The following is a 115,343-nucleotide window of genomic DNA, read 5'->3' as shown; positions in this document are numbered from 1 at the left end:
TGATCTTTACCGGCATCGCCACCAACGTCTGCGTGGAATCGACGCTGCGCGACGGCTTTTTCCTTGAATATTTTGGCGTGGTGCTGGAAGACGCCACTTACCAGGCGGGTCCGCCCTTCGCCCAGCAGGCGGCGATTTTCAATATCGAAACCTTTTTCGGCTGGGTCTCCAGCGTCGACGCCTTCTGCGAAAGCCTGCAAGGTCATAAGGAGTAACGCCATGCCGAAGTCTGTGATTATTCCTCCGGGCACCGCCACGCCTATCGCCCCTTTCGTCCCGGGCACGCTGGCCGACGGCGTGGTCTATGTCTCCGGCACGCTGCCGTTCGATAAAGAGAATAATGTGGTGCATGTCGGCGACGCCGCCGCGCAGACGCGCCACGTGCTGGAAACCATTAAAAGCGTGATTGAAACCGCGGGCGGCACGCTTGACGACGTGACCTTTAACTCAATCTTCCTTACCGACTGGCAGAACTACGCCGCCATTAACGCGGTTTACGCGGAATACTTTGCCGGGGATAAACCGGCGCGCTTCTGCATTCAGTGCGGTCTGGTGAAGCCCGACGCGCTGGTGGAGATCGCCAGCGTGGCGCATATCGGCAGGGGGGAGGCGTAATGCATCTGGAGATACTGGGACGGCAGGATCCCGCGGCACCGACGCTGGTGCTGGCTTCCGGCCTCGGCGGCGTAGCGGGTTTCTGGCAGCCGCAGCTGGCGGCGCTGAGCGCATGCTATCGCGTGGTGGTTTACGACCAGCGCGGCACCGGCCGTAGCGCGCAGCCGCTGCCCGCCGACTATTCGATGGCGATGATGGCGGCCGAACTGGCCGAGGCGCTGGCGCAGCGCGGTATCAGGCGCTTTGGCCTCATCGGTCACGCGCTCGGCGGTCTCGTCGGGCTACAGCTGGCGCTCGATTATCCGGAACGCATTGAGCGCGTGGCGGTCATCAACGGCTGGCTGCGGCTGCATCCCCATACGCGACGTTGCTTTCAGGTGCGGCAAGACCTGCTGCTCAAGGTGGGCGTCGAGGCCTTCGTGCGCGCGCAGCCGCTGTTTCTCTATCCGGCGGAGTGGATGGCGCAGCATCAGCCGCGTCTTGCCGAAGAAGAGGCGGCGCATCTCGCCCATTTTCAGGGGCGCGATAACCTGCTGCTGCGCCTGGACGCCCTGATGCGCGCCGACTTCACCTCGCTGGCCGCGCGCATTCAGCAGCCGGTGCTGGCGATCTGTAGCCAGGACGACATGCTGGTGCCCTGGAGCTGCAACGGGGAGTTAGCCGCGGCGCTGCCCAACGCGCAGCAGATCGCCATGTCCTGGGGCGGACATGCCATGAGCGTCACCGACGCCGACGGATTCAATTCGCTGCTGCTGCAGTGGCTTAACAGGAGCGAAGCCGCGCCGCAGCGCGCGGCGAGCTAAGGAGATAACGATGAGCACCCTTACCCTTACGCCTGAGATCGCGCTCGTAGAGAAGCAGGCCTTTCGCGACGGCATGGCGCGCCTTGGCGCCGCCGTAAATATCATCACCACCGATGGCCCGGCGGGCCGCGCAGGTTTTACTGCCTCCGCGGTGTGCAGCGTCACCGATACGCCGCCGACGCTGCTGGTCTGCCTGAATCGTTCAGCCTCGGTATGGTCAGTCTTCGACGCCAACCGTCAGCTTTGCGTCAATACCCTGGCGGCCGGTCAGGAAGCGCTTTCAGGCCTGTTCGGCGGCAAAACGCCGATGGAAGCGCGCTTTCAGGCGGCGCAGTGGCGCACGGCGGTGACAGGCTCGCCCGTGCTGGAGGGGGCGCTGGTCTCGTTCGACTGCCGCATCAGCGACATTACGCCGGTCGGCACCCATGACGTGCTGTTTTGCGAAGTGCTGGCGCTGAGGTTTAGCAATGAAATGCACGGGCTGGCCTGGTTCGATCGCGGCTACCTCCCCTTGCCGCGGCAGGACGCCCGCTAATCCGCCCTGCGCGGCCTGATACCACTCTTTCTGGAGATAACGATGGCGAGTTCCTGGTTTCCTCAATGGCGTAAAAAGTCGGCGGTATCAGACGGCGGGCTTATCGCCCCGGATGAGACGCTGCCGTTTGGACAAACGGCGATCCTCGGCCTGCAGCATGCGGTGGCGATGTTCGGCGCCACCGTGCTGATGCCGCTGCTGATGGGGCTGGATCCCAATCTGGCGATCCTGGTGTCAGGCATCGGCACCCTGCTCTTTTTTGTTATCACCGGCGGACGCGTGCCGAGCTATCTGGGATCCAGCGCGGCCTTTGTCGGTGTGGTCATCGCCGTAACCGGCTTCAACGGGCAGGGACTTAATCCCCATCTCAGCGTCGCGCTCGGCGGGGTCATCGCCTGCGGCGCGCTCTATATGCTTATCGGCCTGCTGGTGATGAAGGTGGGTACGCGCTGGATCGAACGCCTGATGCCGCCGGTAGTTACCGGCGCCGTGGTCATGGCGATTGGGCTAAACCTGGCGCCCATTGCGGTGCACAGCGTGGCGGCTTCTGGCTTCGACAGCTGGATGGCGGTAATGACCGTGCTCGCCATCGGGCTGGTGGCGGTCTTTACCTACGGGATGGTGCAGCGCCTGCTGATTCTGGTAGGGCTCATCGTCGCCTGGGCGATTTATGCGCTGTTGACCAACGTGCTGGGCTTCGGCAAACCGGTCGACTTCAGCGGCGTGGCGCAGGCCGCGTGGTTCGGCATGCCGCAAACCACCGCACCCAGCTTCGATCTTCAGGCGATGGTGATGATCGCGCCGGTGGCCATTATCCTGGTGGCGGAAAACCTCGGCCATCTCAAGGCGGTCGCGGGTATGACCGGTCGCAATCTCGATCCCTGGATGGGACGCGCCTTTGTTGGCGACGGCCTGGCGACCATGATCTCCGGCGCGATCGGCGGCAGCGGCGTCACGACCTACGCGGAGAATATCGGCGTGATGGCGGTCACCAAAGTCTACTCGACGCTCGCCTTCGTGGCGGCGGCGTTGATTGCGCTGATCCTCGGCTTTTCACCAAAGTTCGGCGCGCTGATCCATACGATTCCCGCGCCGGTTATCGGCGGCGCCTCGATTGTGGTCTTCGGCCTGATCGCGGTCGCGGGCGCGCGCATCTGGGTGCAGAACCATGTGGACTTTAGCCAGAACAGCAATCTGATTATGGTCGCCACTACGCTGGTGCTGGGCGCGGGCGATTTTTCTCTGAAAATCGGCGGCTTTACCCTGGGCGGCATCGGCACGGCCACTTTCGGCGCGATTCTGCTTAATGCGATTCTGTGTCGACGCGGCGCGCCGCTGGCGGAGCGTGCGGCGCGTCAGCAGGGATGATTATTTGTGCGGCGCCTCTGGCGCCGTTTTTTTTCGCCTGAGCTTCAGCTCGCTGACGATCACGCCGCAGACGATCAGCGCGCCGCCGAGAATGGCTGCCGCCGGGAGTCGCTCTCCGGCGATGCGCCCTACCACACCTGCCCAGACCGGCTCGCCCGCGTAAATTACCGTGGCGCGCGTGGGTGAAACGCTGCGCTGCGCCCAGTTCATGGTGACCTGAATCAGCGCGCTGGCCGCGCCGAGACCCAGCGCGCTCAGCAGCAGCGTCGGGCTGAGCGCCGGCATCGACTCGCCGTTCGGCGTCATCAGGGCGAAGGCGCACAGCGAGGCGACCGCCAGTTGAATCAGCGTTACGCGGCGCACGTCCACCCGACCGGCGAAACGGCTAATCAGGATAATCTCGGCGGCAATTGCCAGCGTGCTGAGCAAGGTGGCGATTTCGCCCTGGTTAAGGCTGATGCGGCCATCCTGCGGCCCGGCCACCAGCAGCAGGCCGAGAAAGGCGAGCAGTATGCCGCACCACGCCATCACGCCCGGCGGCCGCCGTAGAAACAGCCACTGCAGCAGCGGCACTACCGGCACGTAGAGCGCAGTGAGAAAGGCGGACTGGCTGCTGGAGATGGTCTGCATGCCCCAGGTTTGCAGGCCGTAGCCGCCTGCAATCGACAGGCCGATCAGCGCGCCTGCGATCAGCTCCTGACGTGTGGTGCCTGCCAGCGCGCGGCGAAAAACGCAGGCGAGGATCAGCGCGGCGGTAGCGAAGCGCAGGCCGACGAAGAAGAACGGCCCTGAAACGGCCATCGCACGATGCACCACCAGAAAGGTGCCGCCCCAGATCATGGTAATCAAAATCAGCACCAGCTCTTCGCGCGAAACGCGCAGCGTCAGGGTGCGGGAAACGTCCGACATATCTCACCTTTAGCGATTTAACGGGCGCCATTGTGCGCAGGTCGCGGCCTGAATGCAATGCATCAGAAAAAGCGCAAATTTTGCGATCTCGCCGCAGGGCCAAAAAGCTCTTCTATACTTCTGCTTAGGTTTTCACATGCTGAGGAGCGCGCAATGGCCCGAATTCTGGTGCTTTATTACTCAATGTACGGACATATCGAAACCATGGCGAACGCGGTAGCGGAAGGCGCGCGCCGCGTTTCGGGCGTCGAGGTCGACATCCGGCGCGTGCCGGAAACCATGGACGCCGAGCGGTTCGCCCAGGCAGGCGGAAAAACCGACCAGGCGGCGCCGGAAGCCACGCCGGACATATTGCCGCAGTACGACGCTATCCTGATCGGCACGCCAACGCGCTTCGGCAATATGTCTGGCCAGATGCGCACCTTCTGGGACCGCACCGGCGGCCTGTGGGCCTCTGGCGCGCTGTTCGGCAAGGTTGCCAGCGTCTTCACCTCAACGGGCACCGGCGGCGGCCAGGAGCTGACCATTACCTCGGTCTGGACCACGTTAGCGCACCACGGCATGGTGATCGTGCCGATTGGCTACGGCACCAAAGAGCTGTTTGATATTTCCCAGACGCGCGGCGGCACGCCTTACGGCGCTTCCACCCTGGCGGGTGGCGACGGCTCGCGTCAGCCTTCGGAAGAAGAACTTAATATCGCCCGTTTCCAGGGCGAGCACGTTGCCGGCATAACGGTAAAACTCAAAGGGTAAGTTTCACTAAGGAGAAAATGATGTCTAACGATCAAGCGAAAGCACACCACGTGGGCGAATGGGCCACGCTGCGTCACACCTCTCCCGAGATCGCAGAGGCTATTTTCGAAGTAGCGAACTACGACGAGAAGCTGGCGGAAGAGATATGGCGTCAGCAGGGTAACGACGAAGTGCTGTTTCGCGCCTTTGACAAGACAGAAGCCGACGTGCTGACGTGGGACGATACGCCGGTAGAGCGCAAAAATATCTGATTGCGAGGCGGGATTTCCCGCCTCACCTTTTTGACTGACCAAGGAGAATCTATGTCTTCCTATCAGAGCATTAACCCCGCCAATAATCAGCTGCTGAAAAGCTGGCCTTCTCACGATGCCGCCGCGGTCAGCCAGGCGCTGGAAACCGCCGATCGCCTGTTCCACTCGTCGTGGAGCAAAGGGGATATCGCGCCGCGTCTGCAGGTGCTCGCCAGACTGGCTGATTTGATTGAAAGCCGGGTTGACGAGCTGGCCGCCATCGCCAGCAAAGAGATGGGCAAGCTGATTGGTCAGAGCCGTGGAGAAGTGAAAATTTGCGCGCAGATCGCGCGCTACTACGCCGACCATGCGGCAGAGATCCTGAAACCGCAGCCCTACCCCAGCGAACTGGGCGAGGCCTGGGTCGAGTATCATCCCATCGGCGTGCTGGTCGCCGTCGAGCCGTGGAACTTTCCTTATTACCAGCTAATGCGCGTGCTGGCGCCCAATCTGGCGCTGGGCAATCCAGTGCTGGCGAAACATGCCAATATCGTGCCGCACTGCGCCGACCTGTTTGCCAGGCTGGTCATCGAGGCAGGCGCGCCGGAAGGTGCCTGGACTAACCTGTTTATCAGCAGCGACCAGGTCGCCGAGCTGATTGCCGACGATCGCGTGCAGGGTGTCGCCCTGACCGGTTCAGAACGCGCCGGCAGCGCCGTGGCGCAGCAGGCGGGCAAATACCTGAAGAAATCGACGCTGGAGCTGGGCGGCAACGACGTTTTCGTCGTGCTCGACGACGCCGATATCGACGAAGCGGTGCGTCAGGGCGCGCAGGCGCGGCTCAGCAACTGCGGCCAGGTCTGCACCGCCGCCAAACGCTTCATTCTGCACGAAAAGATCGCCAGCGCCTTTATCGATAAGTTCAGCGCCGCGCTGAAGGCGGCGCGCCTGGGCGATCCGCTCGACGAGCAGACCACGCTGGGACCGCTCTCTTCCAGAGAGGCGCGCGATCGCCTTGCGAAGCAGGTCGACGAGGCGGTGAAGAACGGCGCAACGCTGCTGATCGGCGGCAAGCCAGTTGAGGGCGTCGGCTGCTACTTCCAGCCGACGATCCTGACCGATATCCGCCCGGATAATCCGGCCTACTATGAGGAGTTTTTCGGCCCGGTGGCGCAGATTTACGTGGTGGGCGACGACAACGCCGCCGTTGCGCTGGCGAACGACTCTCACTACGGCCTGGGTGGTTCGGTCTGGACGCGCGACAACGCACGCGGTCGTCGCCTCGCCTCGGCGATTGAGACCGGCATGGTATTTATCAACTCACAGAGCGATACCTCAGCTGAGCTGCCGTTTGGCGGCGTGAAACGCTCCGGCTATGGCCGCGAGCTGTCGGACCTGGGTATCAAAGAGTTCGCCAACCAGAAACTGGTGGTGGTGGCAGGCTAATCCGCCTGGCCCATAAAAAAACCCCGCCGCGGCGGGATTTTTCATGAGTGCTGGTTTTACTGGGTGACGGCTTGTTTCGCGTCGCTGTTCTGCGCCGATTCCACCGGCTTCTGCGCTGTCGCGTTAGCAGGCTTATCCGCGTCGGCTTTGTCTGCCGCCGCTTTATCGGCGGCCGCCTTCTCAGCCGCCGCCTTTTGCGCCGCGGCGCGCTCTGCCTTCGCTTTCTCCTCGGCTGCTTTCGCCTTCTCTTCTGCGGCTTTCGCTTCAGCCGCCTTTTGCGCGGCGGCTTTTTCCGCGGCTGCCTTGTCAGCGGCGGCCTTATCGGCCGCTGCTTTATCAGCAGCGGCTTTACCGGCGGCCGGTTTATTTTCCGCTGGTTTAGCGGCATCTTCAGCCGCTGCCGCTGCCGCGGTCGGCTGAGCGACCGGCTCCATCGGTGTGCCCTGCAGCGCGCCGTTCAGCGCCTGAGCGAACTGATCCCAGCTGCAGTAGCCGTTGCCGTCGGTCGGACAGCCTTCCAGCTGTAGCGTCACGCGCTTCGGCGGATTCTTCAGGCTCAGCACTTCACCATCGCGCAGCTGATCGGCGGTCTGGTAGACATATTCCAGCTTCAGCAGATCTTTGTTGTTTTTCGCATCATGCCAGCGTTCAAACACCAGCTGTCCGCCAATGGGCGTATTTTCCCAGGTGCCGGGCAGTTCATAGGGCTTAACCTGCAGCGCGCTCAGCAGCGAGGCGATGTTGGAATCGTGTCCGACCATCAGCGTGATTTTCGGCGCGTTGGCTTTGTCCTCATCCACCAGCTGGCTGCGGATGTAGTCCACCAGCGGCGCGGCGACTTCGCGCGCGATATCCGGACTGGTGAAAAGCGCATCCTGATAGCCGTTTTTAATCGCCGACAGCGTTTTCCACTGCTCTGGGGTTTTGATCTGGCCCCAGGCGACCTGCTCAAGCGGGAAGCCCTCATAATACTGCAGCGTAAAGGCGTCCATCAGCGAGTTGCCGACCTTCAGCGGACCGCTGACGTTTGGCTCTTTGCCGTTTTCGGCGCTGAAGACATTGTCACCGCTGCTTAGGTCGCACTGTTTTTTATTGTTGCAGGCTGGCGCGGATTTGTAATCGACGATCTTATCCAGCTGCTGCAGCGCAGGCTTCAGCGCCAGCTTTTCGTTTTCCGCCGTCATTGCCGCCAGCGCTTTCTTATTAAAGGCCTCGCTGTCGTCGGTGATCACCGGGTTAAACACCGGATCCATGGTGCCCATGGCGTCCTGATGGGTGACGGCGATATCGCAGCCGGGGAACGCGCCGTTAACGAAGAACTGAGCCGTCGCGACGGTGCGCTGCAGGCTGTTGGCGTAGACAAAGACGTTGCTGCTGTCAGGACAGCTGCCGTTATGCACCAGGCCCTGCTGCGCCAGCCACTGACGCGTGTAGTTGCCCATGTAGACTTCCAGCACGCCGCCTTTGGTGGTGAGCTGCCCGCCCGGCACGCTCCACTGCGGCCAGCTTTTCTTCGTCGACTGTTCCAGCACGCTGCCGTTATCGGCCAGCGGCGCGCGCAGGTTGTGGCGGCTAAACATCAGTACCTGCTGCAGCTGCATATCGCCTTCAGCCGCCTGGGCCGCCATGCCGATCGGCAGCGCGGCGAGCACCGACAGTGCGCAAAGACTCAGTTTCTTGATCATTGTGCCTATTCCATTTATTCAGTAGAGAAACACTCTGGCTATCAACCGATTAGCTCTGATCAGAGCATAGTGGCCCACAGTGTAACTCAAGCTGGCCGCGAAATGCGCCCGATGTTTGTAAAAACCTGAATGGACTATAGCAGAGCGGGCCGAAAGCAGCCTGTAAAGCGCGGTACCGTACCAGTAGAAACTGGAAGGCAGAAATGCAACAGGCCAGCACATTGTGCTGGCCTGTCTGGTGTGGCGGAGGAAGAGAGATTCGAACTCTCGGATGGTTTCCCATCGGCGGTTTTCAAGACCGCTGCCTTAAGCCGCTCGGCCATCCCTCCGGGGTGATGCTTTTCACATCGGCAAAACGACGTTGCCGCATTGCCTGTTCCTGCCTGAGCAGGAAAGTGGCGGAGGAGGAGAGATTCGAACTCTCGGATGGTTTCCCATCGGCGGTTTTCAAGACCGCTGCCTTAAGCCACTCGGCCACCCCTCCGCAATGAGGCGCACTATAAACATCCCCCCGAAGGATGTAAAGCCTGTACGAATTCATTCGCCTGAAAAACAGCCAAAATGGTGTTATTCGTTGGCGAAATCGCCATTCCGCTCAGAGAAACAGCGATTTATCGCGTAAAGAAGGGTAAAACGCCTTTCCCGTTTTGCCCCCGCTGCGTATTCTCAGCGCAAACCTCGTGTTCTGATAAAGGAGCGCATTATGGACAGAATTATTTCCTCGTCTTCACGCACATCGCTGCTCAGCACTCATAAGGTGCTGCGCAATACCTATTTCCTGCTCGGCCTGACGCTGGCGTTTTCCGCCGTGACCGCCACCGCGAGCACCGTGCTGGGCCTGCCTGGTCCAGGGCTGATTTTAATGCTGGTGGGTTTCTACGGCCTGATGTTCCTTACCCACAAACTGGCTGACAGCCCGATGGGGATTGTGGCAGCCTTCGCCTTCACCGGCTTTCTCGGCTACTGCCTGGGCCCGATCCTCAGCTCGTTTTTAGCCGCAGGCATGGCTGATGTGATTGCGCTGGCGTTAGGCGGCACGGCGCTGGTCTTCTTCTGCTGCTCGGCCTATGTGCTCACTACCCGCCGTGATATGTCCTTCCTTGGCGGGATGATGATGGCGGGCTTTGTGGTGCTGCTGGTGGCGGTCGTCGCCAATCTGTTCCTGCAGCTGCCTGCCCTGCATCTGGCAATCAGCGCGCTGTTTATTCTCTTTTCCGCCGGTGCCATCCTGTGGGAAACCAGCAATATTATTCACGGCGGCGAGACCAACTATATCCGCGCTACCGTTAGCCTCTACGTTTCGCTCTACAATATCTTTATCAGCCTGCTGAGCATTCTGGGCTTTGCCCGCAACGACTAGTTGCCTCGCATGCAGATAGCCTTACACAGAGCGTAAGGCGTCTTGCGACAGCGCCTTCCTGACCCCGCTTCGGCGGGGTTTTGCTTTTTCTGACGGCGCAATTTGGTAGAATGCCGCCGGATAACGCAGTCAGGAGCAAACGTGGAATTTAACGGTAAAACCATTGAGGTCGACGGCGAAGGCTATTTGAAACATCGCGACGACTGGAGCGAGGCGCTCGCAGAACAGATCGCCGATAAAGAAGGCATCGCCATGAGCGATGCGCACTGGGAAGTAGTGCGCTTTGTGCGCGCATTCTATCTGGAGTACAACACCTCGCCCGCCATTCGCATGCTGGTAAAGGCGATGGCGCAAAAGTACGGCGAAGAGAAAGGCAACAGCCGCTATTTGTTCCGTCTCTTCCCGGATGGCCCGGCGAAACAGGCGACTAAAATTGCCGGCCTGCCCAAACCGGCGAAGTGTCTCTGATCAGCCGGTAGTGAAACGGCGCGGCGGCTCGGCGGGTTGATGCGGCTCCATAAGCACCTTGTCGACGCGCGCGCCGCGCGGCCCACCTGCCTTGAGCCAGGCGATAAGCGCCTCAACCTTGTCCGGCTCGCCCCAGGCCAGCACTTCAACGCTGCCGTCATCCAGATTTCGCGCGTAACCCAGCACGCCAAGCTGCGACGCCTGCGCCTGAGTGCCGTAGCGGAACCCTACGCCCTGCACTCTGCCATGCACCCATATTTTGTAACAGGTTGATGTCATCACTCGCTCCTGCCGCTGCGCGTTGCAATTTTCCGTTAACCGCCGGACAATGGCGCCTCATTTTTTCAGGTAAGCATAGCAAACTATGACCGTTCGATTGATTCTCGCTAAGGGACGTGAAAAATCCCTGCTCCGCCGCCATCCGTGGGTGTTTTCCGGTGCCGTCGCGCGCCTTGAAGGTAAAGCGCAACTGGGTGAAACCGTTGATGTCTGCGACCATAATGGCAAATTTCTCGCGCGCGCGGCCTGGTCGCCGCAGTCGCAAATTCGCGCCCGCGTCTGGAGCTGGCAGCAGGACGAATCAATCGATATCGCCTTCTTCGTGCGCCGTTTCGAGCAGGCGCGCCAGTGGCGTGACTGGCTGGCGCAGAAAGACGGGCTGGACAGCTATCGTCTGATCGCCGGCGAATCGGACGGCTTGCCTGGCGTGACCATCGATCGCTTCGGCAATTTCCTGGTGCTGCAGCTGCTCTCCGCCGGGGCCGAATACCAGCGCCCGGCAATTCTCTCCGCGCTGCAGCAGTGCTTCCCCCAGTGCGCTATCTACGATCGCTCCGATGTGGCGGTGCGTAAAAAAGAGGGGCTGGAGCTGACGCAGGGCCCGGTGACCGGCGAACTACCGCCGCCGCTGCTGCCGATAACCGAACACGGCATGAAGCTGTTGGTCGATATTCAGGGCGGCCATAAAACCGGCTACTACCTCGACCAGCGCGACAGCCGTCTGGCGACGCGTCGCTACGCGCAGGATGCGCGCGTGCTGAACTGCTTCTCCTATACCGGCGGATTTGCCGTATCGGCGCTGATGGGCGGCTGCCGCGAAGCGATCAGCGTGGACACCTCGCAGGAGGCGCTCGACGTGGCGCGCCAGAACGTTGAGCTCAATGAGCTGGATCTGTCACGCGCGCAGTTTGTGCGCGACGACGTGTTCAAGCTGCTGCGCCGCTACCGCGACGCCGGTGAGAAGTTCGATCTGATTATCATGGATCCACCGAAGTTCGTGGAGAATAAAAACCAGCTGGCGGGCGCCTGCCGCGGATATAAAGATATCAATATGCTGGCGATGCAGCTGCTTAATCCCGGCGGCATCCTGATGACCTTCTCCTGTTCAGGTCTGATGACGACCGAGCTGTTTCAGAAAATCGTGGCTGATGCGGCGCTGGATGCCGGTCGCGAAGCGCAGTTTATCGAGCAGTTCCGTCAGGCGGCCGATCACCCGGTGATCGCCAGCTATCCTGAGGGACTTTATCTTAAAGGTTTTGCATGTCGTGTGGTGTGACTTGAAAAAGCGCCTTCTGACGCCATATTGATCAGGAGGCAGTTTTTCTGGAGGTCACTATGATTGCCACTAAATTTGGTATTGGTCAGCAGGTTCGCCACCGCCTTTCGGGCGTGCTGGGCGTAATAGTCGATGTCGATCCCGAATATTCGCTGGATACGCCGAAGCTTGACGAGGTCGGCGCGACCGAAACGCTGCGCCGCGCGCCCTGGTATCACGTGGTGATGGAAGATGAAGAAGGCGATCAGGTGCACACCTATATCGCTGAGATACAGCTTTCCGGCGAAACCAGTTCGGAGCATCCGGAACAGCCGGAGATGGACGAGCTGGCCGCATCCATTCGCCAGCAGCTGCAGGCACCGCGCCTGCGCCACTGATCGCAGGCGGCACTTCTGCGCCGCCTGTGATACTACGGTTTCTGTCGCGTCACGCCCAGACGCGGAATTTCTATTTTAGGACAGCGATCCATAATCACGGTCAGACCGGCATCCTGCGCCAGCACGGCGGCCTGCTCGTTGATCACGCCCAGCTGCAGCCAGAGAGTATCCGCGCCCGCCGCAATCGCTTCCTGCGCTACGCCCCACGCCGCTTCTGAATGGCGAAACACATCAACCATATCGATTTTGCCCGGGACCTCTTCCAGTTTCGCGTAGGCGGTCTGGCCCAGCAGCGTCTGCCCGGCCAGTTTCGGACTCACCGGCACCACCTCATAGCCCTGCTCCAGCAGATATTTCATCACGCCGTAGCTCGGTCGGTCTGGACGATCGCTGGCGCCTACCAGTGCAATGCGCTGAGTGCGCGTTAACACGTCGCGAATAGTTTGATCGTTCATCTTTCTCTCCTTATTTCAGAGCATTAAATGTAGCGTTGCCCGTTAAGCGAGCCGCTCTCCAGAAAAGGGAATTTTGCACTGGCGCACAAAAAAATATGTTCAAATGTAAATTTACTGCCATAATGTAAGAATTTGCTACACACAAAACTTTGCGCCCTATTCTGGAGTCTACATGAAACTCTCTCTGGCCGTGACGGGGTTGACTGTTCTCCTCATCTCGGCAACCTGTCACGCCATCACGCTGAAGCTTGATCCGCAGATCGATCTGCTGGTGCTGGACGGGCGCAAAATTTCTGGTTCGCTGCTGAAAGGCGCCGACAGCCTTGAGCTGGAGCGCGGGCAGCATCAGTTTCTCTTTCGCGTCGAACAGCTGCGCGACGCCCGCAAAGATGCGTCGCTGCGCTATCAGTCTGCGCCGATGATCGTCACCTTCAACGCCCAGGTTAAAACCATCACCATTCGCCTGCCCGCGCTGGAAAACCGCCGCGAGCGCCACCACTTCGACCGCACGCTCAACTTCCAGCTGGTCGACGAGCGCGGCAAAGAGATCGATATTCGACGCGATCGCCTGCCTCTCTCCGCGGAAAACGATATGGAAAAGGCGATGATCCGCTATAACCGCAACGGCCAGATCGCCTCCGTTCCCCATTTCGCCGCCGTACGCGACGGTGCGGCCAACCGCCCGCCCGCTGAAGCCGAGTTTGTCTGGATAGACGAAGCGCAGTCGCCCGCCATTAAACGCTGGTTTCATCGCTTCGATCAGGCGACCCGCCAGCAATTTATGTCGCTGGTCAAATTGTTAAGGACAAGTTGATAGGCGCGAAAGACGCAGGGTAAACTCGCGCCACTCTTCTTCGCACGCGACTTCATCAGGACCTCTTTATGGAACAGACCACCCGCACGCTTGGCCTCAGCAAACATATCGCCCTCGTTGCGCACGACCACTGCAAGGCCTCGCTGCTTGACTGGGTCAAAGAGAACCAGCCCATCCTTGAACCTCACACTCTTTACGCCACCGGCACCACCGGCAATCTGATTAATCGCCATACAGGCCTGAACGTGAATGCGATGCTGAGCGGCCCGATGGGCGGCGACCAGCAGGTGGGCGCGTTGATTGCGGAAGGCAAAATTGACGTGCTGATCTTTTTCTGGGACCCGCTTAATGCGGTGCCGCACGATCCCGATGTGAAGGCGCTGCTGCGCCTCGCCACCGTCTGGAACATTCCGGTTGCGACCAACCGCGCCACGGCCAACTTTATTATTCAGTCGCCGCTGTTTGCCCAGACGGTGGAGATCGCCATCCCCGACTATCAGCGTTATCTGCAGGCGCGCCTGAGCTAATCAGGCTTTACGCAGTAGCGGCACGCCGAGCTGACGAAACGCCTCGACGAAGCGCGAAGGCTGTTCGCGATCGTAAAGCATCCAGACCTGCTGGCGCGCGCGCGTTAACGCCACATAGGCCAGCCGCCGCTCCTCCGCATCCGGGAAATCCTCCGGCGGCGGCAGCAGTCCCTGCTCAATGACCGATTCACGCGCCGCGGCGGGAAAGCCCTCTTTGCCCGCCTGCAAGCCCAGCAGAATAACGACATCCGCTTCCTGTCCTTTGCTGGCGTGAATAGTCATAAAGTCGAGGTTAAGCTTCGGCCAGCGTGTTTTCGCTTTATCCAGCACATCGGGGCGCAGATGGTGATAGCGCGCCAGCAGCAGCACCCGCTCGTCTGGTTTTACGTAGCCGCTCAGCTTGTTCAACAGCGGCTCCAGCTGCTCCTGTGGTAGCAGGCCTGCGGCTTTTTTACTGCCTTTGATCGGGCTGTTGAGCGGCTTGCGCAGCTGGTGCGGGTTCTGCTGGATGAAGCGGTTAGCAATATCGCCGATGCGATCGTTAAAGCGATAGGTGGTATCCAGCACGCAGCGATCGCCGTCGCCGAAGTAGTGATGAAAGGCAGTGGTCAGCGTCATCTCTGCGCCGGTGAAGCGATAGATCGCCTGCCAGTCGTCGCCCACGGCGAACAGCGTGGCGCGCTTGTTTTGCTGACGCAGCGCCGCAAGCAGGGCGGCGCGCTGCGGCGAGATATCCTGAAATTCGTCTACCAGGATATGTTTCCACGGGCTGATAAAGCGTCCCTTGTCGAGAATTGCCACGGCCTGATGGATTAGCCCGGAAAAATCGACTGCGCCCTCCTCTTTCAGCGCGCTTTTCCAGGCTTTCAGCAGCGGCGCCATCAGCTTCACTCGTTTGCCGAACAGCTCGCGCACCTCTTCCGGCGCGTCAGCGATCATCGCCGCCTGCGCGCCGCCGTGCATGCGCATCAGTCCCAGCCAGCGTTCGAGGCGCGATGCCAGCCGTTTCGCCAGCCGATCGTCCTGCCAGAAGTGCCCTTCAGGCAGCTCCCACTCTAGCTCGTCGCGCAGCCACTGACGCCAGCCGTTCGCCTGCGCCTTCTTCTCGTCGCACTGCTGACGCCAGCTGTCGATCAGCAGGGCGTGACGCGCCGCGGTATCGCTCTCCAGCTTGCTGACGACCGGCTGCTTATTGCTGCCTTCACGGATAATGTGCAGCGCCAGCGCGTGAAAGGTGCGCGCCTGAATGTCGGCGACGCCCAGTCGCGACCTAATGCGATCGTTCATCTCTTCCGCCGCCTGACGCCCAAACGCCAGCAGCAGAATCTGCTCGGGCGCGGCCAGCTTGCGCCGCAGCAGCCAGCCCGCCCGCGCCACCAGCACCGAGGTTTTGCCGCTGCCTGCGCCCGCGAGCACCAGCACCGCATCTTCGCCGTTCACTACCGCTTCGCTCTGCGACAGGTTGAGCGGCGAGGATTCTACCGTGGCGAAAAAATCGTGATGGGCGCTGAGCATGCGCGCCGTCCAGTCGCGGTTGCGCTGACGCAGCGCCGTCTCGCCCTGCTCCAGCCAGCGCTGGCAAAGCAGGTAAGGCTCGCGGCAGTCGCTGAACTGCTCAAGGCGCGCCAGCGGCAGCGGCAGCGCGGCGAACTGTTTCTCGATGGTGGCGCGCAGCGCCTGCAGCTCGCTGCGCTTGATCCAGCGATCCTGCTCGCCGAAGCGCGCGATCTCCTGCCTGAGTTCATCCAGCACCCCGGCGCAGATCGCGCTCATCTCGGCGCTCCACGCCTGCCAGGCCTGCAGCAGATAGTGGTAGAAGCGCTGCGTCTCCTGCCATTCAGTGCCGTGCAGCCGCACTACTTTGTCGTCAGGGAGTAAAAATTCCAGCTCGCCCCAGACCATGCCGCGCTTGCAGCTGATATCGAGCAGCTCGTTGAAAGGAATCAGGTATTCGTGCCGGTCGCCGCTTACTTCCACCCCGGCCGCCAGCAGGCGTACCCGATTATAGGGATGCTGGGCAAGCCGTTTGCCCATCGATGTCGCTTTGAGTTCCATGTCCACACCGTCGAACCTGGGAAAAGAATATCGGGAGTTTACCTGTCAGACTCTTGGCGCTCCAGCCTTAAAACAGGCTAAACTTGGCGGCACATCTTGCGGAAAGCAAAAGGAAAAAAACGCCATGCGCACTGTGTTAAACATTCTCAACTTTATCCTCGGCGGGTTTATCACCACCCTTTGCTGGCTGTTCGCCACGCTGGTGAGTATCGTCCTGATCTTTACCCTGCCGCTGACGCGCTCCTGCTGGGAAATCACCAAACTCTCTCTGCTGCCTTACGGCAACGAGGCGGTGCATGTGGACGTGCTGCGCCCGGAGAGTAAAAGCGCGCTGATGAACACCGGCGGCACCTTCCTCAATATTTTCTGGCTGATCTTTTTCGGCTGGTGGCTCTGCCTGACCCATATCTCTACCGGCATCGTACAGTGCATCAGCATCATCGGCATTCCAGTGGGCCTCGCCAACTTTAAAATCGCCGCTATCGCGCTCTGGCCGGTTGGCCGCCGCGTGGTCTCGGTTGAAGAAGCGCGCGCCGCGCGCGACGCCAGCGCCCGTCGGCGCTACTGAGGCCGCCACATGATGTCCAACGCCTTGCCGGGCTGGCGCAACTATCTCTTTAACAGCAGCTGGCGCTATCTGCTGCGCATTTTTCTGGCGCTGACCGGCTGCGCGGCGGTGCCCTGGTGGCTGCATCAGATAGACTGGACCATCCCGCTGACGCTCGGCGTGGTGGCCGCGGCGCTGGCCGATCTCGACGATCGCCTTACCGGTCGGCTGCGCAATCTGCTGATTACCCTGCTCTGCTTCTGTATCGCCTCGGTGTCGGTAGAGCTGCTGTTTCCCCATCCGCTCGCCTTTATGGCCGGCCTGGCGCTCTCCACCTGGGGCTTTATTCTGCTGGGCGCGCTTGGTCAGCGTTACGCCACCATCGCCTTTGGCGCGCTCTTGATTGCCATTTACACCATGCTGGGCATCGGCCTCTTTTCGCAATGGTATATGCAGCCGATACTGCTGCTGGTCGGGGCGCTCTGGTACAACGTGCTGACACTGCTCGGCCATCTGATGTTCCCGGTGCGGCCGGTGCAGGAACAGCTGGCGGGCAGCTACGCGCAGCTGGCGCAGTATCTTGAAGCCAAGGCGAATCTGTTCGATCCCGACGGCGAGGCGCAGGATGACGCCACGCTGATCCGCACCGCAATGGTCAACAGCCAGCTGGTGGCGCAGCTCAATCTGACAAAAAGCACGCTGCAGAGCCGCCTGCGCGGCGATCGCGGTTCGCGCAGCACCCGCCGCAGCCTGCACTACTACTTTGTGGCGCAGGATATCCACGAGCGCGCCAGCTCCTCCCATCTGCAGTATCATCTGCTGCGCGACGACTGGCGTTACAACGAGATCCTGTTCCGCTTTCAGCGGCTGCTAAATATGCAGGCGCAGGCGTGCCGTCAGCTCTCGCAGTGCATTTTGCTGCGCGAACGCTGGGAGCACGACCCGCGCTTCGAGCGCGCCTTCGATCGCCTGCAGACGGCGCTAGAGCGCCTGCAGCAAAACGAGCCTGATGCGCCCCATCTGCGTCCGCTCTTCTGGCTGTTGCGCAATTTGCGCGCTATCGACGCGCAGCTGGGATCGATAGAGTCTGAGCAGTCGTTAGCCAGCGAAAACCTGGCGAGCGATAACCGACTGTCGCGCGAAGGGCTCAGCGGCTGGAGCGACATTCGCCTGCGGCTGAGCCGCCATATGACCCCCGCCTCCGCGCTGTTCCGTCATGCGGTGCGCATGACGGTGGTGCTCTGTATCGGCTACGGCTTTATTCAGATTACCGGCCTCGATCGCGGCTACTGGATCCTGCTTACCAGCCTGTTTGTCTGCCAGCCTAACTATAACGCCACGCGGCGCAGGCTGGCGCTGCGTATCGGCGGTACGCTGGCGGGCATCGCTATCGGCCTGCCGGTGCTCTGGCTGGTGCCCTCGACCGAAGGCCAGCTGGTGCTGATCGTGGTCAGCGGCGTGCTGTTTTTCGCCTTTCGTCAGGTGCAGTACGCGCAGGCGACGCTCTTTATCACGCTGCTGGTGCTGCTCTGCTTCAATTTGCTGGGAGAGGGATTCGAGGTGGCGCTGCCGCGCATCGTGGACACGCTGCTGGGATGCGCCCTCGCCTGGCTGGCGGTGGCGTTTATCTGGCCTGACTGGCGTTTTCGCCAGCTGCCTGCCGTGGCGGCGCGTACCCTGAACGCTAACTGTCGCTATCTGGATGCGATTATGGAGCAGTATCACCAGGGCAAAGATAACCGCCTCGCCTATCGTATCGCGCGCCGCGACGCTCACAACGCTGATGCTGAGCTGGCTTCGGTGGTCTCCAATATGAGCGGCGAGTCGCGGACGCAGCAGAAACATAAAGAGTCCGCCTTCCAGCTGCTCTGCCTTAACCACTCTTTCCTGAGCTATATTTCTGCGCTGGGGGCACACCGCGATAAGCTGAACGACGGCGCACTGCTGACGCTGCTCGACGACACGGTCTGCTATGTCGAAGATGTGCTGCAAACCGACGTGGTGAGCGACGCCGAAGCGGAAGCAATGCAGAGCGCGCTGACGCAGCGCATCAGCGATATGGCTGCCAATCAGGAGACACGCGCTCCGCTGGTGCTGCAGCAGCTGGGCTTGCTGGTCACGCTGCTGCCAGAAATCGCCCGTCTGCGCAGGACGCTGGCGCAGCCTTAAGCGCCGTCGCCTTTCAACGTCTCCTGATACCATTCATTCAGTTCCGCCCTGACCGTTTGCGGCAGGGCGGCCTCATGGCGTCCTTCTATCGCCCCTTCCAGCGCCAGCAACGTTTTAAAACCGATATGTTGGTTGATTGCTCTGAGCCTGAGCCAGCACCGTTTTGCTCCCAGCTCTTTCAGATGGCGCACGCTTCTTACGCCTGCCTCATGCAGCAAGAGCTCCATGCGCAGGCTGAGATTGGGCAGGTCTTTCAGCCGCAGCGGCCGCTGTCTGGCCAGCGTCTCCTGTTGAGCGGTGCGCAGCGAGGCGGCAGAGAGCGACAGCAGGCGATCGGTATCGCGCCAGAGCGCGTCGTCGACACGATAGTAGTTTAGGCTCACCTCGGCGCCGCGCTTGCGAAACACCAGCGGCTGCATCGGCTGCCGCGCCGCATATTCCCGCAGCGCTTCGCTGGCGCGCAGGTAGAGCGCGTCGTCATTAACCAGTGCGAAGACCACTTTTTCCACCGCCAGCGCATAGCCGCCGAACTGAGTGCGCGACTCGATGTGACCTAGCGCGGCCAGACAGTTACGGGACCGCTCTACCATAGAGTGTTGTTTTTTCATGACACGCTCTCCTTGTGTGCAGTTAATAAAAAGCCATCACTATCAACCCGTTAGAGATATAGGGAAAATCAATTAAGGGTTCAATTAATTCTTTTGTTTGAGCTCGACCTTCTCTCTTTTTTGCGAGCCGTTTTCCAAATTTGAGGTTGATCTTTATCCAGGAAGCCATTACTGTATATCCATACAGTCCAATGCTGAGTGGTTAACTTATGCGCACCCAACACTTTAATAATGCAGGCTTTGCTCACCGTCACGTTTCCGCTTCCCGGCCTTCGCAGCACAGCGGCTGGATTACGGAACTGCGCTACAGCGAGCAGCCCGGCATGATGCAAATGTTGCTGCTGCCGTTACTGCAACAGCTCAGCCAGGAGTCTCGCTGGCAGCTGTGGCTGACGCCCGCGCACAAGCTCAATCGCGCCTGGCTGCAGCAGTCAGGTTTGCCGCTGGAAAAAAGCATGCACGTTGCGGATTCTGAGCGTTGCACCTCTGTTGAGGCGATGATTAAAGCTTTGCGCACAGGAAATTACAGCGTCGTGCTGGCGTGGATACCCTATGATTTAGATGAGGAAGAGCGGCGCGAATTAGAACAGGCGGCGGCAGAAGGAAAAGCGTTAGGGTTGATTATGCGCCCAAACGGGATGAGCGAACCCACGCTGCGACCAAATAAAGGGCTAAAAATTCAGTCGGATTTGTTTCATTAAGTAAAAATAGGATTTTTCTCGCGCCATTTACCTTTTTTGTTACAGCTAAACCACTGATTCTTTTCCCTCCAGCTTTGACAATGGTTTAGCTGCATTTTGCCTTAAAGCACGACGGCATTAAGACCGGGCGAAATGTTAGAATATGTGTATAAAGCCCTGTTTTTTTGCAGCATCCCCTCACATCATACTTGTAACTTTCCAATCTCGTTGTAGACTTTACCTCGCCAGGGTGCTCAATAATCTCCGTTTTTTAGCGGTAGAGTCATAAGCGAGCGTATTAACCCGGCGAAGGATTACAACCAAGAGCATCCCTTTTTGCTCATTGCCTATTTGGATGATAACGAGGCGCAAAATGAAAAAGACAGCTATCGCAATTGCAGTGGCACTGGCTGGCTTCGCTACCGTAGCGCAGGCCGCTCCGAAAGATGACACCTGGTATACCGGTGCTAAACTGGGCTGGTCTCAGTATCACGATACTGGTTACTACGGTAACGGTTATGGCAACAACAATGGTCCGACTCACGAATCACAGCTTGGCGCTGGTGCATTCGTAGGTTACCAGGCTAACCCGTACCTGGGCTTCGAGCTGGGCTACGACTGGCTTGGCCGTATGCCGAACAAAGGCACCGTAAACAACGGCGCATTCAAAGCACAGGGCGTTCAGCTGGCTGCTAAACTGAGCTATCCGATCACTGACGATCTGGATGTCTACACCCGTCTGGGTGGTATGGTATGGCGCGCTGACGCAACGCAGAACAACGTTGTCAACGGCCGCATCAGCAACCACGACACCGGCGTTTCTCCGCTGGCAGCAGTGGGTGTTGAATACGCTCTGACTCAGAACTGGGCAACGCGTCTGGACTACCAGTGGGTGAACAACATCGGCGACGCACAGACCGTTGGCGCTCGTCCTGACAACGGCATGCTGAGCGTAGGCGTTTCATACCGCTTCGGTCAGGATGAAGTTGCACCGGTTGTTGCTCCGGCTCCGGCACCGGCTCCAGTTGTTGAAACCAAGCGTTTCACCCTGAAGTCTGACGTGCTGTTCACCTTCAACAAAGCTACCCTGAAGCCGGAAGGCCAGCAGGCGCTGGATCAGCTGTACAGCCAGCTGAGCTCAATGGATCCGAAAGACGGTTCAGTCGTCGTTCTGGGCTTCACTGACCGCATCGGCTCTGAGCAGTACAACCAGAAACTGTCTGAGAAACGCGCTCAGTCAGTGGTTGACTACCTGGTCTCTAAAGGTATCCCGTCTAACAAGATCTCTGCACGTGGCATGGGTAAATCTAACCCAGTTACCGGCAACACCTGTGACAGCGTGAAAGGCCGTCAGGCTCTGATCGACTGCCTGGGTCCGGACCGTCGCGTAGAAATCGACGTGAAAGGCATCAAAGACGTTGTAACTCAGCCGCAGGCTTAAGTTATTTCGTAAGAAAAAACCCCGCAAAGCGGGGTTTTTTTATGTCTCTTTTCTGGCTTTTATGCGCCACGCTAGTCGCTGCCCGTTTCTGATTTGCCGAGAATCGCCTGCAGATCCTGTTTCAGGCTCGACATCTGGGTAGCGTATTTCTCTTTACGCTCGGCATCTTCGATCAGCTGAACGATAGTTTCCGATAGCGTGCAGCCGCGGCGCTGCGCCAGCCCTGCCAGTCGCTGCCACACCAGATACTCCAGATCGATCGATTTCTTACGCGTGTGCTGATGCTCAGCGTTGAAATGCCGTTTGCGGCGCGCACGAATGGTCTGTTTGAGCCGATTATCCAGGTCTGGATGAATATGTTGCGCGATCCATTCAGCCACATCGACCGGACGATTTTCTATTGCGAGCAGTTCATCTACGGCTGCCTGCGCGGCGCTGCGTTCAAGATGACGCGTGATCGGCTCACCTTCCCGGTGTTTTTTTACCAGGTATTTCCATTTCCATCCACTTTCAAGATTTTCGAGTTGTTGGTATTTCATCGGAATCTCATCGTGACCGCGTAACAAACTTAGGATAACAGTTTTTTTGCTGGATGCAGTAAGGAAAAAGGCGTTGTCTGTCTCAGGGTTAATCCGAACCATGCAGTGCTTAACAAAGGGGTTTCCTGTATAATCCCGCTTTTCTTTAATCAACCAAATGCGATTATTTTGACCAGTTCCCAACTTTCCTGGCAAGACCTGCAGCCGAATATTACCGGATACGCGTCCGTTTTCTCCCGTATTACCGAAGAAGAGACCGATAGCCTGGCGACGGTACAGCCGCGTTTGCTGAATGCGCTGGCCTGCCTCGCTCAGCAGAACGAGGGCTTTCCCCTTCTGCTGGTGTGTAGTCAGGAAAACCTGGACTACCTGGCGCTTATTGCGCGCCAGATGGAGCGCGTTGCCGACAACCCCAATGAGCTGTTCGGCGGACATTATCATATCATCGCGGATAACGTGACCCTTCAACCCCCTGGCGATGCCTCGCATCCTTTTACCGGCAGCGGTCAAATTCATTTTGCGGAGTGGGTTGAGAACGAGCAGCTGTTTGGCTGCGTGCGCCTGCATCGCGACCGCCTGCAGCTTGAGCCGGGCCTGATCCACCGCGCGAATGGCGGAACGCTGGTGCTGTCGCTGCGTACCCTGCAGGCACAGCCGCTGCTGTGGCTGCGATTGAAACGCGCTATCCAGCTGGGTCGCCTGGAATGGCAATCGCCCGATGAACGTCATCCTCTGCCCGTCTCTGTACCTCCGCTTCCGCTTAGCCTGAAGCTGGTGCTCTGCGGCGATCGCGATGCGCTGGCGGCGTTTCAGGAGAGCGATCCCGAACTGCACGAGATGGCGATCTATACTGAATTCGAAGAAAACATGCAGGTCGTCGATGAAGATGACATGCTCGCCTGGTGCCGCTGGGCGCAGGATGTTGCGCTGCAGGCGGGACTGCCCGCTCCCCAGGCCGATTTCTGGCCGCCGCTGATCCGCGAAGCGGTGCGTTATACCGGCGATCAGGAAGTGCTGCCGCTCTGCCCGCGCTGGCTGCTGCGTCAGATGCGCGAAGCCTTCGCCCAGGAGAATGCGCTCAGCGAGGCGGCCCTGATCAGCGCCCTGGACGTACGCGGCTGGCGCGAAGCTTTCCTCGCCGAGCGCATGCGCGACGAAATTCTGCTGAAGCAGATCTTGATTGAAACCGAAGGCGAAGTGGTCGGCCAAATCAACGGTCTTTCCGTGGTTGAGTTTCCTGGCCATCCGCGCCCGTGGGGCGAACCTTCGCGCATTACCTGCGTGGTACATCCGGGCGACGGCGAGTTTACCGACGTCGAACGCAAAGCTGAGCTGGGCGGGAACATCCATGCCAAAGGCATGATGATTATGCAGGCTTATCTTATCGCCGAGCTGGAGCTCGATCAGCAGCTACCCTTCTCGGCATCGCTGGTCTTTGAGCAATCCTACTCGGAGGTCGATGGCGACAGCGCCTCGCTGGCGGAACTCTGCGCCCTCGTCAGCGCGCTGGCTAATCAGCCGATTAATCAGCAAATTGCCGTTACCGGATCGGTCGATCAGTTCGGCAATGTTCAGCCGGTCGGTGGTTTGAACGAGAAGATGGAAGGTTTCTTCACTATCTGCAACGAACGCGAACTGACCGGCCAGCAGGGCGTCATCATTCCGGCGTGCAACGTACGCCACCTCTGCCTGAGCCAGGACGTGGTCGACGCGGTTGAACAGGGCCGTTTTCATATCTGGGCGATCGATCGCGCCGATGAGGCGCTGCCGCTGTTGACCGGCGTGGTCTGGCGCAGCGCAGAGGATAACGGCGATGCGCTGCTGCGCCGCATCGAAGATCGTATTGCCCAGTTCAATCAGCAGGAAGCGCGTCATCGCCCCTGGCCACTTCGCTGGCTAAACTGGTTTAACCAGAACTGATTGAATTGCCCAGCGTACAGCTGTTCGCTAAACTTCGTGCTCTACTAAAACAAGGCTTATTGAAAACATGGTTGATAAACGCGAATCCTATAGCAAAGAGGACCTGATTGCGTCAGGTCGCGGTGAACTGTTTGGCGAGAACGGTCCGCCGCTTCCGTCAGGCAACATGTTGATGATGGACCGCGTGGTCAAGATGACCGAAGATGGCGGTAAGTTCGACAAAGGTTTCGTTGAAGCCGAACTGGATATCAATCCGGACTTATGGTTTTTTGCCTGCCACTTTATCGGCGATCCGGTCATGCCGGGCTGTCTCGGTCTGGACGCAATGTGGCAGCTGGTAGGATTCTATCTGGGCTGGCTGGGCGGCGAAGGCAAAGGCCGCGCGCTGGGCGTTGGCGAGGTGAAATTTACCGGCCAGGTGCTGCCGACCGCGAAAAAAGTGACCTATCGCATTCACTTCAAGCGCGTCATTAACCGTAAGCTGGTGATGGGCGTTGCCGATGGCGAAGTCTTCGTTGATGGTAATCTGATTTACTCTGCCAGCGATTTGAAAGTCGGTCTTTTCAAAGACACCAACGCTTTCTGATTGCGCAAAAGAAAACCTCCGCCAGCGCGGAGGTTTCTTCCTTTTCCTGACGGTCGATTACACCGTAACTGACCTGTCCTCCATGGCTTGTCGCCAACCTCCCAACCAGTGAGACTTAGCCTCAATCATCTGATACGGACACATCTCTTTTGAGCGTCCTGTAATACCGGCCTGGTAGCCACGTGCATGAGCGCGTTCAAGGCGGTCTCGTTTCTGTCTCTTCATACTCCGTATCCCTCATATCAGGTCTGTGGAATCTGGTGGAAAGAAATAGAGTGGCGAATTATTACTCAACCACTATTAAGTTCTACCTGCCCTGACCGGAAAGGTCAATGCGCAAATTTCACGCCAGTGTCATCATTTTGACGCTAAATCGCCATGATTTTGCTCTCGCGCAGCCTGGCCGCTGCCTTTATCGCCTTGAAGCGGCAACAAAAAAGCCCCTGTTTGCCGCCGCATTTCGCTGACGACAACCAGGGGCTGAGCAACATCTTTAGCGAATTTTATTCTGTGGTTATCGCCGCATTGGCAATTTGCTGCGCAGTTTGCTGCCAGCCGATAGCCAGAGTGCGCACCAGCGCGTCATAGCCATCCTCGTTCTGCGGCAGCGCCACGTCGAATCCCTGCTTCACCACACGACCATTATGCTGCAGCACCCATTCGCCGCTCACCACGGCGCGTCCGTCATAGCGGCCCTGAAATCCGGTTACCGTCACGCTCAGCGTGTCATGCTTTTCGCCCAGCGGCGCAGCGGAAACCAGCCGGCCAGGCAGCGCCTTACTCAGGTTCGCCACCAGCGTTTGTTGAAGCTGCTGGTCCAGCGGGCTCGCCCAGAGATTATTGGCGGCAATAACGTACTTTACGTCGCTGGTCTGATAGACCAGGCCGTTGCCCGCCAGGTAATCAGGCACCGCCACCTGCTGAACCCACAGCGCTGGCGGCTGCGCTTCACCGCCGCTGCGAACCTGCATCGCCGCCGGCTTCGACGGCAGCTGGTAGTAGGTGTTATCGATGGTGCTGCTGCACGCGCTTAACAGCAGCGCGGCGCAAAAAACGGCTCCTTTTCTCACTGTTTCGCCCTCTTTGGCTGTGGATCCTGACCCGGTTTGGCCTCGAAGACCAGCGCGTTGCTCTTGGTATTAAGCGTTTTCAATACCGGCTGCAGTTCACGCAGCACCTGATCGAGTCGCTGCATATCGCCCACCAGCTTGTTATAGGCCGGGGAGCCAGGCTGCAGCCCCTTCATGCTGCGGTTCAGCTCGCGCAGCGTTTGCTGCATATCTTCCGGCAGCGTTTTCATCGCCGGGCTGGCGGTGATCTGATTGAGGTTTTTCAGCGTGCCCTGCATTTCACGCAGCGTGCGCTGGCTCTCTTTCAACGTACCGGTCGCCTCGGTCACCACATTGTTAAGCGGCAAGGCGTTGATCTTGTCGAGCGCCGCCACCAGTTTTTGCTGGATCTGGCTCAGGCCGCCGCTGGTGGTCGGAATGATCTCGTAGCCTGCAATTTTGTTCGGGCCTTTATAAGCCGGCACGTTATCGTAGAAGTCGAGATCGATATAGAGCGAGCCGGAGAGCAGGTTGCCGGTTTTCAGCGAAGCGCGCAGGCCACGTTTTTTGCCGTCCTGCAGATGTTGCTCCAGGTTGAAGTCCTGACCGAGTCTGGCGATAAAGCGATCGGGCTCAATGCGGATCAGCACCGGCACGCGATAGTCGTTATTCAACGCCTGATTCACCCCTTTGCTCATAAAGGGCACCTGCGCCACCGTACCCAGACGGATGCCGCGGAACTCAACCGGCGCACCCACCTGCAGGCCGCGAATCGAATCGGTGAAGAACATCAGGAAATCAACGTGATTAGTGTAGAGCGAATCCTGGATGCTGCGCTGATCGTCGAACAGATGATAGTCGGCGTTGTTCGCTGCCGCCTGGCCTAAATCCCAGCCGTCCGGCACGTCGAAACTGACGCCGCCGCTGAACAGCGTCGTCAGCGAGCCCATCTCGACGCGCATGCCGGATGCTGACATATCCACCGCGATGCCGCTGTCTTTCCAGAAACGTACATTGGTGGTCACCAGCCGATCGTAGGGCGCGGCGATAAACAGCTGGTAGGTCATCATGCGCTTATCGGTATCAAAGGTGCTGGTCTCCACGGTGCCGACGCGATAGCCGCGAAACAGCACCGGATCGCCGGCGTTGAGCTGCCCCGCTTTTTTGCTGTCGAGCGTAATGCGGATGCCTTTGGCGTCCGGCGGTGCCAGCGGCGGCGCGTCAAGCAGCTCATAGCGCTCTTTTGGCTCCTCTTTTTTACCCGGCTGCAGTTCGATATAGGCGCCGGAGAGCAGCGTATTCAGGCCAGTTACCCCCTCGCGGCCAATCTGCGGCTTCACCACCCAGAACACGCTGTCGCCGTGCAGCAGCTTTTCCATACCGGAGTTAAGCCGCGCGGTGATTTCAACGTGATGCAGGTCGTCGGTCAGCTCCGCTTTTTCCACCGTGCCGACCTCAACGCTGCGGCTTTTAATGGTGGTTTTCCCCGCTTCAATGCCTTCCGCGTTTTCCGTAATAAGGGTCACTTCCGGCCCGAGATGGCTGAAGTGGTAGAACAGGATCCATCCGCCGATCAACAGCGTCACGATGGGGACAATCCATACCGGCGACCAGCGTTTAATCTGGTCAACTTTGGCATGGCCGTGGTTATTTTCCGTCAAGGCGCGGCTCCTTTGTAGTGTGTTCCCGTACGCGATCCCAGGTCAGGCGCGGGTCAAACGTCATGGCGGCGATCATGGTCAGGATCACCACCAGCGCAAACAGCAGCGCACCCGTTGCGGGATAAACATTCATCAGCTGCCCCATGCGCACCAGCGCAGAGAGCACGGCGATAACAAACACGTCGATCATCGACCAGCGGCCGACAAATTCGACGATTTCATAAATCAGGTGCATTCTTTCGCTGTCGCGCTGGCCGCGCCCGCTGGCGTTCCAGCAGAGCCAGCCAATCGCCAGCATCTTCAGCGACGGCACCATGATGCTGGCGATAAAAATCACCAGCGCCACCGGATAAGATCCGTCGCTCCAGAGCAGGATCACGCCCGCCATAATATTAGACGGATAAGGCGTGCCGAGGGTTTCGGTCACCATAATCGGCAGCAGGTTGGCGGGAATATAGATCATCAGCGAAGTAAACAGCAGCGCCAGCGTCCACTGCAGGCTGTGTTTACGGCGCGGCGCGGCTATGACGCCGCAGCGTGGACAGTCAGGCTGGTCCGCGGCCAGAATTGCGGTGCAGCAGGGACAGGAGCGCATCCCCTGCTCCAGCCCGCTGACGCCCTTTTCCGGCGCATGCGGCAGCGGCGGCATCGGCGCGATCTGATCCCACAGCCAGCGTCGATCCACGCACTGAAAGGCGCGCAGCTGCAGCAGGCAGAACAGGCACCAGGGCCAGAAGCTGGTTTCCAGACCAATATCGCCGTAGGCCATCAGCTTGACGAAACTGACCAGCACCCCGGCCATAAAAATCTCCGCCATGCCCCAGTTGCGCAGCTGGAACAGGATGCGCGCCAGCCCCAGACGCAGGCTGACCGGCATCGGTATGCGGTTGACCAGCAGAATAATGGTCAGCATACAGAGCGCAGGGATCGCCTGAACGAATGCCAGAAACAGCGTGGCCAGACTGCTGTAATTCTCTGACACCATCACCTGCGGGATCTCCAGCAGCGAGATCTGGCTGCTGAGGCCCGCGACCTTCATGGTGATAAAGGGAAACAGGTTAGCCAGCAGCAGCATAAACAGCGCCGCCAGCGCGTAGCCGGTCGGCCGCTTGCGCGGCTCGGGCCAGTTGGCGGTCAGCACCGAATGGCAGCGCGGGCAGGAGGCGCGGCTACCCTGCGGCACCTCCGGCAGTTTCACCATTAAATCGCATTGTGGACAGAGCATCCACGCCTGGCTTTCAGCGGCTGAACACATCCCGACTCCCTTATGGTTACGCGCCGTTTTTAAGCGCTTCCAGCTCTTCCCAGCGAGCGAACGCCGTTTCCAGCTCCTGCTCGGTCTGCGCCAGCGCGTCCAGCACCGGTTGAGTCTGGTCATGCGGCTGGCTGAAGAAGTCAGGATGGCTCATTTTCGCCTGTAGCTCGCCAATGCGCGCCTCCAGCGACTCCAGCTTCTGCGGCAGCTGCTCCAGCTCTCGCGTCAGGTTATAGCTTAGCTTACCGCCGCTGCGTTTCGCGCCGTCAGCTTTTTCCGCCGCCGGTTTCGCCGCGGCGGCGGGCTTGTTTCCCTGGGCGCTTTTTTGCTGTTTGTAGGCGGCACGCTGCTGCTGCGCGTCGTGATAGCCGCCGACGAAGCTGCCGATTTCGCCGTTGCCTTCGAAAATCCAGCATTCGGTCACGGTGTTGTCGACGAACTGACGATCGTGGCTCACCAGCAGCACGGTGCCCTGATAGCCGTCGATCAGCTCTTCCAGCAGCTCCAGCGTTTCGACGTCGAGGTCGTTGGTCGGTTCATCGAGGATCATCAGGTTGCTGGGACGCAGGAAGAGGCGCGCCAGCAACAGGCGGTTGCGCTCGCCGCCGGAGAGCGCGCGCACCGGCGTCATGGCGCGTTTCGGATGGAACAGGAAGTCCTGCAGGTAGCCGAGCACATGGCGCGGCTTGCCGTTCACCATCACCTCTTGCTTGCCTTCCGCCAGGTTATCCATGACGGTGCGGTCGGGATCCAGCTCGGCGCGATGCTGGTCAAAATAGGCGACTTCCAGTTTGGTGCCGCTGTGCACGCGGCCGCTGTCGGCCTTCAGCTGCTGCAGCATCAGACGCAGCAGCGTGGTTTTGCCGCAGCCGTTCGGGCCGATGAGCGCGATCTTGTCGCCGCGCTGCACCTGCGCGGAGAAGTCATGCACCAGCGTCTTGCCGCCCACGCCGTAGTTGACATGCTCCAGCTCGAAAACGATTTTGCCCGAACGCGACGCTTCGCCCACCTGCATATTGGCTTTGCCCATCACTTCGCGGCGCTCGGAGCGTTCGCGACGCAGCGCTTTCAGCGCGCGCACGCGGCCCTCGTTACGGGTGCGGCGCGCCTTGATGCCCTGACGGATCCACACCTCTTCCTGCGCCAGCTTGCGGTCGAATTCGGCGTTCTGCATCTCTTCTACGCGCAGCGCCTCCTCTTTCCCTTCCAGGTAAAGATCGTAATTGCCCGGCCAGGAGACCAGCTTGCCGCGATCGAGGTCGACGATGCGCGTCGCCATATTGCGGATAAACGAACGGTCATGGGAAATAAAGACGATGCTGCCGCTGAAGGTCTTCAGGAAGGTTTCCAGCCAGTCGATGGTTTCAATATCGAGGTGGTTGGTCGGTTCATCCAGCAGCAGCACGCGCGGGTTACTCACCAGCGCGCGGCCCAGCGCCGCTTTGCGCAGCCAGCCGCCCGACAGCGACGACAGCTCGGTATCAGGCTCCAGGCCGATCTGCTGCAGCACATCGTTGATGCGGCTCTCCAGCTGCCACAAATTGTGGTGGTCGAGGATAGTCTGCAGGCGTCCCATCTCGTTGAGGTTTTTCTCGCTGGGATCGAGCATCACCGCATGGGAAATCGCGTGATAGGCTTTGAGGTGCTCGGCCTGCTCTTCCACACCCTCCGCCACAAAGTCATAGACAGAGCCGGTAATATTGCGCGGCGGATCCTGCTGCAGACGCGCCACCACCAGGTCCTGCTCAAAAATGATGCGGCCGTCATCCAGCGGCTGCTCCCCGTTGATGATCTTCATCAGGGTCGATTTGCCTGCGCCGTTACGGCCGACCAGACAGACACGCTCGTTCTCTTCGATATGCAGCTCGGTGTTGTCGAGCAGCGGCGCATCGCTGAATGAGAGGTAAGCGCCGTGAATACTGATTAATGACATCTGAACTTATTCCTTACCGGCGTGCGTAATCAGCCAGCAGTTGTGAATTTGACGGTTGCGGGCAAAATCCTGCGACAGGGTTTTCTGGGTAATGTCCTGCGCCTTCAGGCCCAGCGACGCCAGCCCTTCGAGATCCATTTTGAAGCCGCGCTTGTTGTTGGAGAACATGATGGTGCCGCCCGCGCGCAGCAGGCGCTTCAGGTTGCGCATCAGCATAATATGATCGCGCTGCACGTCGAAGTCCTCCTCCATGCGTTTGGAGTTGGAGAAGGTCGGCGGGTCGATAAAAATCAGATCGAACGTCTCGTCGCTCTCGCGCAGCCAGCTCAGGCAGTCAGCCTGCATCAGGCGATGCTGACGGCCGGTCAGGCCGTTCAGACGCAGGTTGCGCTCCGCCCACTCCAGATAGGTGCGCGACATGTCGACCGTGGTGGTGCTGCGCGCGCCGCCTAGCCCGGCGTGCACGCTGGCGCTGCCGGTATAGGAGAAGAGGTTGAGGAAATCTTTATCCTTGCTCATTCTGCCGAGCATATGGCGCGCGATGCGATGGTCCAGGAACAGCCCGGTGTCCAGGTAGTCGGTGAGGTTAACCAGCAGGCGCGCGTTGTACTCCTGCACCTCGAAGAAATCGCCCTTCTCGCCCAGTTTCTGATACTGATTCTTGCCTTTCTGCCGCTCGCGCGTTTTTAGCACCAGGCGGTTGGCGGGCAGCTCCAGCACGCTGAGCGTCGCGCCGATAACGTCGAACAGGCGCTGGCGCGCTTTCGCGGCGTCAATGGTCTTCGGCGGCGCGTACTCCTGCACCACCACCCATTCGCCGTAGCGATCCACCGCCACGTTGTACTCCGGCAGGTCGGCGTCATAGAGGCGATAGCAGGCAATACCTTCCTGACGCGCCCACTTCTCCAGTTTCTTCATGTTCTTACGCAGGCGGTTAGCGTAATCCTCGGCGATCTGCGCGCCGTTGGCGCTGCTGTTTTCCACCAGCTGATAGTTCTTCTGCACGCACTCAATCGGGCCGTTTTTCGCCTTGAACTGGCGCTCCGCGCGCAGCTGCAGGCAGCTCAGCAGCTCAGGCGACCCGCTGAAGAGCGACAGGGTCCAGCCGCCGAAGTGCTGTTTCATGATGCGGCCAAGCTGGCTGTGCAGCGCGATCAGCGCCGGCTCGCTCTCCAGACGTTCGCCGTAAGGCGGGTTGCTCAACACCGTGCCGCGCTGTTCGCCCGGCAGCGGGTTTTTCAGCTGCAGCACATCCTGACGCGCAAAGGTAAAGAGATCGGCGACGCCGGCGCGGCGGGCGTTAGCCTGTGCCCACTCCAGCACGCGGCCGTCGCTGTCGTAGCCGAAGAAGCGCGCCTGTGCGGCGGCGGTGCCCGCGCGCGCGCGCTGCTGCGCCTCGCTTTTCACTTCGCGCCACAGCGCATCGTTATGCTGACGCCAGTGGGTGAAGCCCCAGCGGCTGCGCAGCAGGCCCGGCGCGCGATCGCAGGCGATCAGCGCCGCTTCAATCAGCAGCGTGCCGGATCCGCACATGGGATCGAGCAGCGGCGTGGCGGGCTGCCAGCCAGAGCGCAGCACGATGGCCGCCGCCAGGTTCTCCTTGAGCGGCGCCTGACCGGTCTGCTGACGATAGCCGCGCTGATGCAGCGCCTCGCCGCTCAGATCCAGCGCGATGCTGGCGCGATCTTTATTCAGCCAGACGTTGATGCGGATATCGGGCTGTTCGCGATCCACATTGGGACGCGGCAGCTTCTGACGGGTAAAGGAGTCGACAATGGCGTCCTTGACCTTTAACGCGCCAAACTGGCTGTTGCGAATCGATTCGTTGGTGCCGCTGAAGTGCACCACGAAGGTATGCTGACTGCCGAACAGTTCGGTCCAGTCGATGCTCTGTACGCCGACATAGAGGTCGAGGTCGCTGTAGACGCCAAATTCGCCGAGCGGCAGCAAAATACGCGACGCCAGCCGGCTCCACAGCAGACTCTGATACATCGTACGGTCATCGGCTTCAAAGTGAACGCCTCCCTGTACCACCTGCAGATCCTGCGCGCCCAGCGCGTCCAGCTCACTTTTCAACAGCTCTTCGAGCCCACGCGCCGTACTGGCAAAGAGAGAATTCATATCGTCACTATTACTCTTGAGAAAATTGCTGCGCATTATACCCTAATTACGCCTCATTGTTGGAAAGCGACACGCACGCCTCTCACCCGGCCGATCACGAGGCTATAGCGTCCCGACGCCAGGTATCATAAAGTTAGCTTCTTTTGTCGCCTACGCCCGCTTATCTGGAGATCGCCATGCTCACGCTGTCCCGTCTGTTCATTCATCCGGTCAAATCGATGCGGGGTGTACACCTTTCTCATGCACAGGCGCTGGAGAGCGGACTGGCTTTCGACCGCATTTTTATGGTGACGGATCTGGACGGCACCTTTATTACCGCGCGGCAGTACCCGGAGATGGTGCGCTTTACCCCGGCGCTGCTGACCGACGGCCTCTCTCTGCAGGCACCTGACGGCAGCCAGGCGATGATCCGCTTCAGCGATTTCGCCGCGCAGGAGGCGCCGACGGAAGTCTGGGGCAACCATTTTACCGCGCGCATCGCTCCCGACGCCATCAACGCCTGGCTCAGCGCCTTTTTTCCGCGCCCGGTGCAGCTCCGCTGGGTGGGGCCGCAGCCGTCGCGCCGGGTAAAGCGTTTCAACGAGGTGCCGCTGGGGTTTGCCGACGGCTATCCATTTCTGCTGGTTAACAGCGCCTCGCTGCAGGATCTGCAGCAGCGCTGCCCGGCCAGCGTGCGCGCCGAACAGTTTCGCGCCAACCTCATCGTCAGCGGCGCGCCAGCCTGGGATGAAGACAGCTGGGCAACGGTGCAGATCGGCAGCGTGATCTTCGACGTACCCAAACCCTGCAGCCGCTGCGTCTTTACCACCGTCGGCACCGAAAGCGGCCGCAAGCATCCAGAGGGCGAGCCGTTAACCACCCTGCAGGGTTTCCGCAGCGCGCAGGACGGCAGCGGCGATATCGACTTTGGCCTTAATTTGATTGCGCGCGGCAGCGGCATCGTCCGCGCCGGGGATGAGGTACAGGTGCTGGCGCGCCATACGCCGCGCGCCTACGGGCCTGGCGCGGTAGTAGAGACGCTGAAGCCGCAGCCGCAAACGGCGGCGGCGGTCTCTGTTACCTGGCAGGGCGAGCGTTTTCAGGGCGATAACCAGCAGGTGCTGCTGGAGCAGTTAGAGCAGCAGGGTTTTAAAATCCCCTACTCCTGCCGGGCAGGCCTGTGCGGAAGTTGTAAAGTGACGCTGGTTGCGGGAGAGGTAAAAGCGCTGAAGAAGAGCGCCATTCGCGACGACGGCACGATTCTGAGCTGCAGCTGCATTCCCGCCGGCGATATTGAACTGGCGTAAGGATCAGACTGCGTAAGCGAAGCGCGGCGCGCTTTCCGCATGGTGCGGCAGCAGGCGATCGTTCATGATTTTGATGGCGTCGCCTAACACCATCTGCTTGCCCGCCAGCGTAAGCGCAGGCTGCGCCAGCAGGCAGAGCGTGGCGTTGCCGCCGCTTTCTACCGCCAGCAGCCGCGCCTGTTCGCCGTTTTCCGCCAGCGTCACCTCCACCATATCGCCCGCCTCCGGCTGCATCACGCAGGTCCAGGCGGTGAAATGCCAGCTTTTCGGCATCAGCGGCTTCAGAAAGCGGCTCGCCACCAGCGCGTTAAGCGTCAGCTCGGCGCGCTGATCAACGCTTAGCGAGCTCTGTCGGCAGCGTTCTTCGAAGGTGTAGTAGAGGGCGGCGTCGTCAACGCTGAATCCGGTCTGGGTGAAGGCGTCGGGGGTCAACATTTTGCGGGTATAGCGAGAGCGGAAAAGCATACCGTCAGCCAGGTCCAGCATCATCCGGTCATGGTCGGCGTCAAAATACCAGCGCCAGTTGTCATCAGGTTTGATTTTCATAATTTGCCTCGTCATTAACCGCCGCGTTTCTCTGCACAGACTCAGCGAAGCCCTGTTTGTGGGGAAAAAGCTGAAAATACGCACAACAGGAGAAAAATATAAACGAGCCGAAGTGAGAAATAAACCCCCCGGCGTCGTTTTATTAGAATTGTCTTAGAGATGGGTCACGATATCTTTTATTAATCCCGGCCCTTTATAAATAAAGCCGGAGTAAATCTGCACCAGCGCAGCGCCTGCAGCCATTTTTTCTCGCGCCGCGGTTAATGAATCGATGCCGCCAACGCCGATAATCGGCAGCGCGCCGTCCAGCTCCTGCGCCAGCCGTTTGATCACCGCCGTGCTGCGCGACTGCACTGGACGGCCGCTCAGGCCGCCTGATTCCGTGCTGTATTTCAGGCCGCTGACCAGCGAGCGGTCGAGCGTGGTATTGGTGGCGATTACGCCATCGATATTATGGCGCACCAGGCTGTCAGCAATTTGTATTAATTCTTCTTCAGAAAGATCGGGCGCAATTTTTACCGCGACCGGCACATATTTCAGATGCTGCTGCTCCAGCGCTTTCTGTTTAGCTTTAATCGACATCAGAAGATCGTCGAGCGCTTCGCCATATTGCAGCGTACGCAATCCCGGTGTATTTGGCGAGGAGATATTTATCGCGATATAGCCAGCATGCGCATAAACCTTCTCCATGCAGATGAGGTAATCCTCTTTGCCGTTTTCTACCGCCGTATCTTTATTTTTGCCGATATTAATCCCGAGAACACCTTTGAACCGCGCTTTTTTCACGTTCTCTACCAGGTGATCAACGCCGAGATTGTTAAAGCCCATGCGGTTGATAATACCCTCCGCCTCAACCAGTCGGAACATGCGCGGCTTATCGTTGCCTGCCTGAGCGCGCGGCGTAACGGTGCCGACTTCGACGAAGCCGAACCCCATCGCGCCGAAAGCGTCGATGCATTCCGCGTTTTTATCCAGTCCGGCCGCCAGCCCCAGCGCGTTGTCAAACCGTAAGCCCATGCAGGTCACCGGACGAGAAGGAAGACGCTGACGGATCAGCCCCTCCAGCGGCGTGCCGCTGATGAAACGCAGTTGCTGAAAAGTGAGTTCGTGAGCGCGCTCGGGGTCGAGCTTAAACAGCGCAGGTCGGACGATAGGATAAAGCATGCACTCTCCTGGAGGTCGGAAGCGATGAGTTGTCAGGGTGCACGGGAAAATGTGCGCCAGAATGGTAAAGGCCTCTGGCGCAAAAGTAAATTACTGACGGGACGAGATTATTGATCGCGATCAGCGCTTGCTGGCATAACGCGCCAGACGGCGACACGCCTGCAGCCCGCTGTAAATCGTCGGATAGTACCAGAGCAGTTTGAGACGTTTGCTTTCGCCCGTGACCTTGCGCACCAGCTGATCGATAGTGGTATGCCAGGAGGCGGGCACCGCAATATTGTTTTTGCGGATTTCGATCAGGCAGCCGTACATCACCGGCTGATAGTAGATATCCAGCAGCTTCTCTTCCGGCGGCATTCCCTGCTCGCGCAGGAAGCTTTCGCTGCTGCGGCGGGCGATATAGTAGTTCTCTACCCAGGAGAAGGTCGCCTTGCTCTGCGACAGCGAGGTCGGCATAAAGCGCTTGTTGTAGTAGCTTTTCCGCGTAAAGCCGATCTGCCGCGCCGACATATAGAGGGCGAACATATAGGGCGCGTCCTCATGGTTCTGGATCGGCAGGAACTGCACGCCGGTGCGCCTGATGAGGTCGCGCGAGAGAATGCTGCTCCAGAGTGTGCGATGCGCCGAGCGGTGCGGGATCATGCTGCGCAGCGTGTCGGCGCCGCCAGGCCAGACGCCGTCGACGTGGCGCTGATGGAACTGCTCATACTGGCGCTCGGCGACCGGCTTGTCGGTAAACATGCGCGCGCCGAAGCAGAACATCTCCATCTCGGGATGCTGCGCCAGCATACCGCGGAAGTCGGCGAAGAGATCTTTTGAGACAAAATCGTCGGCGTCCATAAAGTAGATAAAGTCGCCGGTGGCGATCTCCAGCCCTTTGGTGCGCGCCGCGCTGACGCCACCACGCTCGCCGCGCAGCAGCGTCAGCTGCGGATGACGGGCGGCCAGCGCCTCCAGCAGTGCGACGCTGTCATCGGTAGAGCCGTCGTCAATAACAATCACCTGCTCCGGCGGAGATGACTGACCCAGCAGCGAATCGATCGCTTCCGGCAGCCAGGGCGCGCAGTTCCAGTTCGGCACGATAACAGAGATCGTCGCTGCGCGGCTGTCAGGGTTCCGTGTGCTCATTCTCGCTCCTCAATAGTAAAATCTTTGGCTCGGGCAGGCAGCAGACGCTTAATCACCAGGCTGTGCAGCAGACAGCAGGCTGAGAGGTTAACCAGGCCGATCAGGCCCAGCCAGAGCAGGTTAAGCCAGCGGTTCTGATTCCACTCAATCGGCAGGAAGGTGCAGAGCCAGGCGATTAGCCCCGCCACCGCCCAGATCAGCAGTACATCGCGCGTCAGCCAGGTAAAGTGAATGCCCGGCGCGAAACGGCGGTGCACCAGCCATGCCCAGCCAGCCAGATAGAAGACATTCTGCCCCAGCCATAGCCAGCCGGTACCCTCCGCGCCATAGTGAATCGCAGCCCAGATGTTGAGCGGAACCAGAATCACGGCGAAGCAGGAGAAGCCCTTCAGATGCAGCTTGAGGTTACCGTTGACGTACTGCAGATGGTAAAGCAGGCCGCAAATCGCCTGCACGCCGCTGCCCAGCGCGTAGAGGCTGAGCACGAACGACATATCCGTCACCACCTGCATCTTCTGCGTCCAGGCCCAGAGCAGCGGCGTGGCGAACATCGCGATAGTAATGCTGAGCGGCGCCATAAAAATAGCTACCGCCTGAGTGGTGTAGCGATAAAGCGTCAGGGATTCGGCATCGCCCTCTTTGCGCGTTTTAATGCCGGTCATGCGCGGCACAATCGCCTGCATAATCGGGCTGCTGAGCAGGATAATACCGGTCGCCGCGGTGGCGACAACGGTAAAGGAGCCGTAGGCGCTCAGCGGCAGGGTTTTTGACAGCACCAGACGATCGATTTGCGAAATAAAGGTCCAGATAGCGCTGGCGAACGCTGCGCTCAGGGCAAAACGAATAAAGGGCTTTAATACCGTCTTTAAATTCTCGTGCTTCTGTTTACGCGCGGCGGCAGGCACCAGCTGATAGGATTTGGCAATCAGGCAGATCGCTTCCGCAATGGATACTGCCAGCTGCCAGATAAAGAAGCTCAGCACCGGATTGGAGAAGAGCTGAATGATCAGCACCGCGCCAAAGGTGCGCAGCGTGACGATGACCAGGTTGACGCCGTTGAGCCAGACCTGATGCTCAAAGCCGACAATCACGCTGCGATAGGGGCTGGTACGCCAGCGAATAGCCGCCGTAATCACCATGATCGCGACGGCGAGCGTCACGTCCGCCGAAGGCAGATGACGCGCGTCGAGCCAGTTATGGGCGATCCATGGCGTCGCCAGCCAGCCAATGACCACCAGAATGACCGTGGAGACAAGAAAGAATTTCGACAGCGCAGAGAAGAGCGCCGGGAACCAGATAAACTCCGCCTGATTAGCGCGATAGCGCGCCGCTTCGCGCATTAGCGTGGTCGACACACCGGCGTCGAGCAGCTGGAGCCAGGTTAACAGAATCGAGAAAAACCCCACCAGCCCGTAAGCTTCCATCCCGAGATGTTGAATATAGAGCGGCACGACCAGAATGCCTGACAGCGTCAGGTAAATCTGACCGACATAATTGGCGATCGCGTTGCGTTTAATTGACATAAGTATGATTGTATCTGGGCAGTTTTCTCGGAAGTCACAAGCGTGGCACACATCATCAGAGCTGCCTACCAGACATAGTCTTAAATTTATCTCTGGCGCTGCGCGCCAGATTTAATCTGACCTGCCGCGGGAGAAGTCAGAGGGTGAAATAATATTTATCCGCGGAAAATCGTCCGGTAAGCAGGCATTCCGCTGCGAGCAAAAAGTTAGGCGGCTTTTTTCAGCTCTTTTGTAACTTTATATTTTTGCAGCAGGATAAACATGCGCGGACGGTTAATAAGCAGCCACTCTTTCGCGTTGACCGGCTTAAATTTGCCGCCCATAAAGCGAATCGCATTAATGACATATTCCGGCACCGGCGTACCGTTATAGAGCGACAAATAAATCATCAGGCGGAAGGAGTGCATTAAATAGGCTTTCTCCAGCTGCGCCTTCAGCGGCGAATGATCTAAATTATGCTTGAGTATGCCGTAGGTCTGCATAAAGGCGTTATAACGCTGCAGAAAATAGTCATCGTTTTTACGGCTGTTGGTAAGCGAGCCGCTGCGTACGCGCTGACGATAGTAAACGTGCTGGCTGACCCACGCCTGCGTGGCGTGAACAAATACCGACAGCGTAAATTTATGATCTTCATGCACCCGGTCGACAAAACGCAGGTTGTGCTGCGTAATAAGGCTTCGTTTCACCGCATAGTTCCAGGCGGCGGAGGTATAGGAGCCGTTATTCAGCAGGCGCGACAGAACCTGCTGCGGCGACTGCAGGCCAAATTGCTCGTGACGCACTTTAGGACGGGTCTGATTTTCCCGGCCCTCTTCGAACATCTGCGAATTAAAGCAAAAGAGGTCGATCTCCGGATGCGCAGCGGTAACCTGCTGCAGCTCAGCAACGAAGCCTTGCGGCACGATATCGTCCGGGTCGCAGAAGAAGACAAACTCACCCTGCGCGGCGTCGATGCCGGTATCGCGCGCTTTACCCGCGCCGCCGTTGGGCGTGGTGATCACGCGAACCTGCGGCTGGTGGCCATATTTCTGCTCCACCAGCGCGAGAGTGCCGTCGGTCGAGCTGTCGTTAACAATGATAATTTCTGTCGGTGCGTCAACCTGACGCAACAAGGAGTCGACACATTCGACTATATATTTCTCCACGTTATACGTGGGAATAATGACTGACAGCAGCGTCTTTGCCATACATCTTTCTCTGATTCAATTAAAAGAAAAGGCACGAGCGTTACACAAATATTAAAGTTGTGTTAAAGCATGGCGCAGAAAAAATTAAACGAGACGTCAGCAGCGCGTCTCACATGGTGGGATAGTATAAGCAGAAGCTTTTTTCTATTAACAGGGCCAGCGTTTTATTCAGCGCCGTGCTCAGCGCGTAATCTATCACACCAGATAAAGTATCAGAGGCAAAGTGTGGCTTTTGCTTAACATCGTGTAACTTTTCTGGCTAAAGCGTCAGCGTTTTTAGCGGAAACAAAGGTCACAAAGCGTTTCAGTCTGACAGCTTTATTATCACTTAACGGAAATGACGTTTCCGCAGGAGGTGTTATCGGCATGGCGATATTCCGATAATAATACCTGGAACTCTACGACTGATGCGGCTTGACTGGCGCTCCCGCCTTTATAGCGCCGCAAAAGGGCTGCAGAAAACAGCCAGGCGCTGTATCAGACCCGATCATTTAGCCCGCGCCAGGTAATTTGCAGATACTTTTACTGCTATTTGTTAAGTCGGCATAAACAATGCCTCTGGATCTGCGCCAGCCTTTTAGGATTATTCGGAACGCACCCTGCCGCTTCCGGCATGGCTTTCATTAATAACGCTGCGCGTTTTGCGCTTTTCGCCTTTAGATTGCCGGATAAATCATTTAAGCCCTCTCCCCCGCTCTGTCAGGATGTGAACATCAGTTCTCAACGATAGCTAATCAATAACTTTCAGTTATAAGGAGTAACGATGCGAGTTATTACGCTAGCTGGCAGCCCGCGTTTTCCGTCACGATCCACTTCGCTGCTTACCCTGTGCCAGCGCGCGCTGGAAGCGCGCGGCGTTGAGGTCATCCCCTGGCATATCCAGAACTTTCAGCCAGACGATCTCATTAACGCGCGCTTTGATGCCCCAGCGCTGCTGGCGCTGCGCGAAGATTTGGTCGCCGCCGACGGCGTGATCGTCGCCACGCCGGTCTATAAGGCCTCTTTCTCCGGCGCGCTGAAAACGCTGCTCGATCTGCTGCCCGAACGCGCCCTGGAGCACAAAGTGGTGCTGCCGCTGGCCAGCGGCGGCAGCGTAGCCCATATGCTTGCGGTCGACTACGCCCTGAAGCCGGTACTCAACGCGCTAAAGGCGCAGGAGATCCTGCACGGCGTGTTTGCCGAAGATCACCAGATTACCCACTACGATCGCCAGCCCGAACTGCAGGCGGCGCTGGCGCGCCGGCTGAATGAGGCGGTCGAGGCGTTCTGGCTGGCGCTGACCCGCCATCACAACCCTCTGGCTCAGGCTGTTTAAAGGAAAAAAACGATATGAAGAGTATCACCGGCTGGCTATTTGCCGCCCTCGCGGTACTGAGTTTGCAAACACAGGCGGCGGACGCGCCCGCGCAGATTCGCATCGGCTATCAGAAAGGGTCCGTCAGCATGGTGCTGGCGAAATCGCACCGACTGCTGGAGCAGCGCTTCCCCGACACCAAAATTCAGTGGATCGAATTTCCCGCCGGTCCGCAGATGCTGGAGGCGCTAAACGTCGACAGTATCGACCTTGGCAGCACCGGTGATATACCGCCGCTGTTCGCTCAGGCGGCGGGCGCCGACCTGCTTTACGTCGGCTCAGAGCCGCCTAAGCCGCAGGCTGAAGTCATTCTGGTGGCGAAGAACAGCCCGCTGAAAAGCGTCGCCGATCTGAAAGGCAAGAAAGTCGCCTTTCAGAAAGGCTCCAGCTCGCACAATCTGCTGCTACGCGCCCTGCAGCGTGAAGGGCTCAGCTTTAAGGATATTCAGCCAGTCTATCTGACGCCCGCTGACGCGCGCGCCGCCTTCCAGCAGGGCGACGTGGACGCCTGGGCTATCTGGGATCCCTACTATTCCGCCGCGCTGCAGCAGGGCAACGTGCGCGTGCTGGCCGACGGCAGCCAGCTCAATCTCACCGGCTCTTTCTACCTGGCGACGCGCAAGTTCGCCGAGCATAACGGCGCCTTCGTTCAGCAGGTGCTCGATACCTTTAGCCAGGCGGATGCGCTGACGCTCAGCCAGCGCGATCGGAGCATTGATCTGCTCGCCGCCGCGATGGGCCTGCCGAAGCCGGTTATCGCCAGCTACCTCGACCACCGGCCGCCGACACGCATTTCGCCGGTCAGCGCGCAAACCGCCGCGGCGCAGCAGCACACCGCCGATCTCTTCTATTCCAGCCACCTGATGCCGGTCAAACTGACGATCGCCGATCGCATCTGGCATCCCAGCGCCCAACTTCAGTAAGGAGCGAATAATGCGCTTATCTGTATTCTGGTTTCTTCCGACGCACGGCGACGGACACTATCTCGGCACCTCGGAAGGGGCGCGGCCGGTCGACCATGGCTACCTGCAGCAGATCGCGCAGGCCGCGGACCGCCTGGGTTTCGGCGGCGTGCTTATCCCGACCGGCCGTTCGTGCGAAGACGCCTGGCTGGTGGCCGCCTCGCTGATCCCGGTCACGCAGCGCCTGCGTTTTTTGGTGGCGCTGCGCCCCGGCGTGATTTCGCCGACCCAGGCGGCGCGCCAGGCCGCCACGCTCGATCGCCTCTCTAACGGCCGCGCGCTGTTTAATCTGGTGACCGGCGGCGATCCCGAAGAGCTGGCGGGCGACGGCGTATTTCTCGATCACCATGAGCGCTATGTCGAGTCGGCGGAGTTTACCCGCGTCTGGCGCCGCGTGCTGGAGGGCGAAACGGTCGATTATGCGGGCAAATATGTCAAGGTGCGCGGCGCGCGCCTGCTGTTCGACCCGGTGCAGCAGCCGCGTCCGCCGCTCTGGTTCGGCGGCTCATCCGAACCGGCGCAGGATCTGGCCGCCGAGCAGGTCGACGTCTACCTTACCTGGGGCGAACCGCCGGCGCTGGTGAAAGAGAAGATTGAACAGGTGCGTGCCAAAGCGGCGGCGCTGGGACGCAAGGTGCGCTTCGGCATTCGTCTGCACGTCATCGTGCGCGAAACCAACGATGAGGCCTGGCGCGCCGCCGATCGTCTGATTGCCCATCTGGACGACGACACCATCGCGAAGGCGCAGGCTGCATTCGCCCGCACCGACTCGGTAGGCCAGCAGCGCATGGCGGCGCTGCACAGCGGACGCCGCGACCAGCTGGAAATCAGCCCGAACCTGTGGGCGGGCGTCGGTCTGGTGCGCGGCGGCGCCGGCACCGCGCTGGTCGGCGACGGTCCAACCGTCGCCGCACGCATGCAGGAGTACGCCGACCTCGGCATCGAGACCTTTATTCTTTCCGGCTATCCGCACCTGGAAGAGGCGTATCGCGTCGGCGAGCTGCTCTTCCCGCATCTTGACCTGGAGGTGCCGCCGATCCCGCAACCGCGCGACGTGCAGGCGTTCGGCGAAACCGTCGCCAACGATTTCCGTCCGCAAAAAGTGTCGCAGAGCTGAGGGAGAAATGATGGCGAAAACCACTAAACGCATTACCAACCAGCTGGTGCCCTGGATTTTTCCGGCGCTGCTGGTGGCGATCTGGCAACTGGCCTCCCAGACCGGTCTGCTGTCGACGCGCATTCTGCCGTCGCCGGAAAATATCGTTATTACTTTCTGGCATCTGGCCGCCAGCGGCGAGCTGTGGCAGCACCTCGCCATCAGCGGCTGGCGCGCGCTGATTGGCTTTAGCATCGGCGGCTCCATCGGGCTGATGCTGGGGCTGATCACCGGCACCTCGCGCCTTGGCGAGCGGCTGCTCGATACCTCGGTGCAGATGCTGCGCAACGTGCCGCATCTGGCGCTGATCCCGCTGGTGATCCTCTGGTTCGGCATCGACGAGGCGGCGAAGATTTTTCTGGTGGCGCTCGGCACCCTGTTTCCCATCTACCTCAATACCTACCACGGCATCCGCAATATCGACCGGGGTCTAATAGAGATGGCGCGCAGCTACGGCCTCTCGGGCTGGAGCCTGTTTATTCAGGTGATCCTGCCCGGCGCCCTGCCCTCGATTATGGTGGGCGTGCGTTTCGCGCTTGGCCTGATGTGGCTGACGCTGATCGTCGCCGAAACCATTTCCGCCAATTCGGGCATCGGCTACCTGGCGATGAACGCGCGTGAATTCCTGCAAACCGACGTGGTGGTGGTGGCGATTATTCTTTACGCCCTGCTCGGTAAACTGGCGGATGTCGCCGCCCTGCTGCTGGAGCGCATCTGGCTGCGCTGGCATCCAGCCTGGCAACTGAAGGAGGAGAACCTATGAGCACTTCACTTACGCCGGCCCGACTCAATGCCGGCACGCCGGTCGGCGTCAACGGCGTCAGCAAGCAGTACGGCAGCCGCACCATCCTGAATCATATCGATCTGCATATTCCCTCTGGCCAGTTTGTCGCGGTGGTAGGGCGTAGCGGCTGCGGCAAAAGTACGCTGCTGCGCCTGCTGGCGGGGCTGGAGCAGACCACTCAGGGCGAGCTGCTGGCGGGCAACGCCCCGCTGCACACCGCGCGCGACGATACCCGCCTGATGTTTCAGGACGCGCGTCTGCTGCCGTGGAAGCGGGTTATCGATAATGTCGGCCTTGGCCTGAAGGGTCGCGAGTGGCGCAGCGCGGCGCTCGAGGCGCTGGAGGCGGTCGGGCTGGCGGAGCGCGCCCATGAGTGGCCCGCTGCGCTCTCCGGCGGACAAAAGCAGCGCGTCGCGCTGGCGCGCGCGCTGATCCACCGTCCGGGTCTGCTGCTGCTCGACGAGCCGCTCGGCGCGCTTGACGCGCTGACGCGTATTGAAATGCAGGGGCTGATTGAGTCGTTATGGCAGCAGCACCATTTTACCGTGCTGCTGGTGACGCATGACGTCAGCGAAGCCGTTGCGATGGCGGATCGCGTGCTGCTGATCGAAGAGGGTCAGATTGGACTCGATTTGCTGGTGGATTTGCCGCGTCCGCGCCGTCGCGGGTCGGTCAGGCTGGCGGAGCTGGAGGCGGAAGTGCTGGATCGCGTGATGCGCCGCAGCGAAAGCGAGCAGCCGGCGCGCTACGCCCACCAGCGTTAAGGCAAGCGGCACCATAGCATAATACGCGGATGACAGGGTCCGAAGAGCAAAGCGTCCCGCGACAGGGATGTCGCGGGTCGAGCGCGCATGGATGCCTTGAGCGACTTTGCGATCGGACCCTGTCATCCGCGTCAGCACCGTAGGCTAACAAAAAGGCGGGGTTTACCCGCCTTTGCCGTTTAAGCGTTTAGCGCGCGGGTAATCTTCTCATAAAGATCGCCCGAGAGCTTATCCAGCCCCTGCAGCGTTTCCAGCGCCTGACGCATCAGCGCCTGACGGTCGGCGTCGTAGCGCTTCAGGCGGATCAGCGGCTCGATCATACGCGCCGCCACCTGCGGGTTGCGGGTATTGAGATCGGTTAGCATCTCCACCAGGAACTGATAGCCGCTGCCGTCTTTGGCGTGGAACGCCGCCGGGTTGCCGGAGACGAACGCGCCGATCAGCGCGCGGATGCGGTTAGGGTTGCTCATGGAGAAAGAGCGATGCTGCAGCAGTTCGCGCACCTTCTGCAGGACGTCCGGCGACGGGCTGGTGGCCTGCAGCATGAGCCATTTATCCATCACCAGGCCATCCCGATGCCAGCGCTCGTCGTAGTGCGCCAGCAGCGCGCCGCGGCACGGCAGCTGCGCCGCCACCGATGCCGCCAGCGCCGCCAGCGCGTCCGTCATATTGTTCGCCTGCTGATACTGCGTCTGCACCAGCCGATCCGCCAGCGCGGTTTCACCGAACGCCAGGTAGTACAGGCAGACATTTTTCAGCGCGCGCTGCCCCATCGCATCATGCTCGATGCGGTACTCGCCCTGCTGGTTCGCGTTGTAGACGGCATAAAACTCATCCGCCAGCTCGGTGGCCAGCGTGCGCACCAGCGCCTCGCGCACCACTGTAATCGCCTGCGGATCGATCACCTCGAACAGCTCGGCAATCTCGTTCTCGCCCGGCAGCGTCAAAATCTGCGCGGTCAGCGCCGGATCGCGCCCTTCGTCCAGCAGCACCGCGCGGAACGCGTCGGCAACGTGCAGCGGCAGCGACAGCGGCTGGCCCTGCTGATGGCGCGCCACGTTAAGGCGGATATAGGTGGCCAGCAGGCTCTGCGCCGCATCCCAGCGGGCAAAGTCGTTGCGCGCATGGCGCATCAGGAAGGTGAGCTGGGCATCGCTCCATTTATAGTCGAGCTTCACCGGCGCGGAGAATTCGCGCAGCAGCGACGGCACCGGCTGGAAGTAGACGTTATCGAAGATAAAGGTCTGGAACTCCTCGGTCACGTTCAGCACGTGATGCACCGGATGACCGTTATGCTGCAGCGGGATCACCTTACCTTCGCCGTCATAAAGTTCGATATCGAGCGGAATATGCAGCGGCAGCTTCTCTTTCTGATCGGCGGTCGGCGGCGTGTGCTGCGTGACGTGCAGGGTATACTGCTCCAGCTCGGGGTTGTAGTCGTCGCGTACCGACAGCACCGGCGTGCCGCTCTGGCTGTACCAGCGGCGGAACTGCGACAGATCGACATTCGAGGCATCTTCCATCGCCTGCACGAAGTCGTCGCAGGTCGCCGCGCTGCCGTCGTGGCGCTCGAAGTAGAGCTGCATCCCTTTCTGGAAATTCTCTTCGCCGAGCAGCGTGTGCATCATGCGGATCACTTCCGATCCCTTTTCGTAAACGGTCAGGGTGTAGAAGTTATTCATCTCCATCACCTGATCCGGGCGGATCGGGTGCGCCATCGGGCTGGCGTCCTCGGCGAACTGCGCGCCGCGCATCACGCGCACGTTATCAATGCGGTTGACCGCGCGCGAGCCGAGATCGGAGCTGAACTCCTGATCGCGGAATACCGTCAGCCCCTCTTTCAGGCTGAGCTGGAACCAGTCGCGGCAGGTGACGCGGTTGCCGGTCCAGTTGTGAAAATATTCGTGGCCAATCACCGCTTCGATGCCGAGATAATCTTTGTCGGTCGCGGTTTCCGCCTTCGCCAGCACATATTTGGAGTTAAAGACGTTCAGGCCTTTGTTCTCCATCGCGCCCATATTGAAGAAGTCGACGGCAACAATCATAAAGATGTCGAGGTCATACTCGAGGCCGAAGCGCTCCTCATCCCACTTCATGCTGTTTTTCAGCGAGGTCATCGCCCAGTCGGCGCGATCCAGATTGCCGCGATCGACGAAGATCTCCAGCGCCACGTCGCGGCCGGAGCGGGTCGTAAAGCTGTCGCGCAGCACGTCGAAATCGCCCGCCACCAGCGCAAAGAGATAGCAGGGTTTCGGGAAGGGATCCTGCCATTTCACCCAGTGCTTGCCCTGCTCCGCTTTGCCGCCGTCGATGCGGTTGCCGTTGGAGAGCAGATAGGGGTAGCGCGCCTCGTCGGCGACGATGGTAGTGGTAAAGCGCGCCAGCACGTCCGGGCGATCCAGATACCAGGTGATGTGGCGGAAGCCTTCGGCCTCGCACTGGGTGCAGAGCGCTTCGCCAGACTGATAGAGCCCTTCCAGCGCGGTATTTTTATCGGGATGAATATCGTTGACGATCTTGAGCTGGAACTGCTCCGGCAGCTGGCTCAGCACCAGCGCGCCCTCTTCCTGACGGTAGGCGCTCCACGGCGCGCCATCCACTTCAATGGCGATCAGGGTTAACGCTTCGCCATCGAGACGCAGCTCAGCCTGCGCATCGCCGAGACGTTTGACCTGGCTGACGGCGGTGACGCGCGTCGTCGCGGCGTCGAGCGCGAAGGTCAGGTCGATATCGGTAATGGTGTAATCCGGCGCACGATAGTCGTGGCGATATTTAATGTGGTGCTGTTGCGTCATATTCCGTCTCGCATTGTTATAGGTTTACCGCCAAAGTCTAAGCGCGTTGCCTTTAGCTTGCCATGCACAATGCGCATCGCGGCATAAATAGCTACAATTCATTAACAACGGCACGTTTTACCCTCGACCTGCGGGCTTGAAATATGCTGTGATCGGTCGCAGTTACTGATTTATACTCCTGCGTCTTTATGACTCTCACACACCGGGCTCTGCGCCGCCGAACAGGATGCTGAAACGCACCATGACAGGACATGCTTCCCCGATACTGACTTCCCTGCTGGATACTGACGCCTACAAGCTTCATATGCAGCAAGCCGTTTTCCACCGTTATCATGATGTCACGGTGGCGGCTGAGTTTCGTTGCCGCGGCGACGATCTGCTCGGTCTCTATGCGAACGAGATTCGCGAGGCCATTCACGCCATGCAGACGCTAGCGCTGACCGATGACGAACATACGTATCTTTCCAGCCTGCCCTTCTTCCACGCCGACTACCTAAACTGGCTGCGCGATTTTCGTTATAACCCCGACCAGGTGCAGGTAAGCAACCGCAACGGCCATCTCGCTATTCGCATCACCGGCCCCTGGCGCGAAGTAATTTTATGGGAGGTGCCGCTGCTGGCGCTGATCAGCGAAGTGGTGCATCGCCACCGCTCGCCGCTGGTGAGCGCGCAGCAGGCGGTCGACCATTTGCAGCAGAAGCTGAGCGCCTTCCGCCGCGACGTCGCCGACATCGATATGTCGCGCTTTCGCCTGATGGATTTCGGCACCCGCCGCCGCTTCTCGCAGGAAGTGCAGCAGGCCATCGTCGCCAGCCTGAAGCAGGACTTCCCCTGGCTGATCGGCACCAGCAACTACGATCTGGCGCGCCGCCTGGCGCTGACGCCGGTCGGCACCCAGGCGCACGAATGGTTTCAGGCTTTTCAGCAGATTAGCCCGGTGCTGGCCAACAGCCAGCGCGCGGCGCTGCAGGCGTGGCTCGACGAGTATGACGGAGAGCTGGGCATTGCGCTCACCGACTGCATCGCGATGGACGCCTTCCTGCGCGACTTCGGCGTTAACTTCGCCAGCCGCTATCAGGGACTGCGCCACGATTCAGGCGATCCTGTCGAATGGGGCGAAAAGGCGCTGGCTCACTACGAGAAGCTGGGCATCGATCCGCACAGCAAAACCCTGGTCTTTTCCGACAACCTCGACCTCGATAAGGCACTGGCGCTCTATCGTCACTTTGGCCAGCGCACCAACGTCGTCTTTGGCATCGGCACCCGCCTGACCTGCGATATTCCCGGCGTCCGGCCGCTCAATATCGTGATTAAACTGGTGGAGTGCAACGGCAAGCCAGTAGCGAAGCTCTCCGACAGTCCGGGCAAAACTATCTGTCAGGATCAGGCCTTCGTCCGCGCCCTGCGCAAAGCTTTCGATCTGCCACTGGTGAAAAAAGCCAGCTAATCCTCGCGTTATCGGGGCGTTGATGCGCCCTGCTTCTGCTGTAATAAATCTGCCGTCCCGCCGGATTTTGCTTGTTTCCTTGCGACTCGCAAGTAACATAGCAACACCCCGGTATGGGGAGATTGTTTAAACTCACTTCTTCTATATAGAGAGATATTTATGAGCGTAGTGCCTGTAGCGGACGTACTGCACGGTCGCGTCGCGGTTGACAGTGAAGTCACCGTACGTGGTTGGGTGCGTACCCGAAGAGATTCAAAAGCCGGTCTTTCCTTCGTCGCCGTTTATGACGGTTCCTGCTTTAATCCCGTTCAGGCCGTTGTGAATAATTCTCTGAATAATTATCAGGACGAGGTTCTGCACCTGACCACCGGCTGCTCGGTGATCGTGACCGGCACCGTGGTGGCCTCGCCGGGCCAGGGCCAGGCGTTTGAGATCCAGGCGACCCGCGTGGAAGTGACCGGCTGGGTGGACGATCCCGACACCTATCCGATGGCGGCGAAGCGTCACAGCATCGAATACCTGCGCGAAGTGGCGCACCTGCGTCCGCGCACCAACCTGATCGGCGCCGTGGCGCGCGTGCGCCATACCCTGGCGCAGGCGCTGCATCGCTTCTTCCACGAGAACGGCTACTTCTGGGTATCGACCCCGCTGATCACCGCCTCTGACACCGAAGGCGCGGGTGAGATGTTCCGCGTCTCGACGCTGGATCTGGAAAACCTGCCGCGCACGCCGCAGGGTGCCGTCGACTTTAACGAAGATTTCTTCGGCAAAGAGGCCTTCCTGACCGTTTCCGGCCAGCTGAACGGTGAAACCTACGCCTGTGCCCTGTCGAAAATCTATACCTTCGGCCCAACCTTCCGTGCGGAAAACTCCAACACCAGCCGCCATCTGGCAGAGTTCTGGATGCTGGAGCCGGAAATCGCCTTCGCCACGCTGGATGACGCCGCCGCGCTCGCGGAAGCGATGCTGAAATATGTATTTAAAGCGGTGCTGGATGAACGCGCCGACGATATGGCGTTCTTTGCCGAACGCGTAGATAAAGAGGCGGTCGATCGTCTGCAGCGCTTTATCTCCACCGACTTCGCGCAGGTTGACTACACCGACGCTATTACCATTCTGGAAAAGTGCGGACAGCGCTTTGAAAACCCGGTTTCCTGGGGCATCGATCTCTCTTCAGAGCACGAGCGCTATCTGGCCGAGCAGCACTTTAAAGCACCGGTGGTGGTGAAAAACTATCCGAAAGAGATCAAGGCGTTCTATATGCGCCTTAATGAAGATAATAAAACCGTGGCGGCGATGGATGTGCTGGCGCCGGGCATCGGCGAAATCATCGGCGGTTCGCAGCGTGAAGAGCGTCTCGACGTGCTGGACGCGCGTATGGAAGAGATGGGCCTGAACAAAGAAGATTACTGGTGGTATCGCGATCTGCGTCGCTACGGCACCGTGCCCCATTCAGGTTTCGGTTTAGGCTTTGAACGTTTAATCGCCTATGTCACCGGCGTACAAAATGTAAGGGACGTTATCCCTTTCCCACGCACCCCGCGCAATGCAAATTTCTAAAATCATCTATTAATTATAAGAAATTCATATATATAAAGAGGTCGGCACTGCCGGCCTTTTTTTATTTTTGTAAATTTTGAGTTCTCTCACAAAGTTCCCCGAAATTTACATTTCGTAATACAAATTTTCTTTTGGAAACCAGATTACGAGTTTAGTAGCATTTTCAGGGTGGCATATCCTGCTTCGGGATGGAAAGATGCGTGCAGACACAGGAAGACACCAAACTTCTCTCAGGGTTCCGTAACGGTTTCTTGACGGCAGTGGCAGGTGTCCGAATAAACTCCAATGAGGGTAATAAATAATGATGAAGCGCAACATTCTTGCAGTGGTTATCCCTGCTCTGTTAGCTGCCGGCGCAGCAAACGCAGCAGAAATTTATAATAAAGACGGCAACAAGCTGGACCTGTATGGCAAGGCTGTTGGTCTGCACTATTTTTCTGATAACGATGCTGCTAACGGCGACGGCAACAATGGCGACAAATCTTATGTTCGCTTCGGCTTCAAGGGTGAAACTCAGATCAATGACCAGCTGACCGGTTACGGCCAGTGGGAATACAACGTTCAGGCCAACAACTCTGAAGGTTCTGACGCACAGAATGGCAACAAAACCCGTCTGGGCTTTGCCGGTCTGAAATTTGGCGACGCAGGTTCAATCGACTACGGTCGTAACTATGGCGTTGTGTACGACGCAATCGGCTGGACCGATATGCTGCCAGAATTCGGCGGCGACTCTGGTTACTCAGACAACTTCATGAACGGCCGTAGCACTGGCCTGCTGACCTACCGCAACAAAAACTTCTTCGGCCTGGTTGATGGCTGGGACTTTGCGGTACAGTATCAGGGTAAAAACGAGCGTACCGACGTTCGTCGTGCTAACGGTGATGGCTGGGGCGCATCAACGTCTTACACTTCACCAATTGGCGTAGGCATTGTTGGCGCATACAGCAGCAGCGATCGTACTGATAGCCAGGCGGCGGGTACTACCGACGTGAACGGTACCGTATATGGCCAGGGCAAACGCGCTGAAAACTGGGCAACTGCTCTGAAATATGATGCTAACAACGTTTACCTGGCAGCAATGTATGGTGAGACTCGCAACTCCACGCCAATCTCTGTAACTACCAGCTTCAACAGCGCGGGTGTTGCTCAGTCAGGCCCAGCGTTCGCCAACAAAGCGCAGAACATCGAGCTGGTTGCACAGTATCAGTTCGACTTCGGTCTGCGTCCGTCTATCGCCTACGTACAGTCTAAAGGCAAAGACATCGAAGGCGTGGGCGATACTGACCTGGTTAAATACATCGACGTGGGCGCAACCTACTACTTCAACAAAAACATGTCGACCTATGTTGACTATCAGATCAACCAGCTGGATGACAACAACCGCCTGGGTCTGAACACCGACGACACCGTAGCAGTAGGCCTGGTTTACCAGTTCTAAGTTACCTGTCGCAGAAAAAACGGAGCTTCGGCTCCGTTTTTTTATGCCTGCTATTCGCCGCACAGCGGCGCTCTTCTTATCTTTTTCCTGCGCCTGCGTACTCTCCGACGCCCGGCGACGATTTTTTGCGTAAACGGTTGGCAATGCGCAGCGCTGACGTTAACCTGAAGGCTCATTTCGTTAAAGTTCACGCTACTGGACACGACTCATGTTTGAATCTATCTCTGCGGCACCCGCCGATCCTATTCTTGGGCTGGCCGATCTGTTTCGCGCTGACGACCGCCCGCACAAAATCAACCTTGGCATCGGCGTTTATAAAGACGAAACCGGCAATACGCCGGTGCTCACCAGCGTAAAAAAAGCCGAGCAGTATCTGCTGGAAAACGAAACCACCAAAAACTACCTCAGCATTGATGGCCTGGCTGATTTTGCGCGCTGCACCCAGGAGCTGCTGTTTGGCGCAGAGAACCCGCTCATCGCCGCTGGCCGCGCGCGCACCGCGCAGACCCCCGGCGGCACCGGCGCGCTGCGCGTCGCGGCAGATTTTCTCGCCACGCAGACAGCCGTCAAGCGCGTCTGGGTTAGTAACCCCAGCTGGCCGAACCATAAAAACGTCTTTAACGCGGCGGGCCTCGAGGTGTGCGAATACGCCTGGTACGATGCGGAAAATCATCAGCTCGACTTCGACGGCATGCTGGCCGCGCTGCAGGAGGCCAAAGCAGGCGACGTGGTGCTGTTCCACGGCTGCTGCCATAATCCGACCGGCATCGATCCGACGGCGGAACAGTGGAGCCAGCTGGCGCAGCTGTCTCAGGCAAAAGGATGGCTGCCGCTGTTTGACTTCGCCTATCAGGGCTTTGCGCGCGGCCTGAATGAAGATGCGGAAGGACTGCGTATTTTCGCCGCCTCGCATCAGGAGCTGATTGTCGCCAGCTCATACTCCAAAAACTTCGGCTTATACAATGAGCGCGTCGGCGCCATTACCCTGGTGGCGACCGATGCAGCGACGGCTGATACCGCCTTCAGCCAGATGAAGTACACCATTCGCGCCAACTACTCTAACCCACCCGCGCATGGCGCTGCCGTGGTGGCGACTATCCTGAGCAATCAGGCGCTGCGCACTATCTGGGAGCAGGAGCTGACCGATATGCGCCAGCGTATTCAGCGCATGCGTCAGCTGTTTGTGAACACCCTGGCGGAGAAAGGTGCCACGCGCGACTTCAGCTTTATTATTCAGCAGAACGGCATGTTCTCTTTTAGCGGCCTGACCAAAGACCAGGTTATTCGCCTGCGTGACGAGTTTGCCGTCTATGCGGTAAATTCAGGTCGGGTTAACGTTGCAGGCATGACGCCGGATAATATGTCGGCGCTGTGCGAGGCGATTGTTGCCGTGCTCTGAGCCAAAACCGCATTCTGCGGCTGCGCGGCAAGCTTCGCTGATGCGCGCGCGACTTGCGCGCATCAGCAAACAGAATGGGCCACTACGGCCCATTTTTTATTGCAGAAAGGGGTTGCTGATACGTTCGCGTCCCAGCGTCGAGATGGCGCCGTGGCCGGGCAAGAAAGTGATATCGTCGCCCAGCGGCAGCAGCTTCTCTTTAATTGAGGCGATCAAATCCTGATGGCTGCCCTGCGGGAAGTCGGTTCGTCCGACGCCGCCGTGGAAAATTACATCGCCGGAAATCAGCAGTCGCCCTGCGCGATCGAAAAAGACGATATGGCCTGGCGTATGGCCGGGCGTGTGCAGGATCGTCAGCTCGACGTTGCCGACCTGTACGCTGTCGCCCTCCTCCAGCCAGCGATCCGGCGTAAAGGGCGCACACTCCGCCAGACCAAACATCCGACTCTGCGTCGGCAGCGCTTCCAGCCAGAAAGCGTCCAGACGGTGCGGACCGACGATCGGTGCCTGATAGTGCGCCGCCAGCTCCGCCGCTGCGCCAACGTGATCCAGGTGGCCGTGCGTCAGTAAAATCTGGCGAGGGGTAAGATTGAGCTGCTGGAGCGTTTCAATAATGGTCGCCGCATCGCCGCCCGGATCGACCAGGGCGGCGTCGCGCGTCGCCTCACACCAGATAACCGAACAGTTCTGCGCAAAGGCGGTAACAGGAATAATGTGGTAGTTCATAACGCTCCATGACCGGCGCACGCAGCGTTGCCGGCGTCATTACCAGTGCCGTACCGGCCCGGTATCAATATGAACGAAGTTGCTGCGAGGATAATATCCTACACCACCGGCACGCATTGTTAAGGCCGCTTTGCGAATGTTATTCAGCGCGATGCCTTCGATATGAAAATCCATCGCCTGGCCTTTGGTGTGGTAGCTATGCTTCGCCACGCCCGGACCGCTTTCGCGTAGCATGTTATTCGTCGCCAGCGAGCGATAGCCGGAAATCAGCTGAATCGGCTTGCGGGTTTCGAGCAGCGCCTGCAGGCGATAGATCTGATCGAAGAGATGGGGATCGATGCTTTTGGTCAGATTGGCGCGATAGTCGCGGAAAAAGTGGTTAAGACGAGCCAGCTCGCTCTTATCGTAACTTTTCCCATTAAAAAACTCAGTTTTAAGGGTTTCACCGGTGTGAAGATTGCTCAGCGTCAGCACGCGAGGGCGCGACGTTGAAAGCGAGGCCATGGCTGCGTTAGGCAGCAGCGCCATGCCGGCCGCAGCCGTTCCGCCAAGAAGCAATTTGCGACGTGTTAAGTTAAAACTGGACATGAAAAACGGTTACCTGAGATTGAAGCCATCGAAATGTGCAAAAACCGCACAAGGCCGCACCATAACCGGCCATTTGGGCCACGTCAACCCGCCGTAAAGAGGTTTGCGCGGCGATCCCGGACGGGATCGCCATTCTGGAATCCTTATCGCAGCGGCGGCGAAAAGGAACAGAGTTGGAAAATCAAGGATTAGAGCAGCAGCTGTCCAGCGCGCGCCAGCGCCTGACTGCCGGAACGGGCAGGATTATCATAATTGTAAATATCTGTGCGGAACTGCGGTTTGCCGTCATCAGCAACCCAGGCGGTCAGATAGTACAAATTCACCGGAATACGGTGTCGAATCGGCACGTAGCGCGTATCGCCCTGTTTTAACTGGTCAGAAATACGCGAATCATTCCAGCCGGCATCCTGCAGCAGCACGCCTGCCAGCTCTGACGCTTTATTGACGCGCACGCAGCCTGAGCTCAGCGCGCGGATATCGCGCTGAAACAGGGCGTGATTGGGCGTGTCATGTAGATAGATAGCGTCCGAACTCGGCATGTTGAACTTATAGCGGCCCAGCGAATTGGTGTTGCCCGGTGCCTGACGCAGGCGATAGGGGAACGACGAAGCGGAGACCATGCTCCAGTCAATCATGCTGGGATCGATCACCTCTGCGTCCGCGCTCCAGCCGGAAAGCAGCGTATAGCCGTGCTTGTAGAGATAGGTCGGATCCTGCTTCACCTTGGGAATAATATCCTGACGCACCAGCGTTGTTGGCACGTTCCACGGTGGATTGAGCACCACGTTATTCAGCGCGCTACGCATCAGCGGCGTTTTGCGATCGGGGCGGCCAACAATCACGCGCGACGACAGGATCTTGTTGCCGTTGTTGTAGTAGGTCAGCGAAAAGTTAGGGATATTAACCATGATGCCGTTGTGCATATCGTCCGGCAGCAGGCGTAAACGCTGAATATTCAGCGCCAGCAGCGCGGCACGCATCTGCGGCGTGACGTTGAGCCATTCGCGGGTGCGTGGACCGACCGCGCCGTCGCCGCCTAATCCCTGCCACTGCTGGAAGCGTTTAACGCCCTCCACCAGCGCGGCGTCATAGACGTTGTCGCTGACCGCGTCGGCGGCGCCGTTCTGCACGTTCCCCGCCTGCTGCGGCGTCTGCGCGGCGAGATCGCTAACGCTGGCCGCTGACGGGCTAACCGCCGCGGGCTGACCGCTCTGGCTCGCCGGAACCGGCGCGGTCGGCACTGCGTCGTCAGCAGGGCCCGGCGCGACAGGCTGCGCGGAAAGCATGCCGGTGCGCTGTAAAATTTCGCGCAGCGCTGGAACGTCATCGCTCACCTGACCCGGACGCAGCGTTTCACGGTTTTTCAGCTGCGGCCAGGGACGCGAATCGGTGAGCATCTGCTTCAGCGCGGCGTGCATGGGCGCATATTGCGGGTGCTGCGGCACCAGCGAGGCGACAAAGGCAGCGGAGCCTCCCGCCAGCACAGCGTTTTGCCACTGATTCACGACCGATACCGACGGCTGCGCCAGCTTGTAAGGCACGTTGCTGTAGAGCCAGTTTTCGCCCTGGGTCGGCACGCTGGAGACGAACTGCAGATAGCCCAGCATCGCGTCGCTAAGCACCACGTCGCGCGCGAAGCCGCTAATGCCGGGATCGGTGAGCCGATCGACCCAGCGCGTAAACTGCGGCTGCACGCCCGACAGGGCGACCTCTGCCAGCTGCTGCTGGAACTGCTGCACCGCCGCGCGATCCTGCCACATCGGCTGCATATTGTGCGCCGCATAGAGCGTCGCCAGCGAGGCTAAATAGAACGGCGGCTCTTTACCGGCGAATGCCTGACGCAGGCGCTGTTGGCTGTCACTGACTGAAATGGCGGTGTGCGTAGTACCGGGCAAAGCTGCAATAACGGCCGCATGCGTCAGATGCAGCGGCGTTAAGGCCAGCGCAAGCGCCAGCAGTGAAAAAACATAATTGTTGGTTTTATTGGTCAGCAACATCCCTGCCCCCTCATTTGTTTACCACGCAGCGTTTCCTGGATACGCTGCAACTGGGCTGCTACTCATGACCTGAGTATACAAATAAAAAACGGCATTTGCCTCACAGGACAAATGCCGTTTACAGATTACTCAATGCGGTAATTATTGACCAGATTAAACCTGCGAGTTTTCCGCTTCCACCCCGGCCGACGCTTCGCTTTCGCGGCGCGGCGCTGGCGCGTCGGCAGAGAAGCCGCGCAGTCCGACGACGTGCACATGTTCCGTATTATTGAACACCTTACGGACCAGCTTATATGTCGTGCCTTTTTCCGGGCTGATGTTTTCCGGCGCCGCGATCACCAGCTGCATCTCCAGACGCTCGCAGAGTTCAAACAGCGTGGCGATAGAGCGCGCATCCAGACGTGCCGCTTCATCGAGGAACAGCAGGCGGCAAGGAGAGATATCTTTGCCGCGCAGACGGCGCGACTCCTCTTCCCAGCTCTGCACCACCATCACCAGGATCGACATGCCGGTGCCAATCGCCTCGCCGGTCGACAGCGCCCCACTCTCGGCGCGCAGCCAGCCGTCGGAGCCGCGGTTGACCTCGACTTCCATCTCAAGGTAGTTGCGGTAGTCGAGCAGCTCTTCGCCGATGGTCTGCGGCGTGCGCTGACCCATATCGATGTGCGGATTGAGGCGCTGATAGAGCTTCGCCAGCGCTTCGGAGAAGGTGAGACGGCTGCTGTTGAAGAGATCCTGATGCTGCTCATGCTCTTCCGACAGCGTATCAAGCAGCGTGGCGTGAGCTTCGCGCACGTTGACGTTAAGGCGCACGCTGCGCACCTGGCCGAAGCTCACCATCTGCAGTCCCTGGTTGAGCTGGCGGATACGGTTCTGCTCGCGCTGTATGGTTTTACGGATAATATTCGACACGCTGCGCGAACTGATCGCCAGCGTCTGCTCGCGCGCCGTCAGCTCTTCGGTCAATCGGTTCAGTTCGATCTCCATCTGCTCGATCGCCTCGACCGGATCGTCGGTGCGGATAATATCCTGACGGATACGCTCGCGCAGATGCTGATAGACAGCGATAAAGAACTGGATTTTGCGCTCTGGACGCTTCGGATCTTCCGACAGTCGCAGCACGTCGCGCAGATGCTCGTTATCCGCTACCGCCAGGCGCAGCGCGCCCAGCGCCTTATCCGACATCGAACGCAGCTCGCCGCCGCTCAGGTAGGCCAGCTCACGACGGTGCAGACGACGCTCGACGCCGTTCTCTTTTACCAGCCGCAGCACGCTGCACCAGCCCGCTTTGGCGCTCACCACCTGCTCGCGAATACGGTGATAGTCGCGCTCCAGCACCCGCAGCCGTTTCTGCAGGTTCTCCATTTCCGCTTCACAGAAGGTGAGCTGTTTTTCCAGCTGATTACGACGGGCGCGGTTGTGGCTCAGCGCGGCGTAGAGCTCGTCGCGGCGAATGCGCGCGCGCTCTTCCGCGCTGGCGTCGGCGCGCACGCCCGTCTCCTGCATCTCCTGCAGCAGCTCTTTCAGCATGTCGCGTTTGGTGTCATGCGAGCTCTTCAGGGAGGCGAGCACCTGACTGTACTGCGCCATCTGCGTCCGCTGCTCGCGCAGGCGTTCGCGCGCGCGGCTGCGCTCGCCTTCCGCCTGCTCCAGCTGGCGACGCAGCTTATCGCTGAGATCGTTGTTGCCGTTCAGCATGCCGGCGGAGTCGCCGTAGCTGAAGTGAGCGCGGCGCTGCACCACTTCCGTCAGAGCGAACGCCTGCTGACGCGCGACGCGCTGCTGCTGCTGCGCCTGCTGATAGTCCGCCTGCAGCTGTTCATGCTGCTCGGGATCGCTCTGCAACACGCCGATCAGCGACTCGAGCTTTGTCAGCTTCGCGCCGTGCTGATGCAGGAAGCGCGCCGCCTCCTGCGCCTCTTCGACCTGCTCGCGGATTTCATCGCAGCGATCGGCCAGCGTATCATCCAGCAGAAGATTAACGCGCGGCAGCAGGCGGTTTAGCTGCGCTACCCCCTCTTTCGCCAGCTCGTACTGCTGGCGCTGCTGCTGATTGTCGCTTTCGTGCTGCGCCAGCGCGCGCTCCAGCTCGGTGCGACGGGCGTTGAACTGGCGGATCTGCGCTTCGGGATCTTCCTCGAAGGCGACCGCCAGATGCGTGCCGATAAAGCGGCTGAACGACTGATGCAGCCGCTGCGTTTTCTGCACGTCGAACGAGAGCGTGGCGTAGCGTTCCGCCAGGCGATCGCGCTCAATGTGCAGCTGCTCCAGCTGACTCTCACGCGCGGCGCGGCCAAACAGCGGCACTTTTGGAAAGCGAGAGTAGCGCCACTGACGCTCCGCCACCTTTACCACCACCGCGTTCTGCAGCTCTTCCACGGCGAAGACGCTGTCGTCGAACGACTGCGGATCGCCCTCAATCAGATAGAGATCTTCCGGGCACTCTTCCAGGCCATCGAGCTGCTCGCGCACCAGCGTCAGGTCCGGCACCACGATAGCGTGGCGCGACGGGCCGTAGAGCGCCGAGAAGTAAGGCGCATCCTCCAGCGTGACGTCGTCGTAGATTTCAGAGAGCAGCACGCCGCCGAAGCGTTCCGCCAGCTGCGTCAGGCGCGCATCTTCTGCGCCACCAGGCTGGCTGAGGCGTTCGATTTTACGCTCCACGCTGCGCTTGCGCGCGGCGACCTCGTCGCGCTCCACCGTAGTTTCGCGCTCGCGTTCCAGCAGCTGCTGCATGTATTCGGTGATCTGCTGGCTGTTTTCCAGCGCCTCGCCGGTCTGCTCGCTGAGCTGCGTCAGGATCTCCTGCGCCGCCAGCCAGAGCGGCGCGCGTGAGGTCAGGGTCGCGATGCGCTCGCGCAGCGACTCCAGCTCCTGGCGCATCACCATGCGGCGTTCGCCGGCATCGGAGACGCTGGCGTTGAGCTGCTCGATCTGCGCTTCCAGCTCGCTATGCAGCCCGTCCAGCGCGTCGGCGTCATAGTGCGCGCCCTGCCGTTTGCAGAACTCTGCCAACAGGCGTTCCGCCTCATGCTGCTCGCGCAGACGCTGCTCCATCTCATTCAGGCGCAGGCGCAGCGAGGAGAGCTGCTCGGCGTAGTGACGCTGATTCGCAGCGTCGCGCAGCAGCTCGCGGCCGGTTTGCCAGGCCTCCTGGCGCGGCACCTCGCCAGCGATGCTGGTCACCAGCGCCAGCGCCTGCTCAAACTGGCTGTGCGCCGCTTCCGCCACGCTCAGCTTCTGTTCCAGACGCAGCAGGGTATCTGTCGCTTCCTCTTCGGTCGCCTGGAAGCGCGCCTGCCACTCATCGGCGTTGTCGATGGTGAGATCGGGCAGCTGGCACAGCGTCTTCGCGCGCTCCAGCGCCTGCAGCGCCTGCTGATACTGAATCGCTCGGGTCTGCTGAACATCGAGCGCCTGCTGGAAATCGGCTAGCTGGTTTTTCAGCTCGTCGACCTCCAGCTCCGCCGCTTCGGCGCGCGCCTCGTTCTCTTCCTGCGCTTCGCGCGCTTCCGCCACCACTTCGTTCTGCTCTTCCAGACGGTGCGTCAGCTCGTCGAGGTCAGCTTCGTAGCGCTCAATCTTTTCCTGCTGGCGCATCGCGGTCTGCACCAGATTGAGGTGATCGCTGGCGGCCTGATAGTCCGCTTCCAGATCGTTCTCCGCTCCGCCATGCTCGGCGAGTTCGCGCGCCATCTCAATATGGCGATACTGCTCCGTGGCCAGCTGTTTGCGGCTGGAGAGGAGGTCGCGACGCAGCTGCAGCGCGCCGTCCAGATGAATGCGTCGCTCGTTGGCGTGACGCATATAGTCCGCCGAGACGTAGCGGGTGGCTTCGGAGATCAGGTGCTTAAACAGGTCGCGATCGGACTGCGTCACGCGGATCGCCTCCAGCGTCATGCGGTTTTCGCGCAGCGCCGCTTCCATATCCTGAAACGCTTTGCGCACGCCGCCGTTTTCCGGCAGCAGGTAGTCGCGCAGCGAGCGGGTGATGGCGCTGGAGATGCCGCCGTAGAGCGACGCCTCGATCAGACGGTAGAATTTGCTGCGATCGCCAGCGGAGCGCAGGCGGCGCGGCACAATGCCGTGCTCAAACATCATCGCGTGGTAGTCGGTGACCGAGCTGAACTGGCGGAACTGCACGCCCTCCTGCGCTTCGACCCGATCTTTAACCTCGCTCAGCGGCAGCACGCGCGCCTGGCGGCTGTTCATAATCTCGGTCAGCATATCGGTCGGCTGGCTATCCATCGGCAGCCCGTGAATGCTGAACGGTTTGATATCGACCTTTTTATCGCGGCCAGCGACCTGCTGCAGACGCACACCGGCGATAACGCGCTGGTGACGCGAGTTGATCACGTCGAGCACCGCGTAGCAGACGCCGGCGCGCAGCTTGCCGTGCAGGCCTTTATCGCGCGAGCCGCTGGTGGCGCCCGCCTCCGTGGTGTTGCGGAAGTGCAACAGCGTCAGATCCGGGATCAGCGCCGTCACGAAGGCGGCCATGGTGGTGGATTTGCCTGCGCCGTTGCCGCCCGACAGGGTGGTGACCAGTTCGTCGAGATCAAAAGTGCGGGCAAAAAAGCCGTTCCAGTTGATCAGGGTAAGCGAACGAAATTTTCCGCGTTCAATCATGCCTGTTCTTCCTCCGCGCTCTCACTCGCGTCGCTGTCAATATCATCCTGCTCGCTGGTCGCGCTCACGCTGTCGAGCGCCATTGCTTCGCCGTCGCGGATCAGGCGCAGCTGCGCCTCGCGCGGATCGTCGCCGCTGCGCACGTCGGCGCCGAAACGGAACACCGATTCAGTGATGCGGAATTTGCTGCTGTCGTTGCCCATAAACCACACCATGCCGAGTCGACGCAGTCGGCTCAGCGAGGCGCGCATCTTCTCCTGCAGCCTTGCGCGATCGAGATCGGAGCCGGTGGAGCGCTGGTTCACCAGCTTGAGCAGCTTGTTCTCGTCGGCCAGCGCCAGCAGCTCGTCATACAGCTCCTGCTGGGTGAAGATGCCTTCATTCGCCAGACGCTCCGGGCTGAGATAGAGATAGCAGAGCAGCTTGCCGACCATCATATCCAGCTCAGAGAGCACCGAGCGCGGGATCAGCGTGGTGGAGCGCGGACGCAGATAGAAAAAGCCCTCTGGCGCGCGAATTAATTCGACGTTATAGCGGGCGTAAAACTCTTCCAGAAAGGTCTGGTAGTCCATCAGAAAAGCGTGCTGGTCCAGCTCTTCGATGCCGATATGGCGACCGGCGCGCAGCTGGCTGTCGAGCGCGGGGAAAATCGGGTTCGCCAGTGCCTGCGCCAGCTTAAGCGGCATCACTTGTTCAATATTTGTCGATGACATGTGCCTGCACCTTGGCTCCGTAATCATTAATGGCCTGCCACTGCGCGGGCAGACCGGCTAAATCGGCTTCCGCCACGCCGAGACGCACCGCCTGATCGACGACGATACGCGCCAGGTCAAAGTGGCGCGCGCGCGGATACTGGGCTAAATAGTCGCGCATCACCGTGGCGAGGTTGAGCGGTTTCTGTTCAGATTTGTAGCTCAGCAGCGCCTCTTCAATCATCGCCGCCAGCTGTTCGCGGATCTCGTTAAACTCTTCATATTCCAGCTCCGCAGGCAGTTCGCCCATCACCTCGTCGTTGCGCAGCGTCAGATCCTCGTCGCGCATATCAAACAGGCGATCGGCGCTGGCGTAGGTCAGCACCCACGGCTGGTCGAAGTAGTTCTGCACCGACTGGCGCAAGCGCTGCGCAAAGACGCGGTTCTTGTCCAGATCAATGGCGGTGCGAATGAATTTGTGGACGTGGCGGTCGTAGCCGATCCACAGGTCGATCGCCTGCTGACCCCAGCTGATAATGCGGTCCAGCTTGTTTTGCAGGTCGAACACCAGCTTATCGACAAAGCCAAGATCGGGGCTGCTGAGCGTGGCGTCCTGGATACGCAGCAGATTGGCCTGCAGCTTATCGCCTGCCGCCTCCAGCGTATCCTGCAGCTCGCGCAGCGTGCCGGAGGTCTCCGACAGCAGCATTTCGCAACTGGAGATCGCGGCGCGCCAGTCTTTGTTCAGCAGATCGGCGATATCGTTCTTGACCGCCTGCTGCTGTTCATCCATCAGGCGCTGCGTCATATCGATGCTGTCGAAGATCTCCGCCACGGAATATTTCAGCGGCGCGAAAACATTGCGATGCCAGTGGAACTCGTCGCCATCCTCTTCCGCCGCATCGGCGGCGCGCTTTAGCTCGCCCGCCACAATCGACAGCTGCATCGAGAGGCGCAGCGTTGAGAATTCGCGCTGGCGGATGTAGTAGTCGGTGATGCCGATCGCCAGCGGCGTCAGACGATAAATAGCATGTCCTTCCGTCATCTCGCTGGTGAAGCGGTTGATCAGGCGCTGGCGCACCATATCGTTGATGGCGTTGTTAGCGCGCACCACGACGGTTTCATGGGTTTGCTCAAAGGCTTTGCTGACGTGCTGAAAAGCGTCGATCAGCTCGCCCTCACTCATTTCGCCATCCATTCGCTCGCCGTTCAGGGTGGCGATGGCCAGCAAAAAAGCCAGACGATCGACCGGCAGCGCAAGGGAAAAGTCATTCTTGCGCGCCCAGCTGACCAGCTCGGGTACCGTCTGGGAAAATTCACTCATAGTTCGTCCTTCTGCCCTGGTTTACGCGCGGTCACGTGGATGTAGCGTCCCAGGCTTAAAAAGGGTTCCTGGCGACAGTAGCGTCGCTCCATCTCAAGAATGCTCGCGTCGCCTCCGCCGTCCGCCGGCGGGGCTTTCATATAGTCGCTGAAGACGCGCACGCCCGTGCGCTGCTCGATCTCAAAGCCGCACGCGGCGAGCCAGCGGTAGACATCTTCCGGATCGCGCGGGTAATCCGGCGACAGGGAGCGCTTCTTCTGCTTCGCCATATTGACGCGCAGATAGCCAAAGTTCCCCAGCGTCAGGTTGCGAAACACCAGGCTGTGGCGGTTAAAAAACATCAGCGACATCACGCCGCCGGGCCGCAGCGCGTCAAACAGCGCCTGCAGCGCTTTTTCAGGCTCTGCGACCCACTCAAGCACAGCGTGAAACAATACCAGATCCACCGGCGTATCCAAATGCTCGCCCACCTGCTGCACGGCGATTTGTCTGAATTGCATGTTGTGGCTCACCTGCTGCGCCTCGGCATGCTGCTGCGCCCGGCGCAGCATCTCCGCCGAGAGATCGCACAGCAGGATCTGATGGCCGCGCTGCGCCAGCCCGCTGGAGATTTGCCCCAGCCCGCCGCCGGCATCCAGCACGCGCAGCGGCGCCGCGCCGAGCGTCGGCAGAATCGCCTCAAGCTCGTCCCAGAGGATCGCCTGACGCACGATCCCTTTGGTGGTGCCGTAAATGTTTTGCGAAAATTTTTCCGCGAGATCGTCGAAGTTACGATCCTGCATGGCGTGGGCTCCGGTATGCTGCGCTCAGACTTGTGCTATTTTGTCACAGGCTCATGAAGAATGAACCTTTCATCCCCTTCTTCCTTTCCAGCTGCTGTTTTTTCGGACAACAAGGAGTTTTTTTGATGTTTTTTGGGCTGAAAAAACTGGTGGGCGGTCTGTTGATGCCTTTACCGCTGCTGCTGCTGCTGATGGCAGCAGGTATTTTACTGCTTTGGTTTAGTCGCTGGCACAAAAGCGGCAAAATTTTAGTCTCGCTGAGCTGGGCGCTGCTCCTGCTGCTGAGCCTGCAGCCGGTCGCCGATCGCCTGCTGCTGCCGCTGGAGTCGCGCTACCCTACCTGGAACGGCAGCGAGAAGGTCGATTTTATCGTAGTGCTGGGCGGTGGCTATACCTTTAACCCCGACTGGGCACCCAGCTCGAACCTGATCGGCAACAGTCTGCCGCGCGTCGCCGAAGGCGTGCGCCAGTGGCGGCGCAACCCGCAGGCGACGATGATCTTCACCGGCGCCGCTGCCGGGCAGAATCCTGTCAGCAATGCGCAGGTCGCCGCCTCGGTCGCGCTGAGCCTGGGCGTGCCGCCGGATCGTATTCAGGTGCTGGATCGGCCAAAAGATACCGAGCAGGAGGCGCGTGCAGTGCGCGGCGTCGTTGGTCAGCACTCCCTCCTGCTGGTTACCTCCGCCAATCATATGGCGCGCGCCCTGAATTTCTTTCACGACGCCGGCTTAACGCCGCTTGCCGCGCCCGCCAATCAGCTGGCGATCGCTTCGCCGCTCAACTGGTGGGAGCGCGCAATTCCTTCGCCGCTCTGGCTGAGCCACAGCGATCGGGTCGTCTATGAAACGCTGGGACAGGCGTGGCAGTGGCTGAAAGGCGGCGAGGCGCCCTCAGCCGAGCCAGGGCAGTAGCTGCGCATGGGCGTAATCGAAGCGCGCCCGGTCGAATTCGCCATACTGCACCAGCCCGTCGATGCAGTCCCAAAGCTGATAAAGCCAGCGCCGCCAGAGAAAGCCTTCGGAGACCGGCGCGCACTGGAGATAGCGCGTCATCAGCGCCTGCTCAGCCGAACTTTCGCCCAGCTGCATCAGCTCATATTCGCGCGGCCCCCACAAAATAGCGCCCGGCTGGGTCATCGCCAGCAGCTGATCGCTGCGCGCATTTTTGACGATGCTGGTCAGACGCAGATTGCCATGCAGCATTACGCAGGGATCGTCGAAGTCGCGAAAGAGGTGCGCCAGCTGCTCGCGGCTGCGAAACAGCACCTGGCGATCGGCATGGGTGAACGCGGGCGGCTGCAGGTAACTGAGCGTGGACCAGAGCACTTCGACGCGCTGATGAAACCAGGCAGGCCAGCTGTTTTGCTGGGTGCTGTCCACGGTCCCGACCAGGCCATGCCCGCTGATGCGATGCCAGGCGAGCAGCCCTTCCACCACCTCTTCGCACAGCTGCTGCCAGCGCGCGGCGTCGCGGGTCGGCGCCTCGGCGGAGACGCCGTTCAGGCGCGCCATCAGCAGCATTTCATGCGCGGGCGGCTGCTGGCTCAGCACCAGACCATAGACCGCCGGCACGGCGATCAGCCCTTCATGGCCGAGCAGCGCCAGCTTTTTCGCCTCCAGCGCGGCGCGTCCCTGATGACGGAAGTATTTCGCCACCAGCGGCATCGGCTTGTCCTGACGATCGTAGAGCGCATAGAGCCGCGTCGGCGGCTGTTCGCTGATGGTTTCGAGCCGGCCGATCGTCTCGCCCAGCACCAGCGAGAGTTCAGATTTGAGACTTTCCATGCATCCTCCTCAAGGAAAAAGTCACACCATCCTGGAGGCCTCAGCGGGCAAAAAAGCAGAAACAGATCAATAAAAGCGTCGGGGATGGCTCCCCGACACCGTCAGCCCTGCAGCGCGGCGCGCACGCGCGCCAGATCTTCCGGCGTATCCACGCCCGTACCCGGCACGGTTTCCGCGACGGCGACATGGATCTTTTCGCCGTACCAGAGCACGCGAAGCTGCTCGAGCAGTTCGATCCGCTCCAGCGGGCAAGGCGCCCAGGAGACATAGCGACGAATAAAGCCAGCGCGATAGGCGTAGATACCGATATGGCGCAGCAGCGTATCGCCGATCTCCTCGCGGGACGCAGCGTAACGCTCGCGATCCCAGGGAATGGTGGCGCGAGAGAAATAGAGCGCGTAGCCCTGCGCATCCATCACCACCTTCACCGCGTTAGGGTTAAACGCCTCTTCCGCGTCATGAATCGGCACCGCCAGCGTCGCCATGCCCGCCTGCGCGCCTGCCAGATTCGCCGCCACCTGGCGGACGATTTCCGGTGGGATCAGCGGCTCATCGCCCTGCACGTTGACGATAATCTCATCGTCGGCAAATCCGCAGGTTTCGATCACCTCCGCCAGCCGCTCCGTGCCTGACTGGTGGTCGGCGCGCGTCATGCAGACTTCGCCGCCCGCCGCTTCAACCGCCGTTTTCACATCCGGATGATCGGTGGCGACAATCACGCGGCTGGCGCCAGAGGCGCGCGCGCGCTCCATCACGTGAACGATCATCGGCTTTCCGGCGATATCGACCAGCGGTTTGCCGGGCAGGCGCGTCGAGGCGTAGCGCGCGGGAATAATCGCCGTGAAGCTCATGGATGAATCTCTTCCACGGCGAGCGTGCGCGCTTCGTTTTCCAGCAGCACCGGAATACCGTCGCGCACCGGAAAGGCGAGCGCATCAGGTTTGCAGATTAGCTCCTGCTGGGCATTGTTGTAGTAAAGCTTGCCGTTGCATACCGGGCAGGCAACGATTTCGAGTAAGCGGTGATCCATATGTCCTCCATTGCGGACCGATTGCATAAGGCGCTAAGGATACCATAGCGCAGGGTTTCAGCGTGCGCGGAAAGCGGCCGCGAAACTGCGGCGCAGACCGCAAAGCTCAGGAATCGAGCCTCCAGACGTCAGGCCAGTGCGCTCGCAGCGCGGCGGGCATCTGTTCAAACAGCACGCTCTCCGCATCCTGCCAGGCCGCAAAGCGTTCAATCGCCTGGCGAACATCCCTGACGAATGCGGCGGTGACGCGCGCGTCCGACTCCAGCCAAAAATGTTTGATCACCAGCTGCCGCGCCTGGCGCTGCATGCGGGCGTCCAGCCTGGCCTTGATCGCGCCGCGATGCAGCACCGGCAGGACGAAATAGCCATATTTGCGCTTCGCCTCTGGCGTATAGCATTCGAGGCGGTAGTCGAACTGGAACAGCGCCAGCGCGCGCCGCCGATCCCAGACTAGCGGATCGAAAGGCGACAGAATGGCGCTGTGCGTGGCGTTAAGCGGCGCGTCGAGCAGCGGCAGCAGATCGCGATGCAGCCACATCTCGCCGAGCCCAGCCACCTCGACCGGCGTAATCTCCTCCATCTGCTGCGCTTTTTCCAGGTAAGGCTTCAGCGCAACGCGTTTAAGACGGTAGTAATCCGGCAGCCAGGCGGCGCGAAAAATGCCCAGGCTGCGCGCGCTGTTGCGCAGCATTTCCTCCTGCGCGTCCGCTTCGCTGAGGGCGTGCAGCGCATCCTGCCACTCCGGCAGCACCCGCGCACGCAGATCGTAAACCCGCTGAAAATTGCGCCGCTCGCTGACCATCAGCTCGCCCGCGCTGAACAGATTTTCCAGATGTCGCTTGTGCGGCTTCCAGGCCCACCAGCCAGGTTTGTGGTCGGCGTCGCTGGCGAAATCGGCGGCGCGTACCGGTCCTTTTTCAGCAATATGCTGCAGCAGGTCAGCAATCTCCTGCTGATGCTCCTGCATCCACCGGGCGTTATATTTCCAGCCAAGACGCTCGGGTTTAAGCATGCGGTGGCGCAGCAGTCGATAATCTTCGCGGGGAATAAAGCAGGCTTCATGCGCCCAGTATTCAAACAGCTCCCCCTGCGCCAGTGCCTCCTCCAGCCAGCGCGGCGGGTAGCTGCCCAGGCGGCTGAACAGCACCAGATAGGGACTGCGCGCGACAACGTGGATGGTATCGATTTGCAGCAGCGACATGCGCCGCACCGCGGCGAGCAAATCCGCATAGCGTGCGCGTTTCGATGGCGCGCGCAGCAGCCCCTGCGCCGCCAGATGAAGGTTTCGTGCCTGTTGAAGCGAAAGCGAAAGCGTGGTGTTCATTCCCTTCCTGCATTCGGCGAGAGGTTAGTCGGCGGCCCTGCCTGCGCGCTGCTGCACCAGACGTTCAATGTCGTCCAGTAGCGGCGCGACGGCGCTGCCGCTCAGCTCAGCTTCGACCGGCAGATACCACCAGTTGGGCTCGGCGAAGCGACGGCATTTCACCGCGTCTTTTTCGGTCATCAGCAGGGTCTGGCCTCGGGCAACTAAGCCAGCCAGTTCCGCCTGACTATAGGCATGATGATCGGCGAAGGCGATCTCAGCGATCGGCGTGACGCCATGCTGGTTGAGGGTAGCGAAAAAGCGCGGCGGATGCCCGATACCGGCCATCGCTACCACACTTTCCAGCGCGGCAAGCGGCGCGCGCTGCTGCGTTTGCAGGTTGACGGCATCGCCCGGCCGTAGCGACATCGCAATTTCACCCGCTTCCGCGCGGTCGCCATTAATAATAACGGCGTCCACCTGCTGCAGACGCGAAGCGCGCTCACGCATCGGCCCGGCGGGCAGCCACCAGCCGTTGCCGAAGCGGCGGACGCCGTCGACCACCACGATTTCGCAATCGCGCTGCAGCGCGTAGTGCTGAAGGCCATCGTCGGTAATGATGAGATCGAGGGGCTGGCTGGCGAGCAGCGCTTCAACCGCGGCGCGACGCTTCGGCGCCACCGCGACCGGCGCGCCGGTGCGCTGGGCGATCAGCACCGGTTCGTCGCCCGCCTGCTCGGTGGGCGTATCGGCATTGACCAGCAGCGGGTAGCGATCCGCTTTGCCGCCGTAGCCGCGCGAAACCACGCCGACGCGAAGGCCGCGGCGCTGTAGCGCCTGCACCAGCCAGATTGCGACCGGCGTTTTGCCGTTGCCGCCTGCGGTGAGATTGCCGACCACCACCACCGGAACCGGCGCGCGCCAGCTTTTACGCCAGCCGCGCTGATAGCTGAGACGAATCAGAGAGGAGACCGCGCCGTAGATCAGGCTAAGTGGCCACAGCAGCAGCCACAGCGGCGAGCGCCCACTCCAGATACGCTCGATCATTGTCCAAACTGCATCTTATGCAGCTGGGCATAGGCGCCCCGCTGAGCCAGCAGATCGGCGTGGGTACCGCGCTCAACGATACGGCCATCTTCCACCACCACGATTTCATCGGCTTTTTCGATGGTCGACAGGCGGTGAGCGATAACCAGCGAGGTGCGGTTTTTCTGCAGCTCGTCCAGCGCCGACTGGATGGCGCGCTCCGACTCGGTATCAAGCGCGGAGGTCGCTTCATCCAGGATCAGGATCGGACAGTCGCGCAGCAGCGCACGCGCAATAGCGATACGCTGGCGCTGGCCGCCGGAGAGCAGCACGCCGTTTTCGCCAATCACCGTATCCAGCCCGTTATCCATCTTGTTTATGAAGTCCATCGCGTGCGCCATCGTCGCGGCGCGCTCGATTTCGGCGCGGCTATACTGCTCACTGCGCGCATAGGCGATATTGTTGGCGATAGTGTCGTTGAACAGGTGAACATTCTGCGAGACCAGCGCGACCTGATTGCGCAGCGAACGCAGCGTGTATTCACGCAGCTCGTGCCCGTCCAGCAGAATTTCGCCCTGCTGAATGTCGTAAAAGCGCGTCAGCAGGCTGGCCAGCGTCGACTTGCCTGAGCCGGAGCGTCCAACCAGCGCAACGGTTTTGCCTTCCGGCAGCGTCAGGTTGATGTCGCGCAGCGCCGGCGTATCGCGGCCCGGATAGGTAAAGGTGACATTGCGGAACTCCACGTCGCCTCTGGCGCGCTGAATGTCGCGCGTGCCGGTGTCCACTTCCTGCTCGCTGTCGAGGATTGAGAAGAGCGTCTGGCACGCTGCCATACCGCGCTGGAACTGCGCGTTGACGTTAGTCAGGGATTTCAGCGGACGCATCAGCGCGATCATCGACGAGAAGACCACGGTGATGGTGCCTGCGGTCAGCGTATCCATCACGCTGGGAAAGCTGGCGGCATACAGCACGAACGCCAGCGCCAGCGAGGCGATCAGCTGGATCACCGGATCGGAGATGGATGAGGCTGATACCAGCTTCATGCCCTGCTGACGCATGCGGTTGCTGACGCGGGCGAAACGCTCCGACTCCACTTCCTGACCGCCGAAAATCAGCACTTCTTTGTGCCCTTTCAGCATCTGCTCGGCGCTGGTGGTGACCTGCCCCATGGTGTTCTGCATGGTTTTGCTAATGCTGCGAAAACGCTTAGAAACCGAGCGAATGGCCAGAGAGACAATTGGCGCCAGAACAATCAGGATGAGCGACAGCTGCCAGCTGTAGTAGAACATCATGATAAACAGGCCAATAATCGACGCTCCCTCGCGCACTACGGTAACCAGTGCGCCAGATGAGGAGGAGGCGACCTGCTCGGAATCGTAGGTAATACGCGACAGCAGCGTGCCGGTTGACTGCTGGTCGAAAAATGAGACCGGCATGCCCATCATATGGCTGAAGAGGCGACGACGCATATTCATTACGACATTGCCAGAAACCCAGGAGATGCAGTAGCTGGAAATATAGCTGGTAACGCCGCGAATCAGCATCAGTCCAATCACGGCCAACGGCATCCAGATCAGCACCGACTTATCCGCTTTGCCAAACCCATCATCCAGTAAAGGCTTCAACAGGGAGAGCATGAGCGCATCGCCGGAGGCATTGAGTATCAGTGCCACAGACGACACAAATAAACCGGCTTTATACGGCATTATCATCGGCTTGAGCCGACGGAATGTCTGCCACGTTGAGAGATCTTTATCTTGATGCATTATTTATTCACGCTGTTTGAAATAGCCGCTCATTCTACCTGGATTACCGTTTGACGCCAAACCACTGATGGTACCAGCGAGGCGAAATTTGCTTCCTCAGCGATGAAACGTTTAATTTTCCATCATTTATAGCAATGCTGATCTGCCCCAACTGCGCGGTGTCGTACCAGGCGAAGCCCGCACGGCGGTAGTTTTCCAGCACGCTATTGACCGGCATACGCCAGGCGTTGTAGCGCGCCATTGAGGCGATCGCGATACGTCCGCCGACGTTGCGCAGCAGCAGCGGCGTTGAGGAGGTACGGCTGCCGTGGTGGGGTACCTGGATGATATCGGCTCTGAGCCCCCTTTTTTCCAGTGCCACCAGTTGCCGCTCCGCGGGTGCCTCCAGATCGCCCATGAGCAGCAGCCGCGTGACGCCATCGTCAACGCGCAGCACGCAGGAGTCGTTATTGTTGCTGACCGCCGAGCGTGCTGGTGGCCACAGCGCTTCGATATTTAAGGCTCCCCACCGCCAGCGCACGCCGCGTGCGCAGGGCAAATGATCGGTCTCAAGCGTAGCGCTGCGTATCGGTACCTCGGGCCAGCGCCGTCTTATCGCCTGGAGGCCGCCGCTGTGATCGAGATGGCGATGGCTGAGCACCACTGTTTTGAGGCGCAACCCTTGTCGCGTTAGCCAGGGAATAATGTGCCGCGCGCCGGCGTTGCCGTTTTCCCAGGCGGGACCGGTATCATAGAGCATCGCTTCCCTGCCCTGACGAATAACCACGCTTAGCCCCTGTCCGACATCCAGCATATCGATATGCCAGCCCGGCTCGTCGTGTGGCCAGCGCCAGACCAGCAGCGCCGCAATGACGGCGGCGCAGCTGACCGGCGCCGCGTAAAACAGCGCGCCGCGCCAGATAATCAGCCCACCCCACAGCAGCAGCGCCAGCGTGCCGGCGTCATGGAATGCCCACCAGCCGTGCGGCAAAGCCTCTAGCGCCCTCATCAGCCAGACAACAGAGAAGTCAGCCAGTCGCCACAGTGTGGCGCAGACAGCACTGACCGGCGTCAATATCGCCAGCAAAATGAGGGGCACGCTGATAAACGTGATGACCGGTATGGCCAGCATATTTGCCGCCAGCGCCGAGAGGCTGATGCCTTCGAACAGCATGACCTGAAGCGGGGCCATCAGCAGCATCATGCCGAGCTGAAGGTGTAGCAGCTGAACCGGCAGCCAGCGCCAGCCGCGGCGGCAGCGCACCGGCAGGGGAAACCAGCGATACCAGGTGAGCAAAGTGGCAACGGCCAGCGCTGAAAGCCAGAAGCTCTCTGAAAGTACGTTAAGCGGATCGAACAGCAGTAGCCCACCGATGCACAGGCTCCAGACCTGCCAGCCGCTGAGCTGTACACCTCTAACGCGGAAAGCCCCCCACAGCGTCAGGCCAAACAGCGTCCGCTGAGCGGGCGCGCCGCTGCCGGAGATCCAGGTATAGAGCGCTGCTGCCAGCCAGTTCATCAGCAAGGGAAACTGATAGCCGATAAGGCGCGCGGGCAGCGCCAGCTGAACCGCGCGCGCCATTAACCAGCCGCTGCTGGCGGCCAGCGCGATATGCATGCCTGAAATCGCCATCAGATGCGCCGTGCCGGTTTGCCGCAGTAGCTGACGCAGCGCGTCGCTCATTTCCGCCCGCTCCCCGAAGGCAAGCGCCTCGATAACGGCGCGCTGCTCCAGCGTGTTAATGGTCGGCAGGTCGCGCAGAATGAGCCGCCATCGCCAGCTACAGGCCAGGGATTCAGGCTGTAGCTGCCGAATGCGGCCTCTCAGCCCCATGTGATTCGCCAGCGCGAAACGCTGCGCATCGAACTCGCCCTCATTGAGCTTTGCGTGTACGGGCCGCAGGCTGAGCTGCATCGACCAGCGCTGGCCGGGACACCAGACCTGCTCGCTCTCTCCGAGCGACAGCCAGGCGAAACGCGGCGGAAACAGATAGCGCCCTTCTCGCTTTAGCAGCTGCACCTTAATTTGTCGTCTCTCTTGCCGAACCTCATCGATGCGCACGCTATAAGTGGCAGGCGCGGCGCTAGCGGTTTCTATCGCAGTGACGGCTGAGCGCGCAGCTCCCAGCATCCAGCTGCATAGCAGCAGCGCGATCGCCGCCATGCGCAGCCAGGCGGACGGCGACCACAGCAGCAGCATGCCTGTGCAGGCGAGCGCCGTGATGCCTGTTGCTGATGGAAGCTGGGGAAGAAACAGCAGCGGCAGCGCGGCGAGAATAGCGATTCTGGCAATAAGCGTCGCTGTCATCTTGCTCTCGTCCCGGTTTAACACGCTGAGAGTATGCAGATAATGCGGCGCGCGGTCAGGCGCAGGCTGGCGCGCTTTAGCGCGGCGCTGCAAAAAAAGAGGGAGATTTCAGTACGAATTCAGAGAGTGTCAGGCTGGCTCGCAAAGAAACGGCGGGCAAAAAAAAACGACATCCTGAGATGTCGTTTCTGCGTTCGATTACGGCTTAACCGTAAATGTTTGCACGGTCTCGCAGCTCTTTGCCCGGCTTAAAGTGGGGAACGTATTTACCTTCCAGTTCCACTTTGTCGCCCGTTTTCGGGTTACGGCCCGTACGCGGTGCGCGGTAATGCAAAGAAAAGCTGCCGAATCCCCGGATTTCAATGCGTTCGCCCTGGGCCAGCGTAGTGGCCATGTGCTCCAGCATCTCTTTTACAGCATCCTCAACGACTTTCGCCGGAATATGAGTCTGCTGGCCAGCAAGTCTTTCAATCAGTTCTGACTTGGTCATGTAACCTCCGGTTAATCCTTGTGGGAAAGGTATGACAGCTTGCTACCGTAACCGGGCAGATTTCCCTGCCCGGTTGCTTCGGGTCGATTACTCGCCTTTAGCTGCTTTGAACGCTTCAGCCATAGCATTGGAGAAATTGCTTTCTTCCTGCTTGTTGTTCACAGTCGCGATGGCATCTTTCTCGTCAGCTTCGTCTTTCGCACGGACAGACAGGCTAACAACGCGGTTTTTACGATCAACGCCGGTGAATTTAGCTTCAACATCGTCGCCAACATTCAGAACCAGAGTTGCGTCTTCAACGCGGTCACGTGAAGCTTCAGAAGCGCGCAGGTAACCTTCAACGCCGTCTGCCAGTTCAACTGTAGCACCTTTAGCGTCAACTGCCGTTACTTTACCAGTAACGATGGCGCCTTTCTTGTTCAGGGTGATGTAGTTGTTAAACGGATCTTCAGCCAGCTGTTTCACGCCCAGAGAGATGCGCTCACGCTCTGCGTCAACCTGCAGTACAACGGCAGCGATTTCGTCGCCTTTTTTGTACTCACGAACGGCTTCTTCGCCAGTCGCGTTCCAGGAGATGTCAGACAGGTGAACCAGGCCGTCGATGCCGCCGTCCAGGCCGATGAAGATACCGAAGTCAGTGATTGACTTGATTTTACCTTCAACGCGATCGCCCTTGTTGTGGGTCTCAGCAAACTGCTGCCACGGGTTGGCTTTGCACTGCTTCAGGCCCAGGGAGATACGACGACGCTCTTCGTCGATGTCCAGAACCATAACTTCAACCACGTCGCCCACGTTAACAACTTTAGACGGGTGGATGTTTTTGTTGGTCCAGTCCATTTCAGAAACGTGTACCAGGCCTTCAACGCCTTCTTCGATTTCCACGAAGCAGCCGTAATCAGTCAGGTTGGTTACACGACCGGTCAGGCGAGTGCCTTCCGGGTAGCGCTTAGCGATAGCCACCCACGGATCTTCGCCCAGCTGTTTCAGGCCCAGAGATACACGGGTACGCTCGCGGTCGAACTTCAGCACTTTAACAGTGATTTCGTCGCCCACGTTGACGATTTCGCTCGGATGCTTAACGCGTTTCCACGCCATGTCGGTGATGTGCAGCAGGCCGTCGACGCCGCCCAGATCAACGAATGCGCCGTAGTCAGTGAGGTTCTTAACGATACCTTTGACTTCCATGCCTTCCTGCAGGTTTTCCAGCAGCTGATCGCGCTCAGCGCTGTTTTCAGATTCGATAACTGCGCGGCGTGAAACCACGACGTTGTTACGCTTCTGATCGAGCTTGATTACTTTGAATTCAAGCTCTTTGCCTTCCAGGTGCAGCGTGTCGCGTACCGGACGCACGTCAACCAGTGAACCTGGCAGGAACGCACGAATACCGTTCAGCTCAACTGTGAAGCCACCTTTAACTTTGCCGTTGATAACACCGGTAACAGTTTCAGCGTCTTCGTAAGCTTTTTCCAGCGTGATCCAGGCTTCATGACGTTTAGCTTTCTCACGGGACAGCAGGGTTTCACCGAAGCCGTCTTCCACTGCATCCAGGGCAACGTCAACTTCGTCACCAACCTGAATTTCCAGTTCGCCGGCTGCGTTCTTGAACTGCTCTGCCGGAATGGCAGACTCAGATTTCAGACCCGCATCAACCAGAACGACGTCTTTGTCGATAGAGACAACAACGCCACGAACGATGGAACCCGGGCGGGTTTCGATTTCTTTCAGGGACTCTTCAAAGAGTTGAGCAAAAGATTCAGTCATATTGATAATCTTAGGATTCTTCAATTTAACGTCCACCTGACGTCATTGTCGGATGGGGTTGTTTCACATGCCCTGCGCGCTTTCCCTGGCACAGGGTTACTGCAATTCTGTTTTGCCGAAAAGATTAAATGCCCAGCGTTGTGCGGGCATATTCCAGCGCCTGATCAATGACTTGTTCGATGGACAACTGCGTTGAATCCAGAACCAGCGCATCGGCGGCGGGGACTAAAGGCGCAATGGCGCGGTTGCGATCGCGGTCATCACGTTCTTTTATCTCGGCTAAAAGGCGATCAAAGTTAACACTAAAGCCGCTTTCCTGCAACTGTAGCATACGGCGCTGGGCGCGCTCTTCCGGGCTGGCGTCGAGGAAAATTTTTACCGGCGCGTCAGGGAAAACCACCGTGCCCATATCGCGGCCGTCGGCGATTAAGCCAGGCTCGTCGCGAAAGGCGCGCTGACGGCGCAGCAGCGCCTCACGCACGCGGGGAAAAGCGGCGATGCGCGACGCGGTGTTGCTGACTTCCTGCGTGCGGATTTCGCCAGTGACCTCTTCGCCCTCCAGGATGACCCGCAGTTCGCCCTCTTGCGAGACAAAACGCACGTCCAGATGGGCCGCCAGCGGCACCAGCGCCTCTTCAGCTTCAATATCCACCTGATGGTGCAGCGCAGCCAGCGCCAGAACACGATAGATAGCGCCGGAGTCGAGAAGATGCCACTGCAGCGCCTCCGCCATCGCTTTGCACAACGTGCCTTTGCCTGCGCCACTGGGTCCATCGACAGTTATAACCGGGGCAGTTGCCGTCATTATTCTCTCCTGTTGCTGCGCGAAATAGTCCAGCCTTCAGGCTGTTCAGAACAGGTAGCATTATACGCGGCCCAGGCTAATGTCGTTACCTTTTAGCGGAGACATCGCTATAAATTGCAGCAGATTCAGAACATATCTTGGTCAGTGAGGCCAGAGGCAGTGAGATTGCCGGAAAGCCTCGCTCTCCGGCACGGTGAAAATCAGGCGTTCTGGCTGATTTTAGCCAGCTGCTGAAAATAGTCGGGGAAGGTTTTCGCCGTACAGCCGGGATCGAGAATAGTCACAGGCGTGTCAGAGAGCGCCACCAGCGAGAAGCACATCGCCATGCGGTGATCGTTATAGGTGCCGATCTCCGCGTGATGCAGTTTCTCCGGCGGCGTGACGCGGATAAAATCATGCCCCTCTTCTACTTCCGCGCCCACTTTGCGCAGCTCGGTGGCCATCGCGGCCAGGCGATCGGTCTCTTTCACGCGCCAGTTATAGATATTGCGCAGCAGCGTCGGGCCTTTAGCGAACAGCGCCGCCGTGGCGATGGTCATCGCGGCGTCGGGAATATGGTTCATATCCATATCGATGCCGTTAAGCTCGCCGGCGGTACAGGCGATGTAGTCGCTGCCCCACTCAACGGTCGCGCCCATTTTTTCCAGCACGTCGGCGAAGCGGATATCGCCCTGCACGCTGTCGCGACCGATGCCGGTGACGCGCACGGTTCCGCCTTTAATAGCGGCGGCAGCCAGAAAATAGGAGGCGGAAGAGGCGTCGCCCTCCACCAGATAGCCGCCTGGCGACTGATACTGCTGCTGGCCTTTAATGATAAACCGCTGGTATTGCTGGTTTTCGACGTCGACGCCGAAGCAGCGCATCAGATGCAGCGTAATATCGATATAAGGTCTGGAAACCAGTTCGCCTTTAATGGCGATGCGGGTATCGCGCTCCGCCAGCGGCGCGGTCATCAGCAGCGCGGTCAGAAACTGGCTGGAGACGCTGCCGTCCACGCTGACGTCGCCGCCGGTAAAGCCGCCTTTCAGGCGCAGCGGCGGATAGTCGCTGTTCTCCAGATACTCAATCTGCGCGCCACCCTGACGCAGCGCGTCGACCAGATGTCCGATTGGACGCTCTTTCATACGCGGTTCACCGGTCAGAATAACATCCTGCTCGCCGAGACAGAGCGCCGCCGCCAGCGGCCGCATCGCCGTACCCGCATTGCCAAGAAAAAGCTCCAGCGGCTGAGAGGCGCGCAGCGCCCCCGCCTGCCCCACAACCTCGCACTGCGTGCGGTCGGCGGAGAGGGTAAAATCGACGCCCAACGCCTTAAGGGCGTTCAGCATATGTTTAACGTCATCGCTATCCAGCAGGTTCGTCAGACGCGTGGTGCCTTTCGCCAGCGCAGCCAGCAATAGTGCGCGGTTAGAAACGCTTTTTGAACCCGGCAGGTTAACGGTGCCGTCAACGCGTGCAATCGGTTGTAAAGTCAGGGAGTCCTGCATGTGAAACCAAATCTCCAGAAAAGGACAAAACCCCGCCGCGAGACGGGGTCTGAAGTCGGCGCAAGCGCCAACGCTACAGCTCAGGCTTAACCGTGGCGACGTGCAAAGTCGGCCATAAAGTCGGTCAGCGCTTTGACGCCTTCCAGCGGCATCGCATTGTAGATCGATGCGCGCATGCCGCCTACTACGCGGTGGCCTTTCAGGGCATGCAGACCCGCGTTGAACGACTCTTCCAGGAAAAGCTTGTCCAGCGCAGCGTCCGCCAGCTGGAAAGGCACGTTCATACGCGAACGGTTTTCCGCCGCGACGTCGTTGCGGTAAAACGGGTTGCTATCGATCAGACCGTAGAGCAGATCGGCTTTAGCCTGATTAACTTTGTCGATTTCGCTGACGCCGCCTTTCTCTTTCAGCCACTTAAACACCAGGCCAGAGAGATACCAGGCGAAGGTGGGCGGCGTATTGAACATAGAGTCGTTCTCCGCCAGCACCTGATAGTCGAGAATAGAGGGAACGGACTGGCGGGCCTTGCCCAGCAGATCGTCGCGCACGATAACAATGGTCAACCCAGCCGGACCGATGTTCTTCTGCGCGCCGGCGTAGATCACGCCGTAGCGGTTGATGTCCAGCGGCCGCGACAGAATAGTAGAGGAGAGATCGGCGACGACGATTTTGTCGCCGAAGTCGGGCTGTTCGTCGATCGCGATACCGTCGATGGTTTCGTTCGGGCAGTAGTGCACGTAAGCGGCATCGCTGCTCAGCGCCCACTGGCTCATCGGCAGGATAGCGCGCTTGCCGTCACGGGTGGTTTTGACGTCCAGGGTACGCGGCGTGCAATACTTTTCCGCTTCCTTTATGGCGCTGTGCGCCCAGTAACCGCCGTCAACATAATCCGCTGTGGTCGCCTCGCCCAGCAGATTGCCCGGCACCGCAGCAAACTGCGCGCGCGCGCCGCCGTGGCAGAATAAAACTTTGTAGTTAGCCGGGATTTTCAGAAGATCGCGCAAGTCCTGCTCCGCCTCTTCCGCTACTTTGAGAAACTCTTTGCTGCGATGGCTGATCTCCATAACGGAGGTCCCCAGACCGTGCCAGTTTGTCAGTTCTTGTTCTGCACGACGGAGCACTTCAACCGGCAGCATCGCTGGACCGGAACTAAAATTATAAATCTGCGTCATTTCCCCTCACCACGGTTATCCAGAACGGTTATGAATTGCTTACCGGTTTTATCACTGCCTTATGGCGCCTGCAATGATAAATCAGGAAGGGATCACATTTTCTGAATTTGTCGCGCCGCAGCTTATGTTACGAATGTAAGACAGCACGAAATTTTGTGAGGCAGCTCGCCCAGGGAGAAAAGTGAGCCCTTTTGGTACGCCGCTTTCAGGATAATGCCGGGGAGAAATTTATCTCGTCTTCATAGCGCCACGGCGGCAAAGTCCGTATCATTGCGCGCTTTACGCCCACTATATATATGAGAGAGCGGTCCCATGACGCAAACCTTTATTCCCGGTAAAGACGCAGCACTGGAAGATTCCATCGCGCGCTTCCAGCAAAAGCTGACCGACCTTGGCTTTAATATTGAAGAAGCCTCCTGGCTTAATCCGGTTCCTCACGTCTGGTCCGTGCATATTCGCGACCGCGATTGTCCGCTCTGCTTTACCAACGGCAAAGGCGCCAGCAAGAAAGCCGCGCTGGCGTCGGCGCTGGGCGAATATTTCGAGCGTCTCTCGACTAACTACTTCTTTGCCGACTTCTGGCTGGGCAAATCGATCGCCAGCGGTGATTTCGTTCACTATCCGGACGAGAAATGGTTCCCAATCCCGGCAGATGGCTCACTGCCGGAAGGCATTCTGGATGCGCGCCTGCGCGCGTTTTACGATCCTGACGACGCGCTGACTGCGCCGGAGCTCGTGGATCTACAGTCCGGCAACGCCGAGCGCGGCATCTGCGGTCTGCCGTTTACCCGTCAGTCCGACCAGCAGACCGTCTATATCCCGATGAACATTATCGGCAACCTGTACGTCTCTAACGGCATGTCGGCGGGCAATACCGCCAACGAAGCCCGCGTACAGGGTCTCTCCGAGGTGTTTGAACGCTATATCAAAAACCGCATTATCGCCGAAGCGATCAGCCTGCCGACGATTCCTGAGAGCGTGATGCAGCGCTATTCTGGCGTGGTGGAGGCAATTGCGCGCCTCGAAGCGGAAGGCTTCCCGATTTTTGCCTACGACGCCTCGCTGGGCGGCAAATATCCGGTGATTTGTGTGGTGCTGTTCAACCCGCAAAACGGCACCTGTTTCGCCTCTTTCGGCGCGCATCCCGATTTTGGCGTCGCCCTTGAGCGTACCGTTACCGAACTGCTGCAGGGCCGCAGCCTGAAAGACCTCGACGTCTTTACGCCGCCCACCTTCGACGATGAAGAAGTCGCCGAGCATGCCAACCTTGAGACGCACTTTATCGACTCCAGCGGTCTCATCTCCTGGGATCTCTTCAAAGAGAAAGCGGACTATCCCTTTGTCGACTGGTCGTTCAGCGGCACGACCCAGGAAGAATTCGCCACCCTGATGGCGATCTTCCGCGAGGAAGGGCAGGAAGTTTATATCGCGGATTACGATCATCTGGGCGTTTACGCCTGCCGCATTATCGTGCCAGGCATGTCCGATATTTATCCGGCGGAAGATCTGCTGCTGGCGAATAACAATATGGGCGCGGGCCTGCGCGACACGCTGCTGGCGCTGCCTGCCAGCAACTGGAATCCGGAAGAGTATCTCGACCTGATTGCCCAACTGGATGAGGAAGGTCATGACGACTTTACCCGCGTGCGCGAACTGCTGGGCCTGGCGAGCGGTAAGGATAACGGCTGGTATACGCTGCGCATCGGCGAGCTGAAGGCAATGCTGGCGCTGGCCGGTGGCGACCTGGATCAGGCGCTGATCTGGACCGAATGGACCATGGAGTTCAACGGTTCAATCTTTTCGCCAGAACGCGCCAACTACTACCGCTGTCTGCAAACCCTGCTGCTGCTGGCGATGGAAGATGAGCGCGATCCCCTGCAGTATCATCACGCCTTCACGCGCATGTACGGTGCAGAGACGCTGGAAGCGGCGTCAGCGGCCCTAAGCGGCGAAGCGCCCTTCTACGGTCTGCAGGCCGTCGACGAGGATCTCAAAGCTTTCCCGGCGCATCAGGCGCTGCTGCAGGCTTATGAAAAACTTCAGGCGGCAAAGCGTCGTTTCTGGAAAAAGTAATTACCTGTTCAGCTGCAAAAGGCTGAATTGAATAGCCAGGGCGTCAATACCATTGACGCCTTTTTATTACGAGCGCTATTAATCATTATTTCTAAACGATTATCGCTCTAATTTTTTTAACACTTTTGACTGACTTTACGGCATTCATTAACAATGACGTTAGCCGCCTGCCGCTCATATTTAAAATAAAATTGTAAAAATTAAAATTTATTTAATCATTAAAATTCAACAAATTAACCGACATACCCCTTTATTTATATCGTTTCGCCCTGCACTCTTCCGGTCAAATATGATCCAGATCAAATCCTGTCCTATACTCCTTTGTTAGTATTTTTCCAGACATCTTTTGGAGAGCGTTAGTGTGAAAGCTGACAACCCTTTTAATCTGTTATTACCGGCCGCAATGGCCAAAGTGGCGGAAGATGCTGGAGTTTATAAAGCCACTAAACATCCCTTAACCACTTTCTTCCTTGCCATTACCGCTGGCGTTTTTATTTCCATCGCGTTTGTTTTTTATATTACTGCCACCACCGGCACCACTGGCATGCCTTATGGCGTGGCGAAACTGATCGGCGGTATCTGCTTCTCGCTGGGATTGATTCTGGTGGTGGTATGCGGTGCCGATCTTTTTACCTCCACCGTGCTGATTGTCGTCGCAAAAGCGAGCGGACGTATCTCCTGGGGCCAGCTGGCGCGAAACTGGATCAATGTCTATTTTGGCAATCTTGTTGGCGCGCTGTTTTTCGTCGCCCTGATCTGGTTCGCTGGCGAGCATATGACGGCCAACGGCGCATGGGGTTTGAATGTGCTGCAAACTGCCGACCATAAAATGCACCACAGCTTTATTGAAGCCGTCTGCCTGGGCACGCTGGCGAACCTGATGGTCTGCCTGGCGGTCTGGATGAGCTATTCCGGCCACAGCCTGACGGATAAAACCCTGGCGATGATTCTACCGGTCGCCATGTTCGTTGCCAGCGGCTTCGAGCACAGCATTGCCAATATGTTCCTTATTCCGTTAGCGATCGTCATTCGCGATTTTTCTGCCCCGGCTTTCTGGCAAGCCGCCGGTGCCAGCGCCGACCAGTTCCAGGCGCTTACACCCGTCAACTTTATCATCGACAACCTGATTCCGGTCACGCTCGGCAACATCATCGGCGGCGGCTTGCTGGTTGGGTTGACCTACTGGGTGATCTATCTACGCAACGGTTCTACCGCACATTAGTGATTCTGACCGACGCCGCGTAGCTGGCGGCGCCAACGTAACGTCTTCTTAGATAAGGCAGGTATATCATGACCGATCTGAATACAAAACAGGCTGCGGCCTGGGAAGGGTTCGCCGAGGGCGAATGGCGGAACAGCGTCAACGTTCGCGACTTTATTCAAAAGAACTATACGCCGTATGAGGGCGACGAGTCCTTCCTGGCTGGCGCGACTGAAGCGACCACTAAGCTGTGGAACGACGTGCTGGAGGGCATCAAAATTGAAAACCGCACGCATGCCCCCGTCGATTTCGACACCGACCTCGCCTCGACCATTACCGCGCACGACGCCGGCTATATCAATAAGTCGCTGGAAAAAATCGTCGGCTTGCAGACCGAAGCTCCGCTAAAACGCGCCATTATCCCGTTCGGCGGCATCAAAATGGTGGAAGGCTCCTGTAAGGTTTATGGTCGTGAGCTGGACCCTGGTCTGAAAAAAATCTTCACCGAATACCGTAAAACCCATAACCAGGGCGTGTTCGACGTCTATACCCAGGACATCCTGCGCTGCCGTAAATCGGGCGTGCTGACCGGGCTGCCGGACGCTTATGGCCGCGGCCGCATCATTGGCGACTATCGCCGCGTCGCGCTGTATGGCATCGACTTCCTGATGCAGGACAAGCTGGCCCAGTTCCATTCGCTGCAGCACGATTTGGAAAATGGCGTGAACCTGGAAACCACTATTCGTCTGCGCGAAGAGATTGCTGAACAGCATCGCGCGCTGGCCCAGATTAAAGAAATGGCCGCTAAGTATGGCTGCGATATCTCCGGTCCGGCGACCAATGCGCAGGAAGCGGTGCAGTGGACCTACTTCGGCTATCTCGCCGCGGTGAAATCACAGAACGGCGCCGCGATGTCCTTTGGCCGCGTTTCTACCTTCCTGGACATCTATATCGAACGCGATATGCAGGCTGGCAAACTCACCGAAGAGCAGGCGCAGGAGCTGATTGACCATCTGGTAATGAAGCTGCGTATGGTGCGCTTCCTGCGTACGCCGGAATATGACGAACTCTTCTCCGGCGACCCAATCTGGGCAACAGAATCGCTGGCGGGTATGGGCGTCGACGGTCGTACTCTGGTGACGAAAAGCACCTTCCGTTTCCTGAATACCCTTTACACCATGGGTCCGTCGCCTGAGCCGAACATGACCATTCTGTGGTCAGAAAAGCTGCCGGTGAACTTCAAGAAATATGCCGCTAAAGTCTCCATCGACACCTCGTCTCTGCAGTATGAGAATGACGACCTGATGCGTCCAGACTTTAACAATGACGACTACGCCATCGCCTGCTGCGTCAGCCCAATGATTGTTGGCAAACAGATGCAGTTCTTCGGCGCGCGCGCCAACCTGGCGAAAACCCTGCTGTACGCAATCAACGGCGGCATGGATGAAAAAATGAAAATGCAGGTCGGCCCGAAAGAGGCGCCTGTAATGGACGACGTGCTCGATTTCGATACTGTCATGGCGCGTATGGACCACTTCATGGACTGGCTGGCGAAACAGTATGTGACCGCGCTGAACATCATCCACTATATGCATGATAAGTACAGCTACGAAGCGTCGCTGATGGCGCTGCACGATCGCGACGTCTATCGCACCATGGCCTGCGGTATCGCCGGTCTGTCAGTGGCAGCCGATTCGCTCTCAGCGATCAAATACGCCAAAGTGAAACCGGTTCGCGACGAAGACGGCCTGGCAGTAGACTTTGAAATCGAAGGCGAATATCCGCAGTTTGGTAATAACGATCCGCGCGTTGATGACCTGGCCTGCGACCTGGTTGAACGTTTCATGAAAAAAATTCAGAAACTCACCACCTACCGCAATGCCGTACCGACACAGTCTGTGCTGACCATTACCTCTAACGTGGTTTATGGTAAGAAAACGGGCAATACACCGGATGGTCGTCGCGCCGGCGCGCCTTTCGGTCCAGGTGCCAACCCAATGCATGGACGCGATCAGAAAGGCGCCGTCGCTTCGCTGACCTCTGTGGCTAAACTGCCCTTCGCCTACGCGAAAGATGGTATCTCCTACACCTTCTCTATCGTGCCGAATGCGCTGGGTAAAGACGACAACGTGCGTAAAGCTAACCTTGCTGGCCTGATGGATGGTTACTTCCATCATGAAGCGAGTATTGAAGGCGGCCAACACCTTAATGTGAACGTGATGAACCGCGAGATGCTACTGGATGCGATGGAACATCCGGAAAACTATCCGCAGCTGACCATCCGCGTGTCCGGCTATGCCGTCCGCTTCAACTCGCTGACGAAAGAGCAGCAGCAGGATGTGATCACCCGTACCTTTACTAACTCGCTATAAGCCTGATGCTTTAAGCTGTAAAAAGGCTCCTTCGGGAGCCTTTTCTCCAAGGCCCGTTTTGTCTGCGCTCTCACGGCAGAAATCAGTCAAAACCGACTTTATCATCGAGCACAACAGAGAGTGTGCGCCTGCTACAGGCTAACCTGGAGAAACATCGCAATGTCTTGCAACGGTCGTATCCACTCATTCGAATCATGCGGGACGGTTGACGGTCCCGGCATCCGTTTTATTACTTTCTTCCAGGGTTGCCTGATGCGCTGCCTCTACTGCCATAACCGCGATACCTGGGACACGCACGGCGGAAAAGAGATCACCGTCGAAGAGCTGATGAAAGATGTGCTTTCCTACCGCCACTTTATGAACGCCTCTGGCGGCGGCGTAACCGCCTCCGGCGGCGAAGCAATTTTACAGGCTGAATTTGTGCGCGACTGGTTCCGTGCCTGTAAAGCGGAAGGCATTCATACCTGCCTGGATACCAACGGCTTTGTGCGCCGCTACGATCCGGTAATCGACGAACTGCTGGACGTCACCGATCTGGTCATGCTCGATCTCAAGCAGGTGAACGATGACGTCCATCAGATTCTGGTGGGCGTCTCTAACCATCGCACACTCGGCTTTGCCCGCTACCTGCAAAAAAAAGGCAAGCGCACCTGGATCCGTTATGTGGTCGTACCCGGCTATTCCGACGACGACGATTCAGCGCATCGGCTCGGTGAATTCACGCGGGATATGGATAACGTTGAAAAAATTGAGCTGCTGCCTTATCACGAGCTCGGCAAGCATAAATGGATTGCGATGGGCGAAGAGTACAAGCTTGAGGGCGTGAAGCCGCCAACGAAAGAGACCATGGAGCGCGTGAAAAACATTCTTACCAGCTACGGTCATCATGTTATGTATTAATGAAAAGGGAGCCCAGGGCTCCCTTTTCATTTCTTTGTCGTGCTTAAGACAGCGACGCAGAAATATCAGGCGTGCGCCACCGGCGTCGCCTGATGATCGGCTTTACGCAGCAGCATCATCAGATAGACCAGCGCCACACCGGCAATCATCACAAACAGAATGCGATCGGAATAACTCTGCATCAGCACTGCCGTCATGCTGGGGCCAGCCAGGCTGCCGATGGTATAGCTTAACAGCAGCGCCTGATTCATCGCTACCAGCTCATGATGCGCTACGGTCTCGCAGGCCCATGACATCGCAACCGGATAGAGCGTAAAACCTGCCAGACCCAGCACAAAGAGCGCCGGCGCCATTGCGGCATTGGTCAGCATAGCAATTGCGCCTAAAATCACGACAAACACCTGAACGCGCAGTACCAGCAGGCGGCCAAAGCGATCCGCCAGGCGGCCTACAGGCCACTGCCCGACGATGCCGGCACTGACCAGCAGCGCCATCCAGTAGCCGACGTTCGCGTCGCTCATGCCCTGATGCGAGAGATAGAGCGGCATCAGCCCATAGAGCGATCCCAGCACGATGCCGGAAATAATACAGCCGTTAATGCCAAGTCGAGAGCTACGACGACGCAGCATTGGCCAGATCTTGCCCGGCGCGGCGTCGGTCGCCTCACCTGCGGCGGTGACCTTTACGAATACCAGCGGCAGAATGGCGCAGATCATCAGCGCGGTCAGCCAGGGGATTACGCTGAACAGCTCGGTTGAGACTTTGCTAACCAGCAGCTGGCCTGCCACGGTGCCAAGATAGTAGACAATCATGTAGGCGGCCAGCAGCTGGCCGCGATTGCGTACCGTACCGCTGCAGAGCAGCGCGCTCTCTACCACCACCCAAATTAACGCGCAGCCGACGCCAGCGCCAAAGCGCAGCAGCGACCAGGCCCAAAAACCATCCATCATAAGTAAGCCAAAGGTCGCAGCAGCAAATACTGCGGTGGCCAGATAGTAGCTACGGTTAAAACCGTAATGCTTGATCAGCCAGCCGGCCAGCAGCGTGCCAGCCAGATTACCGGTATAGAAAGAGGAACTCACCACGCCTACCTGCCAGGTATCCAGCGCATCGTGAGTCAGCCACAGCGGAACCAGCGTATTAAGCACAGCAATGGCAATCGTCAGCAAAAGCAGGCCGCAAAGCAGCAGCACCACGGGACGTGACCAGGTGGACATAGAAATAAAACCAAAGAAGAGAGAGGAAGTTGCGCGCAGTTTGCCACTGGCTAATTTAAAGGAAAAGCACAAAAAAATGGCGCAGCACATTTTGCTGCTGGATAATTTAATTTATTAATCTTCAGTAGGTTATAGAAGTGTCAAACGAGACCATATTTGCTGCTATCCTGATGAAAAACAGGCTTTTTGGACGCGACGCGGTCGCGCAGGTCGATAACGTTTATTTCTGATAGATTATTGCCGCGAAGGGCTTCAAATATAAAAAAACCCGGACAGGTCCGGGTTTCTGCTTAATGCGCGTATCAGCCGATAAACTCGACGCCGTTCATATAGGGGCGCAATACTTCCGGCACCTGGATACGGCCGTCAGCCTGCTGGTAATTTTCCAGCACCGCAACCAGCGTACGGCCTACCGCCAGGCCCGAGCCATTCAGGGTGTGCACCAGACGCGGCTTCTTGTCGGTTTTGCTGCGGCAGCGCGCCTGCATGCGACGCGCCTGGAAATCCCACATATTGGAGCAAGAGGAGATTTCACGATAGGTATTCTGCGCCGGCAGCCAGACTTCCAGATCGTACGTCTTGGTAGAACCGAAGCCCATGTCGCCGGTGCAAAGGAGCACTTTGCGGTACGGCAGGTTCAGCAGCTGCAGCACTTTCTCTGCGTGGCCCACCAGCTCTTCCAGCGCATCCATCGAGGTTTCCGGCGCGACAATCTGCACCATCTCCACCTTGTCGAACTGATGCATGCGGATCAGGCCGCGCGTGTCGCGTCCGTAAGAGCCGGCCTCAGAGCGGAAGCAAGGCGTATGCGCGGTCAGTTTGATCGGCAGACTCTCCTCTTCAACAATCTCGTCGCGCACCAGGTTGGTCAGTGGCACTTCCGCGGTCGGGATCAGCGCATAGTTGCTGCTCTCTGACTCCTCTTCCAGCGGTCGGGTATGGAACAGATCTTCGCCAAACTTCGGCAGCTGACCGGTACCGTACAGGGTCGCATGGTTGACCAGATAAGGCACGTAGGTTTCCAGATAGCCGTGCTGCTCAGTGTGCAGGTCGATCATAAACTGGCTAAGGGCGCGATGCAGACGGGCAATCTGTCCCTGCATCACTACAAAGCGCGAGCCCGTTAGCTTGACCGCAGAGGCGAAGTCTAAGCCTTTCGCCATCTCTCCCAGCTCCACGTGATCTTTCGCCGGGAAATCGAACTGGCGTGGCTCGCCCCAGCGGCTGACCTCCAGATTCTCGCTGTCATCTTTGCCCAACGGCACCTCGTCCGCAGGCAGGTTCGGCAGCGCCAGGGTAAAGTCACGAATTTCAATCTGCAGGGCATCCAGTTCCGCTTTGGCCGCATCCAGGCGTTCGCCCAGCGCGTTCACTTCCTGACGCAGCGGCTCGATATCTTCCCCACGTGCTTTGGCCTGACCGATGGATTTGGATCGGGAGTTACGCTCGGCCTGCAGATTTTCCGTTTCTACCTGCAGGACTTTACGGCGCTCTTCTAAGGAGCGCAGCGTTTCCACATCCAGTTTGAATCCTCGGCGTGCCAGTTTTTCTGCGACTGCGTCTGGCTCATTACGCAGCAGATTGGGATCGAGCATGCTTATCCTGTGTAATAAAAGGTTAAAAAAAGGGGTGCATTCCCGCTGGAATGCATTGAAATCCTTGCTCACCTTACCGTAACGCCTGTTTTAGCGGTAGCGTTTTGTCGGGCTATTTTGATCCTGTTCAGCCAGCCAGGCGAGCTTTTCACCAATTTTGCCTTCGAGGCCACGCTGGGTCGGTGTGTAGTAGCGCGTCTGCGCCATTTCCGGTGGAAAATAGACCTCGCCTGCCGCATAGGCATGCGCTTCGTCATGGGCGTAGCGGTACTCTTTGCCCAGGCCCATCTCTTTCATCAGGCGGGTCGGCGCGTTGCGCAGGTGCTCCGGCACGTCATAATCGGGATGCTCGCGCGCATCGCGCATCGCCGCTTTGAAGGCGTTATAAACGGCGTTGCTTTTCGGCGCGCAGGCAAGATAGACGATCGCCTGAGCGATAGCACGTTCCCCTTCGGCAGGCCCAACGCGGGTAAAGCAGTCCCAGGCGGCGATCGCCACCTGCATAGCGCGCGGATCGGCGTTGCCGACATCTTCCGAGGCGATCGCCAGCAGGCGTCGCGCGACATAGAGCGGATCGCCGCCGGCGGTGATAATGCGTGCATACCAGTAAAGCGCCGCATCCGGCGCTGAACCGCGGACCGATTTATGCAGTGCCGAAATCAGATCGTAAAAGCGGTCGCCTTTGTTGTCGAAGCGCGCGGCGCGCTCACCAGACACTTCAGTCAGCAGCTGCGGCGTCAGCTCGCGTTTGCCCTGCGCGTTGCTCTCCGCCATATCTGCCATCATTTCCAGCGTGTTGAGCGCGCGACGCGCATCGCCGCTGACCAGTTCGGCGATCATACGCCGCGTATTGTCCGGCAGAAGAATATCGCTGTCGCCATAACCGCGCGTTTTGTCCTGCATCGCCTGATCGAGCACCTGCTCAATATCTTCCGTGGTCAGCGATTTCAGCAGATAGACGCGCGCGCGTGAGAGCAGTGCGGAGTTAAGTTCAAACGAAGGGTTTTCGGTTGTGGCGCCGATAAAAGTAATGGTGCCGTCTTCGATATGCGGCAAAAACGCATCCTGCTGACTTTTGTTGAAGCGGTGCACTTCGTCGACGAACAGAATGGTGCGGCGGCCGACCTGACGGCTATGGCGCGCCCGCTCGATCGCCTCGCGGATCTCTTTGACACCCGAGGTGACGGCGGAGATACGCTCGACGTCGGCATTGCCGTAGCGCGCGATAATCTCCGCCAGCGTGGTTTTACCTGTACCCGGCGGCCCCCAAAGAATCATCGAGTGCAGATGGCCAGCCTCGATTGCGCGCGGCAAAGGCTTGCCGGGCGCCAGCAGATGCTGCTGCCCGATATACTGCTTAAGCGTTTCGGGGCGCATACGCGCCGCCAGCGGCTTAAAATCTTCAGAGGAAAAATCCAGAGACAGATTACCCACGCTCACCTCACTGACGCTGGTCGTCTACCGTCACCCCTTTAGGTGGCGTGAAGGTAAACTTATCGGGACTGATAGCGCCGTTTTTCTGGCTTTTAAGCTGATAGCTGCTGCGCTGGCCATCCTGCTCAATGGCGCTGAACTGATTAATGGTGCCCGTCGGGGTAACCGAAAGCGTGAACTGTTTGAGATTGCCGTCGCTGTTTTTCGGCGTCAGCTCAAACGTATCGCCCTGCTGTTTAATGTTGTACTGCTGCCAGTCACTCGGCTGGTTGCGGGCAATCAGCATAAAAGGTGTGTTGCTGGTGGCGTTTTTCAGCAGGCTGACGCTCGCCTGTTCCACAAATGGGTTGTAGAACCACAGGTTTTTACCGTCAGAGATAATCACGCTCTCGTCCGGCGCGGTCATGTGCCAGTTAAACAGGCTGGGACGCTTCACCCACAGCTCGCCTTCGCCTTCCTGCACGTTGGCGCCGCTGCTGTCGGTGACTTTCTGGGTGAAGCTGGCGTGGAAGCTGTTAACTTTGTTCAGACGCTGCTGCAGATCGCTGGAGGCGTCCGCCATTACGCTGGCAGACGCAAAAACGGCCAACAGGCCAGACACGATTACGCTTGTTTTCATCCGCTTCAATTCCTTATTTATCTCTATCCAGTGAATACCGTTTTAATTCTGGTTGCCGTTTTAGCATTGAGCCAGGAGAAAAACCCGAAAGCTTTCTCTGATATAAGGGGAAAATGCCACCTGAACAATGGGCCAGTAAAAACTGGCCCATGATTGTTTGTTGCAAAGCGTGTCGCGCTACATTTCGTGCGGCGGCGGTGAAAGCACTTCGCGGTTGCCGTTGTGGCCTGGCTCTGAGACGATACCCTGCGCCTCCATCTGTTCGATAATGCGCGCGGCGCGGTTATAGCCGATACGGAACTGGCGCTGTACGCCAGAGATAGAGGCGCGTCGCTTGTCGACCACAAAGGCTACTGCCTGGTCGAACAGCGGATCCAGCTCTTCGTCGCCTTCCAGACCTCCGCCACCGCCCTCGCTCTCCTCGCCGGCGGTAATGCTTTCAATGTACTGCGGACGTCCACGCGCCTTCCAGTCCTGCACCACGGCGTGTACTTCCTGATCGCGCACGAAGGCGCCATGCACGCGCACCGGCATTGAGGAGTTAGGCGGCATATAGAGCATGTCACCCATGCCCAGCAGCGATTCAGCACCGCCCTGGTCAAGGATGGTGCGCGAGTCAATTTTACTTGAGACGGTAAAGGCGATGCGCGTCGGGATATTGGCCTTGATCAGGCCGGTAATCACATCCACTGACGGGCGCTGGGTCGCCAGCACCAGGTGGATGCCCGCGGCGCGCGCTTTCTGCGCCAGACGCGCAATCAGCTCTTCCACCTTTTTGCCGACCGCCATCATCAGGTCGGCAAACTCATCCACCAGCACCACGATGTAAGGCAGTTTTTCCAGCACCGGCGGCGTCATATCCATACTGTCGCCAGGCTTCCAGAACGGGTCGGGAATCGGACGGCCCATCGCTTCAGCCTGTTCAACTTTTTCGTTGTAACCGGCAAGGTTACGCACGCCGAGTGCCGACATCAGCTTGTAGCGACGCTCCATCTCGCCGACGCTCCAGCGCAGCGCGTTAGCTGCGTCTTTCATATCGGTAACGACTTCAGTCAGCAGATGCGGGATGCCCTCATAGACCGACAGCTCAAGCATTTTCGGGTCGATCATGATAAAGCGCACCTCTTCCGGCGTCGCCTTATAGAGCATGCTGATGATCATGGTGTTAACGCCAACCGACTTACCGGAACCTGTCGTACCAGCAACCAGCAGGTGCGGCATCTTCGCCAGATCGGCGACCACCGGCTGACCGGCGATATCTTTGCCCAGCACGACCGCCAGCGGCGACGGGTTGTCGCGGAATTTGGCGCAGTCGAGCACTTCGCGCAGGTAGACGGTCTGACGATGTTTGTTAGGCAGCTCCAGGCCAACATAAGGCTTGCCGGGGATCACCTCAACGACACGCACCGCTACCGCAGAGAGCGAACGCGCCAGATCGCGCGACAGATTGGAGATGCGCGCGGCTTTGACGCCCGGGGCCAGATCCAGCTCGAAACGGGTAATAACCGGGCCCGGCGAGATGCCGACCACTTCCGCTTTGACGCGATAGTCGCCCAGTCGCGCCTCAACCAGGCGCGCCGTTTGCTCCAGCGCAAACATATCGACCGGCTCCTCTTCCGCAGGCGGAGAGGTAAGCAGATCAAGCGTTGGCAGCGGCGTGGAGGGTTTCTCCAGCGGCTGGTTATGACGCATCAGGAAAGGATGAATCAGGCTGTTATCCAGCGAAGCGGGCTGTGAAGTCGTCGGCTGCGCAGCGGCAGGTGCTGGCGACTGAAACACGGGCGTTGGCTCAGGCTCGGCGACAGGAGCCTGAAACGCGGGCGCTGGCTCCGGCCCGGCGGCAGGCGCGAAAGCAGCTGCAGGTTCGAACGCGCTGGAGACCGGCGGCGCGGCCACGGAAACTGCTGGCTGGGCAGCCGCCGCTTCCGCGGGCTGCTGCCACGGCGTATGCGTCGCCGCGGGCGCTTCCGGCTCTGGGGCGCTGGCGATAGTAAAGATCGGTTCGTTCGGCCCCTCATCCACCAGATCTTTCATCGGCGAGAAGTCGAATGCGGCGGAGGTATCCAGGCTAAAGGCGGGTGCCTTCTCTTCCTGTTCTTCGGCGGCGTAGCGCTGCTGCTGCTGAGCGGCAAACTGCTGCGCCAGCGCAGCCTGTTCGATCGCCTCTTCAGCTTCAGGTTCCTCTTCCCGCTGCCAGCTCTCGCCGTAACGCTGCTGCTGCTGACTGGCGAACGCGTCACGCAGCTGCGCCTGCTCTTCAGCCTGCTGCTGTTCCGACCATTCGGCGTGCGAATCTGCTGGACGATCGGTCTCGGCGCGCTGCTGCTCCTGCGCTTTGGCTTTTTCTTCCGCCATACGCTGAGAAGGCAGCTTAATGCCGTAGGAGGCGAGCTCGCGGCGCGTCGGCAGTTTTACCGGATTAGGACGCGGCAGCGCCGGTCCAATGCCCTGCTTCACCTGCGGATTGTGGTTGGTTTCTGGAGCGATATCGAACAGCGGCGCAGAGCTTGCCTGCGCCGCCGCGGCAGCGGTGGTCACGCTTGCTGCGGCGGTCATATCGGCGTCGCGCCAGTTGCCCATCTGCGGACCTTCATCCTCTTCCCAGCCGGTAAACGCGGGCGCGGCAGTTTCTTGCGGCATCTCAAAACGGTAGCGCGGCGGCTCGGCAGGCACAGCAGGCTGTTCGGCCGCTGGCGTATAGGGGGCGGACTGCTGAGGCGCGGAGAAAGCGTCAGGCGCCGTAGCCTGCCCGGCGGCTGACGGCTGTACGGCCGCGACAGGCGCGGCGGACGTTGCAGCAGGCGCGGAGGGTGTCGGCGCCGATGCCGAAGTATCAAACGCTGGCGTAGCCGCAGCCGCCGGAGCGGGCGTAACGGCCGATGCGGCATTCGCCGCCGGAGAAGCCGCAGTCGCCGCTGACGACGCGACAGCTGATACGCCTGCAGCCTGAGCGGCCGACGTCAGCGCAGCATCCGTTGCCGCAGCGGCTTTCGCCAGCAGCGGATCGCCAGCATCAGGCGCCGCGCGATCGGCCTGAGCACGCGGCGCGGCCAGCAGCACATCTTCGTCATCCTGCACGGCCGCCTTAACGCGCGGCGCGACGTCAGCGTCGTCCTCATCTTCCTGCCAGGGTTCGTCACGGCGCGAACGGTTGCTGGCGAACGTCAGCACGCCCATCACCACGCCGCCGATGCGCTCGGCGATGGTCAGCCACGACCAGCCCGTATAGAGCGTAATGCCTGCCGCCCAGACGCAGAGCAGCGCCAGCGTGCCGGTAGCTGGCGAGAACCAGGGCGCAATGGCGTTGCTCACCAGGCTGCCGATAACGCCACCGGAGGCGAAATACCAGATATCGTCGGCGTTGAGCGCAGCCAGCCCGCAGGTGGTCACCACCAGCGCCAGCACGCCGATCAGGCGCAGGCCGATAGCGAAATAGTCGATATAGTCCTGCCGATCGCGCTGACGAAACGCGATCCAGCACAGACCGACGATCACCGGCGGAATGGCATAGGCCATCACGCCGAAAATAAACAGCAGCGTATCCGCCAGCCAGGCGCCCATGCCGCCGCCGAGATTATGGATCGGCTCATGCCAGGCAGTTTGCGACCAGCTCGGATCGGAAGGATTGAAGCTGACGAGCGAGACCATCAGATAGACGGCGAAAAGCGAGACGAGAATCAGCAACGCTTCCAGCAGACGACGTCCACTGCTCAGCGGTTTTAACGAAACTTCTTTGTCTTCTGTGTATTCCTGGCTCAAGAGAACTCTCCAGGTGCCTGTAAATTATGAAGGCAACAGCGTCGGGCAAGCCCGACGCTGGTCCTGTATGAATTCACAGGAGTGTATCGAAATATCGCAGGTTTTGCACCTGCGCTGCGTTATCGGGTTTTGATCACCAGCCGATTGCTCTGTTTGACCTCTTCCATCACCACGTAAGTGCGGGTGTCGTTGACCCCCGGCAGGCGCAGCAGGGTTTCGCCAAGCAGCTTACGGTAGGCGGACATATCCGGCACGCGCGTCTTCAGCAGGTAGTCGAAGTCGCCGGAAACCAGGTGACACTCTTGAGTTTCCTCAAGTTTTTGCACAGCGGCGTTAAACTGTTCAAACACATCCGGTGCGCCACGATTCAGAGTAATCTCAACAAAAACCAGCAGTGACGCATCGAGATAGTGCGGGTTAAGTTGCGCGGTATAGCCAAGAATAAAACCCTGACGTTCCAGACGACGCACACGCTCAAGACATGGCGTAGGCGATAATCCTACGCGTTTGGAAAGCTCTACGTTGGAAATACGACCATCTTTCTGAAGCTCATTCAGAATATTTCTGTCGATTCTGTCGAGATCTTTTCCGGGGCGTTTCTTATTGTCTACCATTATTATTGTCTCTCTTAATTCCTTCCCTTTACCTGCCACGCCCTGGAAACGTTCACTGTTCAAGGCATTAGTGAAGCGAAAAAATCAGAGCCTGTGCGCGGTCGCGCATCCATCCGCATGACGCATGTTGTCTGTCCACATCATGCGTCATTACCCAGGTCAGGCTGTAATTTATCGGCGAAAAAAGGCAAAACCAGGCACGAAAACCTGTTTCGACTCTCTTCTTCTGCATCGCTTCTGCCATTGTTTTCGCAAAAGCGCAGGCGATTGTCAAAGTAAAAAGACCAAATTCAGGACAAGATGCCAGACAGACCGCTGGGTAACTGTTTTTAAATGAGAATTTTTGTACTCTTGCACCACTAAAAACCGATAAATGCCCCTTTTTAGCGCAGCTGGCGTGCAAAACCCGCCATTATCGTCTACGCCGTTTGCAGCTATCGGTAACAAAATTTTCCAGCCCTTTTTTTGCCACGGTAAATTCCCTACAATCCCAGGTCATGTAGTCAGCCGAATGAAACTGAGGATCATATGAGTACGGCCAAACACAGTAAATTGCTCATTCTGGGCTCAGGCCCGGCGGGTTATACCGCGGCGGTCTATGCTGCCCGCGCTAACCTGAACCCGGTGCTGATCACCGGCCTCGAAAAAGGCGGTCAGCTGACCACCACCACCGAGGTAGAGAACTGGCCCGGCGACCCGCACGATCTCACTGGCCCCTCGCTGATGGAACGCATGCATGAGCATGCTGAGAAATTCAATACGGAAATCATTTTCGACCATATTCACACCGTCGATCTGCAGAACCGTCCGTTTCGTCTTATCGGCGACAGCGCCGAATACACCGCTGACGCGCTGATTATCGCGACTGGCGCATCGGCGCGCTATCTGGGACTCCCTTCCGAAGAGGCGTTTAAAGGCAAAGGGGTTTCCGCCTGTGCGACCTGCGACGGTTTCTTTTACCGCAATCAGAAAGTCGCGGTTATCGGCGGCGGCAACACCGCAGTGGAAGAGGCGCTCTATCTGGCGAACATCGCGGCGGAAGTGCACCTGATTCATCGTCGCGACAGCTTCCGCGCGGAAAAAATCTTAATTGACCGCCTGATGGAAAAAGTGCGCAGCGGCAATATCGTGCTGCACACCGATCGCACGCTGGAAGAGGTCGTGGGCGATCAGATGGGCGTGACTGGCCTGACGCTGCGCTCGACGCAGAACGAAGCGGAAACCGAGTCGCTGGACGTGGCAGGTCTGTTTGTCGCCATTGGCCACAGCCCGAATACCGCGATCTTCGAAGGTCAGCTGGCGCTGGAGAATGGCTATATCAAGGTGCAGTCCGGCCTGCACGGGAACGCCACTCAGACCAGCATCCCCGGCGTGTTCGCCGCAGGTGACGTGATGGACCATATCTACCGCCAGGCGATCACCTCTGCCGGCACCGGCTGTATGGCCGCGCTGGACGCCGAGCGTTATCTTGACGGTCTGGTTAAAAACGATCGGTAAGTTGTTAATTAGCTGATCTAACTTATGCGGGGCGACTGTTTTTCAGTCGCCTTTTTTTATGCCGTCGTGCTAGATTCAGGCGCCTGAAGAGCTACCTTCTTATCCTTTCCTGGATATCGACAACGCTACGGTCTCGCATGAACAAAACCCGGCAACAGGAACTGACCCGCTGGCTGCGCCAGCAACGCGCTTATGGTGGCCGCTGGCTGCGGTTGACCTCGCTGTTTGGGCTGGCGAGCGCGCTGGTGATTATTGCCCAGGCCTGGCTGCTCGCCTTTTCGCTGCAGGCGCTGATCGTTGAGCAGCGGCCGCGCGCCGATCTGCTTCTCCCCTTCGCCCTTTTGCTGCTCTGCTTTGCGCTGCGCGCCCTGCTTAACTATGCACGCGAAGCCGCAGGATTTCGCGCTGGTCAGGCGATTCGTCAGGCGCTGCGTCAGCAGGTGCTGGATCGCCTTTCCGCGCTTGGCCCGGCGTGGATCCGCGGCAAACCAGCAGGCAGCTGGGCGACGCTGCTGCTGGAGCAGATCGAGGAGATGCAGGACTACTATGCGCGCTATCTGCCGCAGATGACGCTGGCGGCGCTGATCCCTTTGTGCATTTTGCTGACCGTTTTCCCGCTCAACTGGGCCGCCGGTTTGATCCTGCTGGCCACCGCGCCGCTGATCCCGCTGTTCATGGCGCTGGTCGGCATGGGCGCCGCCGACGCCAACCGCCGTAACTTTACTGCGCTGGCGCGCCTCAGCGGCGATTTCCTCGATCGGCTGCGCGGGCGCGAGACCCTGCGCCTGTTTCATCGCGCCGAAGCAGAAACCGCTGCTATCGCCGCCTCCACCACCGATTTTCGCCAGCGCACCATGGAGGTGCTGCGCCTCGCCTTTCTCTCCTCCGCCGTACTGGAGTTTTTCGCGTCGCTGGCGATTGCGGTGGTGGCGGTTTACTTCGGCTTTTCCTATCTCGGCGAGCTTCATTTCGGCGCCTGGGGAAGCGGCGTTACGCTGTTTGCCGGTTTCGTCGCCCTGATCCTCGCGCCGGAATTCTTTCAGCCGCTGCGGGATCTCGGCGCGTTTTACCACGCCAAAGCGCAGGCGGTCGGCGGCGCGGAGGCGCTGGAGCGCTTTATGCGCGAGAGTCCGCAGCCTGCCGCCGCCGAAGGCGCGGCAACGCTTCCCGATGCTGCGCCGCTCGCCATTGTCGCTCAGGATGTGATTGCCCTGAGCCCAGAGGGCAAAAGCCTGTGCGGTCCCCTCAGTTTTACGCTTGCGGCCGGCGAGCGCGTGGCGCTGGTCGGCCAGAGCGGCGCAGGAAAAACCGTGCTGATGAATGTGCTGCTCGGCTTCCTGCCCTATCAGGGCTCGCTGCGCGTCAACGGCATTGAGCTGCGCGAGATGAGCCGCGCCTACTGGCAGCGGCAGATCGCCTGGCTTGGGCAAAACCCACAGCTGCCCGCCGGGACGCTGCAGGAGAATATCGTGATGGGAAACGAGCGAGACGACGTCGATCTGGACGCTCTGCTTACCGACTGCGGCGTCAGCGAATTTTTGCCGCGCCTTTCGGCAAGCCTGCAGACACCCGTCGGCGATGACGGCGCGGGGCTCTCTGTCGGCCAGGCACAGCGCATCGCGCTGGCGCGCGCGCTCTATAAGCCCGCGCGTCTGCTGCTGCTGGACGAGCCCGCCGCCAGCCTCGACAGCCGCAGCGAACAGCATGTGATGCGGGCGCTCGACAAAGCATCACGTCGCCAGACCACCCTGATGATCACCCACCAGCTCGATGCGCTGCAGCAGTGGGACGCAGTCTGGGTGATGCAGGAGGGTCAGCTGGCGCAGCAGGGCCACTGGCGCGATCTTATTGCCGAGCCGGGCCCGTTTCGCCAGATGGCCTCGCATCGTCAGAAGGAGATTTGCTGATGTTCGCCCTGCGTCCTTTCCTGCGCCTGTTTTTACGTCATCCCTGGCGGCTGTCGCTGGGCGTGTTGCTTGCTATTGTTACGTTACTCGCCAGCATTGGACTGCTGGCGCTGTCGGGCTGGTTTCTTGCCGCCTCGTCGCTGGCGGGCCTTGCCGGACTCTACAGTTTTAACTACATGCTGCCCGCCGCCGGTGTTCGCGGCGCGGCGATCTCGCGCACCGCCGCGCGCTATTTCGAGCGGCTGGTCAGCCATGACGCGACTTTCCGCGTTCTGCAACACCTGCGCGTCTTTACCTTCAGCCGGCTTATTGCGCTGGCACCGGGCCAGCTGGCAGCGTTCCGCCAGGGCGATCTGCTCAACCGCTTTGTCGGCGATGTCGATACCCTCGACCATCTCTATCTGCGGGTGATCGCGCCGCTGGCTGGCGCTTTTGTGGTGATTGTGGTGGTGACACTGGGCATCAGCCTGCTGGACGTGCGGCTGGCGCTAACCCTCGGCGGCATAATGCTGGCAACGCTGCTGCTGTTGCCGCCGCTGTTTTACCGGCTGGGCACACCAGCCGGGCGCGCCATTGCGCAGCAGCGCGCGCAGTGGCGACTGCGCCTCATGCACTGGCTGAGCGGACAGGCTGAACTGGCGATATATGGCCTCTCTGACCGCTGGCGTCAGCAGCTTGACCGTGATGAGGCGCGCTGGCAGCAAGCGCAGCGGCAACAGCAGCGTCTGCAGGCGCTGTCGCAAAGTTTACTGCTGCTGATAAGCGGCACCACCGTGACGCTGTTACTGTGGATGAGCGCCGCAAGCCTGACGCACGATGCTTCGTCCGGCGCGCTTATCGCGCTGGTGGTCTTCTGCGCGCTGGCCGCCTTTGAAGCGCTGGGCCCGGTTGCCGGTGCCTTTCTACCGCTGGCGCAGGTGATCGCCGCCGCGCAGCGCGTTAACGGCATAATCGGCCAGACGCCCGCCATCCGCTTTCCTGCCAGCGCGGCCAGCGCAGCGGGCAGCCTCTCGGTGTCGCTGGACCAGGTCACCTTCCGCTATCCGTATCGCTCCGAAGCGGTGCTGGAAGGATTTTCGCTACAGGTGCGGGCGGGTGAACGTGTGGCGCTGCTCGGTCCTACCGGCTGCGGTAAATCCACCCTGCTGGCGCTGCTGACGCGCGCCTGGGACGTGGAGGCGGGATCGATTACGCTACAGGACGTCGCGCTGCGCAGCTGGGATGAGAAATCGCTGCGTCAGCGCGTCAGCGTGGTGACGCAGCGCGTGCATCTGTTCAACCAGACGCTGCGCGAGAACCTGCGCGTGGCGCGTCCCGACGCCAGCGACGTGCAGCTCAACGCCGTACTGCGCCAGAGTGGGCTGACGCGGCTGCTTGAGAGTGAGGAAGGACTCAACGCCTGGCTTGGCGAAGGCGGTCGTCCGCTTTCGGGCGGCGAACTGCGTCGCCTGGCGATTGCGCGCGCGCTGCTGCATGACGGCGATCTCTGGCTGCTGGACGAACCCACCGAAGGGCTCGATGCCGCCACCGAACAGCAAATTTTAGCGCTGCTGCAGCGGGTCACCGCTGGCAAGACCCTGATAATGGTCACGCACCGCCTCAGCGGGCTGGAGACGCTTGATCGCCTCTGCGTGATGGAAAATGGCCAGATTGTCGAACAGGGCACGCATCACGAATTAATCTCAAAAGAGGGGCGCTACTGGCATTTCCAGCAGCGCTTTGCGCTATAGTCTTAGCGAAAAAGCGACGAGTAACGATGCGATGAGACTGGTGCAACTGTCACGGGAATCCCTTCATTTTCCTCCGCCAGAGATGGCGCTGCGCGAGCCGAATGGCCTGCTGGCGATGGGCGGCGATCTCTCCCCTGCCCGCCTGCTCAGCGCCTATCAGCACGGCATTTTTCCCTGGTTTTCGCCGGGCGATCCGATTTTGTGGTGGTCACCCGATCCCCGCGCGGTACTCGTGCCAGAAGCTTTCCATCTCAGCCGCAGCATGGCGCGGTTTCATCGCCGTTCGCCATACCGCGTCACCATGAATCACGCCTTTTTCGAGGTGGTGGAAGGCTGCGCCGCCGGTCGTCAGGAGGGCACCTGGATCACTTTCGAGGTCAAGCGCGCCTGGCAGCGCCTCTATGAGCTGGGCCATGCGCACTCCGTGGAGGTCTGGCAGGATCAGCAGCTGGTCGGTGGCATGTACGGCCTTGCGCTCGGGCAGATTTTCTGCGGCGAGTCGATGTTCAGCCGCAGCGAGAACGCCTCGAAAACCGCACTCTGGGTATTTTGTCAGCATTTCATAAAACATCAGGGCAGGCTGGTGGATTGTCAGGTTTTAAATCCGCACACCGCCTCGCTGGGCGCGCGCGAGATACCGCGCGTCGACTATTTGCAGTATGTTCAGACCCTTGCCTGGCAGCCCGTCAGCGCCGGCTGCTGGCGTACTCAAACCCTTTTTTAAGCCTGCGCAGATGTTTTGCACACAATCAGACGCAAAAGTGGTATAATAGTCGCGTTTGGTATGTCGTCCGCGCTTCGCAACGGCGAGCCGGAATTGCCAGGCTGGGAATCACAACGCACTCCCGGAACTGTTTCAGATGAGCGCGTGTTACCGCCTACTGACGCAGATTCTTAGCCCGTTAATCCCCCGCAGACGTCACATAAACACCCGAATTTAACCGAGATGCTTGTGCCCTCGCGCGAAGCACGGCGAAGCGTTGGCCTTACCGCCAACGTTTCTTTACATAAATCGTGGAATTCGGCATTATCTTGCCGGTTCACTGAAAGCTAGTCCACCCAGAGGATTCGATGGCCAAAGAAGACAATATTGAAATGCAAGGTACCGTACTGGATACGTTACCTAACACCATGTTCCGTGTAGAACTCGAGAACGGTCACGTGGTTACCGCTCATATCTCCGGTAAAATGCGCAAAAACTACATCCGCATCCTGACGGGCGACAAAGTGACTGTTGAGCTGACCCCGTACGACCTGAGCAAAGGCCGCATTGTCTTCCGTAGTCGCTAAGCGGCTTCGTTTCGCTTTCGCCGCCTGAACGGCGGTGAAAAAAAAGGCCAGATTCGCATCTGGCCTTTTCTATTTCTATCGCACGGCGCTTAGTGAACCGTGCCTTCCGTTTTGCGTTTTTCCGCGCTGAGGAAGTGGTAGGTCAACTGGTTCTTCTCTTTGTCGAGCGCCACCGAAACCGATCCGCCATCCACCAGCGAGCCAAACAGCAATTCGTTGGCCAGCGGTTTCTTGAGGTTTTCCTGCACCGTACGCGCCATCGGACGCGCGCCCATCGCCTTGTCGTAGCCCTTCTCTGCCAGCCAGTCGCGCGCTTCGTCGCTGACCTCCAGCGAGACGCCCTTCGCATCCAGCTGCGCCTGCAGTTCGACAATAAATTTGTCCACGACCTGATGGATCACTTCCGGTGACAGGTGGCGGAACCAGATAATGTTGTCGAGACGGTTGCGGAACTCCGGCGTAAAGATCTTTTTAATCTCTTCCATCGCGTCGGTGCTGTTGTCCTGATGGATCAGACCAATCGATTTACGCTCGGTTTCACGTACGCCCGCGTTGGTGGTCATCACCAGCACCACGTTGCGGAAGTCCGCTTTACGGCCGTTGTTATCCGTTAGCATGCCGTTGTCCATGACCTGCAGCAGCAGGTTGAAGACGTCCGGATGCGCTTTCTCGATTTCGTCAAGCAGCACCACCGCATGCGGATGCTTGATCACCGCATCGGTCAGCAGGCCGCCCTGATCGAAACCGACATAGCCCGGAGGCGCACCAATCAGGCGGCTCACCGTATGACGTTCCATATACTCGGACATATCGAAACGCAGCAGCTCGATGCCAAGCGCCTTCGCCAGCTGAACCGTAACCTCGGTTTTCCCAACCCCAGTCGGACCGGCGAACAGGAAGGAGCCGACAGGTTTACGATCCTGGCCCAGTCCGGCGCGGCTCATTTTAATCGCTTCGGTCAGGGCTTCAATGGCGTTATCCTGGCCGAACACCAGCATTTTCAGGCGATCGCCAAGATTTTTCAGCGTGTCGCGGTCGGTTGCTGACACGCTCTTCTCAGGGATGCGCGCGATACGCGCCACCACGCTCTCGATATCGGAGACGTTGATGGTCTTCTTGCGCTTGCTGGCTGGCATCAGACGCGCCCGCGCCCCCGCTTCGTCGATCACGTCAATCGCTTTGTCCGGCAGATGACGGTCGTTGATATATTTCACCGCCAGCTCCACCGCGGCGCGCACCGCTTTTGCGGTATAGCGCACGTCGTGGTGCGCTTCATATTTCGGCTTGAGACCGTTCAGGATCTGCACGGTTTCATCCAGCGTCGGCTCGGTGATATCGATCTTCTGGAAGCGACGCGCCAGCGCGCGATCTTTTTCGAAGATATTGCTGAACTCCTGATAGGTGGTTGATCCCATCACGCGGATTTTCCCGCTGGAGAGCAGCGGCTTAATCAGGTTCGCCGCATCGACCTGGCCGCCGGATGCCGCGCCTGCGCCGATGATCGTATGGATCTCATCGATAAACAGAATGCTGCTGTTATCCTGCTCCAGCTGTTTCAGCAAGGCTTTAAAGCGCTTCTCAAAATCGCCGCGATATTTGGTGCCCGCCAGCAGCGAACCGATATCGAGCGAGTAGATAGTGCACTCCTTCATCACCTCCGGTACGTCGCCCTGCACAATGCGCCAGGCCAGGCCTTCCGCGATGGCAGTTTTACCGACGCCCGACTCGCCCACCAGCAGCGGGTTATTTTTACGGCGGCGGCACAGCACCTGAACGGTACGCTCCAGCTCTTTGTCGCGACCAATCAGCGGATCGATTCCGCCGACGCGAGCAAGCTGATTAAGATTGGTGGTGAAGTTTTCCATACGATCCTCCCCGCCTGCTTGCTCTTCGTTGACCGGGTTCTCACTGTGCGGCGCCTGACCGGGTTCGTCTTTGCGCGTGCCGTGAGAAATGAAGTTCACCACGTCTAGACGGCTGACTTCATGTTTGCGCAGCAGATAGGCCGCCTGCGACTCCTGCTCGCTGAAGATGGCGACCAGCACATTGGCGCCAGCAACTTCGCTGCGGCCCGATGACTGGACATGGAATACCGCGCGCTGCAGAACGCGCTGGAAGCTGAGCGTGGGTTGGGTATCGCGCTCCGCTTCACTGGCGGGCAGCACCGGTGTGGTTTGTTCAATGAAAGCTTCGAGTTCTTGCCGCAGCGCGACAATATCGACGGTACAGGCTTCCAGTGCCTCTCTGGCCGACGGGTTGCTGAGCAGAGCCAGCAACAAATGCTCGACGGTCATAAACTCATGACGGTGCTCACGCGCTCTGGCGAAAGCCATGTTTAAACTGAGTTCCAGTTCTTGATTGAGCATAGGCACCTCCCCCAATTATCGCTCTGACAACCTCACCTTCACTATATGAGGGCGAGTTCAGGCTTTTTCCAGCGTACACAGCAATGGATGCTGATTCTCCCGCGCGTACTTGTTCACCATAGCGACTTTGGTCTCGGCTACTTCGGCGGTAAAGACACCGCAGATCGCCTTCCCGTGATAGTGAACTTTCAGCATCAGTTGCGTTGCACGTTCAACATCATAAGAAAAGAACTTTTGCAGAACGTCAATAACAAATTCCATAGGTGTATAATCGTCATTATTCAGGATGACTTTATACATAGAGGGCGGCTGCAGTCCCTCTTTTGCTTTGTCTTCGGCCAGGTGTTCAAAGTTAAGCCAGTCGTTAGTATTTGCCATAATGTTCCGTTGAAATTCTGCACATCGGTACGGACGATTTGCTGTCCATACGTAGAGTTTAACACGCCTGTCAAGCACGCCTCGGCTACAGCGATTTTTCGCGAAAAAAACCGCGCGCGACCTGTATCACAAAATTCGCAATAGCGTTAACTGACTCAAATTTTGATGATTTTATCCCTGCGCTCTCCGGTGGTTTGCTTGACGCCAGGGGCCCTTTCTCTACATTCTACAGACACAAGCTGATTGAGTTTTAAACAAACTCGACCCCAGCTTTAATTTACTCACCTGATTATCAAAATGTCTTGCGAGGGAAGTAAAAGCATGGAGACGGGTACTGTTAAATGGTTCAATAACGCCAAGGGCTTCGGCTTTATCTGTCCGATCGGTGGCGGAGAAGATATCTTCGCGCACTACTCTACGATTCAGATGGATGGCTACAGAACATTAAAAGCCGGGCAACAAGTTCAGTTTGATGTTCATCAGGGCCCAAAAGGCAATCATGCCAGTCTGATCGTGCCGGTGGACGTTGTACAGCACGCCTGAACGGCTATCACCCCATTCTGAACGCTCCCCCAAAAAATGCCAGCCGTGTCGCTGGCATTTTATTTTATTGCGCACGTGCGGTTAATCCGCTTTGCCGCGCGCCAGCCACATCACGCGCGAAAACAGCTGGCGCATCAGCGGCGGCATCGCCTGTTCTCCGCGCTCAGCGGCGGCGGTCGCGACGGCAATGGCCAGCTCCGGCTTGGAGGCGTGCTGGAGAGCTTTGCTAATAATACGCCTGGGGCTCATCGCCGCATTTAACGGCAGGTGCGCCATCTGCAGATAGACCGCTTTAAAGCCTGCGCCGAACAGGTAGTGCTCCATATCAGGCGCCGGCAGCTGCGTCAGGTAGTGGTCACTCTCATCGTGCGGCGCCAGCTGACTGCGCGCCGTGGCGGCATATTTATTGCCAGCGTCGTCGCCGTCGGTCAGCACATGCCAGGCGATGCCCATGCGCGCGGCGAACCTCAGCAGCGGCTTCAGGCCCGCCTGCGCAAACTCGATCACCTTCACCCCTTCCGCCGCGAAATGGTAGCCGCACTGACGCGCCAGCTCGTTGATGATCCAGACTTCGGTTTCGCCTTCCACCAGCAGCCAGCAGCGGGCGAACAGTGCCGACGGTCGGTTAACGCGAATATGAAAACCGATACGGCGGCTCTCTTCGGCGCTCAATCCCTGCGGGCCGATGCGCCAGGCGGCGACGCGCGTCGGTTCGCGCACCAGCCGACAAACATTTTCCACCGGCGTCAGCGACAGCAGTTCGCCGGAGTTGGTAGTGGCGATTTTCTGCAGCGGGATAAGATCGAGCAGGTTCCAGGTCACCGACAGCATAATCGGATGCAGCCGGGTTTCCGGATCTTCTATCAGCAGCAGCGGGCGCGCGTCGGGCGAGAGCCCCACCGCGCCGCGCGCCTGTGCCAGCAGAACGAACATGCGCAGCAGCACGATCTGCTGACTGCGCGAATCGGTTTCGCCGATCAGCTGATTAAGGCGATCGAGCGCGCGCCAGCCGTGTGCGCCGTCGCGGTTTTGCGGGTCGCTGCGCCGCGCGCCGTCCGCGGCGGGCTGCAGCACCAGAAAATAGTGCTCCATCAGCTGCTGCAGGGTGGCGACGCCCTGCCGCAGCGTTTCATCGCTGAGCTGATGGGGCTGCGACGCCAGCTGGCGCGTCAGGCTGCCGATATCCGCCGCCAGCGCGCGCATCTCAGCGCTTCGCGCTGGACCATCGCTGCTGTCGTGCCGCGCGCGGCGACTAAAGCGCGCATCGCGTAGACGCAGCACAGGATGCTGCCGCACCAGCTGGCTTATTGCCTCTTCGCTGCCCGCCGACGGCAGCGCCTCGCCCGCCGCGCGCAGAAAGCGGCGCGAGGCTGTCACCTCGGTTTCGTGCAGTCGGGCGCGGGTGCTGAAGTAGAGCCAGCGCGTCCCCTGCGCGTCGCGCTGCCAGAAGGGCGAGAAAACCGCTGCCTGTTCGCTGCCGTCGTCGCGAAAATGAAACACGATTTGCAGCCGCCGCATCGGCGTTTCGCGGTTGCCGGGCGTGAAGTGGAAATCGTGCCGGGTAAACTGATAAGGGGTCTCCTGCGGCGCAAGCAGCAGGCTCAGCGCGTCCAGCAAACTCGATTTGCCCCAGGCGTTTTCGCCGATTAGCAGGGTCGTCTGGGTGAGCGGCAGCGATAAATGATTAATGCCGCGAAAGCCGGTAATCTCAATATGTTCCAGAATCATGCCCCTCTCTCCTCAGGTTCAGCCAGGCCGCTGTAATACAAGGGTTTACTCTATCAGGCTTTTTCGCTAGCGTGTCCGCACTCTCTGCAAGGAAATGCATTCGCTATGTATTCTGGGCTTCTTATTATTTTGCTGCCGCTGGTGGCGGGCTGGCTGTTGCCGCTGCGCCAGCCCGCTTTTTTACGTCTGGTAAATCGACTGCTGGGCTGGATGGTCTATATCATTCTCTTCTTTATGGGCATCAGCCTCGCCTTTCTCGATAATCTCAGCCGCAATCTGCTTAGCGTTTTTCATATCGCGTTGGTCAGCGCGCTGGCGATCCTGCTCTGCAACCTGCTGGCGCTGCGCCTGCTGGAAAAAAAACGTCCCTGGCAGCACAAGCACAGGCAGGAAGCGCTGCCGTCGCGGCTGCGTATGGCGCTCGACTCGCTGACGCTGTGCGGCGTGGTGGTACTGGGCTTTCTGACGGGACTGACGCAGCTCGCTTTTCTGCGACACGCCTCAACCGCCAGCGAATATGCGCTGATCTTTCTGCTGTTTCTCGTCGGGGTGCAGCTGCGCGGCAGCGGCATGACGCTGCGCCAGATTCTGCTTAATCGACGCGGCATGCTGGTGTCGGTGGTGGTGCTGCTGAGCGCCCTGTTGGGCGGCGCCATCGCCGCCGCGCTGCTCGGTCTGCCGCTGAAAACCGGCCTGGCGCTGGCCAGCGGCTTCGGCTGGTACTCTCTTTCCGGCATCCTGATGACCGAAGCGTTCGGCCCGGTGATTGGCAGCGCCGCCTTTTTTAACGACCTGGTGCGCGAGCTGACCGCCATTATGCTGATCCCGGCGCTGATCGCCCGGCATCGCTCCAGCGCCCTCGGGCTGTGCGGCGCGACGGCGATGGATTTCACCCTGCCGGTGCTGCAGCGCGCGGGGGGCAATGAAATCGTGCCGGCCGCTATCGTGCACGGCTTTGTGATGAGTTTACTGGCGCCGCTGCTTATCGCCTTTTTCTCCGCGTAACGCGCAGCGCACTTTTTCACGGCTGCGCGCGCGAAACCTCGACTAGTCTTCTCTTTTTGTCCGCCATCGGGAAGATGGCTTACAGCCAGAGGAGAGTACGATGAAACAGACCGTTGCGGCGCTGATCGCGAAAACGCTGGAAAACGCCGGCGTCAAACGTATCTGGGGGGTGACCGGAGACTCCCTGAACGGGCTGAGCGACAGCCTGAACCGCATGGGCACCATTGAGTGGATGCCGACGCGACACGAAGAGGTCGCCGCCTTCGCCGCCGGCGCGGAAGCGCACGTCAGCGGCGAGCTGGCGGTCTGCGCCGGCTCCTGCGGGCCAGGCAACCTGCATCTGATCAACGGCCTGTTCGACTGCCACCGCAACCGCGTGCCGGTACTGGCGATCGCCGCCCATATCCCCTCCAGCGAGATCGGCAGCGGCTATTTTCAGGAGACGCATCCGCAGGAGCTGTTCCGCGAGTGTAGCCACTACTGCGAACTGGTCTCCAGCCCGGAGCAGCTGCCGCAGGTGCTGGGCATCGCGATGCGCGAGGCGATCCTCAATCGCGGCGTCTCGGTGGTGGTGCTGCCGGGCGACGTGGCGCTGAAGCCCGCGCCAGAGGGCGCGTCGGCCGCCTGGTATCCGCCGCTCCTGCCGCAGGTTCTGCCCCAGGAAAGCGAGCTGGCGCTGCTGGCACAAACCCTGAACGAGGCCAGCAATATCACGCTGCTGTGCGGCAGCGGCTGTGCTGGCGCCCATGATGAAGTGGTGCGACTGGCGGAGACCCTGAAGGCGCCCATCGTCCATGCGCTGCGCGGCAAAGAGCATCTTGAGTACGATAATCCGTATGATGTCGGCATGACCGGGCTGATCGGCTTCTCATCGGGCTATCACGCCATGATGAACGCCGATACGCTGGTGCTGCTCGGCACCAAATTCCCCTACCGCGCGTTCTATCCCGAACAGGCCAAAATCATCCAGCTCGATATCAATCCCGGCAGCCTGGGCGCGCACTGCCATCTTGATCAGGCATATGTCGGCGCGGTGAAGCCGACGCTGCAGGCGCTGCTGCCGCGGCTGGAGAGAAAAACCGACCGTCATCATCTCGACAGCGCGCTGGAACACTACGCCGACGCGCGCAAAGGGCTGGATGAGCTGGCTAACGCCAACGATAAGCAGGCAATCCATCCGCAGTATCTGGCGCAGCAGATCAGCCACTACGCCAGCGACGACGCGATTTTCACCTGCGACGTCGGCACGCCCACCGTCTGGGCGGCACGCTATCTGAAGATGAACGGCCGTCGCCGCCTGCTCGGCTCGTTCAATCACGGCTCAATGGCGAACGCCATGCCGCAGGCGCTCGGTGCCCAGGCGCTGAACCGCGATCGTCAGGTGGTAGCGCTGTGCGGCGACGGCGGCTTCAGCATGCTGATGGGCGACTTCATCACCCTGGCGCAGCTCAGGCTGCCGGTGAAGCTGGTGATCTTCAATAACAGCGTGCTGGGCTTTGTCGCCATGGAGATGAAGGCGGGTGGCTATCTCACCGACGGCACCGAGCTGGATAACCCTGACTTCGCCGCTATCGCCGAGGCGTGCGGCATTAAAGGGCTGCGCGTAGAGAAGGCGTCCGAGCTTAACGGCGCGCTGGAGCAGGCGTTTGCGCATCCCGGTCCGGTGCTGGTGGATGTCATCACCGCCAAAGAGGAGCTGGCGATGCCGCCGCAGATCAAACTGGAGCAGGCGAAAGGTTTTAGCCTCTATATGCTGCGCGCCATCCTGAACGGTCGCGGCGACGAAGTGGTGGAGCTGGCGAAAACCAACTGGCTGCGGTAAAAGAGAGAAACGACGCTGGGCGCTGATGTTTCTTTCAGCGTGCTCAAAGCCTGAGAAGCGGGTGGCATGGGCAGAAGAGCAAAGCGTCCCGCGTCAGGGATGACGCGGGCCGAGCGCGCATGGATGCCTTGAGCGACTTTGCGATCGGCCCATGCCACCCGCTTCGGCACCTGTTGGCATTCTTAACGGGCGTTTACGCCCGCTTTTCTTTTCTCAGGAGAGCAACGTGATCGATTTACGCAGTGATACCGTAACCCGGCCGAGCGCCGCGATGTTGCAGGCGATGATGACCGCCGAAACCGGCGACGACGTCTATCGCGACGATCCCACCGTCAATGCGCTGGAGGCGGAAGCCGCGCGGCTCAGCGGCAAAGCGGCCGCGCTATTCTTCCCGACCGGCACTCAGGCCAATCTGGTGGCGCTGCTGAGCCACTGCGAGCGCGGCGACGAATATATCGTCGGCCAGCAGGCGCATAACTATAAATATGAAGCGGGCGGCGCGGCGGTGCTGGGCAGTATTCAGCCGCAGCCAATCCTCGCCGCCGAAGACGGCACGCTGCCGCTGGACTTAGTGGCCGCCGCCATCAAACCGGACGATATCCACTTTGCCCGTACCCGCCTGCTTAGCCTGGAGAACACCCACCACGGCAAGGTGCTGCCGCTCGACTATCTCGCCCGCGCCTGGGCGTTCAGCCGCGAGCGCAAGCTGGCGCTGCATATTGACGGCGCGCGCATCTTTAACGCGGTGGTGGCGCAGAACGTCACGCTGGAGGCGATTGCCCGCTACTGCGACACGCTGACGATCTGCCTGTCGAAAGGGCTGGGCACGCCGGTGGGATCGCTGCTGTGCGGCGATGAGGCCTACATCGAGCGCGCGCGCCGCTGGCGCAAAATGGCGGGCGGCGGCATGCGTCAGGCGGGCATCCTGGCGGCGGCCGGCCTCTATGCGCTGCAGCACAACGTGGCGCGGCTGAAAGAGGATCACGACAACGCCGCCTGGCTCGGCCAGCAGCTGCAGCAGGCGGGCGTCGAAGTGGTGGATCAGCAGACCAACATGCTGTTTGTGCGCGTGCCCGCCGAGCAGATCGCGCCGCTGAAAAACTGGTTCGCCGCGCGAGACGTGCTGCTAAGCGTCGGGCCGGTAACGCGCATCGTTACCCATCTGGATGTCGACCGCCATGCGCTGGAGCAGCTGGTGGCGCACTGGAAAGCCTTCCTGCAGCGTTAATCGCCATACTTCTCCAGCAGCGCTTCGGCAATCGCCAGCGTCTCCGCGTCCGGCAAGCCGCGGTAGTCCGCCGGACGAAAATGCATCTGGAACGCCGCGATCAGCCGCTGCTGCTGACGCGGCGTGGCGGCGCCGCTCACGTCGTAGCCGTAGCGCGACAGCGCCGCCAGCAGCGTCTCCATCTCAACCGGCGTCTGCGCCGCCCTGCCCACTAAATAGTGCTGCACGCGCGACGTCTCCGGCCAGGCGCCAATCCCCTGCCGCGCCAGCTGCCCCCAGGGAAACAGCGGCCCGGGATCCTGCTTGCGCTGCGGCGCAATATCGCTGTGGCCGACGATATTCTGCGGCGCGATGGCGTAGCGCCGGGCGATATCCTCCACCAATAGCGTCAGCGCGGCGATCTGCGCCTCGGTAAAAGGCTGCCAGTCGCGCCCGGTCAGGGTAGGCGTATAGCCGCGGTTCACCAGCTCGATGCCGATAGAGGTGTCGTTGAGGCGCGTCGCGCCGCGCCAGAAGCTCGGCCCCGCGTGCCAGGCGAGCTGCGGCTCCGGCACCAGCTGCCAGATAATGTGTTTTCCGGCGCGCCGCGGCGGCTGGCGGGGAATAAGGTAGTGGGCGCTGACATCGCGATCGGTCAGGGTCGCCAGCGACGAGGGAAAATCTTCGGCGGTATAGTGAATCACGATCGCTTTAATACGCGGCCTTGCGCCGTAAGCCGGATGCTGCGTATCGACCCAGTAGCCCTGCCGCGATTCCAGTCCGCTCTGGCAGCCCGCCAGCAGCAGCGCCAGCGCGGCGATCAGCAGCCTCAACGAAGTTTCACCGCCGTGCCGCTCACGCTGACCATCAGCATGCTGCCATCTTTGCCGACGGTTTCATAATCGATATCAATGCCGACCACCGCACTGGCACCCAGCGCCTTCGCCTGCGCTTCCAGCTCCTCGAAGGCGATTTCGCGCGCCTTGCGCAGCTCTTTCTCATAGGCGCCGGAGCGACCGCCGACTACGTCGCGGATGCCGGCGAAAAAGTCGCGGAAAATGTTAGCGCCAAGGATCGCTTCGCCGGTGACGACGCCGCAGTAGTCGCTGATGCTGTATCCTTCCAGCGTAGGCGTGGTAGAAAATTTCATCGTTCTCTCCAGATATGAAACAGGGGACAAGGCTCTTTCAACTAAAAAGCACGGCTATACTCTATGCTAAAAATAGCGCTTTGCCAGAGAACAATAAGGAAATCGAGATGAGAAACAAAGCCTTTGCGCTGCTGCTTCCGGCTGCACTGCTGCTCTCCGCCTGTACCACGGTGGAGCCGGTCATTAAGGACAACGGCCCTCGCGCCGCCCCCTGCGTCGACGGCGGCCCAGACAGCGTCGCGCAGCAGTTTTACGACCTGCGCATTCAGCAGCCGACGCCTGGCCTGCCGGGCAGCGATCGGCTGGCAAAATATCGCCCCTACCTGAGCGACCGCCTCTATCTGGCGCTGCAGCAGGCGAATACCCAGGGCAGCAACGCCACGGCGCAGTGGCGCAGCAGCGATCTCTTCTCCAGCCTGGCGCAGGGTCCAACCGCCGCCAGCGTGGCGGACAGCTCGACCATCCCGAACCGCGACGCGCGTAATATTCCACTGCGCGTCGAGCTGAGCCGCGACGGCAAAAAGTGGCAGGATGAGGTGCTGATGATCCGCGAAGGCAGCTGCTGGGTAGTGGATGACGTGCGTTACGTCGCCGACTGGGCGCATCCTGGCGGCGGCACCCTGAGCCAGACGCTGGAGCAGGCGAGAAAATAATATCCTGCGGCGCGCGGCTTTCATGCGGCGCGCCTCTTTTGCCTGCCCCTTCCTGCCGCTAAGTGGCGCGATATTGTGCTACGCTTTATCTGTTTCGCTGCAGTTTAATAAATTTTAACCCACTTCATTTGCATAACTATTCTGGTACGGTTAAGATTCGCGGCACTAATGGCTATTCAAAATTTGCGCATGAGTATTCAACTAAACGGGATTAACTGCTTTTACGGCGCCCATCAGGCGCTGTTTGACATCAATCTGGATTGCCCGCAAGGCGAAACGCTGGTGCTGCTCGGCCCAAGCGGCGCGGGGAAAAGCTCACTCCTGCGCGTGCTTAACCTGCTGGAGCAGCCACGCTCGGGCAGTCTGAAAATCGCCGGCAACCATTTCGACTTCAGCAAGACCCCGTCCGACGCCGCCATCCGCGAACTGCGTCAGAATGTTGGCATGGTTTTCCAGCAATATAATCTCTGGCCGCATCTTACCGTGGTGCAGAACCTGATCGAAGCGCCGTGCCGCGTGCTGGGCCTCAGCAAAGCGGAGGCGCGCGCGCGCGCCGACAAGCTGCTGGATCGCCTGCGCCTTACGCCTTATGCCGATCGCTTTCCGCTGCATCTCTCCGGCGGCCAGCAGCAGCGCGTCGCCATCGCGCGCGCCCTGATGATGGAGCCGCAGGTGCTGCTGTTCGACGAGCCGACCGCCGCGCTCGATCCGGAAATCACCGCGCAAATCGTCAGCATTATTCGCGAGCTCGCCCAGACGCACATTACCCAGGTCATCGTGACGCACGAAGTGGAAGTCGCCCGTAAAACCGCCAGCCGCGTGGTCTATATGGAGAACGGCCATATTGTGGAACAGGGCGACGCCAGCCGATTTACACAGCCGCAAACCGAGGCGTTTGCACATTATCTTTCGCATTAAGTCAGGAAGCTCTCAATGAAAAAAATCGTACTTGCTGCACTGCTTGCTGGTCTGAGCCTGAGCGCGTCTGCGGCGCAGACTATTCGCTTCGCCACGGAGGCCTCCTATCCACCGTTTGAATTCGTTGATTCCAGCAACAAGATTCAGGGCTTTGACGTCGACCTGGCGAACGCGCTCTGCAAAGAGATGAACGCCACCTGCACCTTTACCAACCAGGCGTTCGACAGCCTGATCCCGAGCCTGAAGTTCCGCCGTTTCGACGCGGTAATGGCCGGTATGGACATCACGCCCGAGCGCGAAAAACAGGTGCTTTTCAGCAAGCCTTACTACGATAACTCCGCGCTGTTTATCGCGCAGAAAGGCAAAGTGGCCGACGTGGCCGCGCTGAAAGGCAAGCGCGTCGGCGTGCAGAACGGCACGACGCACCAGAAATACCTTAACGATCGGCATGCCGATATCACCACCGTGCCCTACGACAGCTATCAGAACGCGGTGCTGGACTTGAAAAACGGCCGTATCGACGCGGTCTTTGGCGACACGGCGGTGGTCAATGAATGGCTGAAGCAGAACGCCAGCCTGGCGGCGGTCGGCGATAAAGTCACTGACAAAGCCTACTTCGGCACCGGCCTCGGCATCGCCGTGCGCCAGGGCAACACCGACCTGCAGGCGAAGTTCAACGCCGCGCTGGAGAAGGTCAAGGCTGACGGCACCTACAAAACCATCTACAGCAAATGGTTCCAGCAGTAATCAACCATGAGTGAGTTCTATCCTCTCGCCAGCGCCGCCGGCATGACCGTCGGCCTCGCTGTTTGCGCCCTGATCGCCGGCCTTGCGCTGGCGATGTTTTTCGCCGGCTGGGAATCGCTGCGCATTAAGCCGCTGGCGTGGATCGGCACGGCGCTGGTGACGCTAATCCGCGGCCTGCCGGAGATCCTGGTGGTGCTGTTTATCTATTTCGGCGCCTCGCAGCTGCTGCTGGTGCTCTCCGACGGCTTTACCCTTAATTTCGGCCTGTTCCAGCTGCCGGTGCAGGTTCAGATTGAGAACTTCGACGTCAGCCCCTTTCTGTGCGGCGTGATTGCGCTGGCGATCCTCTACTCCGCCTACGCCTCGCAAACCCTGCGCGGCGCGCTCAAGGCGGTGCCGCAGGGTCAGTGGGAGTCGGGTCAGGCGCTGGGCATGAAGAAGTCCGCCATCTTCCTGCGCCTGATTATGCCGCAGATGTGGCGCCACGCGCTGCCCGGGCTGGGCAACCAGTGGCTGGTGCTGCTGAAGGATACCGCGCTGGTGTCGCTGATCAGCGTTAACGATCTGATGCTGCAGACTAAGAGCATTGCGACCCGCACCCAGGAGCCCTTTACCTGGTTTCTGATCGCCGCGGCGATCTATCTGGTGATTACGCTGCTGAGCCAGGCGGTGCTGCGCCGTATCGAGCTGCGCACCACCCGCTTTGAGCGAGGGAATAGCTGATGCTGAGCTACCTGCCTGAAATCCTGAAAGGGCTACACACCAGCCTGACGCTTACCCTGGCGTCGCTGCTGGTGGCGCTGGCGCTGGCGCTGCTCTTCACCGTGGTGCTGTCGCTGAAAACGCCGCTGCTTAATCCGCTGGTGAAAATCTATATCACCCTGTTTACCGGCACGCCGCTGCTGGTGCAGATCTTCCTGATTTACTACGGTCCGGGACAGTTTCCCAGCCTGCAGCGCGTTCCCTGGCTGTGGCATCTGCTGTCGCAGCCCTGGCTCTGCGCCATGCTGGCGCTGTCGCTTAACAGCGCGGCCTATACCACGCAGCTGTTTTATGGCGCGATGCGTGCCATCCCGGCAGGTCAGTGGCAAGCCTGCGCGGCACTCGGGATGAACCGCAAAGATACGCTGCGCATTCTGCTGCCCTATGCGTTCAAGCGCGCCCTCTCCTCCTATTCCAACGAGGTGGTGCTGGTGTTTAAAGGCACCTCGCTCGCCTACACCATTACGCTGATGGAAGTGATGGGCCACGGCCAGCTGCTGTACGGCCGCACCTACGACGTGATGGTGTTCGCCGCCGCCGGACTGGTCTATCTGGTGGTAAACGGCCTGCTGACGCTGATGATGCGGCTGGTCGAACGGCGAGCGCTCGCCTTTGAGCGCAGAAGTTAATATCCAGGCGAGCAATGCTCGCCTTTTTCATTTTTACTCACAAATATTGCATAAAGATTCATTTACTGGCATCGTGTCAACCATTCCGCCTCTGGCATGGTTTTCAGGAGTAATACGATGAAAAAATGGATCCTTGCCGCCGCGCTGGCGACGCTGACCCTGAGCGCCCACGCGGCGGAGACAATCCGCTTCGCCTCTTCCGCCACCTACCCGCCGTTTGAATCGCTGGATCGCGATAATCAGATCGTGGGCTACGATATCGACCTGGCGAAAGCGCTCTGCCAGCAAATGCAGACGGAGTGCACCTTTACCAATAACGCCTTCGACAGCCTGATCCCTTCGCTGAAGTTTCGCCGCTTTGACGCCGTGATCTCCGGTATGGATATTACCGACGATCGCAGCAAGCAGGTCGATTTCACCCAGCCCTATTACGCTAACTCCGCCATCGTCATCGCGCGCAAAGGTAAGTTCAGCGATTTCGCCTCGCTCAAGGGCAAACGTATCGGGGTCGAAAACGGCACCACGCACCAGAAATATCTGCAGGAGAAGCATCCTGAGATCGTTACCGTCGCCTATGACAGCTATCAGAACGCTATTCTTGATATGAAAAATGGCCGCCTT

At 59.3% G+C, this 115,343-nt stretch carries 100 protein-coding genes and 2 tRNA genes (2 of these 102 running past the window's edge); 51 read left to right on the top strand and 51 right to left on the bottom strand.

Annotated elements, in window-relative coordinates:
- The 5 genes in view from rutB to rutG are tightly spaced (at most 42 nt apart) and all read left to right on the top strand, a layout consistent with a single transcriptional unit that may run on beyond the window.
- Positions 1–215: the 3' end of a pyrimidine utilization protein B gene (rutB, locus tag ACR6A7_RS09255; protein WP_434124597.1), read on the top strand. Its footprint begins 505 nt before the window's first position; 215 of the gene's 720 nt are visible here — the last part of the coding sequence; its start codon lies beyond the left edge, outside the window; the stop codon is at positions 213–215.
- 4 nt (positions 216–219) lie between these two features.
- Positions 220–615 (top strand): pyrimidine utilization protein C, encoded by a 396-nt coding sequence (gene rutC, locus ACR6A7_RS09250; RefSeq protein WP_434124596.1) that lies wholly within the window; start codon positions 220–222, stop codon positions 613–615.
- Entirely contained in the window at positions 615–1,418 is an 804-nt protein-coding gene (gene rutD, locus ACR6A7_RS09245) for a pyrimidine utilization protein D (RefSeq protein ID WP_434124595.1), read from the top strand. The genes rutC and rutD overlap by 1 nt, the downstream gene beginning before the upstream one ends.
- 10 nt (positions 1,419–1,428) lie before the next feature.
- The gene (rutF, locus tag ACR6A7_RS09240; protein WP_434124594.1) at positions 1,429–1,953 is read left to right on the top strand and encodes an NADH-dependent FMN reductase RutF; all 525 of its coding nucleotides are present in this window, start codon (positions 1,429–1,431) and stop codon (positions 1,951–1,953) included.
- Between the two features lie 42 nt (positions 1,954–1,995).
- Positions 1,996–3,321, top strand: a complete 1,326-nt coding sequence (rutG, locus tag ACR6A7_RS09235) for a pyrimidine utilization transport protein G (protein WP_434124593.1) — start codon at positions 1,996–1,998, stop codon at positions 3,319–3,321.
- Here rutG and ACR6A7_RS09230 read toward each other — a convergent pair whose 3' ends face one another.
- On the bottom strand, positions 3,322–4,230 hold the full coding sequence (locus ACR6A7_RS09230; protein ID WP_434124592.1) for a DMT family transporter: 909 nt from the start codon (positions 4,228–4,230) through the stop codon (positions 3,322–3,324).
- Between the two features lie 153 nt (positions 4,231–4,383).
- On the opposite strand from ACR6A7_RS09230, the gene wrbA reads away from it, so the two are divergent.
- The 3 genes from wrbA to ACR6A7_RS09215 are packed head-to-tail and all read left to right on the top strand — an operon-like array spanning position 4,384 to position 6,659.
- Positions 4,384–4,983, top strand: coding sequence for an NAD(P)H:quinone oxidoreductase (gene wrbA / locus ACR6A7_RS09225; RefSeq protein WP_434124591.1), 600 nt, complete (start codon positions 4,384–4,386; stop codon positions 4,981–4,983).
- A 20-nt stretch (positions 4,984–5,003) separates the two neighbouring features.
- Positions 5,004–5,234 carry a YccJ family protein gene (locus ACR6A7_RS09220; RefSeq protein ID WP_033751138.1) on the top strand — a complete coding sequence of 77 codons (231 nt, stop codon included), beginning with the start codon at positions 5,004–5,006 and terminating at the stop codon, positions 5,232–5,234.
- A 51-nt stretch (positions 5,235–5,285) separates the two neighbouring features.
- Positions 5,286–6,659, top strand: a complete 1,374-nt coding sequence (locus tag ACR6A7_RS09215) for an NAD-dependent succinate-semialdehyde dehydrogenase (protein ID WP_434124590.1) — start codon at positions 5,286–5,288, stop codon at positions 6,657–6,659.
- Positions 6,660–6,715: 56 nt separating this feature from the next.
- Here the strand turns inward: ACR6A7_RS09215 and agp are convergent, their stop codons facing one another.
- The 3 genes from agp to ACR6A7_RS09200 form a co-directional block, all read right to left on the bottom strand.
- Complete coding sequence (gene agp / locus ACR6A7_RS09210; protein ID WP_434124588.1) at positions 6,716–8,344, bottom strand: bifunctional glucose-1-phosphatase/inositol phosphatase; 1,629 nt, start codon at positions 8,342–8,344, stop codon at positions 6,716–6,718.
- Positions 8,345–8,585: 241 nt separating this feature from the next.
- Positions 8,586–8,673: transfer RNA gene (locus ACR6A7_RS09205), tRNA-Ser, on the bottom strand.
- A gap of 67 nt (positions 8,674–8,740) precedes the next feature.
- Positions 8,741–8,828: transfer RNA gene (locus ACR6A7_RS09200), tRNA-Ser, on the bottom strand.
- Positions 8,829–9,047: 219 nt separating this feature from the next.
- Between ACR6A7_RS09200 and yccA the strand changes: the two genes are divergently transcribed.
- Positions 9,048–9,704 carry an FtsH protease modulator YccA gene (gene yccA / locus ACR6A7_RS09195; RefSeq protein WP_434124587.1) on the top strand — a complete coding sequence of 219 codons (657 nt, stop codon included), beginning with the start codon at positions 9,048–9,050 and terminating at the stop codon, positions 9,702–9,704.
- A gap of 141 nt (positions 9,705–9,845) precedes the next feature.
- Complete coding sequence (gene tusE / locus ACR6A7_RS09190) at positions 9,846–10,172, top strand: sulfurtransferase TusE (RefSeq protein WP_216492017.1); 327 nt, start codon at positions 9,846–9,848, stop codon at positions 10,170–10,172.
- Here the strand turns inward: tusE and yccX are convergent, their stop codons facing one another.
- Positions 10,173–10,451, bottom strand: a complete 279-nt coding sequence (gene yccX / locus ACR6A7_RS09185) for an acylphosphatase (RefSeq protein ID WP_434124585.1) — start codon at positions 10,449–10,451, stop codon at positions 10,173–10,175.
- Between the two features lie 85 nt (positions 10,452–10,536).
- On the opposite strand from yccX, the gene rlmI reads away from it, so the two are divergent.
- A complete protein-coding gene (gene rlmI, locus ACR6A7_RS09180) occupies positions 10,537–11,727 on the top strand; it encodes a 23S rRNA (cytosine(1962)-C(5))-methyltransferase RlmI (protein ID WP_434124584.1) in 1,191 nt (396 codons plus the stop codon).
- A gap of 59 nt (positions 11,728–11,786) precedes the next feature.
- On the top strand, positions 11,787–12,104 hold the full coding sequence (gene hspQ / locus ACR6A7_RS09175; RefSeq protein ID WP_033751160.1) for a heat shock protein HspQ: 318 nt from the start codon (positions 11,787–11,789) through the stop codon (positions 12,102–12,104).
- Positions 12,105–12,136: 32 nt separating this feature from the next.
- Here hspQ and ACR6A7_RS09170 read toward each other — a convergent pair whose 3' ends face one another.
- Complete coding sequence (locus ACR6A7_RS09170) at positions 12,137–12,559, bottom strand: CoA-binding protein (protein ID WP_434124582.1); 423 nt, start codon at positions 12,557–12,559, stop codon at positions 12,137–12,139.
- 172 nt (positions 12,560–12,731) lie between these two features.
- On the opposite strand from ACR6A7_RS09170, the gene ACR6A7_RS09165 reads away from it, so the two are divergent.
- Both ACR6A7_RS09165 and mgsA read left to right on the top strand, forming a co-directional pair.
- Positions 12,732–13,373 carry a YccT family protein gene (locus tag ACR6A7_RS09165; RefSeq protein ID WP_434124581.1) on the top strand — a complete coding sequence of 214 codons (642 nt, stop codon included), beginning with the start codon at positions 12,732–12,734 and terminating at the stop codon, positions 13,371–13,373.
- 68 nt (positions 13,374–13,441) lie between these two features.
- Positions 13,442–13,900, top strand: a complete 459-nt coding sequence (gene mgsA, locus ACR6A7_RS09160) for a methylglyoxal synthase (protein WP_434124580.1) — start codon at positions 13,442–13,444, stop codon at positions 13,898–13,900.
- Here mgsA and helD read toward each other — a convergent pair whose 3' ends face one another.
- Positions 13,901–15,955 (bottom strand): DNA helicase IV, encoded by a 2,055-nt coding sequence (gene helD, locus ACR6A7_RS09155; RefSeq protein ID WP_434124683.1) that lies wholly within the window; start codon positions 15,953–15,955, stop codon positions 13,901–13,903.
- A gap of 124 nt (positions 15,956–16,079) precedes the next feature.
- Between helD and ACR6A7_RS09150 the strand changes: the two genes are divergently transcribed.
- Together ACR6A7_RS09150 and yccS are read left to right on the top strand one after the other, a co-directional pair.
- Entirely contained in the window at positions 16,080–16,523 is a 444-nt protein-coding gene (locus tag ACR6A7_RS09150; RefSeq protein ID WP_434124579.1) for a YccF domain-containing protein, read from the top strand.
- A gap of 9 nt (positions 16,524–16,532) precedes the next feature.
- Positions 16,533–18,671 (top strand): YccS family putative transporter, encoded by a 2,139-nt coding sequence (gene yccS / locus ACR6A7_RS09145; RefSeq protein WP_434124577.1) that lies wholly within the window; start codon positions 16,533–16,535, stop codon positions 18,669–18,671.
- On the opposite strand, the gene ACR6A7_RS09140 is transcribed toward yccS, so the two are convergent.
- Positions 18,668–19,279: a TfoX/Sxy family DNA transformation protein gene (locus tag ACR6A7_RS09140; RefSeq protein ID WP_434124576.1), complete on the bottom strand. Its 612-nt coding sequence runs from the start codon at positions 19,277–19,279 to the stop codon at positions 18,668–18,670. The genes yccS and ACR6A7_RS09140 overlap by 4 nt on opposite strands.
- A 209-nt stretch (positions 19,280–19,488) precedes the next feature.
- Here ACR6A7_RS09140 and sulA point away from each other — a divergent pair, with 209 nt between their 5' ends.
- Both sulA and ompA read left to right on the top strand, forming a co-directional pair.
- Positions 19,489–19,980 carry an SOS-induced cell division inhibitor SulA gene (sulA, locus tag ACR6A7_RS09135; RefSeq protein WP_434124574.1) on the top strand — a complete coding sequence of 164 codons (492 nt, stop codon included), beginning with the start codon at positions 19,489–19,491 and terminating at the stop codon, positions 19,978–19,980.
- A 352-nt stretch (positions 19,981–20,332) separates the two neighbouring features.
- Positions 20,333–21,400, top strand: a complete 1,068-nt coding sequence (gene ompA / locus ACR6A7_RS09130; RefSeq protein ID WP_434124573.1) for a porin OmpA — start codon at positions 20,333–20,335, stop codon at positions 21,398–21,400.
- Positions 21,401–21,471: 71 nt separating this feature from the next.
- On the opposite strand, the gene matP is transcribed toward ompA, so the two are convergent.
- Positions 21,472–21,939 carry a macrodomain Ter protein MatP gene (matP, locus tag ACR6A7_RS09125; RefSeq protein WP_434124682.1) on the bottom strand — a complete coding sequence of 156 codons (468 nt, stop codon included), beginning with the start codon at positions 21,937–21,939 and terminating at the stop codon, positions 21,472–21,474.
- Between the two features lie 105 nt (positions 21,940–22,044).
- On the opposite strand from matP, the gene ACR6A7_RS09120 reads away from it, so the two are divergent.
- The gene (locus ACR6A7_RS09120; RefSeq protein ID WP_434124571.1) at positions 22,045–23,859 is read left to right on the top strand and encodes an AAA family ATPase; all 1,815 of its coding nucleotides are present in this window, start codon (positions 22,045–22,047) and stop codon (positions 23,857–23,859) included.
- Positions 23,860–23,926: 67 nt separating this feature from the next.
- Positions 23,927–24,445: a bifunctional 3-hydroxydecanoyl-ACP dehydratase/trans-2-decenoyl-ACP isomerase gene (gene fabA / locus ACR6A7_RS09115; RefSeq protein WP_033751185.1), complete on the top strand. Its 519-nt coding sequence runs from the start codon at positions 23,927–23,929 to the stop codon at positions 24,443–24,445.
- 57 nt (positions 24,446–24,502) lie between these two features.
- On the opposite strand, the gene rmf is transcribed toward fabA, so the two are convergent.
- Positions 24,503–24,670 (bottom strand): ribosome modulation factor, encoded by a 168-nt coding sequence (rmf, locus tag ACR6A7_RS09110; protein WP_434124569.1) that lies wholly within the window; start codon positions 24,668–24,670, stop codon positions 24,503–24,505.
- Between the two features lie 107 nt (positions 24,671–24,777).
- Between rmf and ACR6A7_RS09105 the strand changes: the two genes are divergently transcribed.
- Positions 24,778–24,912: a hypothetical protein gene (locus ACR6A7_RS09105; RefSeq protein ID WP_434124567.1), complete on the top strand. Its 135-nt coding sequence runs from the start codon at positions 24,778–24,780 to the stop codon at positions 24,910–24,912.
- Between the two features lie 36 nt (positions 24,913–24,948).
- Here ACR6A7_RS09105 and pqiC read toward each other — a convergent pair whose 3' ends face one another.
- The 5 genes from pqiC to rlmKL are packed head-to-tail and all read right to left on the bottom strand — an operon-like array spanning position 24,949 to position 32,464.
- Complete coding sequence (gene pqiC, locus ACR6A7_RS09100; protein WP_434124566.1) at positions 24,949–25,515, bottom strand: membrane integrity-associated transporter subunit PqiC; 567 nt, start codon at positions 25,513–25,515, stop codon at positions 24,949–24,951.
- Positions 25,512–27,155: an intermembrane transport protein PqiB gene (gene pqiB / locus ACR6A7_RS09095; protein ID WP_434124564.1), complete on the bottom strand. Its 1,644-nt coding sequence runs from the start codon at positions 27,153–27,155 to the stop codon at positions 25,512–25,514. Before pqiB ends, pqiC begins: the two co-directional genes overlap by 4 nt.
- Complete coding sequence (gene pqiA, locus ACR6A7_RS09090; protein ID WP_434124562.1) at positions 27,142–28,410, bottom strand: membrane integrity-associated transporter subunit PqiA; 1,269 nt, start codon at positions 28,408–28,410, stop codon at positions 27,142–27,144. The genes pqiB and pqiA overlap by 14 nt, the downstream gene beginning before the upstream one ends.
- Before the next feature lie 16 nt (positions 28,411–28,426).
- Positions 28,427–30,343, bottom strand: a complete 1,917-nt coding sequence (locus tag ACR6A7_RS09085) for an ABC transporter ATP-binding protein (protein ID WP_434124561.1) — start codon at positions 30,341–30,343, stop codon at positions 28,427–28,429.
- A 6-nt stretch (positions 30,344–30,349) separates the two neighbouring features.
- Positions 30,350–32,464: a bifunctional 23S rRNA (guanine(2069)-N(7))-methyltransferase RlmK/23S rRNA (guanine(2445)-N(2))-methyltransferase RlmL gene (rlmKL, locus tag ACR6A7_RS09080; RefSeq protein ID WP_434124559.1), complete on the bottom strand. Its 2,115-nt coding sequence runs from the start codon at positions 32,462–32,464 to the stop codon at positions 30,350–30,352.
- Between the two features lie 176 nt (positions 32,465–32,640).
- On the opposite strand from rlmKL, the gene ACR6A7_RS09075 reads away from it, so the two are divergent.
- The gene (locus ACR6A7_RS09075) at positions 32,641–33,750 is read left to right on the top strand and encodes a YcbX family protein (protein ID WP_434124557.1); all 1,110 of its coding nucleotides are present in this window, start codon (positions 32,641–32,643) and stop codon (positions 33,748–33,750) included.
- 3 nt (positions 33,751–33,753) lie between these two features.
- Here ACR6A7_RS09075 and ACR6A7_RS09070 read toward each other — a convergent pair whose 3' ends face one another.
- The 5 genes from ACR6A7_RS09070 to ACR6A7_RS09050 form a co-directional block, all read right to left on the bottom strand.
- A complete protein-coding gene (locus ACR6A7_RS09070) occupies positions 33,754–34,296 on the bottom strand; it encodes a cell division protein ZapC (protein ID WP_434124556.1) in 543 nt (180 codons plus the stop codon).
- A 153-nt stretch (positions 34,297–34,449) separates the two neighbouring features.
- Complete coding sequence (pyrD, locus tag ACR6A7_RS09065; RefSeq protein ID WP_434124555.1) at positions 34,450–35,460, bottom strand: quinone-dependent dihydroorotate dehydrogenase; 1,011 nt, start codon at positions 35,458–35,460, stop codon at positions 34,450–34,452.
- Positions 35,461–35,580: 120 nt separating this feature from the next.
- Positions 35,581–36,588, bottom strand: a complete 1,008-nt coding sequence (locus ACR6A7_RS09060) for a glycosyltransferase family 2 protein (protein WP_434124553.1) — start codon at positions 36,586–36,588, stop codon at positions 35,581–35,583.
- Positions 36,585–38,111, bottom strand: coding sequence for a lipopolysaccharide biosynthesis protein (locus tag ACR6A7_RS09055; protein WP_434124552.1), 1,527 nt, complete (start codon positions 38,109–38,111; stop codon positions 36,585–36,587). The genes ACR6A7_RS09060 and ACR6A7_RS09055 overlap by 4 nt, the downstream gene beginning before the upstream one ends.
- A gap of 206 nt (positions 38,112–38,317) precedes the next feature.
- The gene (locus ACR6A7_RS09050; protein WP_434124551.1) at positions 38,318–39,298 is read right to left on the bottom strand and encodes a glycosyltransferase family 2 protein; all 981 of its coding nucleotides are present in this window, start codon (positions 39,296–39,298) and stop codon (positions 38,318–38,320) included.
- A gap of 763 nt (positions 39,299–40,061) precedes the next feature.
- On the opposite strand from ACR6A7_RS09050, the gene ssuE reads away from it, so the two are divergent.
- The 5 genes from ssuE to ssuB are packed head-to-tail and all read left to right on the top strand — an operon-like array spanning position 40,062 to position 44,318.
- On the top strand, positions 40,062–40,613 hold the full coding sequence (gene ssuE, locus ACR6A7_RS09045) for an NADPH-dependent FMN reductase (RefSeq protein WP_434124549.1): 552 nt from the start codon (positions 40,062–40,064) through the stop codon (positions 40,611–40,613).
- Positions 40,614–40,627: 14 nt separating this feature from the next.
- Positions 40,628–41,575: a sulfonate ABC transporter substrate-binding protein gene (locus tag ACR6A7_RS09040; RefSeq protein ID WP_434124548.1), complete on the top strand. Its 948-nt coding sequence runs from the start codon at positions 40,628–40,630 to the stop codon at positions 41,573–41,575.
- Between the two features lie 10 nt (positions 41,576–41,585).
- Positions 41,586–42,731 (top strand): FMNH2-dependent alkanesulfonate monooxygenase, encoded by a 1,146-nt coding sequence (gene ssuD / locus ACR6A7_RS09035; RefSeq protein ID WP_434124547.1) that lies wholly within the window; start codon positions 41,586–41,588, stop codon positions 42,729–42,731.
- A gap of 10 nt (positions 42,732–42,741) precedes the next feature.
- Positions 42,742–43,533 carry an aliphatic sulfonate ABC transporter permease SsuC gene (gene ssuC, locus ACR6A7_RS09030; protein ID WP_434124546.1) on the top strand — a complete coding sequence of 264 codons (792 nt, stop codon included), beginning with the start codon at positions 42,742–42,744 and terminating at the stop codon, positions 43,531–43,533.
- Complete coding sequence (gene ssuB, locus ACR6A7_RS09025; protein ID WP_434124545.1) at positions 43,530–44,318, top strand: aliphatic sulfonates ABC transporter ATP-binding protein; 789 nt, start codon at positions 43,530–43,532, stop codon at positions 44,316–44,318. Before ssuC ends, ssuB begins: the two co-directional genes overlap by 4 nt.
- A gap of 179 nt (positions 44,319–44,497) precedes the next feature.
- Here ssuB and pepN read toward each other — a convergent pair whose 3' ends face one another.
- Positions 44,498–47,113 (bottom strand): aminopeptidase N, encoded by a 2,616-nt coding sequence (pepN, locus tag ACR6A7_RS09020; RefSeq protein ID WP_434124544.1) that lies wholly within the window; start codon positions 47,111–47,113, stop codon positions 44,498–44,500.
- 241 nt (positions 47,114–47,354) lie between these two features.
- Here pepN and pncB point away from each other — a divergent pair, with 241 nt between their 5' ends.
- The 4 genes from pncB to ACR6A7_RS09000 all read left to right on the top strand — a co-directional run bounded on the left by pncB (position 47,355) and on the right by ACR6A7_RS09000 (position 52,957).
- A complete protein-coding gene (pncB, locus tag ACR6A7_RS09015) occupies positions 47,355–48,560 on the top strand; it encodes a nicotinate phosphoribosyltransferase (RefSeq protein ID WP_434124543.1) in 1,206 nt (401 codons plus the stop codon).
- A 159-nt stretch (positions 48,561–48,719) separates the two neighbouring features.
- Positions 48,720–50,120 (top strand): asparagine--tRNA ligase, encoded by a 1,401-nt coding sequence (gene asnS, locus ACR6A7_RS09010; RefSeq protein WP_434124542.1) that lies wholly within the window; start codon positions 48,720–48,722, stop codon positions 50,118–50,120.
- 301 nt (positions 50,121–50,421) lie between these two features.
- Positions 50,422–51,558 carry a porin OmpF gene (ompF, locus tag ACR6A7_RS09005; protein WP_434124541.1) on the top strand — a complete coding sequence of 379 codons (1,137 nt, stop codon included), beginning with the start codon at positions 50,422–50,424 and terminating at the stop codon, positions 51,556–51,558.
- Positions 51,559–51,766: 208 nt separating this feature from the next.
- Entirely contained in the window at positions 51,767–52,957 is a 1,191-nt protein-coding gene (locus tag ACR6A7_RS09000) for an amino acid aminotransferase (protein WP_434124539.1), read from the top strand.
- Positions 52,958–53,053: 96 nt separating this feature from the next.
- On the opposite strand, the gene ACR6A7_RS08995 is transcribed toward ACR6A7_RS09000, so the two are convergent.
- The 7 genes from ACR6A7_RS08995 to cmoM form a co-directional block, all read right to left on the bottom strand.
- Complete coding sequence (locus tag ACR6A7_RS08995) at positions 53,054–53,683, bottom strand: MBL fold metallo-hydrolase (protein WP_434124538.1); 630 nt, start codon at positions 53,681–53,683, stop codon at positions 53,054–53,056.
- A 39-nt stretch (positions 53,684–53,722) separates the two neighbouring features.
- Positions 53,723–54,271 carry a peptidoglycan L,D-endopeptidase MepK gene (gene mepK / locus ACR6A7_RS08990; RefSeq protein ID WP_033751243.1) on the bottom strand — a complete coding sequence of 183 codons (549 nt, stop codon included), beginning with the start codon at positions 54,269–54,271 and terminating at the stop codon, positions 53,723–53,725.
- A gap of 188 nt (positions 54,272–54,459) precedes the next feature.
- Entirely contained in the window at positions 54,460–56,268 is a 1,809-nt protein-coding gene (gene ldtD / locus ACR6A7_RS08985) for a L,D-transpeptidase (RefSeq protein WP_434124537.1), read from the bottom strand.
- Between the two features lie 153 nt (positions 56,269–56,421).
- Positions 56,422–60,897, bottom strand: coding sequence for a chromosome partition protein MukB (gene mukB, locus ACR6A7_RS08980; RefSeq protein WP_434124536.1), 4,476 nt, complete (start codon positions 60,895–60,897; stop codon positions 56,422–56,424).
- On the bottom strand, positions 60,894–61,610 hold the full coding sequence (mukE, locus tag ACR6A7_RS08975) for a chromosome partition protein MukE (RefSeq protein ID WP_434124535.1): 717 nt from the start codon (positions 61,608–61,610) through the stop codon (positions 60,894–60,896). Before mukE ends, mukB begins: the two co-directional genes overlap by 4 nt.
- Positions 61,591–62,913, bottom strand: a complete 1,323-nt coding sequence (mukF, locus tag ACR6A7_RS08970; RefSeq protein WP_434124534.1) for a chromosome partition protein MukF — start codon at positions 62,911–62,913, stop codon at positions 61,591–61,593. Before mukF ends, mukE begins: the two co-directional genes overlap by 20 nt.
- Positions 62,910–63,695: a tRNA uridine 5-oxyacetic acid(34) methyltransferase CmoM gene (gene cmoM, locus ACR6A7_RS08965; RefSeq protein WP_033751258.1), complete on the bottom strand. Its 786-nt coding sequence runs from the start codon at positions 63,693–63,695 to the stop codon at positions 62,910–62,912. Before cmoM ends, mukF begins: the two co-directional genes overlap by 4 nt.
- Positions 63,696–63,820: 125 nt before the next feature.
- On the opposite strand from cmoM, the gene elyC reads away from it, so the two are divergent.
- Positions 63,821–64,606, top strand: a complete 786-nt coding sequence (gene elyC / locus ACR6A7_RS08960) for an envelope biogenesis factor ElyC (RefSeq protein WP_434124532.1) — start codon at positions 63,821–63,823, stop codon at positions 64,604–64,606.
- Here the strand turns inward: elyC and ACR6A7_RS08955 are convergent.
- From ACR6A7_RS08955 to serC, 12 genes are all read right to left on the bottom strand, one after another.
- Positions 64,586–65,479 carry a fructosamine kinase family protein gene (locus ACR6A7_RS08955; protein ID WP_434124530.1) on the bottom strand — a complete coding sequence of 298 codons (894 nt, stop codon included), beginning with the start codon at positions 65,477–65,479 and terminating at the stop codon, positions 64,586–64,588. The two genes, elyC and ACR6A7_RS08955, sit on opposite strands and share 21 nt — an antisense overlap.
- A 101-nt stretch (positions 65,480–65,580) precedes the next feature.
- A complete protein-coding gene (gene kdsB, locus ACR6A7_RS08950) occupies positions 65,581–66,330 on the bottom strand; it encodes a 3-deoxy-manno-octulosonate cytidylyltransferase (RefSeq protein ID WP_033751263.1) in 750 nt (249 codons plus the stop codon).
- Positions 66,327–66,509 (bottom strand): Trm112 family protein, encoded by a 183-nt coding sequence (locus ACR6A7_RS08945; RefSeq protein WP_033751266.1) that lies wholly within the window; start codon positions 66,507–66,509, stop codon positions 66,327–66,329. The genes kdsB and ACR6A7_RS08945 overlap by 4 nt, the downstream gene beginning before the upstream one ends.
- A 106-nt stretch (positions 66,510–66,615) precedes the next feature.
- Entirely contained in the window at positions 66,616–67,833 is a 1,218-nt protein-coding gene (locus ACR6A7_RS08940; RefSeq protein WP_434124529.1) for a winged helix-turn-helix domain-containing protein, read from the bottom strand.
- Between the two features lie 24 nt (positions 67,834–67,857).
- On the bottom strand, positions 67,858–68,859 hold the full coding sequence (gene lpxK, locus ACR6A7_RS08935; protein WP_434124528.1) for a tetraacyldisaccharide 4'-kinase: 1,002 nt from the start codon (positions 68,857–68,859) through the stop codon (positions 67,858–67,860).
- Entirely contained in the window at positions 68,856–70,604 is a 1,749-nt protein-coding gene (gene msbA / locus ACR6A7_RS08930) for a lipid A ABC transporter ATP-binding protein/permease MsbA (protein WP_434124526.1), read from the bottom strand. The genes lpxK and msbA overlap by 4 nt, the downstream gene beginning before the upstream one ends.
- A 43-nt stretch (positions 70,605–70,647) precedes the next feature.
- On the bottom strand, positions 70,648–72,891 hold the full coding sequence (locus ACR6A7_RS08925; protein WP_434124525.1) for a DNA internalization-related competence protein ComEC/Rec2: 2,244 nt from the start codon (positions 72,889–72,891) through the stop codon (positions 70,648–70,650).
- Between the two features lie 205 nt (positions 72,892–73,096).
- Entirely contained in the window at positions 73,097–73,381 is a 285-nt protein-coding gene (gene ihfB / locus ACR6A7_RS08920) for an integration host factor subunit beta (protein WP_033751281.1), read from the bottom strand.
- A gap of 87 nt (positions 73,382–73,468) precedes the next feature.
- The gene (gene rpsA, locus ACR6A7_RS08915) at positions 73,469–75,142 is read right to left on the bottom strand and encodes a 30S ribosomal protein S1 (protein WP_048784670.1); all 1,674 of its coding nucleotides are present in this window, start codon (positions 75,140–75,142) and stop codon (positions 73,469–73,471) included.
- Between the two features lie 124 nt (positions 75,143–75,266).
- Positions 75,267–75,947, bottom strand: a complete 681-nt coding sequence (gene cmk, locus ACR6A7_RS08910; RefSeq protein WP_434124524.1) for a (d)CMP kinase — start codon at positions 75,945–75,947, stop codon at positions 75,267–75,269.
- 200 nt (positions 75,948–76,147) lie between these two features.
- A complete protein-coding gene (aroA, locus tag ACR6A7_RS08905) occupies positions 76,148–77,434 on the bottom strand; it encodes a 3-phosphoshikimate 1-carboxyvinyltransferase (RefSeq protein WP_434124522.1) in 1,287 nt (428 codons plus the stop codon).
- An 86-nt stretch (positions 77,435–77,520) separates the two neighbouring features.
- A complete protein-coding gene (serC, locus tag ACR6A7_RS08900) occupies positions 77,521–78,606 on the bottom strand; it encodes a 3-phosphoserine/phosphohydroxythreonine transaminase (RefSeq protein ID WP_434124521.1) in 1,086 nt (361 codons plus the stop codon).
- Between the two features lie 312 nt (positions 78,607–78,918).
- On the opposite strand from serC, the gene ycaO reads away from it, so the two are divergent.
- The 4 genes from ycaO to pflA all read left to right on the top strand — a co-directional run bounded on the left by ycaO (position 78,919) and on the right by pflA (position 85,152).
- Positions 78,919–80,679 (top strand): 30S ribosomal protein S12 methylthiotransferase accessory factor YcaO, encoded by a 1,761-nt coding sequence (gene ycaO / locus ACR6A7_RS08895; RefSeq protein ID WP_434124519.1) that lies wholly within the window; start codon positions 78,919–78,921, stop codon positions 80,677–80,679.
- Between the two features lie 361 nt (positions 80,680–81,040).
- Positions 81,041–81,901, top strand: coding sequence for a formate transporter FocA (gene focA, locus ACR6A7_RS08890; protein ID WP_434124518.1), 861 nt, complete (start codon positions 81,041–81,043; stop codon positions 81,899–81,901).
- A 68-nt stretch (positions 81,902–81,969) separates the two neighbouring features.
- Entirely contained in the window at positions 81,970–84,252 is a 2,283-nt protein-coding gene (pflB, locus tag ACR6A7_RS08885) for a formate C-acetyltransferase (protein WP_434124517.1), read from the top strand.
- A gap of 159 nt (positions 84,253–84,411) precedes the next feature.
- The gene (pflA, locus tag ACR6A7_RS08880; protein WP_434124515.1) at positions 84,412–85,152 is read left to right on the top strand and encodes a pyruvate formate lyase 1-activating protein; all 741 of its coding nucleotides are present in this window, start codon (positions 84,412–84,414) and stop codon (positions 85,150–85,152) included.
- Between the two features lie 65 nt (positions 85,153–85,217).
- Here pflA and ACR6A7_RS08875 read toward each other — a convergent pair whose 3' ends face one another.
- The 6 genes from ACR6A7_RS08875 to lrp form a co-directional block, all read right to left on the bottom strand.
- The gene (locus tag ACR6A7_RS08875; protein ID WP_434124514.1) at positions 85,218–86,369 is read right to left on the bottom strand and encodes an MFS transporter; all 1,152 of its coding nucleotides are present in this window, start codon (positions 86,367–86,369) and stop codon (positions 85,218–85,220) included.
- Between the two features lie 302 nt (positions 86,370–86,671).
- Positions 86,672–87,964 carry a serine--tRNA ligase gene (gene serS, locus ACR6A7_RS08870; protein WP_434124513.1) on the bottom strand — a complete coding sequence of 431 codons (1,293 nt, stop codon included), beginning with the start codon at positions 87,962–87,964 and terminating at the stop codon, positions 86,672–86,674.
- A gap of 90 nt (positions 87,965–88,054) precedes the next feature.
- Positions 88,055–89,398 (bottom strand): replication-associated recombination protein A, encoded by a 1,344-nt coding sequence (locus tag ACR6A7_RS08865; protein ID WP_434124512.1) that lies wholly within the window; start codon positions 89,396–89,398, stop codon positions 88,055–88,057.
- Positions 89,399–89,405: 7 nt separating this feature from the next.
- The gene (lolA, locus tag ACR6A7_RS08860) at positions 89,406–90,017 is read right to left on the bottom strand and encodes an outer membrane lipoprotein periplasmic chaperone LolA (RefSeq protein ID WP_434124511.1); all 612 of its coding nucleotides are present in this window, start codon (positions 90,015–90,017) and stop codon (positions 89,406–89,408) included.
- A gap of 177 nt (positions 90,018–90,194) precedes the next feature.
- Positions 90,195–93,776 carry a DNA translocase FtsK 4TM domain-containing protein gene (locus ACR6A7_RS08855; protein WP_434124510.1) on the bottom strand — a complete coding sequence of 1,194 codons (3,582 nt, stop codon included), beginning with the start codon at positions 93,774–93,776 and terminating at the stop codon, positions 90,195–90,197.
- Between the two features lie 119 nt (positions 93,777–93,895).
- Complete coding sequence (gene lrp, locus ACR6A7_RS08850) at positions 93,896–94,390, bottom strand: leucine-responsive transcriptional regulator Lrp (RefSeq protein ID WP_006118610.1); 495 nt, start codon at positions 94,388–94,390, stop codon at positions 93,896–93,898.
- Positions 94,391–94,918: 528 nt separating this feature from the next.
- On the opposite strand from lrp, the gene trxB reads away from it, so the two are divergent.
- The 5 genes from trxB to infA all read left to right on the top strand — a co-directional run bounded on the left by trxB (position 94,919) and on the right by infA (position 100,814).
- The gene (gene trxB, locus ACR6A7_RS08845) at positions 94,919–95,887 is read left to right on the top strand and encodes a thioredoxin-disulfide reductase (protein ID WP_434124509.1); all 969 of its coding nucleotides are present in this window, start codon (positions 94,919–94,921) and stop codon (positions 95,885–95,887) included.
- Between the two features lie 137 nt (positions 95,888–96,024).
- Positions 96,025–97,794: a heme ABC transporter permease/ATP-binding protein CydD gene (cydD, locus tag ACR6A7_RS08840; RefSeq protein WP_434124508.1), complete on the top strand. Its 1,770-nt coding sequence runs from the start codon at positions 96,025–96,027 to the stop codon at positions 97,792–97,794.
- Complete coding sequence (gene cydC, locus ACR6A7_RS08835) at positions 97,794–99,524, top strand: heme ABC transporter ATP-binding protein/permease CydC (protein ID WP_434124507.1); 1,731 nt, start codon at positions 97,794–97,796, stop codon at positions 99,522–99,524. The genes cydD and cydC overlap by 1 nt, the downstream gene beginning before the upstream one ends.
- A gap of 31 nt (positions 99,525–99,555) precedes the next feature.
- Entirely contained in the window at positions 99,556–100,248 is a 693-nt protein-coding gene (aat, locus tag ACR6A7_RS08830; protein WP_434124506.1) for a leucyl/phenylalanyl-tRNA--protein transferase, read from the top strand.
- A gap of 347 nt (positions 100,249–100,595) precedes the next feature.
- Positions 100,596–100,814 carry a translation initiation factor IF-1 gene (gene infA, locus ACR6A7_RS08825; protein ID WP_002211347.1) on the top strand — a complete coding sequence of 73 codons (219 nt, stop codon included), beginning with the start codon at positions 100,596–100,598 and terminating at the stop codon, positions 100,812–100,814.
- Positions 100,815–100,903: 89 nt separating this feature from the next.
- On the opposite strand, the gene clpA is transcribed toward infA, so the two are convergent.
- Positions 100,904–103,180, bottom strand: a complete 2,277-nt coding sequence (clpA, locus tag ACR6A7_RS08820; protein WP_434124505.1) for an ATP-dependent Clp protease ATP-binding subunit ClpA — start codon at positions 103,178–103,180, stop codon at positions 100,904–100,906.
- Positions 103,181–103,237: 57 nt separating this feature from the next.
- Positions 103,238–103,558 carry an ATP-dependent Clp protease adapter ClpS gene (gene clpS, locus ACR6A7_RS08815; protein ID WP_033751321.1) on the bottom strand — a complete coding sequence of 107 codons (321 nt, stop codon included), beginning with the start codon at positions 103,556–103,558 and terminating at the stop codon, positions 103,238–103,240.
- 321 nt (positions 103,559–103,879) lie between these two features.
- On the opposite strand from clpS, the gene cspD reads away from it, so the two are divergent.
- Positions 103,880–104,101 (top strand): cold shock-like protein CspD, encoded by a 222-nt coding sequence (gene cspD / locus ACR6A7_RS08810; protein WP_033751327.1) that lies wholly within the window; start codon positions 103,880–103,882, stop codon positions 104,099–104,101.
- A gap of 81 nt (positions 104,102–104,182) precedes the next feature.
- Here the strand turns inward: cspD and ACR6A7_RS08805 are convergent, their stop codons facing one another.
- Positions 104,183–105,829, bottom strand: a complete 1,647-nt coding sequence (locus ACR6A7_RS08805; RefSeq protein ID WP_434124503.1) for a DUF2813 domain-containing protein — start codon at positions 105,827–105,829, stop codon at positions 104,183–104,185.
- 105 nt (positions 105,830–105,934) lie between these two features.
- Here ACR6A7_RS08805 and ACR6A7_RS08800 point away from each other — a divergent pair, with 105 nt between their 5' ends.
- From ACR6A7_RS08800 to ltaE, 3 genes are all read left to right on the top strand, one after another.
- Entirely contained in the window at positions 105,935–106,834 is a 900-nt protein-coding gene (locus ACR6A7_RS08800; RefSeq protein ID WP_434124502.1) for a LysO family transporter, read from the top strand.
- A 100-nt stretch (positions 106,835–106,934) separates the two neighbouring features.
- The gene (gene poxB / locus ACR6A7_RS08795; protein ID WP_434124501.1) at positions 106,935–108,656 is read left to right on the top strand and encodes a ubiquinone-dependent pyruvate dehydrogenase; all 1,722 of its coding nucleotides are present in this window, start codon (positions 106,935–106,937) and stop codon (positions 108,654–108,656) included.
- A gap of 226 nt (positions 108,657–108,882) precedes the next feature.
- Positions 108,883–109,884 carry a low-specificity L-threonine aldolase gene (ltaE, locus tag ACR6A7_RS08790; protein ID WP_434124500.1) on the top strand — a complete coding sequence of 334 codons (1,002 nt, stop codon included), beginning with the start codon at positions 108,883–108,885 and terminating at the stop codon, positions 109,882–109,884.
- On the opposite strand, the gene ACR6A7_RS08785 is transcribed toward ltaE, so the two are convergent.
- Positions 109,881–110,696, bottom strand: a complete 816-nt coding sequence (locus tag ACR6A7_RS08785; RefSeq protein ID WP_434124499.1) for an N-acetylmuramoyl-L-alanine amidase — start codon at positions 110,694–110,696, stop codon at positions 109,881–109,883. The two genes, ltaE and ACR6A7_RS08785, sit on opposite strands and share 4 nt — an antisense overlap.
- Positions 110,693–111,013 carry a heavy metal-binding domain-containing protein gene (locus tag ACR6A7_RS08780; RefSeq protein WP_434124498.1) on the bottom strand — a complete coding sequence of 107 codons (321 nt, stop codon included), beginning with the start codon at positions 111,011–111,013 and terminating at the stop codon, positions 110,693–110,695. Before ACR6A7_RS08780 ends, ACR6A7_RS08785 begins: the two co-directional genes overlap by 4 nt.
- A gap of 107 nt (positions 111,014–111,120) precedes the next feature.
- Here ACR6A7_RS08780 and ACR6A7_RS08775 point away from each other — a divergent pair, with 107 nt between their 5' ends.
- From ACR6A7_RS08775 to ACR6A7_RS08750, 6 genes are all read left to right on the top strand, one after another.
- Entirely contained in the window at positions 111,121–111,666 is a 546-nt protein-coding gene (locus ACR6A7_RS08775; protein ID WP_434124497.1) for a lipoprotein, read from the top strand.
- Positions 111,667–111,855: 189 nt separating this feature from the next.
- On the top strand, positions 111,856–112,584 hold the full coding sequence (gene artP / locus ACR6A7_RS08770; protein WP_434124496.1) for an arginine ABC transporter ATP-binding protein ArtP: 729 nt from the start codon (positions 111,856–111,858) through the stop codon (positions 112,582–112,584).
- Positions 112,585–112,599: 15 nt separating this feature from the next.
- Positions 112,600–113,331 carry an arginine ABC transporter substrate-binding protein gene (gene artJ, locus ACR6A7_RS08765; protein ID WP_434124495.1) on the top strand — a complete coding sequence of 244 codons (732 nt, stop codon included), beginning with the start codon at positions 112,600–112,602 and terminating at the stop codon, positions 113,329–113,331.
- A 6-nt stretch (positions 113,332–113,337) separates the two neighbouring features.
- A complete protein-coding gene (gene artQ / locus ACR6A7_RS08760) occupies positions 113,338–114,054 on the top strand; it encodes an arginine ABC transporter permease ArtQ (RefSeq protein WP_434124494.1) in 717 nt (238 codons plus the stop codon).
- A complete protein-coding gene (artM, locus tag ACR6A7_RS08755) occupies positions 114,054–114,722 on the top strand; it encodes an arginine ABC transporter permease ArtM (RefSeq protein WP_434124493.1) in 669 nt (222 codons plus the stop codon). The genes artQ and artM overlap by 1 nt, the downstream gene beginning before the upstream one ends.
- 117 nt (positions 114,723–114,839) lie before the next feature.
- Positions 114,840–115,343: the 5' portion of an arginine ABC transporter substrate-binding protein gene (locus tag ACR6A7_RS08750; RefSeq protein WP_434124492.1), read on the top strand. Its footprint extends 228 nt past the window's final position; only the first 504 of its 732 coding nucleotides appear in the window; it begins with the start codon at positions 114,840–114,842; its stop codon lies off the right edge, out of view.

Origin of the sequence: Pantoea phyllosphaerae, assembly GCF_051025595.1 — a bacterium.
In the GTDB taxonomy this organism is placed as follows: Bacteria; Pseudomonadota; Gammaproteobacteria; order Enterobacterales; family Enterobacteriaceae; genus Pantoea.
Note: the sequence above shows the minus strand (reverse complement) of the source record. Positions and strands in the feature narration are given on the sequence as shown.

Coding starts and splice junctions, on each gene's coding strand:
- rutC (WP_434124596.1), top strand. CDS start 220: ATGCCGAAGTCTGTGATTATTCCTCCGGGCACCGCCACGCCTATCGCC.
- rutD (WP_434124595.1), top strand. CDS start 615: ATGCATCTGGAGATACTGGGACGGCAGGATCCCGCGGCACCGACGCTG.
- rutF (WP_434124594.1), top strand. CDS start 1,429: ATGAGCACCCTTACCCTTACGCCTGAGATCGCGCTCGTAGAGAAGCAG.
- rutG (WP_434124593.1), top strand. CDS start 1,996: ATGGCGAGTTCCTGGTTTCCTCAATGGCGTAAAAAGTCGGCGGTATCA.
- ACR6A7_RS09230 (WP_434124592.1), bottom strand. CDS start 4,230: ATGTCGGACGTTTCCCGCACCCTGACGCTGCGCGTTTCGCGCGAAGAG.
- wrbA (WP_434124591.1), top strand. CDS start 4,384: ATGGCCCGAATTCTGGTGCTTTATTACTCAATGTACGGACATATCGAA.
- ACR6A7_RS09220 (WP_033751138.1), top strand. CDS start 5,004: ATGTCTAACGATCAAGCGAAAGCACACCACGTGGGCGAATGGGCCACG.
- ACR6A7_RS09215 (WP_434124590.1), top strand. CDS start 5,286: ATGTCTTCCTATCAGAGCATTAACCCCGCCAATAATCAGCTGCTGAAA.
- agp (WP_434124588.1), bottom strand. CDS start 8,344: ATGATCAAGAAACTGAGTCTTTGCGCACTGTCGGTGCTCGCCGCGCTG.
- yccA (WP_434124587.1), top strand. CDS start 9,048: ATGGACAGAATTATTTCCTCGTCTTCACGCACATCGCTGCTCAGCACT.
- yccX (WP_434124585.1), bottom strand. CDS start 10,451: ATGACATCAACCTGTTACAAAATATGGGTGCATGGCAGAGTGCAGGGC.
- rlmI (WP_434124584.1), top strand. CDS start 10,537: ATGACCGTTCGATTGATTCTCGCTAAGGGACGTGAAAAATCCCTGCTC.
- hspQ (WP_033751160.1), top strand. CDS start 11,787: ATGATTGCCACTAAATTTGGTATTGGTCAGCAGGTTCGCCACCGCCTT.
- ACR6A7_RS09170 (WP_434124582.1), bottom strand. CDS start 12,559: ATGAACGATCAAACTATTCGCGACGTGTTAACGCGCACTCAGCGCATT.
- ACR6A7_RS09165 (WP_434124581.1), top strand. CDS start 12,732: ATGAAACTCTCTCTGGCCGTGACGGGGTTGACTGTTCTCCTCATCTCG.
- mgsA (WP_434124580.1), top strand. CDS start 13,442: ATGGAACAGACCACCCGCACGCTTGGCCTCAGCAAACATATCGCCCTC.
- helD (WP_434124683.1), bottom strand. CDS start 15,955: ATGGAACTCAAAGCGACATCGATGGGCAAACGGCTTGCCCAGCATCCC.
- ACR6A7_RS09150 (WP_434124579.1), top strand. CDS start 16,080: ATGCGCACTGTGTTAAACATTCTCAACTTTATCCTCGGCGGGTTTATC.
- yccS (WP_434124577.1), top strand. CDS start 16,533: ATGATGTCCAACGCCTTGCCGGGCTGGCGCAACTATCTCTTTAACAGC.
- ACR6A7_RS09140 (WP_434124576.1), bottom strand. CDS start 19,279: ATGAAAAAACAACACTCTATGGTAGAGCGGTCCCGTAACTGTCTGGCC.
- sulA (WP_434124574.1), top strand. CDS start 19,489: ATGCGCACCCAACACTTTAATAATGCAGGCTTTGCTCACCGTCACGTT.
- ompA (WP_434124573.1), top strand. CDS start 20,333: ATGAAAAAGACAGCTATCGCAATTGCAGTGGCACTGGCTGGCTTCGCT.
- matP (WP_434124682.1), bottom strand. CDS start 21,939: ATGAAATACCAACAACTCGAAAATCTTGAAAGTGGATGGAAATGGAAA.
- fabA (WP_033751185.1), top strand. CDS start 23,927: ATGGTTGATAAACGCGAATCCTATAGCAAAGAGGACCTGATTGCGTCA.
- rmf (WP_434124569.1), bottom strand. CDS start 24,670: ATGAAGAGACAGAAACGAGACCGCCTTGAACGCGCTCATGCACGTGGC.
- ACR6A7_RS09105 (WP_434124567.1), top strand. CDS start 24,778: ATGCGCAAATTTCACGCCAGTGTCATCATTTTGACGCTAAATCGCCAT.
- pqiA (WP_434124562.1), bottom strand. CDS start 28,410: ATGTGTTCAGCCGCTGAAAGCCAGGCGTGGATGCTCTGTCCACAATGC.
- ACR6A7_RS09085 (WP_434124561.1), bottom strand. CDS start 30,343: ATGTCATTAATCAGTATTCACGGCGCTTACCTCTCATTCAGCGATGCG.
- rlmKL (WP_434124559.1), bottom strand. CDS start 32,464: ATGAATTCTCTCTTTGCCAGTACGGCGCGTGGGCTCGAAGAGCTGTTG.
- ACR6A7_RS09075 (WP_434124557.1), top strand. CDS start 32,641: ATGCTCACGCTGTCCCGTCTGTTCATTCATCCGGTCAAATCGATGCGG.
- ACR6A7_RS09070 (WP_434124556.1), bottom strand. CDS start 34,296: ATGAAAATCAAACCTGATGACAACTGGCGCTGGTATTTTGACGCCGAC.
- pyrD (WP_434124555.1), bottom strand. CDS start 35,460: ATGCTTTATCCTATCGTCCGACCTGCGCTGTTTAAGCTCGACCCCGAG.
- ACR6A7_RS09060 (WP_434124553.1), bottom strand. CDS start 36,588: ATGAGCACACGGAACCCTGACAGCCGCGCAGCGACGATCTCTGTTATC.
- ACR6A7_RS09055 (WP_434124552.1), bottom strand. CDS start 38,111: ATGTCAATTAAACGCAACGCGATCGCCAATTATGTCGGTCAGATTTAC.
- ACR6A7_RS09050 (WP_434124551.1), bottom strand. CDS start 39,298: ATGGCAAAGACGCTGCTGTCAGTCATTATTCCCACGTATAACGTGGAG.
- ssuE (WP_434124549.1), top strand. CDS start 40,062: ATGCGAGTTATTACGCTAGCTGGCAGCCCGCGTTTTCCGTCACGATCC.
- ACR6A7_RS09040 (WP_434124548.1), top strand. CDS start 40,628: ATGAAGAGTATCACCGGCTGGCTATTTGCCGCCCTCGCGGTACTGAGT.
- ssuD (WP_434124547.1), top strand. CDS start 41,586: ATGCGCTTATCTGTATTCTGGTTTCTTCCGACGCACGGCGACGGACAC.
- ssuC (WP_434124546.1), top strand. CDS start 42,742: ATGGCGAAAACCACTAAACGCATTACCAACCAGCTGGTGCCCTGGATT.
- ssuB (WP_434124545.1), top strand. CDS start 43,530: ATGAGCACTTCACTTACGCCGGCCCGACTCAATGCCGGCACGCCGGTC.
- pepN (WP_434124544.1), bottom strand. CDS start 47,113: ATGACGCAACAGCACCACATTAAATATCGCCACGACTATCGTGCGCCG.
- pncB (WP_434124543.1), top strand. CDS start 47,355: ATGACAGGACATGCTTCCCCGATACTGACTTCCCTGCTGGATACTGAC.
- asnS (WP_434124542.1), top strand. CDS start 48,720: ATGAGCGTAGTGCCTGTAGCGGACGTACTGCACGGTCGCGTCGCGGTT.
- ompF (WP_434124541.1), top strand. CDS start 50,422: ATGATGAAGCGCAACATTCTTGCAGTGGTTATCCCTGCTCTGTTAGCT.
- ACR6A7_RS09000 (WP_434124539.1), top strand. CDS start 51,767: ATGTTTGAATCTATCTCTGCGGCACCCGCCGATCCTATTCTTGGGCTG.
- ACR6A7_RS08995 (WP_434124538.1), bottom strand. CDS start 53,683: ATGAACTACCACATTATTCCTGTTACCGCCTTTGCGCAGAACTGTTCG.
- mepK (WP_033751243.1), bottom strand. CDS start 54,271: ATGTCCAGTTTTAACTTAACACGTCGCAAATTGCTTCTTGGCGGAACG.
- ldtD (WP_434124537.1), bottom strand. CDS start 56,268: ATGTTGCTGACCAATAAAACCAACAATTATGTTTTTTCACTGCTGGCG.
- mukB (WP_434124536.1), bottom strand. CDS start 60,897: ATGATTGAACGCGGAAAATTTCGTTCGCTTACCCTGATCAACTGGAAC.
- mukE (WP_434124535.1), bottom strand. CDS start 61,610: ATGTCATCGACAAATATTGAACAAGTGATGCCGCTTAAGCTGGCGCAG.
- mukF (WP_434124534.1), bottom strand. CDS start 62,913: ATGAGTGAATTTTCCCAGACGGTACCCGAGCTGGTCAGCTGGGCGCGC.
- cmoM (WP_033751258.1), bottom strand. CDS start 63,695: ATGCAGGATCGTAACTTCGACGATCTCGCGGAAAAATTTTCGCAAAAC.
- elyC (WP_434124532.1), top strand. CDS start 63,821: ATGTTTTTTGGGCTGAAAAAACTGGTGGGCGGTCTGTTGATGCCTTTA.
- ACR6A7_RS08955 (WP_434124530.1), bottom strand. CDS start 65,479: ATGGAAAGTCTCAAATCTGAACTCTCGCTGGTGCTGGGCGAGACGATC.
- kdsB (WP_033751263.1), bottom strand. CDS start 66,330: ATGAGCTTCACGGCGATTATTCCCGCGCGCTACGCCTCGACGCGCCTG.
- ACR6A7_RS08945 (WP_033751266.1), bottom strand. CDS start 66,509: ATGGATCACCGCTTACTCGAAATCGTTGCCTGCCCGGTATGCAACGGC.
- ACR6A7_RS08940 (WP_434124529.1), bottom strand. CDS start 67,833: ATGAACACCACGCTTTCGCTTTCGCTTCAACAGGCACGAAACCTTCAT.
- lpxK (WP_434124528.1), bottom strand. CDS start 68,859: ATGATCGAGCGTATCTGGAGTGGGCGCTCGCCGCTGTGGCTGCTGCTG.
- msbA (WP_434124526.1), bottom strand. CDS start 70,604: ATGCATCAAGATAAAGATCTCTCAACGTGGCAGACATTCCGTCGGCTC.
- ACR6A7_RS08925 (WP_434124525.1), bottom strand. CDS start 72,891: ATGACAGCGACGCTTATTGCCAGAATCGCTATTCTCGCCGCGCTGCCG.
- ihfB (WP_033751281.1), bottom strand. CDS start 73,381: ATGACCAAGTCAGAACTGATTGAAAGACTTGCTGGCCAGCAGACTCAT.
- rpsA (WP_048784670.1), bottom strand. CDS start 75,142: ATGACTGAATCTTTTGCTCAACTCTTTGAAGAGTCCCTGAAAGAAATC.
- cmk (WP_434124524.1), bottom strand. CDS start 75,947: ATGACGGCAACTGCCCCGGTTATAACTGTCGATGGACCCAGTGGCGCA.
- aroA (WP_434124522.1), bottom strand. CDS start 77,434: ATGCAGGACTCCCTGACTTTACAACCGATTGCACGCGTTGACGGCACC.
- serC (WP_434124521.1), bottom strand. CDS start 78,606: ATGACGCAGATTTATAATTTTAGTTCCGGTCCAGCGATGCTGCCGGTT.
- ycaO (WP_434124519.1), top strand. CDS start 78,919: ATGACGCAAACCTTTATTCCCGGTAAAGACGCAGCACTGGAAGATTCC.
- pflB (WP_434124517.1), top strand. CDS start 81,970: ATGACCGATCTGAATACAAAACAGGCTGCGGCCTGGGAAGGGTTCGCC.
- pflA (WP_434124515.1), top strand. CDS start 84,412: ATGTCTTGCAACGGTCGTATCCACTCATTCGAATCATGCGGGACGGTT.
- ACR6A7_RS08875 (WP_434124514.1), bottom strand. CDS start 86,369: ATGTCCACCTGGTCACGTCCCGTGGTGCTGCTGCTTTGCGGCCTGCTT.
- serS (WP_434124513.1), bottom strand. CDS start 87,964: ATGCTCGATCCCAATCTGCTGCGTAATGAGCCAGACGCAGTCGCAGAA.
- lolA (WP_434124511.1), bottom strand. CDS start 90,017: ATGAAAACAAGCGTAATCGTGTCTGGCCTGTTGGCCGTTTTTGCGTCT.
- lrp (WP_006118610.1), bottom strand. CDS start 94,390: ATGGTAGACAATAAGAAACGCCCCGGAAAAGATCTCGACAGAATCGAC.
- trxB (WP_434124509.1), top strand. CDS start 94,919: ATGAGTACGGCCAAACACAGTAAATTGCTCATTCTGGGCTCAGGCCCG.
- cydD (WP_434124508.1), top strand. CDS start 96,025: ATGAACAAAACCCGGCAACAGGAACTGACCCGCTGGCTGCGCCAGCAA.
- cydC (WP_434124507.1), top strand. CDS start 97,794: ATGTTCGCCCTGCGTCCTTTCCTGCGCCTGTTTTTACGTCATCCCTGG.
- aat (WP_434124506.1), top strand. CDS start 99,556: ATGAGACTGGTGCAACTGTCACGGGAATCCCTTCATTTTCCTCCGCCA.
- infA (WP_002211347.1), top strand. CDS start 100,596: ATGGCCAAAGAAGACAATATTGAAATGCAAGGTACCGTACTGGATACG.
- clpA (WP_434124505.1), bottom strand. CDS start 103,180: ATGCTCAATCAAGAACTGGAACTCAGTTTAAACATGGCTTTCGCCAGA.
- clpS (WP_033751321.1), bottom strand. CDS start 103,558: ATGGCAAATACTAACGACTGGCTTAACTTTGAACACCTGGCCGAAGAC.
- cspD (WP_033751327.1), top strand. CDS start 103,880: ATGGAGACGGGTACTGTTAAATGGTTCAATAACGCCAAGGGCTTCGGC.
- ACR6A7_RS08805 (WP_434124503.1), bottom strand. CDS start 105,829: ATGATTCTGGAACATATTGAGATTACCGGCTTTCGCGGCATTAATCAT.
- ACR6A7_RS08800 (WP_434124502.1), top strand. CDS start 105,935: ATGTATTCTGGGCTTCTTATTATTTTGCTGCCGCTGGTGGCGGGCTGG.
- poxB (WP_434124501.1), top strand. CDS start 106,935: ATGAAACAGACCGTTGCGGCGCTGATCGCGAAAACGCTGGAAAACGCC.
- ACR6A7_RS08780 (WP_434124498.1), bottom strand. CDS start 111,013: ATGAAATTTTCTACCACGCCTACGCTGGAAGGATACAGCATCAGCGAC.
- ACR6A7_RS08775 (WP_434124497.1), top strand. CDS start 111,121: ATGAGAAACAAAGCCTTTGCGCTGCTGCTTCCGGCTGCACTGCTGCTC.
- artP (WP_434124496.1), top strand. CDS start 111,856: ATGAGTATTCAACTAAACGGGATTAACTGCTTTTACGGCGCCCATCAG.
- artJ (WP_434124495.1), top strand. CDS start 112,600: ATGAAAAAAATCGTACTTGCTGCACTGCTTGCTGGTCTGAGCCTGAGC.
- artQ (WP_434124494.1), top strand. CDS start 113,338: ATGAGTGAGTTCTATCCTCTCGCCAGCGCCGCCGGCATGACCGTCGGC.
- artM (WP_434124493.1), top strand. CDS start 114,054: ATGCTGAGCTACCTGCCTGAAATCCTGAAAGGGCTACACACCAGCCTG.